The 112,684-nt window shown below is 70.7% G+C and carries 107 protein-coding genes, 2 pseudogenes and 3 riboswitches (2 of these 112 cut by a window edge); of the genes and pseudogenes, 60 read left to right on the top strand and 49 right to left on the bottom strand.

The window, feature by feature from the left end:
- Positions 1-471, bottom strand: the start of a protein-coding gene (locus C4T78_RS16020; protein ID WP_093345451.1) for a PLP-dependent cysteine synthase family protein. Its footprint begins 630 nt before the window's first position; the window shows 471 of its 1,101 coding nt (coding positions 1-471); it begins with the start codon at positions 469-471; the stop codon falls past the left edge of the window.
- Positions 468-1,316: a hypothetical protein gene (locus C4T78_RS16015; RefSeq protein WP_235862963.1), complete on the bottom strand. Its 849-nt coding sequence runs from the start codon at positions 1,314-1,316 to the stop codon at positions 468-470. The genes C4T78_RS16020 and C4T78_RS16015 overlap by 4 nt, the downstream gene beginning before the upstream one ends.
- 156 nt (positions 1,317-1,472) lie before the next feature.
- Positions 1,473-1,643: riboswitch (cobalamin riboswitch) on the bottom strand.
- Between the two features lie 294 nt (positions 1,644-1,937).
- Here C4T78_RS16015 and C4T78_RS16010 point away from each other — a divergent pair.
- Positions 1,938-2,984, top strand: coding sequence for a MerR family transcriptional regulator (locus tag C4T78_RS16010; protein ID WP_093345448.1), 1,047 nt, complete (start codon positions 1,938-1,940; stop codon positions 2,982-2,984).
- A gap of 27 nt (positions 2,985-3,011) precedes the next feature.
- A complete protein-coding gene (locus tag C4T78_RS16005; RefSeq protein ID WP_177247356.1) occupies positions 3,012-3,647 on the top strand; it encodes a hypothetical protein in 636 nt (211 codons plus the stop codon).
- A gap of 22 nt (positions 3,648-3,669) precedes the next feature.
- Here the strand turns inward: C4T78_RS16005 and C4T78_RS37320 are convergent, their stop codons facing one another.
- From C4T78_RS37320 to C4T78_RS15985, 4 genes are all read right to left on the bottom strand, one after another.
- The gene (locus tag C4T78_RS37320; protein ID WP_093345446.1) at positions 3,670-5,733 is read right to left on the bottom strand and encodes a sensor histidine kinase; all 2,064 of its coding nucleotides are present in this window, start codon (positions 5,731-5,733) and stop codon (positions 3,670-3,672) included.
- Between the two features lie 392 nt (positions 5,734-6,125).
- A complete protein-coding gene (gene pepE, locus C4T78_RS15995) occupies positions 6,126-6,878 on the bottom strand; it encodes a dipeptidase PepE (RefSeq protein ID WP_258958344.1) in 753 nt (250 codons plus the stop codon).
- A 66-nt stretch (positions 6,879-6,944) separates the two neighbouring features.
- Positions 6,945-7,337, bottom strand: a complete 393-nt coding sequence (locus tag C4T78_RS15990; protein ID WP_093345444.1) for a phage holin family protein — start codon at positions 7,335-7,337, stop codon at positions 6,945-6,947.
- A 220-nt stretch (positions 7,338-7,557) separates the two neighbouring features.
- Positions 7,558-8,523 (bottom strand): Ppx/GppA phosphatase family protein, encoded by a 966-nt coding sequence (locus C4T78_RS15985; RefSeq protein WP_093345441.1) that lies wholly within the window; start codon positions 8,521-8,523, stop codon positions 7,558-7,560.
- A 247-nt stretch (positions 8,524-8,770) separates the two neighbouring features.
- Between C4T78_RS15985 and C4T78_RS15980 the strand changes: the two genes are divergently transcribed.
- Positions 8,771-9,817, top strand: a complete 1,047-nt coding sequence (locus C4T78_RS15980; protein WP_093345439.1) for an LLM class F420-dependent oxidoreductase — start codon at positions 8,771-8,773, stop codon at positions 9,815-9,817.
- A 69-nt stretch (positions 9,818-9,886) separates the two neighbouring features.
- Here the strand turns inward: C4T78_RS15980 and C4T78_RS15975 are convergent, their stop codons facing one another.
- Entirely contained in the window at positions 9,887-10,849 is a 963-nt protein-coding gene (locus C4T78_RS15975) for a D-2-hydroxyacid dehydrogenase family protein (RefSeq protein ID WP_218161482.1), read from the bottom strand.
- An 86-nt stretch (positions 10,850-10,935) separates the two neighbouring features.
- Here C4T78_RS15975 and C4T78_RS15970 point away from each other — a divergent pair, with 86 nt between their 5' ends.
- Complete coding sequence (locus C4T78_RS15970; protein ID WP_093345434.1) at positions 10,936-11,679, top strand: cupin domain-containing protein; 744 nt, start codon at positions 10,936-10,938, stop codon at positions 11,677-11,679.
- On the opposite strand, the gene C4T78_RS15965 is transcribed toward C4T78_RS15970, so the two are convergent.
- Positions 11,642-11,911 carry a hypothetical protein gene (locus C4T78_RS15965; RefSeq protein WP_143185712.1) on the bottom strand — a complete coding sequence of 90 codons (270 nt, stop codon included), beginning with the start codon at positions 11,909-11,911 and terminating at the stop codon, positions 11,642-11,644. The genes C4T78_RS15970 and C4T78_RS15965 overlap by 38 nt on opposite strands.
- A 415-nt stretch (positions 11,912-12,326) precedes the next feature.
- Here C4T78_RS15965 and C4T78_RS15960 point away from each other — a divergent pair, with 415 nt between their 5' ends.
- The 3 genes from C4T78_RS15960 (at position 12,327) to C4T78_RS15950 (ending at position 14,884) form a co-directional block, all read left to right on the top strand.
- A complete protein-coding gene (locus C4T78_RS15960; protein ID WP_093345429.1) occupies positions 12,327-12,737 on the top strand; it encodes a hypothetical protein in 411 nt (136 codons plus the stop codon).
- Positions 12,738-12,980: 243 nt separating this feature from the next.
- Entirely contained in the window at positions 12,981-13,895 is a 915-nt protein-coding gene (locus C4T78_RS15955; RefSeq protein WP_093345427.1) for an ABC transporter ATP-binding protein, read from the top strand.
- Positions 13,892-14,884, top strand: coding sequence for an ABC transporter permease (locus tag C4T78_RS15950; protein WP_093345424.1), 993 nt, complete (start codon positions 13,892-13,894; stop codon positions 14,882-14,884). Before C4T78_RS15955 ends, C4T78_RS15950 begins: the two co-directional genes overlap by 4 nt.
- A 42-nt stretch (positions 14,885-14,926) precedes the next feature.
- On the opposite strand, the gene C4T78_RS15945 is transcribed toward C4T78_RS15950, so the two are convergent.
- Positions 14,927-15,382, bottom strand: a complete 456-nt coding sequence (locus C4T78_RS15945; protein WP_093345421.1) for a nuclear transport factor 2 family protein — start codon at positions 15,380-15,382, stop codon at positions 14,927-14,929.
- Between the two features lie 84 nt (positions 15,383-15,466).
- Between C4T78_RS15945 and C4T78_RS15940 the strand changes: the two genes are divergently transcribed.
- Together C4T78_RS15940 and C4T78_RS15935 are read left to right on the top strand one after the other, a co-directional pair.
- Positions 15,467-16,054 (top strand): TetR/AcrR family transcriptional regulator, encoded by a 588-nt coding sequence (locus C4T78_RS15940; RefSeq protein WP_093345419.1) that lies wholly within the window; start codon positions 15,467-15,469, stop codon positions 16,052-16,054.
- A gap of 49 nt (positions 16,055-16,103) precedes the next feature.
- Positions 16,104-17,603 (top strand): amino acid permease, encoded by a 1,500-nt coding sequence (locus tag C4T78_RS15935; RefSeq protein ID WP_093345415.1) that lies wholly within the window; start codon positions 16,104-16,106, stop codon positions 17,601-17,603.
- Positions 17,604-17,625: 22 nt separating this feature from the next.
- Here C4T78_RS15935 and C4T78_RS15930 read toward each other — a convergent pair whose 3' ends face one another.
- Positions 17,626-17,898, bottom strand: coding sequence for a UBP-type zinc finger domain-containing protein (locus tag C4T78_RS15930; protein WP_093345412.1), 273 nt, complete (start codon positions 17,896-17,898; stop codon positions 17,626-17,628).
- A gap of 88 nt (positions 17,899-17,986) precedes the next feature.
- Between C4T78_RS15930 and C4T78_RS15925 the strand changes: the two genes are divergently transcribed.
- On the top strand, positions 17,987-19,552 hold the full coding sequence (locus C4T78_RS15925) for a Na+/H+ antiporter (protein ID WP_093345410.1): 1,566 nt from the start codon (positions 17,987-17,989) through the stop codon (positions 19,550-19,552).
- A gap of 202 nt (positions 19,553-19,754) precedes the next feature.
- Here C4T78_RS15925 and C4T78_RS15920 read toward each other — a convergent pair whose 3' ends face one another.
- Positions 19,755-20,498, bottom strand: a complete 744-nt coding sequence (locus C4T78_RS15920) for an IclR family transcriptional regulator (protein ID WP_093345407.1) — start codon at positions 20,496-20,498, stop codon at positions 19,755-19,757.
- 279 nt (positions 20,499-20,777) lie between these two features.
- Between C4T78_RS15920 and C4T78_RS15915 the strand changes: the two genes are divergently transcribed.
- The gene (locus C4T78_RS15915; RefSeq protein WP_093345405.1) at positions 20,778-21,971 is read left to right on the top strand and encodes an NAD(P)/FAD-dependent oxidoreductase; all 1,194 of its coding nucleotides are present in this window, start codon (positions 20,778-20,780) and stop codon (positions 21,969-21,971) included.
- A gap of 40 nt (positions 21,972-22,011) precedes the next feature.
- Here C4T78_RS15915 and C4T78_RS15910 read toward each other — a convergent pair whose 3' ends face one another.
- The 4 genes from C4T78_RS15910 to C4T78_RS15895 all read right to left on the bottom strand — a co-directional run bounded on the left by C4T78_RS15910 (position 22,012) and on the right by C4T78_RS15895 (position 26,991).
- The gene (locus C4T78_RS15910; RefSeq protein ID WP_093345402.1) at positions 22,012-22,626 is read right to left on the bottom strand and encodes a sarcosine oxidase subunit gamma; all 615 of its coding nucleotides are present in this window, start codon (positions 22,624-22,626) and stop codon (positions 22,012-22,014) included.
- Positions 22,613-25,435 carry a 2Fe-2S iron-sulfur cluster-binding protein gene (locus C4T78_RS15905; protein WP_093345400.1) on the bottom strand — a complete coding sequence of 941 codons (2,823 nt, stop codon included), beginning with the start codon at positions 25,433-25,435 and terminating at the stop codon, positions 22,613-22,615. Before C4T78_RS15905 ends, C4T78_RS15910 begins: the two co-directional genes overlap by 14 nt.
- Positions 25,432-25,689, bottom strand: a complete 258-nt coding sequence (locus C4T78_RS15900; protein WP_093348216.1) for a sarcosine oxidase subunit delta — start codon at positions 25,687-25,689, stop codon at positions 25,432-25,434. Before C4T78_RS15900 ends, C4T78_RS15905 begins: the two co-directional genes overlap by 4 nt.
- Before the next feature lie 81 nt (positions 25,690-25,770).
- Complete coding sequence (locus C4T78_RS15895) at positions 25,771-26,991, bottom strand: sarcosine oxidase subunit beta family protein (protein WP_093345397.1); 1,221 nt, start codon at positions 26,989-26,991, stop codon at positions 25,771-25,773.
- Positions 26,992-27,072: 81 nt separating this feature from the next.
- Between C4T78_RS15895 and C4T78_RS15890 the strand changes: the two genes are divergently transcribed.
- The 6 genes from C4T78_RS15890 to C4T78_RS15865 all read left to right on the top strand — a co-directional run bounded on the left by C4T78_RS15890 (position 27,073) and on the right by C4T78_RS15865 (position 35,702).
- The gene (locus tag C4T78_RS15890; RefSeq protein WP_093345395.1) at positions 27,073-27,723 is read left to right on the top strand and encodes a GntR family transcriptional regulator; all 651 of its coding nucleotides are present in this window, start codon (positions 27,073-27,075) and stop codon (positions 27,721-27,723) included.
- A gap of 165 nt (positions 27,724-27,888) precedes the next feature.
- Complete coding sequence (locus C4T78_RS15885; RefSeq protein WP_093345394.1) at positions 27,889-30,354, top strand: GcvT family protein; 2,466 nt, start codon at positions 27,889-27,891, stop codon at positions 30,352-30,354.
- Between the two features lie 227 nt (positions 30,355-30,581).
- Positions 30,582-31,775, top strand: coding sequence for a glycine cleavage T C-terminal barrel domain-containing protein (locus C4T78_RS15880; protein ID WP_093345392.1), 1,194 nt, complete (start codon positions 30,582-30,584; stop codon positions 31,773-31,775).
- Between the two features lie 51 nt (positions 31,776-31,826).
- Positions 31,827-32,669 (top strand): methylenetetrahydrofolate reductase, encoded by an 843-nt coding sequence (locus C4T78_RS15875; RefSeq protein ID WP_093345389.1) that lies wholly within the window; start codon positions 31,827-31,829, stop codon positions 32,667-32,669.
- Positions 32,666-34,363 (top strand): formate--tetrahydrofolate ligase, encoded by a 1,698-nt coding sequence (locus tag C4T78_RS15870; RefSeq protein ID WP_093345387.1) that lies wholly within the window; start codon positions 32,666-32,668, stop codon positions 34,361-34,363. The genes C4T78_RS15875 and C4T78_RS15870 overlap by 4 nt, the downstream gene beginning before the upstream one ends.
- Before the next feature lie 412 nt (positions 34,364-34,775).
- Positions 34,776-35,702 (top strand): hypothetical protein, encoded by a 927-nt coding sequence (locus C4T78_RS15865; protein ID WP_093345384.1) that lies wholly within the window; start codon positions 34,776-34,778, stop codon positions 35,700-35,702.
- Positions 35,703-35,914: 212 nt separating this feature from the next.
- Here the strand turns inward: C4T78_RS15865 and C4T78_RS15860 are convergent, their stop codons facing one another.
- Complete coding sequence (locus C4T78_RS15860; protein WP_093345383.1) at positions 35,915-36,259, bottom strand: ArsR/SmtB family transcription factor; 345 nt, start codon at positions 36,257-36,259, stop codon at positions 35,915-35,917.
- A 105-nt stretch (positions 36,260-36,364) separates the two neighbouring features.
- Here C4T78_RS15860 and C4T78_RS15855 point away from each other — a divergent pair, with 105 nt between their 5' ends.
- Both C4T78_RS15855 and C4T78_RS15850 read left to right on the top strand, forming a co-directional pair.
- Complete coding sequence (locus tag C4T78_RS15855) at positions 36,365-38,254, top strand: heavy metal translocating P-type ATPase (RefSeq protein ID WP_093345381.1); 1,890 nt, start codon at positions 36,365-36,367, stop codon at positions 38,252-38,254.
- Positions 38,255-38,464: 210 nt separating this feature from the next.
- Positions 38,465-38,656, top strand: coding sequence for a hypothetical protein (locus C4T78_RS15850; RefSeq protein ID WP_093345378.1), 192 nt, complete (start codon positions 38,465-38,467; stop codon positions 38,654-38,656).
- 104 nt (positions 38,657-38,760) lie between these two features.
- Here the strand turns inward: C4T78_RS15850 and C4T78_RS15845 are convergent, their stop codons facing one another.
- The 3 genes from C4T78_RS15845 to C4T78_RS15835 all read right to left on the bottom strand — a co-directional run bounded on the left by C4T78_RS15845 (position 38,761) and on the right by C4T78_RS15835 (position 43,087).
- Positions 38,761-39,174 carry a universal stress protein gene (locus C4T78_RS15845; protein WP_093345376.1) on the bottom strand — a complete coding sequence of 138 codons (414 nt, stop codon included), beginning with the start codon at positions 39,172-39,174 and terminating at the stop codon, positions 38,761-38,763.
- Between the two features lie 207 nt (positions 39,175-39,381).
- Complete coding sequence (locus C4T78_RS15840; protein ID WP_093345373.1) at positions 39,382-41,892, bottom strand: DEAD/DEAH box helicase; 2,511 nt, start codon at positions 41,890-41,892, stop codon at positions 39,382-39,384.
- Between the two features lie 61 nt (positions 41,893-41,953).
- Positions 41,954-43,087 (bottom strand): serine hydrolase domain-containing protein, encoded by a 1,134-nt coding sequence (locus tag C4T78_RS15835; protein ID WP_093345371.1) that lies wholly within the window; start codon positions 43,085-43,087, stop codon positions 41,954-41,956.
- Between the two features lie 148 nt (positions 43,088-43,235).
- Here C4T78_RS15835 and C4T78_RS15830 point away from each other — a divergent pair, with 148 nt between their 5' ends.
- Complete coding sequence (locus C4T78_RS15830) at positions 43,236-43,889, top strand: TetR/AcrR family transcriptional regulator (protein WP_093345368.1); 654 nt, start codon at positions 43,236-43,238, stop codon at positions 43,887-43,889.
- A gap of 338 nt (positions 43,890-44,227) precedes the next feature.
- On the top strand, positions 44,228-44,425 hold the full coding sequence (locus C4T78_RS15825; protein WP_093345366.1) for a DUF8847 domain-containing protein: 198 nt from the start codon (positions 44,228-44,230) through the stop codon (positions 44,423-44,425).
- Between the two features lie 36 nt (positions 44,426-44,461).
- On the opposite strand, the gene C4T78_RS15820 is transcribed toward C4T78_RS15825, so the two are convergent.
- Both C4T78_RS15820 and C4T78_RS15815 read right to left on the bottom strand, forming a co-directional pair.
- Positions 44,462-45,652, bottom strand: a complete 1,191-nt coding sequence (locus C4T78_RS15820; RefSeq protein WP_093345363.1) for a M23 family metallopeptidase — start codon at positions 45,650-45,652, stop codon at positions 44,462-44,464.
- A 434-nt stretch (positions 45,653-46,086) separates the two neighbouring features.
- Positions 46,087-46,524, bottom strand: coding sequence for a hypothetical protein (locus C4T78_RS15815; protein ID WP_093345360.1), 438 nt, complete (start codon positions 46,522-46,524; stop codon positions 46,087-46,089).
- 393 nt (positions 46,525-46,917) lie between these two features.
- Between C4T78_RS15815 and C4T78_RS15810 the strand changes: the two genes are divergently transcribed.
- The 3 genes from C4T78_RS15810 to meaB are packed head-to-tail and all read left to right on the top strand — an operon-like array spanning position 46,918 to position 51,961.
- Positions 46,918-48,768, top strand: a complete 1,851-nt coding sequence (locus C4T78_RS15810) for a methylmalonyl-CoA mutase family protein (RefSeq protein WP_093345357.1) — start codon at positions 46,918-46,920, stop codon at positions 48,766-48,768.
- Positions 48,765-50,969 carry a methylmalonyl-CoA mutase gene (gene scpA / locus C4T78_RS15805; RefSeq protein WP_093345355.1) on the top strand — a complete coding sequence of 735 codons (2,205 nt, stop codon included), beginning with the start codon at positions 48,765-48,767 and terminating at the stop codon, positions 50,967-50,969. Before C4T78_RS15810 ends, scpA begins: the two co-directional genes overlap by 4 nt.
- A gap of 2 nt (positions 50,970-50,971) precedes the next feature.
- Positions 50,972-51,961, top strand: a complete 990-nt coding sequence (gene meaB / locus C4T78_RS15800; RefSeq protein WP_093345352.1) for a methylmalonyl Co-A mutase-associated GTPase MeaB — start codon at positions 50,972-50,974, stop codon at positions 51,959-51,961.
- On the opposite strand, the gene C4T78_RS15795 is transcribed toward meaB, so the two are convergent.
- The gene (locus tag C4T78_RS15795) at positions 51,958-53,328 is read right to left on the bottom strand and encodes a pentapeptide repeat-containing protein (RefSeq protein ID WP_093345350.1); all 1,371 of its coding nucleotides are present in this window, start codon (positions 53,326-53,328) and stop codon (positions 51,958-51,960) included. The two genes, meaB and C4T78_RS15795, sit on opposite strands and share 4 nt — an antisense overlap.
- Before the next feature lie 69 nt (positions 53,329-53,397).
- On the opposite strand from C4T78_RS15795, the gene C4T78_RS15790 reads away from it, so the two are divergent.
- The 6 genes from C4T78_RS15790 (at position 53,398) to C4T78_RS36785 (ending at position 59,053) form a co-directional block, all read left to right on the top strand.
- Positions 53,398-53,742: an STAS domain-containing protein gene (locus tag C4T78_RS15790; protein ID WP_093345347.1), complete on the top strand. Its 345-nt coding sequence runs from the start codon at positions 53,398-53,400 to the stop codon at positions 53,740-53,742.
- A 62-nt stretch (positions 53,743-53,804) separates the two neighbouring features.
- The gene (locus tag C4T78_RS15785) at positions 53,805-54,161 is read left to right on the top strand and encodes a GntR family transcriptional regulator (RefSeq protein ID WP_093345344.1); all 357 of its coding nucleotides are present in this window, start codon (positions 53,805-53,807) and stop codon (positions 54,159-54,161) included.
- 267 nt (positions 54,162-54,428) lie between these two features.
- Positions 54,429-55,628, top strand: coding sequence for a cytochrome P450 (locus tag C4T78_RS15780; RefSeq protein WP_093345340.1), 1,200 nt, complete (start codon positions 54,429-54,431; stop codon positions 55,626-55,628).
- Positions 55,629-55,690: 62 nt separating this feature from the next.
- Positions 55,691-56,881 carry a cytochrome P450 gene (locus tag C4T78_RS15775; RefSeq protein ID WP_177247355.1) on the top strand — a complete coding sequence of 397 codons (1,191 nt, stop codon included), beginning with the start codon at positions 55,691-55,693 and terminating at the stop codon, positions 56,879-56,881.
- Between the two features lie 240 nt (positions 56,882-57,121).
- Positions 57,122-58,315: a cytochrome P450 gene (locus tag C4T78_RS15770; protein ID WP_177247354.1), complete on the top strand. Its 1,194-nt coding sequence runs from the start codon at positions 57,122-57,124 to the stop codon at positions 58,313-58,315.
- Positions 58,316-58,732: 417 nt separating this feature from the next.
- Positions 58,733-59,053 carry a dienelactone hydrolase family protein gene (locus tag C4T78_RS36785; protein WP_218161416.1) on the top strand — a complete coding sequence of 107 codons (321 nt, stop codon included), beginning with the start codon at positions 58,733-58,735 and terminating at the stop codon, positions 59,051-59,053.
- A gap of 21 nt (positions 59,054-59,074) precedes the next feature.
- On the opposite strand, the gene C4T78_RS15760 is transcribed toward C4T78_RS36785, so the two are convergent.
- A complete protein-coding gene (locus tag C4T78_RS15760) occupies positions 59,075-59,902 on the bottom strand; it encodes a maleylpyruvate isomerase family mycothiol-dependent enzyme (protein WP_093345331.1) in 828 nt (275 codons plus the stop codon).
- A 50-nt stretch (positions 59,903-59,952) separates the two neighbouring features.
- Positions 59,953-60,576 carry a DUF305 domain-containing protein gene (locus C4T78_RS15755; RefSeq protein ID WP_093345328.1) on the bottom strand — a complete coding sequence of 208 codons (624 nt, stop codon included), beginning with the start codon at positions 60,574-60,576 and terminating at the stop codon, positions 59,953-59,955.
- A 194-nt stretch (positions 60,577-60,770) separates the two neighbouring features.
- On the opposite strand from C4T78_RS15755, the gene C4T78_RS15750 reads away from it, so the two are divergent.
- Positions 60,771-62,210: an LVIVD repeat-containing protein gene (locus C4T78_RS15750; protein ID WP_093345326.1), complete on the top strand. Its 1,440-nt coding sequence runs from the start codon at positions 60,771-60,773 to the stop codon at positions 62,208-62,210.
- 64 nt (positions 62,211-62,274) lie between these two features.
- On the opposite strand, the gene C4T78_RS37020 is transcribed toward C4T78_RS15750, so the two are convergent.
- The gene (locus C4T78_RS37020) at positions 62,275-62,355 is read right to left on the bottom strand and encodes an Imm1 family immunity protein (protein WP_235863116.1); all 81 of its coding nucleotides are present in this window, start codon (positions 62,353-62,355) and stop codon (positions 62,275-62,277) included.
- 982 nt (positions 62,356-63,337) lie between these two features.
- On the opposite strand from C4T78_RS37020, the gene C4T78_RS15740 reads away from it, so the two are divergent.
- The 5 genes and pseudogenes from C4T78_RS15740 to C4T78_RS15715 all read left to right on the top strand — a co-directional run bounded on the left by C4T78_RS15740 (position 63,338) and on the right by C4T78_RS15715 (position 66,058).
- On the top strand, positions 63,338-63,664 hold the full coding sequence (locus tag C4T78_RS15740) for a DUF6317 family protein (protein ID WP_093345323.1): 327 nt from the start codon (positions 63,338-63,340) through the stop codon (positions 63,662-63,664).
- Positions 63,664-64,821, top strand: a complete 1,158-nt coding sequence (locus C4T78_RS15735) for a putative T7SS-secreted protein (protein ID WP_235862962.1) — start codon at positions 63,664-63,666, stop codon at positions 64,819-64,821. Before C4T78_RS15740 ends, C4T78_RS15735 begins: the two co-directional genes overlap by 1 nt.
- Entirely contained in the window at positions 64,818-65,123 is a 306-nt protein-coding gene (locus tag C4T78_RS15730; protein WP_093345318.1) for a hypothetical protein, read from the top strand. Before C4T78_RS15735 ends, C4T78_RS15730 begins: the two co-directional genes overlap by 4 nt.
- A 70-nt stretch (positions 65,124-65,193) precedes the next feature.
- A pseudogene (locus C4T78_RS15725) lies at positions 65,194-65,361 on the top strand (DUF397 domain-containing protein); the annotation flags it as partial.
- A 421-nt stretch (positions 65,362-65,782) separates the two neighbouring features.
- A complete protein-coding gene (locus tag C4T78_RS15715; protein ID WP_093345316.1) occupies positions 65,783-66,058 on the top strand; it encodes a hypothetical protein in 276 nt (91 codons plus the stop codon).
- Positions 66,059-66,164: 106 nt separating this feature from the next.
- Here C4T78_RS15715 and C4T78_RS15710 read toward each other — a convergent pair whose 3' ends face one another.
- From C4T78_RS15710 to C4T78_RS15695, 4 genes are all read right to left on the bottom strand, one after another.
- On the bottom strand, positions 66,165-66,548 hold the full coding sequence (locus C4T78_RS15710) for a hypothetical protein (RefSeq protein WP_218161415.1): 384 nt from the start codon (positions 66,546-66,548) through the stop codon (positions 66,165-66,167).
- Between the two features lie 62 nt (positions 66,549-66,610).
- A complete protein-coding gene (locus tag C4T78_RS15705; RefSeq protein ID WP_093345313.1) occupies positions 66,611-68,755 on the bottom strand; it encodes a putative bifunctional diguanylate cyclase/phosphodiesterase in 2,145 nt (714 codons plus the stop codon).
- Between the two features lie 91 nt (positions 68,756-68,846).
- On the bottom strand, positions 68,847-69,656 hold the full coding sequence (locus tag C4T78_RS15700; protein ID WP_093345311.1) for an SAM-dependent methyltransferase: 810 nt from the start codon (positions 69,654-69,656) through the stop codon (positions 68,847-68,849).
- 194 nt (positions 69,657-69,850) lie between these two features.
- A complete protein-coding gene (locus C4T78_RS15695; RefSeq protein ID WP_093345308.1) occupies positions 69,851-70,546 on the bottom strand; it encodes a DJ-1/PfpI family protein in 696 nt (231 codons plus the stop codon).
- Positions 70,547-70,617: 71 nt separating this feature from the next.
- Here C4T78_RS15695 and C4T78_RS15690 point away from each other — a divergent pair, with 71 nt between their 5' ends.
- Positions 70,618-71,571 carry a GlxA family transcriptional regulator gene (locus C4T78_RS15690; RefSeq protein WP_093348211.1) on the top strand — a complete coding sequence of 318 codons (954 nt, stop codon included), beginning with the start codon at positions 70,618-70,620 and terminating at the stop codon, positions 71,569-71,571.
- A gap of 126 nt (positions 71,572-71,697) precedes the next feature.
- On the opposite strand, the gene C4T78_RS15685 is transcribed toward C4T78_RS15690, so the two are convergent.
- From C4T78_RS15685 to C4T78_RS15675, 3 genes are all read right to left on the bottom strand, one after another.
- Positions 71,698-72,600, bottom strand: a complete 903-nt coding sequence (locus tag C4T78_RS15685) for an oxidoreductase (RefSeq protein ID WP_093345306.1) — start codon at positions 72,598-72,600, stop codon at positions 71,698-71,700.
- A gap of 46 nt (positions 72,601-72,646) precedes the next feature.
- Positions 72,647-73,354 carry a M50 family metallopeptidase gene (locus C4T78_RS15680; protein WP_093345304.1) on the bottom strand — a complete coding sequence of 236 codons (708 nt, stop codon included), beginning with the start codon at positions 73,352-73,354 and terminating at the stop codon, positions 72,647-72,649.
- Between the two features lie 365 nt (positions 73,355-73,719).
- A complete protein-coding gene (locus C4T78_RS15675; protein ID WP_093345301.1) occupies positions 73,720-74,697 on the bottom strand; it encodes a LacI family DNA-binding transcriptional regulator in 978 nt (325 codons plus the stop codon).
- 172 nt (positions 74,698-74,869) lie between these two features.
- Between C4T78_RS15675 and C4T78_RS15670 the strand changes: the two genes are divergently transcribed.
- From C4T78_RS15670 to C4T78_RS15655, 4 genes are all read left to right on the top strand, one after another.
- The gene (locus tag C4T78_RS15670; protein WP_093348209.1) at positions 74,870-76,381 is read left to right on the top strand and encodes a sugar ABC transporter ATP-binding protein; all 1,512 of its coding nucleotides are present in this window, start codon (positions 74,870-74,872) and stop codon (positions 76,379-76,381) included.
- The gene (locus C4T78_RS15665) at positions 76,374-78,314 is read left to right on the top strand and encodes an ABC transporter permease/substrate-binding protein (RefSeq protein ID WP_093345299.1); all 1,941 of its coding nucleotides are present in this window, start codon (positions 76,374-76,376) and stop codon (positions 78,312-78,314) included. Before C4T78_RS15670 ends, C4T78_RS15665 begins: the two co-directional genes overlap by 8 nt.
- Positions 78,315-78,398: 84 nt before the next feature.
- Positions 78,399-79,874 carry a serine hydrolase domain-containing protein gene (locus C4T78_RS15660; RefSeq protein ID WP_177247353.1) on the top strand — a complete coding sequence of 492 codons (1,476 nt, stop codon included), beginning with the start codon at positions 78,399-78,401 and terminating at the stop codon, positions 79,872-79,874.
- A gap of 28 nt (positions 79,875-79,902) precedes the next feature.
- Positions 79,903-80,505 carry a response regulator gene (locus C4T78_RS15655; protein ID WP_093348206.1) on the top strand — a complete coding sequence of 201 codons (603 nt, stop codon included), beginning with the start codon at positions 79,903-79,905 and terminating at the stop codon, positions 80,503-80,505.
- A gap of 7 nt (positions 80,506-80,512) precedes the next feature.
- On the opposite strand, the gene C4T78_RS15650 is transcribed toward C4T78_RS15655, so the two are convergent.
- On the bottom strand, positions 80,513-81,814 hold the full coding sequence (locus C4T78_RS15650; protein ID WP_093345293.1) for a M20 family metallopeptidase: 1,302 nt from the start codon (positions 81,812-81,814) through the stop codon (positions 80,513-80,515).
- A gap of 205 nt (positions 81,815-82,019) precedes the next feature.
- On the opposite strand from C4T78_RS15650, the gene C4T78_RS15645 reads away from it, so the two are divergent.
- Positions 82,020-82,961 carry an alcohol dehydrogenase catalytic domain-containing protein gene (locus C4T78_RS15645; protein ID WP_093345291.1) on the top strand — a complete coding sequence of 314 codons (942 nt, stop codon included), beginning with the start codon at positions 82,020-82,022 and terminating at the stop codon, positions 82,959-82,961.
- A gap of 32 nt (positions 82,962-82,993) precedes the next feature.
- Positions 82,994-83,179 carry a TetR-like C-terminal domain-containing protein gene (locus C4T78_RS15640; protein WP_093345288.1) on the top strand — a complete coding sequence of 62 codons (186 nt, stop codon included), beginning with the start codon at positions 82,994-82,996 and terminating at the stop codon, positions 83,177-83,179.
- Here C4T78_RS15640 and C4T78_RS15635 read toward each other — a convergent pair.
- Positions 83,176-83,931: an EI24 domain-containing protein gene (locus tag C4T78_RS15635; protein ID WP_093345286.1), complete on the bottom strand. Its 756-nt coding sequence runs from the start codon at positions 83,929-83,931 to the stop codon at positions 83,176-83,178. The genes C4T78_RS15640 and C4T78_RS15635 overlap by 4 nt on opposite strands.
- A 72-nt stretch (positions 83,932-84,003) precedes the next feature.
- Positions 84,004-84,219 (bottom strand): hypothetical protein, encoded by a 216-nt coding sequence (locus C4T78_RS15630; RefSeq protein WP_093345283.1) that lies wholly within the window; start codon positions 84,217-84,219, stop codon positions 84,004-84,006.
- 157 nt (positions 84,220-84,376) lie between these two features.
- Between C4T78_RS15630 and C4T78_RS15625 the strand changes: the two genes are divergently transcribed.
- Positions 84,377-85,396: an iron-siderophore ABC transporter substrate-binding protein gene (locus C4T78_RS15625; protein WP_093345281.1), complete on the top strand. Its 1,020-nt coding sequence runs from the start codon at positions 84,377-84,379 to the stop codon at positions 85,394-85,396.
- A 198-nt stretch (positions 85,397-85,594) separates the two neighbouring features.
- Here C4T78_RS15625 and C4T78_RS15620 read toward each other — a convergent pair whose 3' ends face one another.
- Entirely contained in the window at positions 85,595-87,130 is a 1,536-nt protein-coding gene (locus C4T78_RS15620) for a trypsin-like serine protease (protein ID WP_093345278.1), read from the bottom strand.
- 385 nt (positions 87,131-87,515) lie between these two features.
- Between C4T78_RS15620 and C4T78_RS15615 the strand changes: the two genes are divergently transcribed.
- Positions 87,516-88,340 carry a hypothetical protein gene (locus C4T78_RS15615; RefSeq protein ID WP_235862961.1) on the top strand — a complete coding sequence of 275 codons (825 nt, stop codon included), beginning with the start codon at positions 87,516-87,518 and terminating at the stop codon, positions 88,338-88,340.
- 228 nt (positions 88,341-88,568) lie between these two features.
- On the opposite strand, the gene C4T78_RS15610 is transcribed toward C4T78_RS15615, so the two are convergent.
- The 4 genes from C4T78_RS15610 to lpdA all read right to left on the bottom strand — a co-directional run bounded on the left by C4T78_RS15610 (position 88,569) and on the right by lpdA (position 93,572).
- Positions 88,569-89,822 (bottom strand): pyruvate dehydrogenase complex dihydrolipoamide acetyltransferase, encoded by a 1,254-nt coding sequence (locus C4T78_RS15610; RefSeq protein ID WP_177247352.1) that lies wholly within the window; start codon positions 89,820-89,822, stop codon positions 88,569-88,571.
- A 24-nt stretch (positions 89,823-89,846) separates the two neighbouring features.
- Positions 89,847-90,842, bottom strand: a complete 996-nt coding sequence (locus C4T78_RS15605) for an alpha-ketoacid dehydrogenase subunit beta (RefSeq protein WP_093345270.1) — start codon at positions 90,840-90,842, stop codon at positions 89,847-89,849.
- A gap of 134 nt (positions 90,843-90,976) precedes the next feature.
- A complete protein-coding gene (gene pdhA, locus C4T78_RS15600; protein WP_093345268.1) occupies positions 90,977-92,080 on the bottom strand; it encodes a pyruvate dehydrogenase (acetyl-transferring) E1 component subunit alpha in 1,104 nt (367 codons plus the stop codon).
- A gap of 31 nt (positions 92,081-92,111) precedes the next feature.
- Positions 92,112-93,572: a dihydrolipoyl dehydrogenase gene (gene lpdA / locus C4T78_RS15595; protein WP_093345265.1), complete on the bottom strand. Its 1,461-nt coding sequence runs from the start codon at positions 93,570-93,572 to the stop codon at positions 92,112-92,114.
- A gap of 416 nt (positions 93,573-93,988) precedes the next feature.
- On the opposite strand from lpdA, the gene C4T78_RS15590 reads away from it, so the two are divergent.
- Positions 93,989-94,714 (top strand): VOC family protein, encoded by a 726-nt coding sequence (locus tag C4T78_RS15590; protein ID WP_218161414.1) that lies wholly within the window; start codon positions 93,989-93,991, stop codon positions 94,712-94,714.
- Between the two features lie 16 nt (positions 94,715-94,730).
- On the opposite strand, the gene C4T78_RS15585 is transcribed toward C4T78_RS15590, so the two are convergent.
- A complete protein-coding gene (locus C4T78_RS15585) occupies positions 94,731-95,489 on the bottom strand; it encodes a class I SAM-dependent methyltransferase (protein ID WP_218161413.1) in 759 nt (252 codons plus the stop codon).
- On the bottom strand, positions 95,486-95,920 hold the full coding sequence (locus tag C4T78_RS15580) for a DUF2000 domain-containing protein (protein ID WP_093348201.1): 435 nt from the start codon (positions 95,918-95,920) through the stop codon (positions 95,486-95,488). The genes C4T78_RS15585 and C4T78_RS15580 overlap by 4 nt, the downstream gene beginning before the upstream one ends.
- A gap of 111 nt (positions 95,921-96,031) precedes the next feature.
- Between C4T78_RS15580 and C4T78_RS15575 the strand changes: the two genes are divergently transcribed.
- Positions 96,032-96,493, top strand: coding sequence for an Lrp/AsnC family transcriptional regulator (locus C4T78_RS15575; RefSeq protein ID WP_093348198.1), 462 nt, complete (start codon positions 96,032-96,034; stop codon positions 96,491-96,493).
- 9 nt (positions 96,494-96,502) lie between these two features.
- Here the strand turns inward: C4T78_RS15575 and C4T78_RS15570 are convergent, their stop codons facing one another.
- Together C4T78_RS15570 and C4T78_RS37425 are read right to left on the bottom strand one after the other, a co-directional pair.
- On the bottom strand, positions 96,503-97,711 hold the full coding sequence (locus tag C4T78_RS15570) for a PucR family transcriptional regulator (RefSeq protein ID WP_235862960.1): 1,209 nt from the start codon (positions 97,709-97,711) through the stop codon (positions 96,503-96,505).
- Positions 97,712-97,777: 66 nt separating this feature from the next.
- Positions 97,778-97,897: pseudogene (locus tag C4T78_RS37425) on the bottom strand (acyl-CoA thioesterase II); the annotation flags it as partial.
- Between the two features lie 209 nt (positions 97,898-98,106).
- Between C4T78_RS37425 and C4T78_RS15565 the strand changes: the two are divergent.
- Both C4T78_RS15565 and C4T78_RS36425 read left to right on the top strand, forming a co-directional pair.
- Positions 98,107-98,826 carry a GntR family transcriptional regulator gene (locus tag C4T78_RS15565; protein WP_093348196.1) on the top strand — a complete coding sequence of 240 codons (720 nt, stop codon included), beginning with the start codon at positions 98,107-98,109 and terminating at the stop codon, positions 98,824-98,826.
- Between the two features lie 97 nt (positions 98,827-98,923).
- The gene (locus C4T78_RS36425; protein WP_177247351.1) at positions 98,924-99,070 is read left to right on the top strand and encodes a hypothetical protein; all 147 of its coding nucleotides are present in this window, start codon (positions 98,924-98,926) and stop codon (positions 99,068-99,070) included.
- Between the two features lie 12 nt (positions 99,071-99,082).
- Here C4T78_RS36425 and ligD read toward each other — a convergent pair whose 3' ends face one another.
- Positions 99,083-100,078, bottom strand: a complete 996-nt coding sequence (gene ligD, locus C4T78_RS15560; protein ID WP_093345258.1) for a non-homologous end-joining DNA ligase — start codon at positions 100,076-100,078, stop codon at positions 99,083-99,085.
- 161 nt (positions 100,079-100,239) lie between these two features.
- Between ligD and C4T78_RS15555 the strand changes: the two genes are divergently transcribed.
- The 4 genes from C4T78_RS15555 to C4T78_RS15540 all read left to right on the top strand — a co-directional run bounded on the left by C4T78_RS15555 (position 100,240) and on the right by C4T78_RS15540 (position 102,968).
- Positions 100,240-100,989 (top strand): DsbA family protein, encoded by a 750-nt coding sequence (locus C4T78_RS15555; RefSeq protein WP_093345256.1) that lies wholly within the window; start codon positions 100,240-100,242, stop codon positions 100,987-100,989.
- Positions 100,990-101,033: 44 nt separating this feature from the next.
- Positions 101,034-101,615 (top strand): vitamin K epoxide reductase family protein, encoded by a 582-nt coding sequence (locus tag C4T78_RS15550; protein WP_235863115.1) that lies wholly within the window; start codon positions 101,034-101,036, stop codon positions 101,613-101,615.
- A 97-nt stretch (positions 101,616-101,712) separates the two neighbouring features.
- Complete coding sequence (locus tag C4T78_RS15545; RefSeq protein ID WP_093345253.1) at positions 101,713-102,156, top strand: ATP-binding protein; 444 nt, start codon at positions 101,713-101,715, stop codon at positions 102,154-102,156.
- Positions 102,153-102,968, top strand: coding sequence for an RNA polymerase sigma factor SigF (locus C4T78_RS15540; RefSeq protein ID WP_093345251.1), 816 nt, complete (start codon positions 102,153-102,155; stop codon positions 102,966-102,968). Before C4T78_RS15545 ends, C4T78_RS15540 begins: the two co-directional genes overlap by 4 nt.
- 279 nt (positions 102,969-103,247) lie before the next feature.
- Here the strand turns inward: C4T78_RS15540 and C4T78_RS15535 are convergent, their stop codons facing one another.
- Positions 103,248-104,033 carry a M23 family metallopeptidase gene (locus tag C4T78_RS15535; protein WP_093345248.1) on the bottom strand — a complete coding sequence of 262 codons (786 nt, stop codon included), beginning with the start codon at positions 104,031-104,033 and terminating at the stop codon, positions 103,248-103,250.
- A 748-nt stretch (positions 104,034-104,781) separates the two neighbouring features.
- Here C4T78_RS15535 and C4T78_RS15530 point away from each other — a divergent pair.
- Both C4T78_RS15530 and C4T78_RS15525 read left to right on the top strand, forming a co-directional pair.
- Positions 104,782-105,687, top strand: coding sequence for a sulfite exporter TauE/SafE family protein (locus tag C4T78_RS15530; RefSeq protein WP_093345246.1), 906 nt, complete (start codon positions 104,782-104,784; stop codon positions 105,685-105,687).
- A gap of 438 nt (positions 105,688-106,125) precedes the next feature.
- Complete coding sequence (locus C4T78_RS15525; RefSeq protein WP_093345243.1) at positions 106,126-106,566, top strand: GtrA family protein; 441 nt, start codon at positions 106,126-106,128, stop codon at positions 106,564-106,566.
- Positions 106,567-106,571: 5 nt separating this feature from the next.
- Here the strand turns inward: C4T78_RS15525 and C4T78_RS15520 are convergent, their stop codons facing one another.
- From C4T78_RS15520 to C4T78_RS15515, 3 genes are all read right to left on the bottom strand, one after another.
- Positions 106,572-107,090 carry a hypothetical protein gene (locus C4T78_RS15520; protein WP_143185711.1) on the bottom strand — a complete coding sequence of 173 codons (519 nt, stop codon included), beginning with the start codon at positions 107,088-107,090 and terminating at the stop codon, positions 106,572-106,574.
- A gap of 233 nt (positions 107,091-107,323) precedes the next feature.
- The gene (locus C4T78_RS36420) at positions 107,324-107,482 is read right to left on the bottom strand and encodes a hypothetical protein (protein WP_177247350.1); all 159 of its coding nucleotides are present in this window, start codon (positions 107,480-107,482) and stop codon (positions 107,324-107,326) included.
- Positions 107,483-107,539: 57 nt separating this feature from the next.
- Complete coding sequence (locus tag C4T78_RS15515; RefSeq protein ID WP_093345239.1) at positions 107,540-108,718, bottom strand: acyl-CoA dehydrogenase family protein; 1,179 nt, start codon at positions 108,716-108,718, stop codon at positions 107,540-107,542.
- A gap of 101 nt (positions 108,719-108,819) precedes the next feature.
- Between C4T78_RS15515 and C4T78_RS15510 the strand changes: the two genes are divergently transcribed.
- From C4T78_RS15510 to glyA, 5 genes are all read left to right on the top strand, one after another.
- Positions 108,820-109,479 carry a TetR/AcrR family transcriptional regulator gene (locus tag C4T78_RS15510; protein ID WP_093345236.1) on the top strand — a complete coding sequence of 220 codons (660 nt, stop codon included), beginning with the start codon at positions 108,820-108,822 and terminating at the stop codon, positions 109,477-109,479.
- Positions 109,480-109,520: 41 nt separating this feature from the next.
- The gene (locus C4T78_RS15505) at positions 109,521-109,754 is read left to right on the top strand and encodes a hypothetical protein (RefSeq protein WP_093345234.1); all 234 of its coding nucleotides are present in this window, start codon (positions 109,521-109,523) and stop codon (positions 109,752-109,754) included.
- Positions 109,744-110,070 carry a type II toxin-antitoxin system PemK/MazF family toxin gene (locus C4T78_RS15500; RefSeq protein ID WP_093345231.1) on the top strand — a complete coding sequence of 109 codons (327 nt, stop codon included), beginning with the start codon at positions 109,744-109,746 and terminating at the stop codon, positions 110,068-110,070. Before C4T78_RS15505 ends, C4T78_RS15500 begins: the two co-directional genes overlap by 11 nt.
- Positions 110,071-110,201: 131 nt before the next feature.
- Positions 110,202-110,299, top strand: a riboswitch (glycine riboswitch).
- Positions 110,300-110,398: riboswitch (glycine riboswitch) on the top strand.
- Between the two features lie 118 nt (positions 110,399-110,516).
- The gene (gene gcvT, locus C4T78_RS15495) at positions 110,517-111,620 is read left to right on the top strand and encodes a glycine cleavage system aminomethyltransferase GcvT (RefSeq protein ID WP_093345228.1); all 1,104 of its coding nucleotides are present in this window, start codon (positions 110,517-110,519) and stop codon (positions 111,618-111,620) included.
- Between the two features lie 243 nt (positions 111,621-111,863).
- A protein-coding gene (gene glyA / locus C4T78_RS15490) for a serine hydroxymethyltransferase (RefSeq protein WP_093345225.1) crosses the window boundary here: on the top strand, positions 111,864-112,684 show its 5' portion. 460 nt of this gene lie beyond the right edge of the window; only the first 821 of its 1,281 coding nucleotides appear in the window; the start codon lies at positions 111,864-111,866; its stop codon lies off the right edge, out of view.

The following is a 112,684-nucleotide window of genomic DNA, read 5'->3' as shown; positions in this document are numbered from 1 at the left end:
GTCCGGCCAGTACGCGCCGGGCAGCTGTGCGAGGAGCTCGGCGACCCGCTCCCGGCGGGCGCGCTGCCAGCCGCCGACCGGGTGCGGATCACGCACGATCTCGACGCGCGCGCCGTGCGCCCGCAGCATCGCCCGCGTCATGGCGTCCAGCTCCCGGTCGGCCACGATCACCACCGGGTGGCCGAGCGCCGAGCCGACGCAGGCCAGGCCGATCCCGAGCGTCCCGCTGGTCGACTCCACGACCGTGCCGCCGGGGAGCAGCTCGCCGCGGCTCCGGGCGCCCTGGATCAGCGACAGCGCGGCGCGGGCCTTCATGCCGCCGGGAGCGAATCCTTCGAGCTTGGCCCAGAAACCGGGGTGCGGCCGGGGCAGCGGTGCGTCAATGCGCAGGACCGGTGTGTTGCCGATCAGGTCCAGCACGGAGCCGCACCTGGGGCCGCCCTCGGTCCAGCGGAGGTCGATGGCGGTCACCGCGGTTCTCCCGCGTAGCAGTGGATGTCCGTGCCGTCCCCGCTCAGCCAGAAGAACGGGTAGGGCTCCGCCGACAGCGCGCGCACCTCGGCTCCGACCATCTCCCGGAGCACCGCCGCACCGGTCTGCGCGAACATCACCAGCGGCAGTCCGCGTTCGCGGCAGAGCCCGGCTATCTCGTCGAACGTCCCGTTGCCGAGCACCATGCCGGAGGCCAGCACCGCCTGCGCGCCGGAGATCGCCTCCCGGTGGTCGAGCAGCACCGGCTCGCCCCACTCGGTGCGGCCGCCCTTCAGATCGCACGGGACCGGGCTCGCGCCGCGCTCGCGCAGGGCCGCGAGCAGCGAGTTCACCACCCCGATCACCGCGACGGAGCCGCCTGCCGGGACGAGTTCGGCGACCGCGCGGGCACGGGCCATCGACTTCTCCAGCGAGGTCCCGCCGGGGATGCGCACGGTCCGGGCTCTCGGGTGCCCGGCGTGCGGGGTCAGGTCGGCCAGGTAGGCGTCGAGCACGGCGACCCGGACCGCCGGGTCTTCGTGCTCCAGCAGCTCGGCGACGCTGCGGCCGACGAGGTCCTGCACCGATCCCGGTTCCAGCCGACCGGGTTCGACGGCGCAGGATCCCACCGCGCCGCCGATCCGCGCGCTGAGCACGCAATTGGTGTAGCCGAAGCCGCGCCCGGCGTGCTGTGCACTTTGGACTGTCGTGAACACGACCGAGGTCATGGCGGCGCGCAGGCGCCGTTCCTCGGGTCGCGCGATGTCGGCGGCGCGAACCCGCTCGACCACTGCGCGCAGGGCCGAGTGCGAGATCCGGGCCGGGGAGAGCTGAGCAGGAAGCACGGGACGTCTCCACGGGAGTCGGTGACCGGCGCGGCGGACCGCACCGGTGACGGGCTGGTCAGGCCTGCTTCTCCGATGAGTGGAGCTCTTCACCGCACTGCACTGGCAGCGATGGCACGCGCACGTCGATTACCTCCTCCGGGGCTCCGCGACCCCGTGCGAATCGGCACGACGGCGTCAGTATCCTGACTCGCGGATCAACGCTGTTCGCCTGCCTTCCCACTGCGCGAGCAGCGGTGGCGGGGTGGCGGCAGCTCCCCGTTCACAGTGGCGGGACCGTGCCGGATTCGCACCGGCTTCCTGCGCACCGTCGCATGAACCACTGCGGACGTTCGCAGCGCGCGGCCCGGGTGTCAAGATCTCCGCACCCAAGATCACCCCGGTGCCGCACCCGAGCTCTCCGGAACGACCATTGTGGACCTTGATCGCTCACCGCCGCTGATCGATCGGTGCCGGACATCGCAATTTCAATTGAAATCGCACACCCCGGAACGACCACCTGCCCGCTCGCACCCGACGGCACCGCTGGCCAGGCCGTCCCGGTATCGCCGCCGAATCCTTTCGGCGGACAGGTTCTCCGGGTTTGACCTTCAAGCGAGTTGAAGGCCGACAATCGCTCCCATGGACGACGAGCTCCTGAACATCGGCGCCTTCGCCCGGCAGGCCGGGTTGACGCCGAGCGCGCTGCGCTTCTACGACGACTGCGACGTGCTGCTCCCCGCGCACGTCGACGCGGTGACCGGGTACCGCTACTACTCCCCCGGCCAGCTCTCCCGCGCCGTGCTGCTGCGCCGGTTGCGGGCGGCGGGAGTGCCGTTGCCCGAGGTCGGCGCGGTGCTCGACGGCACCGCTGAGCAGGCCCGTGCCGCGCTGACGGCACACGCGCAGCGAGCTCGGGACGTGGCGGCGGCCGCGCAGGCCGAGATCGGGGAGATCCTGCGCTCGCTGCCGGGCGGTGAGCGTCGGACGCTGGTCCGCCTCGGCGGAGCGGAGCTGTCCAGCGCCGTGCGCCAGGTGTCACCGTCGGTCGCCGGAGCCGCCGCCCGGGCGGAGTTCCCGGTGCTGGGCTGCATCCTCGTCGAGCTCGACGAGGAGGTGCGGCTGGTCGCCACGGACCGCTACCGGCTGGCGGTCCGGACGCTGCGCCCGGCGTTCACCGACGGCGCCGCGACGAGGCTCGTGGTCGACGCCGCCGAACTGGCCGACATCGCGTCCTGGGCGCTGCCGCTGGCCGAGGTCGGCATCGAGGTCGACGACCGGGGCGCCCGGTTGCACGGCAGCGGCCGGTCGCGTGCCCTGCCGACCTGCGACGAGACCTTCCCCGACTACAAGCTGATCCTGGACGACCTGCCCGAGCCGGAGAACCGGGTCATCACCGACCGCAGCGCCCTGTGCGCGGCGCTGCTCCGGTCGCCCGGCCCGGTCGTCCTGCGCACCGACGACGGACGCCTGCTGATCACCGACCGCGACGGGAGCACCGTCGAGCGGCCCGCCGTGCACACCGGGCCACCGCTGCGCATCGCCTTCGATCCGGCGGTGCTCGTCCCGGCGCTGGAGGCCGGTGTCGGGCCCGACGTCCTGCTGGAGTTCTCCGCACCGGACCGGCCGGTGGTGGTCCGCTCCGCCGACCAGGGCAGCTTCACCACCCTGGTCATGCCCGTGCGCTGAACACCCGACTTCGAGAGGAATCCGACCGTGAACCCCGACAATCCCGTCGTCCAGCTCTGCTCGCAGGGCATGCGGGCCGAGGCCGAAGGCCGGGACGACGACGCGCGCGAGCACTTCCAGCAGGCCTGGGAACTCGCCACCGACGACTACGAGGCCAGCATCGCCGCCCACTACCTCGCCCGGCACCAGCCGTCTCCCGAGCGGGCGCTGCACTGGAACCGGGAGAGCCTGGCCCGCGCGGAGCGGGTCGCCGACGAGCGGGTGGCCGGGTTCTTCACCTCGCTGCACCTGAACCTGGCGAAGTCCTACCGCGACCTCGACCAGCACGACCGGGCGCAGGAGCACTTCGCGCTGGCCGCCCGGCACATCGGCGACGTCCCGCCCGGCCAGTACGCGGACTGGACCCGGTTCGCCATCGCCGAAGGGCTGCGCCCGGTCAACCCCGCCGCCGAGCTGATCGACGACCTGATCGCGGAGTTCTGCGCCCGTCGCGACCTGAAAGCGCTCGCCCTCGTGCTGCCCGCGCGGCTCGGCGATCTCGGCACCGACGACGACCGCGCGCGCCTGCGCACCGCCCTGCACATGCTGCACGCCGCTCGCTGGCTGCCCGCCGCCGAGCAGGACTCGCTCGGCCGGGCGATCACCGCGCTGACCCCGGCCTGACCGGCCACTGTGGACGGAGTGGTCAGTCGCCGGGCCGGTCCCGGCCCTTCCACTTCGGCCGGACCCGGTCGTCCGAGGCGCTCGACGACCGCTCGGCGGCGGGCGAGGCCGGCAGGCGCAGCAGATCCGGTTCCTCCGACCGGTCCTCGAAGAGCCGGTCGTGCGCCACGATGTTGCTGGGCAGCCGGACGTAGGCCACCGTGCCCTCGCCCGACGCCTCGCGCAGTTCCACCTTGATGCCGCGGCGGGAGGCCAGCACGGCCACCACGAACAGGCCGAGGCGGGAATCGCCGCGCAGCGTGATGTCCTCGAACTTCGGCTTGCTGGCCAGCAGGACGTTGGCCTCGTCGCGCTCGGCCGGGCGCATGCCCATGCCCGCGTCCTCGATCCGCACCAGCACACCGCCGCGCGTGGTGTCGCCGCAGTAGACGTGCACCTGCGACTCCGGCGCGGAGAACGACGTGGCGTTGTCCATCAGCTCGGCCAGCAGGTGGATCACGTCGCCCACCGCCGCGCCGACCACCGAGAGATCCGGCGCCCGGTGCACCTGGATGCGGTCGAAGTGCTCGGTCTCGGCGACCGCCGCGCGCACCACGTCGGCCAGCCGCACCGGCTTGCGCCACTTGCGCCCCGCCTGCACCCCGGCCAGCACCACCAGGTTCTCGGCGTTGCGGCGGGCGCGGGTGGCCAGGTGGTCCAGCTCGAACAGCCCGGCCAGCCGCTCCGGGTGCTCCTCGTTGCGCTCCATCCGGTCGAGCACCTTCAGCTGGCGGTGCACCAGGCCCTGGTTGCGGTGCGCGATGCCGAGGAAGACCTTGTTGAACCCGGCCTTGGCGTGGTTCTCCTGCACCGCGGCGGCCACCGCCGTGTGGTGCGCGGTGTTGAACGCGTCGGCGACCTGGCCGATCTCGTCGGTGCCGTAGTCCAGCGGCGCGAGCTCGGCCTCGACGTCGACCTGCTCGCCGCGCTCCAGCCGGGCCATGATGTCCGGCAGGCGCTCGTGGGCGAGCCGCAGCGTGTCGTCGCTCAGGCTCGCCAACCGGGAGACCAGCGTCCGGTCCACCAGGCCGCGGGCGACGCGGGCCGCGAGCACGATGCTGACCAGCACGACCAGCAGCCCCACCAGGCTGATCGCCAGCACCTCCAGGAGCCGGCTGTTGCCGTTGTCCAAGCCGAGTTCGACGCCTTCGCGGGCCTGCTGCTGGGCGACCTCGATCAGCTTCTCCGAGACCTCGGCGGTGACCTGTCCCCACTCCACCGGATCCACCGGGGTCACGCCGGGCCGGGGCGGGCGTTCGATCAGCTCGTTCTCGAAGGAGACCAGCTTCCGCCAGGCCTCGCTCGTGGTGAGCTGCCGCAGGAGCGCGGCGCCGTTCGGCTCCATGACGGGAAGGTTCGTGTCGAGCCTGGCGTGGTAGGAGCCGACCAGGTGCGCGAACGCCACGTGATCGATGTCGCCGAACCCGCCACCGGCCAGCGCGGCGCTGCCCAGCGACGCGGCCTGCGACATCTGATCGGCCGCCCGCACCACCTCGCTGCCCGCAAGTCCGGCGTGGCTGGCGGCCAGGTCCGGCACGATCCGCGCCTGGGTGTCGAACAGGTCGGCCCAGGCGTCCAGCAGCCGGTTGTAGTAATCGAAGGTCTCCTGGCGCGAGATCGCGCCGGAATCCATCCCGGCCCGCCGCTCCGGGAGTTCGGCCAGCAACCCGTCCAGCGTCCGGACCTGACCGGCGATCGCCTGCGGCGAATCGTCGATCAGCCCGTCGAAGTTCGGCCGCGTCTCCGCGAGCGCCGCATCGGTCCGGGCGCGCTGGGCGGCCATGGCGGCCGGATCGCTGCCCGGGCGGCTGAAGCGCTCCAGCGCCATGCGGCGCTCCGCCTGCAGCTCGACCAGGCTCCGGCCCGCCGGGAGCGAGGCCTGCTGGACCCCGCGGGCGACCATCACGGCGTAGAAGCCTTCGTAGATCGTCAACGAGGAGAACCCGAGCCACAGGACCAGCAGGATCACGCTGGGCACCAAGCCGACGCGCGTCAGGCGGGCCCGGATCGTCTTGTACTCGCTCCCGGAACTGCTCGTCCGCGCCACAGTGCTCCGCAACCGTCGAACCGACCCAGTGTGCTCCCGCAGGGGTGCCCGCGCTGCCTTCAGCGGGATTCCACCACTTGGCCCAGTGCGGAGCGCCGATCGGCGGCGTCCCGCTCATGCAACCCTCGGCAGGATGTCCGCACCATAGCACAGGGTGATCGAACGGCTACGCGAATCCGGCTGCGGTACGAGGAAATCCGGTGCCGAGAACCTGTCGGCGAAGCCGTCCGCGCCTGTGCGAGCGGCGCCAGTCCCTCGCACAGGCCGACCACCCGCGGGTTCTGAGCGGTTTCCTGGTTTTCGTTCATACACCAGGAGAGGCACCCGCAGTCCGGGGAAGCGCTCAGATTCCGCCGAGCCACCACGCACGCAACTCGACCACCAACCGGCTTTCAGGAGTCGAAATGCGGTTCGGTGCTCAGCAGCGGCGTTAGATCTTCGCCCGGTGCGAGGTCTCGGGGATCGACGCCGCGGCTGAACAAGCGCGCGCCGGTGGTGCCGCCGAGCTCGGCGCGCTCGCCGCGCACGCGCAGCCAGGAACCCTCGCGGACGCCCAGCACCGGCACGTCGTTGTCCTCCAGGAACTCCGCGATCCGCTGCTCCCGGGTCTCGCCCATGTGCGTGCTGCCCGGGTCGGGATCCACGTAGTGCGGGTTGATCTGGAACGGCACCAGCCCGATCGCCTCGAACGACGGCGGCTGCACGATGGGCATGTCGTTGCTGGTGCGCAGGGTCGGGCAGGCCATGTTGGTGCCCGCGCTGGCCCCCATGTACGGCGTGCCGCCGCGCACCGCATCGCGCAGTGCGGCGACCAGGCCGAGCCGGTGCAGGGCGGCGAGCAGCCGGAACGTGTTGCCACCGCCGATGAACACCGCCTGCGCGTCCCGGACCGCGGCGACCGGGTCGGCCGACCGGTGGATGCCGTCGACGGTGATGCCGTGCGGCCCGACCGCGTTCTGCACGGTGGCGGTGTAGCCGTCGTGGTCCCGCTTGGCGAACGGCACGAACAGCAGCCGGTCCCGGCCGGCCAGCAGCTCGGTCACCGCGGGCATGGCGTGTTCGAGAAAACCGGTGCCGTGCTTCACCGAACTGGACAGCAGCAGCAGTTCCACGTCGCTCTCCTCCTGATCGACACCCGGTGTCATCCGTGATCCGACCGCGACTCCCCCACGATCCACAGTGGACCGGGGCAGTTCCGCCCGGCACGCGGCTCAGCGGCGGTAGTCCTCCTGGAGCTGGGTCCGGCGGACGATCCCCGCCAGCGCGCTGCTGACGACCGTGACGATCAGCGCGCCCCAGAACGCTGGCCAGAAGCCGTCCACGTGGAAGGGCAGGCCCAGCTGACCGGCCAGGTAGCTGGTCAGCCAGAACAGCAGCGCGTTGACCACCAGGCCGAACAGCCCGAGGGTGATCAGGTAGAGCAAGCAGCCCAGGGTCTTCGCGATGGGCTTGAGCACCACGTTGATCATGCCGAAGATCACCGACACCGCGAGCAGGGTGAGCACCTTGGCGGCGGTGTCCTCCCCGGACAGGTCGATGCCCGGCAGCGCGGTGGTGATCCACACCGCCACCATGGTGATCAGCAGCTGCAGCAGAACTGCCACGTCAGGTCCCCCTACGATTCGTCCGCGAGCGGCGCGAACCGCTCGCCCTGCTGTTGAGCACGTCCACCGCTCACCGCGGGTTCACCTCGCCCGCCCGCCGGCACGTGCTCGCCGCCGGCGGTTCCGCGATGCGAAACGACCACTGGAACTCCCTCCGGCGTCTCGACCATGAACGATCCCGACGCTACCTGGCTTCCGGGGGCCGCGCGCCGCTCCGGCGTCAGCGGAACAGGGTCGTCATCAGCTCGCGGACGTCGCCGCCCGCCTCGCCGTGCGCCTCGGCGAACCGGAAGACCAGGCCTTCCCGCAGGCCCCACGGGCAGATCTCCAGCTCGTCCACGCCGATGGTGCGCAGGATGAGCTCCGCCACGATCGCACCGGCCAGGATCCGGCGGGCGCGGCTGCGCGAAACGCCGGGCAGCGCCGCGCGCTGCGCCTGGTCGAGTTCGGCCAGCCGCGGGATCCAGGGGCGCAGCTTGGCGCGCGAGAGGCGGTCGGGGTGGCGGGCGAGGCGGTCCGGCGTGCTCTCGGTGAGCACCGCCAGCTGCCGCAGCACCTTCGACAGCGCCACCGGATGCCCCAGGTCGGTCTCGGCGAAGCGGCTCAGCGAGCGCGGGATGGTGCGCCGCACGGCCTCGACCAGTTCCTCGACCTGTTCCGGGCGCGGCGGGTCGTCCGGCAGGTACTGCCTGGTCAGCCGCACCGCACCGAAGGGCAGCGACACCACGTCGGTGGGCTCCAGGTCCAGCCCGGTGGCCACGTCGATGGTGCCGCCGCCGATGTCCACAGTGGTCATCGGCTGGCCGCAGCGCGCGTGCCAGCGCCGGGCCGCGTGGTAGGTGACGGCGGCTTCGTCGCGGGGGCTGAGCACGCCGATCCGCACTCCGGCGGCCTCGCTGAGCTCCTCGCGCAGCCGTGCGCCGTTCGCCGCGTCGCGCACCGCGGACGTGCCGAACGCGACCAGCGCGTCCGGCCGCTGGTCGGCGGCAGCGCGCACGCAGTGCTGCACCGCGCGCACCGCCAGCTCCACGCCGCGCTCGTCGACGACGCCGTCGACACCGGTGCGCTCGGCGAGGCGGGTGCGGGCCTTGACGCTCCAGTCCGCCCGCGGCATCCGGGACCGGCCGAGGTCGACGATCTCCAGGCGCGCAGCAGTGGAGCCGATGTCCAGCAGAGCGAGCTTCATGCCCGGCCCACCCGCGCACCACGCGGCCTGTTCGGCGCTTCGATGCGGTAGCGGGGCGACATGCTCCCATTGTCGGGGCCCGAACGTCCGGAAAAACGGCCAGAACGACCTTTTCCTGAGATTTCGGTCACACCCGCGCCGGGCGAGGCGATTCCCGCCGCCCCGTACTCGGCGGTAACCTCTCCGACGACCTCGGCGGCGTGGCCGGCTGGACAGCGCCGCTGCCGCAAACCGGAAGGGACGGCCGATGCGCATCGGGATGCCGCTGAACTACAGCGGGGGCTTCAAGGAAACCGTCGACGACCTGGCCACCTACGAGAAGGCCGGGCTGGACATCGTCTACGTCCCCGAGGCGTACTCGTTCGACGCGGTCAGCCAGATGGGCTTCATCGCCGCCCGCACCGAACGGCTGGAGATCGCCTCCGGCATCCTGCAGATCTACACCCGCACGCCCACCCTGACCGCGATGACCGCCGCGGGCATGGACTACGTCTCCGACGGCCGCTTCACGCTGGGCATCGGCGCGTCCGGGCCGCAGGTCATCGAGGGCTTCCACGGCGTGCCCTACCACGCCCCGCTGGGCCGCACCCGCGAGATCGTCGACATCTGCCGCCAGGTGTGGCGGCGGGAGAAGGTGGAGCACAGCGGCAAGCACTACTCGATCCCGCTGCCCGCCGAGCAGGGCACCGGGCTTGGCAAGCCGCTGAAGCTGATCAACCACCCGGTGCGCGAGCGCATCCCGATCATGATCGCCGCCATCGGCCCGAAGAACGTCGAGCTGGTCGCCGAGATCGCCGAGGCCTGGGAGCCGATCTTCTACCTGCCGGAGCGCGCGGGCGAGGTCTGGGGCGAGCCGCTGGCGGCGGGCAAGGCCAAGCGCGACGCGTCGCTGCCGCCGCTGGACGTGGTCGCCCAGGCGCCGCTGGCCATCGGCGAGGGCCTGGACGACCTGCTCGACTTCGTCCGCCCGCACGTGGCTCTCTACGTCGGCGGGATGGGCGCGAAGGGCAAGAACTTCTACAACAACCTGGCCCGCCGCTACGGCTACGAGGCCGAGGCGGAGCTGATCCAGGACCTCTACCTCAGCGGCCGCAAGGAGGAGGCGGCCGCGGCGGTGCCGCGCGACCTGCTGGAGAAGACCTCCCTGATCGGCCCGGAGAGCCACGTCAAGGAGCGGCTGGCCGCGCTGAAGGAATCGGGCGTGACCACCCTCAACGTCACCCCGATCGCCGGTGACTCCGCGACCCGCGCCAAGCTCATCGAGCAGGTCAAGCAGCTCGCCACCGACATCTGACCGGCTGGGGCGCCCGCCGACCGGGCGCCCCGGCGCAGTCGCCCTCCTCGGCCGTCGAGGCCGGGGGCGTCATCCGGCGTTGAGGACGCGGACCGGCTCTCCCCGCAGGTGCGCCGCGATGTTCTCGACGGTGTCGGTGTAGAAGGCCCGGTAGGTGTCCTCGGTGACGTAGCCCAGGTGCGGGGTGAGCACCGTGCGCGGCGTGGTGCGCCACGGGTCGTCCGCCGGGAGGGGCTCGTGGGCGAAGACATCGATGCCCGCACCGGCCAGCCGTCCCTCGTGCAGCGCGGCCCGCAGCGCGGCCTCGTCGACGATCGGCCCGCGCGAGGTGTTGATCAGGTAAGCGGTCGGGCGCATCAGCGCCAGCTCGGCGGCACCGACCAGGCCCCTGGTCCGGCGGCTGAGGACGGTGTGGATGGTCAGCACGTCGGAGGCGGCGAACAGCTCGTCCTTGTCCACCCGCCGCGCACCGGCCGCCGCCGCGGCTTCGGCGGTGAGGTTCTGGCTCCAGGCGATCACGTCCATGCCGAACGCCTTCCCGACGGCGGCGACCTGCGAGCCCAGCCGCCCCAGCCCGAGCACGCCCAGCGTCCGCCCCACGACCTCCAGGCCGACGCCGCGCTGCCAGCCGCCCTCCCGGATCGACCGGTCCTCCTCCGGGATCTTGCGCAGCAGCGCGAAGATCAGCCCCCAGGTCAGCTCGGCGGTCGGCGCCCACGCGCGCTCCGCGCCGGCTCCCCCGGTACCGGAGACGACGACGCCCAGCTCGCGCGCCGCGGCCATGTCGATCGACGCGTTGCGCATGCCGGTGGTGACCAGCAGCTTCAGGTTCGGCAGCGCCGCGAGCACCTCGCGCGGGAAGGCGGTGCGCTCGCGCATCGCGGCGACCACCTCGAAGGGTTCCAGCCTGCGCACCAGCTCCGCCCGGTCGGCGATGTGCTCGTGGAAGAACTCGACCTGCGCGGGCAGCGAATCCCAGTCCGCGTAGTCCCGCGCGACGCCCTGGTAGTCGTCCAGCACCGCAACCCGAATCGCCATGCCCCCGATCCTATGGGGCCGACCGGGCGGGGACACCCGTCTGATCGCGCCGCTCCCGCCGGAAGCGGGAAACTGGCGGGGTGACTTCGACGCTCCTGCACCTGCTGCCGCTGAGCACCTTCCAGGCCGACCGCGACTCGCCGATCCACGTCGCCAGCCTCCAGACGGACGGCTTCGTGCACTGCTCGCAGGACGTGCGCACCGCACTCGCCGTCGCCAACACCGTGTTCCGCCCGGCCACCGAGCCGATGATCGCGCTGGAGCTCGACCCGGCGAAGCTCTCCGCACCCGTGCGCTGGGAGCCCGCCAACCCCTCGCCGCCCTACAGCTTCTCCCCCGACCAGCTGTTCCCGCACGTCTACGGCCCGCTGGATCGCAGCGCGGTGATCGGCGTCCGCTACGCGCGGCGCGATCCGGCGGGCGACTTCGTCTCGCTGGAGACCCGCAACCGGACCGCCGAGGAGTTCGACCTGCTGCCGCACCCGTCGGGCGGCTGGCACCGGCGCACCTGGACCAGCCCGCAGGGCGGTTCGCGGCCGGTGGCCACGGCCGGCTACTTCCTGCTGCCGCCCGCCCAGCGCTCGGCCTGGCGATCGGTGGACTCCGACGTGCTCTGGCTGTGGCACCGGGGCGGCCCGCTGATCCTCCTGCTGGGCGGCGACGGGCCCGAGCCCGCCGAGCCCGAGCAGCGCGTGCTGGGCGCGGGCGCCGGCCAGTCGCCGCAGCTGGTCGTACCGGGCGGCGTCTGGTACCGGGCGCAGGCCGCCGCGACGGTCGAAACGCTCGTCAGCTGCGTTGCTTCGCCCGGCGCGGAACCGGTGTAGGCCGGTCGAAGGACCGTCGCGGGCCGGGCTTGCGCATGGCGCCGGGACCACCGGCCGGAACCCGGCGCGGCACCGGGATCGCGTATCGCCACCGGACCACCAGCAGGTTGGGCCGGACGACCTGGCGGTGCCTGCCCCCGGCGGGCGGGCGTCTGCCGAGCATCCGGTGCTCGACCCAGGACATCAGCAGCGGTGAGCCGAGGAGCGCACCCAGCCCGATCGTTGCGGCCAACGCGAATCCAGCCAGCGAGTTGATCACCGGCACCCACCCCCCGTGTGCGTAGCACCGGGCCACCTCGTTTTCGGCGACTGGCACGAGCGCGCCGACCGGCACCGCACCGGTGCGGGTGAACGGGGGCCCTTTGGACTCACCGTAGGACGGGCTGGTCGGGGCTGCTGGGCGCGTCCGGCCTGGTCGCCCGAACAGGTGATATCGGATGCGGATTCCTTGATCGGGCGAACCGCGTGGAACGGGCGCTACCATCGGATATCGGGAGTTCCGACCGCGTTTCAGCGGTGTGACCTGGCCCTCGACCGGGCAACCGAGCAGCAGCGGGGTGCGTGTTCGGCACCAGCCGCCCAATTCCGACGAGCGCAGTTCGCACCGGGGACGGACCGCGATCGAAGCACGGGGAGGTAATCGGGTCGTGAGGGGTTACGCCGTCCACCTGCTTTTCCACCTGCTGGCCATCGCGGCCGGTGCCGGCTGCGGCGCGGCGGGCGCGCTCTGGTGGTCCGGCGGCGAACCCACCGGCCTGTGGCTGGCGATCGGCGCCCTGATGATCGGGATCATCGTGCTAGTGCTGGAAGGGCTCTACATCAGCGCGAGCCAGCCGCCGCGCGCACCGGCCCCGCCCCCACAGTCGCGTCCGCGGATACCGGTCCCGCAGCGCCCGCGCGAGCGCACCCGGCCGGACCTCGAACCGGTCGCCGCGCCGTCGGAGACGCTGCTGCAACCGGCACCGGAAGACGCCTCGGTCGATCAAGAGACCAAGACCTCCGCGCTGGACGCCCTCAACTCGCTGAGCACAGCCGACCGGCCGAGCGCCAAGTCCTGAAAGCTGTTTCCGGCTCACCTTGCGTCGCGGTGCGAGCGCCGACGGCGGCTAACGCCTCTGGGGTTCAAGACAATGACCAAACCGGTCGCAGCAGGGCGAGCGCCAAGTCCTGGAGCTCCCGCGCAGATGGCCGCACCGCGTCGGCCACCTGGCCGCAAAGCACGCATGAACGGCTAGGCGCGCAACCTGATCGCACTCCGATACGTCTTACGACGCAAGATCAACGATCAGGAGTGCCACACGATGCCTACGCAGGACCATGCCGTCCTGGCCCGGGACGTGCGACGCCGGTTCGGCGCGGTGGAGGCCGTGCGCGGAATCGATCTCGACGTCCCCTACGGCGAGGTCACCGCCCTCGTCGGGCCGAACGGTGCGGGCAAGACGACGTTGCTGCTGATGCTGGCCACGCTGCTGGCGCCGGATTCCGGCGAGCTGCGGGTGGCGGGTTCCGACCCGGTCGCCGATCCGCTCGCGGTGCGCCGCAAGCTCGGCTGGATGCCCGACACCTTCGGCGTCTACGACCAGCTGACCACCCGCGAGTACCTGGCCTTCTTCGCCGACGCCTACCGGATGCCCGCCACCGAGTCCCGCGCCCGGGTCGCCGAGCTGCTCGCCCTGGTGCGCCTCGCCGGATTCGCCGACCAGCCGGTGCACGTGCTCTCACGAGGCCAGAAGCAGCGCCTCGCGCTGGCTCGCGCGCTGGTGCACCGGCCGTCGGTGCTGCTGCTCGACGAACCCGCTTCCGGGCTCGACCCGCGCTCCCGCGTGGAGCTGCGCGACCTGCTGCGCGCGCAGGCGGGCGAGGGCACCGCGGTGCTGGTGTCCAGCCACATCCTGAGCGAGCTGGCCGAGATCGCCGACCGGGTCGTGTTCATCAACGGCGGGCAGACCGCCGGGCAGCACCGGATGGACGAGCTCGACCACCGCGCCGCGTGGCGGGTGCGGGCGGTCGCCGGGGATCTGCCCGCCGCGCTGGCGCAGCGCGAGATCGCCCACACCGCGCACTCCGCGGGCATCGACGTGCAGGTCGAGTCCGAGCAGGCCGCGGCGGAGCTGCTCGCCCAGCTGATCGCCGACGGCGTGCGGGTGTCCAGCTTCGCCCCGGTCGGCAACCACCTGGAGTCCGCCTACCTGGCCTACACCGAGGAGCGCCGATGACCCTCAGCGGGATCAAGATCGTGGCCGCGCAGGAGTTCCGGGTGCGGCTGCGCACCGGCCGCTGGCGCTGGCTGCTGATCGCGTGGGTCGCCGTCATCGCGGCGTTCACCGGGCTGCTGCGGTACGGGCTGGGAGTCGCGCGGTCGACCTCCGACGTCGGCATGGACCACATCGGCCTGCCGATGTTCGGCAGCCTGATGCTGTTCGTGCTCGGGCTGGCGCTGCTGGTGGCCCCGGCGCTGGCGGCGCAGTCCGTCAACGGCGACCGGGAGCGCGGCACCCTCGCCACGGTGCAGGTCACGCCGCTGACGGCGTGGGAGATCACGCTCGGCAAGTTCGCGGCGTCCTGGACGACCGGGTTGGTCTTCCTGGTGCTGACCCTGCCGTTCGCGACGTGGGCGATCCTGGAGGGTGGCGTGGGCCCGCTGCGCGCCGTCGCGGTGATCGTGGTCGTCGCGCTGCTGATCGGCGTGATCTGCGCGATGGCGCAGGGCCTGTCGGCGCTGTTCGCGCGCGGGATCACCTCGACGCTGATGTCCTACCTGCTGGTGTTCGCGCTGACCGTCGGCACGGTGATCGTCTTCTTCCTGTCGCTGCCGCTGACCATGACGGAGAAGCACTACGCGATCGAGGGGCAGACCTACACCTCCGACGTGCCGCAGCCGGAGCTCGTGTGGTGGCTGATGGCACCGAACCCGTTCGTCATCCTGGGCGATGCGGCCCCGGCCCCGCCGATGCAGTACAACCCCTACACCGGCAAGGACGAACCGGTCGTCGAAGGGGACCCGCTCAGCGGCATCGGCCTGATGGCGCGCACCATGCGCTCGGACGTCGAGACCTACCGCCCCGACGCGCTGGCGTCGAGCCCCGCCGTGTGGCCCTACGGGCTCGGGTTCAACGTGCTGGCGGGCGGCGGAGCGCTGTGGCTGAGCGCGCGCCGGCTCCGCACTCCCGTGCACAAGCTGTCCCGCGGCGTGCGGATCGCCTGATCTCCCGGTGCGTGCGGTACCGGGCGGTACCGCACGCACCGGTCAGCGGATCGGGATCGGCTGACCGCGCTCGGATTCCGGGCGGGGACCGAAGATCCGGCGTTCGGCGGCGGTGATCGGCACGTCGTCGATGCTGGCCTCGCGGCGGCTCATCAGTCCTTCCGCGGTGAACTCCCACAGCTCGTTGCCGTAGCTGCGCCACCACTGCCCGGTCTCGTCGTGGCACTCGTACTGGAAGCGCACCGCGATGCGGTTCTCCCGGAAGCTCCAGAGCTCCTTGCGCAGCGCGTAGTCCTGCTCGCGGGCCCACTTCTGGCGCAGGAACTCGACGATCTCCGCGCGCCCGGTGACGAACCGGTCGCGGTTGCGCCACACCGAGTCCACTGTGTACGCCGCGGCGACGCGCTCGGGATCCCGGGTGTTCCACGCGTCCTCGGCGGCCTGGACCTTCTGCGCGGCGGTGCGCTCGTCGAACGGCGGGAAGGGCGGGCGGGACATGGCAGGGCCTCCTCGTGGAGAACGGTCGTTCTCCGGGTAGCGTAGAGAACGACCGTTCTCGCCACAACCCCGGAAGAGCACCGCATGGACCGCGACGAGGCCGCCGACAAGCTGCTGGACACCGCCGAAGCCCTGTTCTACGAGCGCGGCATCCAGGCCGTGGGCATGGCCGAACTGCGCACCGCCTCCGGCGTCTCGCTCAAGCGCTTCTACCAGTGCTTCGCCTCCAAGGACGAGCTGGTCGAGGCCTACCTGCGCCGCCGCGACGCGCGCTGGCTGGCCGCGCTGGCCGCGCACGTCGAGCGCAGCGGCGAGCAGCCCGTGCTCGCGGTCTTCGACCGGCTGCACGAGTGGTTCGGCGAACCGGGCTTCCGCGGCTGCGCGTTCCTCAACTCCTTCGGCGAGCTCGGCGGCGTGGCGCCCGCGGTGGCCGAAATCGCCCGCGAGCACAAGCGGGCCCTGCACGACTACCTGCGCGAACTCACCGAGCGGCTCGACGTGGCAGACCCCGGCCGGCTCGCCGAGCAGCTGCTCATCCTGGTCGAGGGCGCGATCGCCACCGCCGCCGTGCACGGGCGGGCCGACGCCGCCCGCGCCGCGCGATCCGCCGCCGCCGCGCTGGTCGACGCCGCGCCGCGAGAACGGGTGACCGGGGCCACAATTCAGTACTGAGGCGTGCGGGCCAACCCGACCTGCCGGGGCGAGGGTGAGGAGGCCACCCATGTCCATCATGCGTGTCAAGTCGGTCGAGCAGTCCATCAACGATGCGGAAGCCCCGGAATTCCGGCTCCGGCGCGTGCTGCGCGCCGTGGACCTGCTGGGCATCGGCATCGGCGCGATCATCGGCACCGGCATCTTCGTGCTCACCGGGGTGGCCGCGGCCACCGACGCCGGGCCGGGCATCTCGATCTCGTTCGTCATCTCCGGCATCGCCTGCGGGCTCGCCGCGCTGTGCTACGCCGAGTTCGCCTCGGTGGTGCCCGTCGCCGGCTCCGCCTACACCTTCTCCTACGCCTCGCTGGGCGAGTTCTTCGCCTGGCTCATCGGCTGGGACCTGATGCTGGAGTTCATCATCGGCGCTTCCACGGTGTCGGTCGGCTGGTCGCAGTACTTCGTCGAAGCGCTCAGCGCGATGGGCCTGGCGCTGCCCGAGGCGCTGACGGCCGCGCCCGGCGCCGGTGGCGTGGCGAACGTGCCCGCCGCGATCATCGCGCTGCTGCTGACGATCGTGCTGGTGATCGGCATCCGGCTGAGCGCCGCGGTCACCAACGTCGTCGTGGCCATCAAGCTCGCCGTGGTGCTGTTCTTCATCATCTTCGGCGCGTTCTTCGTCAAGACGGCCAACTGGAGCCCGTTCATCCCGCCGCACCAGCCGCCGGAGCCCGGAACCGTCGCCGCGCCGCTGGAGCAGCCGCTGATCAGCGCGATCTTCGGCCAGACCGGGTCGTTCGGGCTGAGCGGCCTGGTGGCCGGTGCCGCGCTGGTGTTCTTCGCCTACATCGGCTTCGACATCGTCGCCAGCGGCGCGGAGGAGACCCGCAGGCCGCAGCGGGACATGCCGATCGGCATCCTCGGCTCGCTGGCCGTCTGCTCGGTCCTGTACGTGCTGGTGTCGCTGGTGATGACCGGCATCGTCAAGTACGACCAGCTCAACACCGCGGCCCCGATGGCCACCGCGTTCCAGGCGATCGGCGCGCCGTGGGCGGTCGGGCTGGTCTCGCTGGGCGCCATCGCCGGGCTGACCACGGTGATCCTCATCCTGATGCTGGGCCAGGCCCGGGTCGGGTTCGCGATGAGCCGCGACGGGCTGCTGCCGGTGTGGTTCGCCAAGGTGCACCGCAAGTACCGCACGCCGTACCGGATCACCGTGATCACCGGCATCGTGGTGGCGATCATCGCCTCGCTGACCCCGATCAACGTGCTCGCCGAGATGACCAACATCGGCACGCTGTGCGCCTTCGTGCTGGTGTCGATCGGCGTGCTGGTGCTGCGCCGGACCCGCCCGGACCTGCCGCGGGCGTTCCGGGTGCCGTGGGTGCCGGTGATCCCGGTGCTGGCCGCGGCGGCCTGCCTGTACCTGATGCTGAACCTGGAGGGCTGGACCTGGATCCGCTTCGGCGCCTGGATGCTCCTCGGCCTCGTCCTCTACTTCGTCTACAGCAGGCACAACAGCCGCCTCGCCCGCGGCGAGACCATCGAAGAAGCCGCCGACGACCTATGACGGCATCACCCGGGGCCGCGGCTCAGGCGCGGAGCTTCTCGTCGACGTAGCACCAGGTCCAGGACTCGCCGGGTTCGAAGGAGCGGACCACCGGGTGCGCGGTCTCGTGGTAGTGGGCCGTGGCGTGCCGGTGCGGGCTGGAGTCGCAGCAGCCCACGTGGCCGCACTCCGTGCACATGCGCAGGTGCGCCCACGCGTGCTCGCCCGCGGCCAGGCAGTCCTCGCACCCGTCCGCGCGGCTCGGTTCCGGCGCTCGGTCGGCCGCATCGCGCAGGTGCGCGCAGCTGGTGGACATCGCAGGCTCCCTCTTGGTGCGTTCGGGCGAGAATGTCGTCTCGACGGTAACCGCGCGGTTCGGCCTTCCGCACCAACACGGAGCGACCATGCACGATCTTCCCGCACTCATGGCACTGCTCGCCGGGTCCCTGGGCGTGACCGCGGTCGCCCGGCGCATCGGCCTGTCCGCGCCGCTGGCGCTCGTGGTGGTCGGGCTGGCGGTGTCGTCGATCCCCGGGGTGCCGGACTACGCGCTCGACCCGGACGTGGTGCTGCTGCTGATCCTGCCGCCGCTGCTGTACTCCGCGGCGCTGAACAGCTCCACCATCGGCATCCGGGCGAACCTGCGGCCGATCGGGCTGCTGGCCTTCGGACTGGTCCTGTTCACCACGGCCGTCGCCGGGGCCATCGCCTGGTGGCTGGTGCCGGACCTGCCGGTGAGCGCGGCGCTGGTGCTCGGCGCGGTGCTCGCACCGCCGGACGCGGTCGCGGCCATCTCCATCGGCCGGCGGCTCGGGCTGCCGCGCAAGATCATGACGGTGCTCAGCGGCGAGAGCCTGGTCAACGACGCGACCGCGCTGACCGCGTACCGGGTGGCCGTGGCCGCTGCGGTCGGCGTCGGCTCGTCGCTGCTGGGCGGCGTCGGAATGTTCCTGATCGCCACGGTGGGCGGGGTGGTGATCGGCTACGCCATCGGCTGGCTGGTGCAGCGGATCAGGCGGTTGCTGCGCGACGACCTGCTGGAGAGCGCCACCGGGCTCATCGTGCCGTTCTTCGCCTACCTGCTCGCCGAGGAGGTAGGCGCCTCCGGCGTGCTGGCCGTCGTGGTGGCGGGCCTGTACCTGGGGCACCACGCGACCTCGGGCAGCGCCGCGACCCGGTTGCAGGACCGGGCGGTGTGGAGCGCCGCGGACACGCTGCTCGAAGCGGTCGTGTTCGCCCTGATCGGACTGCAGCTGCGCAATGTCGCGGAGAGCGTTTCGCTGGACCTCGGGCCGCTGCTCGTCGCCGGGTTGGCGCTGACCGCCGGCGTGGTGCTCGCGCGGGTGGTGTGGGTCTTCCTGGTGATGTACCTGCCGGAGCTGCTGCGCGGCCGCCGACCGAGCTGGCGGGACAAGGTGGTGGTGTCGTGGGCGGGCATGCGCGGCGTGGTGTCGTTGGCGGCGGCTTCGGCGATCCCGACCGCGACGCTGAGCGGGGAACCGTTCCCGCACCGCTCCGAGGTGCTGTTCCTGACGTTCTTCGTCACCCTGGCGACCCTGCTACTGCACGGCAGCACGCTGCCCTGGCTCATCAACAAGCTGGACGTGCGCGGGACCGAGGACTACACCGATGCGCTCGCCGAGGCCGAAGCCCAGCACAACGCGGCCCGCGCGGCGCGAGAGCGCCTGGACGAGCTCGCCGCGGAGTCGGCGCTGCCGGAGAACGCCGTGGAGCAGCTGCGAAGCGCAGCGCAGCAGCGCAGCAACCAGGCGTGGGAGCGGCTGGGGCGATCGTCCGACGAAGTCGGCGAGAGCCCGACGGCGGCGTACCGCCGCCTGCGCGGCGAGATGCTGGCCGCGGAGCGGGCGGTCTTCGTGCAGTTCCGCGACAACCGCCGCATCGACGACGAAGTCCTCCGCCGCGTGATGCACCAGCTCGACCTGGAAGAGCTCTGGCTCTCCCGCGACTGACCCGGGCCCAGCGCACCACCGGGCGCCCCTGCAATGGCGCACCGCCGGGGTGATCCTGCGATGGCGCACCGGGGTGATCCTGCGATTTCAATTGAACTTGCCCACGGTCCCGGCGTGTCGGACGCCGACGCGCCGGGCTGGCAGGCAATTTCAATTGAAATCAGACGTCCGATTTCAATTGAAATCGCGGCGGACCCCGGCCTCAGACCAGGAAGCCGAGTTGGGAGGAGAGCTCCTTGGCCGCGATGCGCATCGCTCCCACGACCTCTCGCATGCGCTTGCGGGAGAAGCGGTAGGACGGGCCCGAAGCGCTCAGCGCCGCTATCACCTCTCCCTCCTGGTTGTAGACCGCCACCGCCGCCGCGTTGAGGCCGAGCTCCAGCTCTTCGTAGCTCGTCGCGTAGCCGTCGCGGACGATCAGCTCGAAGTCCTTGCGCAGCTGGCCCGCGCTGGTGACGGTGCGGGTCGTGTAGCGCTCCAGCGGCCGGGCCAGCAGCTCGTCCTGGTCCTCGTGCGGCGCGTGCGCGAACAGCACCTTGCCGCTGGAGGTGGCGTGCAGCGGCGTGCGCTGGCCGACCCAGTTGTGCGCGGTGACCGCTGCCGTGCCGCGCGCCTGGCTGATGTTGATGGCGACGTCGTAGTCCCGGATCGCGATGTTGACCGTCTCGCCCAGGTCGGCGGCCAGCGACTCGCAGAACGGCCTGCCCAGCCTCGGCAGGTCCATGCGCTCGGTCGCCGCCCCGGCCAGCCGCACGATGCCGAAGCCGATGGCGTACTTGCCGCGCTCGCCCAGCTGCTCGACCAGGCCGCGCGCTTCCAGCACGCTGACCAGCCGGGACGCCGTCGACTTGTGCACTCCCAGCTCACCGGCGATCTCGGTGATGCCGGCTTCTCCGTTGCGCGCCAGCAGTTCCAAGACGGTCACAGCCCGATCGACGGACTGCACCAGAGCGCCAGAACTCCTCCCGCGTGATTCAGCTGCGCTACTCACCGGTCAACCGTATCCGCTCGCGGTGCACATTCCAGAACCGTCCAGCTCTTCGCGTGGGCGGGGGCCTCGGCGGCCGCCCCAACTGCGAGATCGGAAAAGCTCATCCGTTGTCCCTCTTGACGTTGTCGCGGCCAGAGGGTCAGATTTGTTGCACATACTACGCGCTGTTCCTCATTGTGCAACGGAGGTCGGCTTGTCGTCATTCTTCGTGGCCGCACCGGCCGTGAGCGCCGCATGAGGGCGGTCGCCGTCGTCGGTTCCTCGGTGGCGGGCTGGCGAGCCGCTCAGGAGCTGCGCGAGCAGGGCTTCGACGGGCGGCTGGTGATCATCGGCGCCGAGCCGCACCGGCCGTACGACCGGCCACCGCTGTCCAAGGAATTCCTCGCCGGGAAGCTGCAACCGGAGGAACTCGCGCTGGGCAGCGAGCAGGAGGAGGCCGAGCTGGCCGCGGAGTGGCGGCTGGGCATCGCGGCGGTCCGGCTGGACACCCGGCGCGGCGCGGTGGTGCTCGCCGACGGCAGCGAGGTCCGCGTGGACGGCGTCGTGCTGGCGACCGGTTCGGCGCGGCTGAGCCTGCCCGGCGGGGGCGAGGTCCCCGGCTGCCACCGGATGCGCACCATCGACGACGCGCTGGCGCTGCGCGAGGACATCAGCGCCGGTGCGCGGGTCGTCGTGGTCGGCGGTGGGCTGATCGGTACCGAGATCGCCTCCAGCTGCCGGGCGCTGGGCGCTCAGGTCACGCTCGTCGACGCCCAACACCTGCCGCTGGCGCGAACTCTCGGCATCGAGCTGGCACCGCTGTACTTCGCGCTGCACGAGGACCACGGCGTGCGGGTGCGGTGCGGAACGCCTGCGATCCGGGTGCTGGCCGAGGACCGGGTGACCGGCGTCGAACTGGCCGACGGTCGGGTGCTCCCGGCGGACGCGGTGGTGGTCGAGGTCGGCGCGGAACCCGCGACGCGCTGGCTGCGCGGTTCCGGCCTGAAGCTGCGCGACGGCGTGGTCACCGATTCCGGTTGCGCCACCGCGATCCCGAACGTGGTGGCCGTCGGCGACATCGCCCGCTACCGGCCGCCGCACCACCGCCGCACGGTGCGCAGCGACCACTGGTCGACGGCGATGAACCAGCCGCCGGTCGCGGTCCGCAACCTCCTCGCCGGGCGGACGGTGGCGGACTACACCGGCGTCCCGCACTTCTGGTCGCGCCAGTACGGCTCGACGTTGCAGTTCGCGGGCTACGCGGGCCCGAAGGACCGGATCACCGTGGTCGACGGCTCGCTGGCGTCCCGCCGCTTCGTGGCCGCCTACCACCGCGGCGGCCGCCAGGTCGCGGTCCTGGCGATGAACAGCCCCAAGCAGTTCACCACCCACCGCCGCCGCCTCACCACCACGCTCACCACCGCGAGCCGCGGTGAAGGACACCTTTGAGGAACCTACTCGCTCCGAGGCGCCCTTCACCAGCTCCGGCTCACCCTGCGGTGAACTCCTGCATGGCGTCGAGGAGGAGATCCACCAGGTAGGAGGCGAAGGAGTTGCGGACCAGGAGGCGGTAGGAGGGCTTCCGGTCGAGGCACCAGAGGATCGCCTGGGTCCTGCCGACCAGGGTCTGCGCGCAGCGGGCCGGCGGGAACGCCCTGGGATGCAGGTCCAGGGAGCAGACCTTCTCCAGGACGTCGCGGGCCCTGGGACCGGACAGGCGCAGCGCGGTGCGGTTCGCCGATACGTCCACTGTGGACCCGAGTGAGTCCGCGAGGGCTTCGTCCAGGGCTGGCAGCAGCACCGGCGCTCGGCCGTCGGGTCCGACCAGGAGCCACTCGTCGGGGCCCAGCCACAGCGCCGCCGCGGTCTCGTCGCCGGAGACCAGGTTCGGTTCGTGGTGCGGCAGCGCCAGGTCCAGGGCGTGCTCGATGCGGGCCACCGCGGGGCTGCCCGGGTGCACCCGGAGGTTCACCTGCGTCAGGAACGGCTCCTCGGCCAGCGCGACGGCCGGCCCGCTGCGGGCGGCGAGCTCGTCGGCCCGCGCGGCCAACGGGCTGCGGCGCAGGGTGTCGGCCTTCCGGCCGGCCTGACTAGCGACCGTCACGGCGGGCTCCTTCCACGTCGTAGAACACCGGATCGGTCACCTCGACCGGGATGCGCCGGCCGCCGACCGGCACGTGCAGCACCTCGCCGATGCGCCCGCGGCCGCCGCGGACCAGCGCCATCGCGAAAGTGCGCTCCAGGATCGCGCTGCGGTAGCTGGAGGTCACGTGCCCGAGCATCGGCACCGGCGGCGTCAGCGGCACGTCGGGCTCCACCAGGTGCGCGCCCTCCGGCAGCAGCTCGCCCGGGTCGACCGGGAGCAGCCCGACCAGCTGCTTGCGGTCGGCGCGGGCGGTGTCGGGGCGGGCGAAGGAGCGCTTGCCGATGAAGTCCTTACGCTTGGAGACCACCCAGTCCATGCCCAGGTCGTGGGGTGTCACGGTGCCGTCGGTGTCCTGGCCGACGATCACGAAGCCCTTCTCCGCGCGCAGCACGTGCATGACCTCGGTGCCGAAGGGCGTGATGCCGAAGTCCTGCCCGGCTTCGCGGACCGCCTCCCACAGCGCCAGGCCGTACCAGGACGCCACGTTGACCTCGTAGGCCAGCTCGCCGGAGAACGAGATCCGGCTGATCCGGGCCGGAATCCCGTTGCCCAGCACGGTTTCCCGGAACTCCAGGAAGCCGAAGGCCTCGTTGGAGACGTCCAGGTCCGGGGCCAGCCGGCCCACCACCGCGCGCGAATCGGGGCCGACCACGGCCACCGCGGCCCACTGCTCGGTCACCGACGTGCAGTGCACGGCCAGGTGCGGCCACTCGGTCTGCAGCCACTCCTCCAGCCACTCCAGCACCGCCGCGGCCCCACCGGTCGTGGTGCTCATCAGGTAGCGGTCCTCGGCCAGCCGCATCGACACCCCGTCGTCGAAGACCATCCCGTCGGCGCGGCACATCACCCCGTAGCGGGCCTTGCCGACCTGGAGCTTGGCGAAGGCGTTGGTGTAGATGCGGTTGAGGAACTCCGGCGCGTCCGGCCCGACGACCTCGATCCGGCCGAGCGTGGACACGTCCTGCATCGCGACCCCGGTGCGCGCGGCCAGGCACTCGCGGTGCACCGCGGCGGCCATGTCCTCGCCCTGGAGCGGGTAGTACCGGGGCCGCTTCCACTGCCCGACGTCCTCGAACTCCGCCCCGTGCGCCACGTGCCAGGAGTGCATCGGCGTGGTGCGCACCGGATCGTGCAGCGCTCCCCGGTCGCGCCCGGCCAGCAGCGCGAACGGCACCGGGCTGTGCGGCGGCCGGAAGGTCGTGGTGCCGACCTCGCCCGGCGACTCCGCGCCCAGCGCCTCGGCGATGATGCCGATGGCGTTGACTCCGGAGGTCTTGCCCTGGTCGCTGCCGGTGCCGATGGTGGTGTAGCGCTTGACGTGCTCGACCGAGCGCATCCCGGCGCCGATCGCCCGCCACACGTCGGCGACCGTGGCATCCCGCTGCAGGTCGACGAAGTGCTGCGTCCACTCCGCCGGTTCGCCGGACTCCCCAGGCACCAGCCACACCGGCCGCGGCGCGCTGACCGGCCGGTCGCCGGCCACCGGCGGCACCGGCGGGGCGGCGATCCGGAAACCGCTGGCGGTGGCGGCTTCCGCGCCCGCGGCCAGCCCTTGGGCGAGGCAGCCCGCGAGGTCGTAGGTGCCGCGCGCCGCCCCGATCACCTTGGGCCGCCCGGCTTCCTGCTCCGGCACGAACCCGGCCACCAGCCGGTCCCAGCGCAGCGCACCGCCGGCCTGGCTGAACAGCTGCACCGCCGGGTTCCACCCGCCGCACACCGCGAGCAGATCGCACTCCACGTCGACCGGTGTTCCCGCACCCTCGACACCGCCGATGCGCGCCGACGTGATGCGCCGGTCGCCGGTGGTCCCGATGACGGCGGAGCCGGTGAACACCTGCGCTCCCAGGGAATCCGCCAGGTCGACGAGCCGCTGCGGCGGCTCCGGGCGCGTGTCGACCACCGCGCGGACCCGGGCTCCGGCGGCGGCGAGATCGGCCGCGGTCAGGTACGCGCTGTCGGACGTGGTGACCACGACCGCGTCCCGGCCGGGCAGCACCGCGAACCGCTTGAGGTAGGTGCGCACCGCCGAGGCGAGCATGATGCCGGGCCGGTCGTTGTCGGCGAAGACCATCGGGCGCTCGTGGGCTCCGGTGGCCAGCACCACCCGCTGCGCGCGCACGTGCCACAGCCGCCTGCGGTTGCCGCGCCGCTCGGCGACGAGCAGGTAGTTGTGGTCGTAGAGGCCGACTGCAGCGGCGCGCGTGAGCACCCGCATCTCCGGCATGTCCACGAATTCCCTCGCCGCGCGGGCGATCCACTCCCCCGCGCTGCGTCCGTCGATGCGTTCGGCGCCGTCCAGCAGCGCTCCGCCGAGCTCGCGGCCCTGCTCGACCAGCAGCACGCGCGCCCCGCTGCGCCCGGCGGCGAGCGCGGCGGCGATCCCGGCCGGGCCCGCGCCGACGACGACCACGTCGGCGTGCGCGTACTTCTTGTCGTAGACCGCTGGATCCGGTGCGCCGCTGAGCCAGCCGACGCCGGACAGGCTCGCCACCTGCAGGCCGTCGTGCAGTTCCAGCGCGGTGGCGGGCACCATCGGCTCCGGGCCGCCGCTGAGCACCTGCACGAGCGCGTTCGGCTCGGTGCCGTCGGCGGTGACGATGCCGCGCGGCCGGTCCCGGTAGATCGACGGGCCGACCTCGATGCGGCCGTTGGCCAGCAGCGCCGACGCCAGCGTGTCACCGGGGCGGCCGGTGAGCTCGATGCCGTCGACGGAGAACCGCAGCGTGCGCGAGCGGTCGATGCGACCTCCCGCCGGAAGCCGTGTCATGGCACCACCTTCTCGGGACGCATCTCGTTGGTCGCGGTGTCGCGGACGACGTTGAACCAGCGGCGGCAGCCCGCCGCGTGCACCCAGCGCTCGTGGAACGTCCCGCGCGGGTTGTCGCGGACGAACAGGTATTCCGCCCACGCCGCGTCGTCCAGCTCGGCGGGGTTCTCGGGGTGGTCGACGTGGGCTTGGCCGCCGTAGTGGAACTCGGCCTCGTCCCGGTCCCCGCACCACGGGCAGTGAATCAACAGCATCGAGCGCTCCAAACTCGCGAATGTTCCTCGTACTCCGCAATTTCAATTGAAATTGACCCGCGAATTTCAATTGAAATTGCGTCAGTGGGCGACGGCGGCGGCTCCGTGCTCGTCGATGAGGGCGCCGGTGGTGAAGCGGTCCAGGCCGTAGGGCTCGTTGAGCGGGTGCGGGCGGCCGGTGGCGATGGTGTGCGCGTAAACCCAGCCGACGCCCGGCGTCGCCTTGAAACCGCCCGTCCCCCAACCGCAGTTGAGGTAGAGGTTCTCGTACGGCGTCGGGCCGATGATCGGCGAGGCGTCCGGCGTGACGTCCACAGTGCCCGCCCAGGTCCGGATCACGTGCGCTCGCGCGAAGATCGGGAACAGCTCCAGCGCCGCCGCCATCTGCCGCTCGATCACGTGCACCGAGCCGCGCTGGCCGTAGCCGTTGTAGCTGTCGATGCCCGCCCCGAGCACCAGCTCGCCCTTGTGCGCCTGGCTGCAGTAGACGTGCACGTGGTTGGACATCACCACGCACGGGTGGACCGGCTCGAGCAGCTCGGACACCAGCGCCTGCAGCGGATGGCTCTGCAGCGGCAGGCGGAGGCCGAGCTGATCGGTGAGCAGCGACGTGCGCCCGGCAGCGGCGAGCGCGACGCGGCCGGCGCCGATCGGGCCGAGGGAGGTCTTGACGCCGGTGACCCGGTCGCCGTCGAGCCGGAACCCGGTCACCTCGCAACCCTGGATCAGGTCCACGCCCATCTCGTCGGCCTTGCGGGCGAAGGCCCAGGCGACGTGGTCGTGCTTGGCGATCCCGCCGCGGCGCTGCAACGTCGCGCCCAGCACCGGGTACCGGACGTCGGCGGAGAGGTTCAGGATCGGGCACAGCTCGGCGATCTCGGCGGGCTCGACCCACTCCGCGTCGATCCCGTTGAGCTGGTTGGCGAACACCCGCCGCCGCGAGTCGCGCACCTCCTGCTCGGTGTGCACCAGGTTGAGCACGCCGCGCTGGCTGAGCAGGAAGTCGTGGTCCAGCTCGGCGGGCAACCGCTCCCACAGGTCCAGCGCGTGGTCGTAGAGCGCGGCGCTCTCGTCGAAGAGGTAGTTGGAGCGGATGATCGTGGTGTTGCGGGCCATGTTGCCGCCCGCCAGCCAGCCGCGTTCGAGCACCGCGACGTCCCGGATGCCGTGGTTGCGCGCCAGGTAGTAGGCAGTCGCCAGGCCGTGCCCTCCGGAGCCGACGATCACCACGTCGTAGTGCCGCTTCGGTTCGGGGTTGCGCCACAGCCTGGGCGGCGGTTCGGGCAGAGGAGTGGAAACCACCGCGGCCTCCAAGACGGGAGTGACCAGGGGGAACCGTGTTGTGCGTACTGATATATCAGTCTGTCGGGTAGGCTACGAGACGTGTCCGCAGGCGTCAATTCCCGATCCGGCCCCTCGCAGGCCGAGCGCGCCTACCTGACGTTGCGCGACCTGATCCTGACGCTGCGGCTGCCGCCCGGCGCCCCGGTGGCCGAGGAGCCGCTGACCGGTGAGCTCGGCATCGGCCGCACGCCGTTCCGGGAGGCCGTCAAGCGGCTGGAGTCGGAGTCGCTGGTGGCGATCTACCCGCGGCGCGGCACCTTCGTCACCGAGGTCAACATCACCGACCACGCGCTGATCGCCGACGTGCGCCGCCGCCTGGAGGGGCATGCCGCGCGCCGCGCCGCCGAGCGGGCCACCGACGCCGAGCGGGCCGAGCTCGACGAGCTGCGCGCGCTCGTCGAAGATCTCTCCGGCGACCAGCCGGTGATCATGGACGTCGACGCCCGGGTGCACCGCACGATCTACCGCTGCACGCACAACCGCTACCTGGAGAGCACTCTCGGCCAGTACTACAACCTGGCCCTGCGCATCTGGCACCTGTTCTTCGACCGCCTGCCGAACGTCGCCGAGCACGTCGGGGAGCACGCGGCACTCCTCGAAGCGATCGTCGCCGGGGACACCGACCGCGCCGACCGGATCGCGGTCGCCCACGTCGACCACTTCGAGAAGTCCATCCGCCGAGCGATCTGACCGGTCGTGAGTGCTTTGCGGGGCCATAGCACCCCAAAACGCTCACGGCAGTTGACCAGGCCGAGCCGCGAATTGGCCCTGTCGTGTCCTTGACGTGCGCCCTTGCCGAGGAGCACCGTTGCGGTAGACGCAGTGGGTTGTCGTAGACGCAACAAGGCGGCAGCTATGGATACCAGCGCCCAAGTGCTCCTGATCGGCGCGGGCATCGTCGGATGCAGCACCGCTTACCACCTCGCACGCCTCGGCGTCACCGACGTCCTCGTCGTCGAGCAGGGACCGCTGTTCGCCACCGGAGGTTCCAGCTCGCACGCCCCCGGCCTGGTCTTTCAGACCAACCCGTCGGAGACGATGAGCAGGCTGGCCGCCCGCACGGTCGAGACCTACGCAGGCCTGGAGCTCGACGGCCGCCCCTGCTTCCACCAGGTCGGCGGGATCGAGGTGGCCACGACGCCCGAGCGCTGGGACGACCTCAAGCGCAAGCTCGGCCTGGCCACCGCGTGGGGCATCCGCGGCGAGCTGCTCGACCCGCGGCAGGTCCAGGAGCTGATCCCGCAACTCGACCCGACCCGCGTCCACGGCGGCCTGCACGTGCCCACCGACGGCATCGCCAAACCGGTTCGCGCCGCCGAGGCCATGGCCCGCGAGGCCGAGCGGCGCGGCGTTCGGTTCGCCGCCAACACCGAGGTGACCGGCTTCGACGTCCGGGACGGCGAGATCCGGGCCGTGCGCACCACCCGCGGCGACGTCGCGGTGCGGACCGTGCTGTGCTGCGCGGGCATCTGGGGCCCGAAGATCGGCAGGATGGCCGGGGTGTCGATCCCGGTGCAGCCGCTGGCGCACCAGTACGCGGTGACCGGCCCGGTGCCGGGCCTGGCGGGCGCCCGCGGCGAGGTGGACCAGCCGATCCTGCGGCACCAGGACCGCTCCATGTACTTCCGGCAGATCCACGACCGCTGCGGCATCGGTTCCTACCGGCACCGCGCGATCCCGGTGGACAGCAACGACATCCTGCCCACGGCGACCGACGGGAGCGAGGCGCCGTCCGAGGGCGGCGGTTGGAAGGGCATGGCGTCGGTGCAGCCATTCACCCCGGAGGACTTCGCCGGGCCGTGGGAGGACGCCCGCGCGCTGCTGCCCGCGCTGCGGCGCACCGAGATCACCGAGGGCATGAACGGCCTGTTCCTGTTCACCGCCGACGGGATGCCGGTGCTCGGGCCGTCCAACGAGATCGGCAACTTCTGGGTCGCCGAGGCCGTCTGGATCACCCACGCCGGCGGCATCGGCGAGATGATGGCGCAGTGGCTGACCGGGCAGGTGCCCGAGATCGACCTGCGGCAGGCCGACCTGCGCCGCTTCGAGGACTTCGCGCACAGCCCGTCCTACGTGGCCGAGCGCGGCGCGCAGAGCTTCCGCGAGGTCTACGACATCATCCACCCGCAGCAGCCGCCGGAGCACCCGCGCCCGCTGCGCACCAGCCCGTTCCACGACCGCCAGCGCGAGCTCGGCGCGGTGTTCCTGGAGGCCAACGGCTGGGAGCGGCCGCACTGGTACGAGAGCAACAAGTCCCTGGTCGACGGACGCGACGTCGTCCAGCCTGGCCCGTGGGCAGGGCGCTACTGGTCCCCGATCGTCGGCGCCGAACACCAGGCCACCCGCGAGCGAGTTGCGATGTACGACATGACTTCCCTGAGCAGGGCGGAAGTCACCGGGCGCGGTGCGCTCGACCTGCTGCAGCGGCTGACCACCAACCAGCTCGACCGCCCGCCCGGCTACGTGACCTACACGCTGATGCTGGAGCCGACGGCCGGGATCCGCGCGGACATCACCGTCGCCCGCCTCGACCGGGACACCTTCCAGGTCGGCTGCAACGGCCCGCGCGACATCGCCTGGCTGCGCGGGCACGCCGACGAGACCGCGCAGGTCCGCGACATCACCGGCGGCACCTGCTGCATCGGGCTGTGGGGACCGCGCGCCCGCGACGTGCTGGCCGCGCTGGCCGATCGCGACGTGTCGAACCAGGCGTTCCGGTTCTTCCGGGCCAAGCGGCTGCACGTGCGCGAGGTGCCGGTGATCGCACTGCGACTGTCCTATGTGGGCGAACTCGGCTGGGAGCTCTACACCTCCGCGGAGTTCGGCCGACGGCTGTGGGACTTGCTGGCCGAGGCGGGCGCCGAGCACGGCGTCTTCCCCGGCGGGCGCGGCGCGTTCAACGGGCTGCGCCTGGAGAAGGGCTACCGGGCCTGGGGGGTGGACATGTGGAGCTCGCACGATCCGGACGAAGCCGGTCTCGGCTTCGCCGTGAAGACCGACAAGGGCGATTTCATCGGTCGGGACGCGCTGCTGCGGCGGCGGGAGAACGCGCCTCGGCGGCGGCTGTGCTGCCTGACGATCGACGACGGCACCGTGCTGATGGGCTCGGAGCCGGTGTTCGCCGGCGGTGCGCCCGCCGGGTTCACCACGAGCGCCGGCTACGGCTACAGCGCCGGTGCCAGCCTGGCCCACGCCTGGCTGCCCGCCGAGCTGGCCCGACCGGGCACCTCCGTGCAGGTGTCCTACTTCGACGAGCGGCATCCGGCGACGGTCGCCGCTGACCCCGTGTTCGACCCCGAGATGAGCAGAATGCGCTGCTGAACATCGCATTCCCGCGATCCCTGCACAACGCCCGACCGCGCTGACCGACCAGCGGCGCGGACATCGGCTACCCCGGAGGAGGCGGCCATGCCACACCTCTCCTCACCGGAGCCCTGCTCAACCGCACCTCGGGAGACCGTTATGCGACCCAGCCACGAGAAACCGCGAAACGCGAGATCAACCCCCAACGCAACCACCACTGCAAAACGCGGAGAGGCGGAAAAGTCATGACCACCAATCCGAACCCCGGTGTCCTGCTCTACCCGCGGTTGCGCAAGTCACCGTTCTTCTACGCCTCGCAGCGGCACGGCGTCGGCCTGTACAGCGTGTACAACCACACCTACCACCCGCGGCACTACGGCGATCCGGTCGGCGAGTACTGGGCGCTGCTGGAGGGCGTGACGCTGTGGGACGTCGGCGTCGAGCGGCAGGTGGAGATCACCGGCCCCGACGCGTTCGAGTTCACCAACATGCTCGTGCCCCGCGACCTGACCAAGTGCAAGGTCGGGCAGTGCAAGTACGTGTTCGTCACCGCCGAGGACGGCGGCATCATCAACGACCCGGTGCTGCTGCGGCTCGGCGAGAACCACTTCTGGCTGTCGCTGGCCGACAGCGACGTGCTGCTGTGGGCCAAGGGCCTGGCGCACAACCTGGGCATGGACGTGCGGATCCACGAGCCCGACGTGGGGCCGGTGCAGATCCAGGGCCCGAAGTCGCGGGACGTGATGGCCGGCCTGTTCGGCGAGTCCATCCTCGACGTGCCCTACTACTACGCGGTGGAGCGCGAGCTGGACGGCATGCAGGTGGTGGTCTCGCGCACCGGGTACACCGCCGAGCTGGGCTACGAGATCTACCTGCACGACGCGAGCCGCGACGGCGTGCGGCTGTGGGACGCCATCTGGCAGGCCGGTGAACCGCACGACATGCGGGTGATCGGGCCGTGCCACATCCGCCGCATCGAGGCCGGGATCCTGTCCTGGGGCTGCGACATCACCTACGACACCAATCCGTTCGAAGTCGGCTACGGCTTCGAGAAGACCTGGATGGTCGACCTGGAGCAGGAGGCGGACTTCATCGGCAAGGCCGCGCTGCGGCGGATCAAGGCCGAGGGCATCAGCCGCAAGCTGGTCGGCGTGGAGATCGGCGGGCCGGGCGTGGGCTCGTTCAACGACGGCGAGATGGTCGACGTCTTCGACGTGCACGATCCGAAGGGCCTGCGCATCGGCGAGGTCACCTCGGCCTGCTACTCGCCGCGCCTGGAGCGCAACATCGGCTACGCGATGGTGCCGATCGCCTACGAGGGCCTGGGCACCGAACTCGTGGTGCACACCCAGCACGGCCCGCAGGACGCGGTCGTGGTGGAGAAGCCGTTCCTCGACCCGACCAAGGACATCCCGAAGCGCCTGATCCGCTCGGCGTAACGGCCGACCCGGACGGAAACCGGCAGCAACGACTGGAGGAGGTGAACAGCGATGACGTCAGATGCTGAACTCCTGCAGCAGTCGCTGAACAACGCGCGGTTCGAGGTGCTGCCGCTGAAAGGCGTTCTCGCGCAGGCGGAACTGCTGCCCGCGGGCACCACCGTGACGGTCACGGCCTCGCCGGGCAAGGGCATCGAGGCCACCCTCGACCTGGCGGCCGGGCTGCGCGATCGCGATCTGCACGTGGTCCCGCACCTGGCGGCCCGGATGATCGGCGACCGCGCGCACCTGACCGCGCTGCTGGACCGCACCGACGACCTCGGCATCACCGAGGTGTTCGTGGTGGCCGGAGATTCGCAGGTCCCGCGCGGCGAGTTCCCGGACGCGCTGGCGCTGCTGCGCGCGATGGACGAGCTCGGACGCCGTCCCGACCGCGTGGGCATCACCGGCTACCCGGAGCCGCACGCGTTCATCCCCGACGCCACGACCGTCCGGGCCATGAACGAGAAGGCCCGCTACGCCGACTACGTGGTCTCGCAGATCTGCTACGACCCGCAGGCCGTGGCGTCCTGGGTGAAGGCGGTGCGCGCCCGCGGCGTGCTGCTGCCGATCCACCTCGGCGTGCCCGGTGTGGTGGACGTGCACCGGTTGCTGCGGATCTCGCTGCGGATCGGGCTGGGCGAGTCGATCCGCTACCTGCGCAAGCAGCACGGCGTAGTGTCGAAGTTGCTCACCCGCTACACGCCGGAGGAGCTGTTCGACGGGCTCTCCCCCCACCTCGTCGATCCTTCCTGCGGCATCGCGGGCTGGCACTTCTTCACCTTCAACGAGATCGCGAAGACGGTGCAGTGGCGCCACGACCTGATCGCCCGGCTCAGGGAGGTACCCGCATGAACATCCCCTCCGACCTCGACATCTCCCGCAGCACCTCCCTCGAACCGCTGGAGGACGTCGCGGCGCAGCTCGGCATCGGCGCGCACCTGCTGGAGCCGTACGGCCGCAACGTCGCGAAGATCTCGCTGGAGGCGCTCGACGAGCTGCCCGCCGAGCCCACCGCCCGGTACGTCGTGGTCTCGGCCATCACGCCCACCCCGCTGGGCGAGGGCAAGACGACCACGACGGTGGGGCTCGGGCAGGCGCTGCGGCACCTCGGCAAGCGCTCCGCGATCGCGATCCGGCAACCGTCGATGGGCCCGACCTTCGGCATCAAGGGCGGCGCGGCCGGCGGCGGCTACAGCCAGGTGGTGCCGATGGAGGCGCTGAACCTGCACCTCACCGGCGACATGCACGCGGTGACCGCGGCGCACAACATGCTGGCCGCGATGCTGGACAACCACCTGCACAAGGGGAACGCGCTGGGCATCGACCCGCACCGGATCACCTGGCGGCGGGTGCTGGACGTCAACGACCGCGACCTGCGCAACATCGTGACCGGCCTGGGCGGCCGGGTCGACGGCACGCCCCGGCAGACCGGCTTCGACATCACCGCGGCCAGCGAGGTGATGGCGGTGCTGGCGCTGTCCACGTCGCTGCAGGACATGCGGCAGCGGCTGGGCCGGATCGTCGTCGGCTACACCCGCGACGGCGAGCCGGTCAGCGCCGAGCAGCTGCGCGCGGGCGGCGCGATGGCGGTGATCATGCGGGAGGCGATCAAGCCGAACCTGATGCAGACGACCGAGAACACGCCGGTGCTGGTGCACGCGGGCCCGTTCGGCAACATCGCGCACGGCAACTCCTCGGTGGTGGCCGACCGGATCGCCAGCCGCTGCGCGGACTACCTGGTGACCGAAGCGGGCTTCGGCGCGGACATGGGCGCCGAGCGGTTCTTCAACATCAAGTGCCGCACCTCCGGGCTGCGTCCGGACGCGGCGGTGCTGGTGGCCACGGTGCGCGCGCTGAAGGCGCACTCCGGCCGCTACAAGGTGGTCGCGGGCAAGCCGCTGCCCGCGGCGATGCTGGCGGAGAACCCGGACGACGTGCGAGCGGGCGCGGCGAACCTGCGCAAGCAGATCGACAACATCCGGCTGCACGGCGTCTCCCCGGTGGTGGCGATCAACGCCTTCCCGACCGACTACCACAGCGAGCACGAGGCGATCCGCGAGATCGCCGAGGCCGAAGGCGCCCGGGTGGCGGTCAGCAACCACTACGTGGACGGCGGCAAGGGCGCGGTGGAGCTGGCCGAAGCGGTGGTGGCGGCGGCCGAGGAACCGAGCGGTTTCCAGCTCCTGTACCCGGATTCGGCGGACCTGCGCTCGAAGATCGAGACGATCGCGACGAAGGTCTACGGCGCGGACGGCGTCTCCTACCTCCCGGCGGCGGCCCGAGCCCTGGACGGCTACGAGGCCAACGGCTACGGCAACCTCCCGGTCTGCATCGCCAAGACCCACCTCTCCCTCAGCTCCGACCCGACCCTCCTGGGCGCCCCGACGGGCTGGACCCTCCCGGTCCGCGAAGTCCGGGCCTCGGTGGGCGCGGGCTTCATCTACCCGATCTGCGGCGAGATGCGCACCATGCCGGGCCTGGGCTCCCACCCGGCGGCCGAGTCCATCGACATCGACGAGCACGGCCAGATCACCGGCCTCAGCTGACCGGTCTTCTCACGGTGGAGGGCGCCTTCGGGCGAGCAAGTCGCCTGAAGACGCCCTCCACCTGCTCGGAGAAACGGGTTTCTTCCTAGGAGATCGGGGATCGAGCCCACTACCCGACGGGCTACGGGTCCACGTCGGGAGTGCTCACCGGCGATTGTCGATCAAGTCGTCGGACGGTTCTGCCATGCTGCTCCGCAACGCTTCCGATGACTGAAAGCAGTGACATGACCGACCTCTCCCCGTTGGACGACAACGGGCACGCGCTGCCGCTCCCGCCCGATCCCCTGAGCCCGATTCCGGACGCGGTCGAACGCGAGCTGGCGGTCTACCGGGCAGGCGATGCCGAGCAGGCGCGGACCACGTTGACACGATCGCCGAGTCCGGGCGCACTTCGGTCGCCGGGCACGCGGCGATGGCCCTGGCAGGCATCGAACTCGCCGAACACGGCCTCACCGACCGCTGCAGGACATGGCTGGAACGGAGCGCCTCGGGCGAGGATCCCTGGCTCGGCCCCCTGGCCATCGTGATGCTCTCCTCGCACTTCGAGGAGCACGTCGCGGACTCGGAGCTCTTGCTGGGCAGCCTCGCCAGCCAGCTCACCGGAGACCTGGCGACCGCGAGGCAGGGGTTCGAACAGGCCATCGCCGAACACGGGAGAGCGTCGGCGGCGCTCGACGCGGCCGCGGCCAACGGTGAGTTCAACGACGACCTGGCGATCACGATCGGGCGCCGGCTGTACATCACCAACATCCTGCTGGGCAACTTCCTGATCCAGAACGACGAATCGGCCGCCGCCCTCGAACCGCTGAGGGATTCGCGCTCGAGTTGCGACGGCCTTCTCGCGGCCTACGCCAGCTACCTCGAAGCACACGTGCTCATCGAGCAGAAGAACGCGGAGCAGGCCGCCGAGGTGCTCCGCTACGCGATCGACGAGGCCCGCCCGAACAGCCCCTGGGCCGACGGGGAGCTGACCCCGTGGGTCTCGATCCGGTACGGCGAGCTCCTGGCGAGCGAACCGTGGATGGACGTCGTCACCGACCAGGTCGAGGCGAACCACGTGAGCGTGGGCACCGTGGTCCGGAATCCCTTCGAAACCGCCCTCCACTTCAAGAAGTCGGGGGAGACCGCGCTCGCCGACTTCGTCCACCTGTTCCCCGGGGACTTCGAGCCGGTGCACGCCGCCCTGGAACGCCTGAAGACCTGGAGCGACGAGCGATACGAACGCGCCCGCAGGCTCGTCCTCGTACTCCACCAGTTCGTCGAAGACCCCCACGACTCGGACCAAACGCAAGGCCTGGCAGAGCTGCGCAAGGAGCTCGATCTGCCCCTCCCCCGCTGAGCACCCGCGGTTCAGCCGGAAAGGCCCGGCCGTGCAGCGTCGTGCTCACCGGCGTGCGGCCGCCTTCGACGGTTCGAACGCGTCGCACTCCTCGGCATCCGCACTGCTGCGGTCACGGCCAACGAAGTCCCGCGGAACGGAACGCTGCGCGTGCGTGCCGCGTATCAACCCGCGCGCAGCGCGACCGGTTCGGCGTTCGTCCGGTCGGGCGATCAGTCGTGGATGCCGAGGCGGAGGTGCTCGATGTGGTAGACCGCTTCGTCGAGGAGCTGGGCGACGTGGTTGTCGTAGAGCGAGTAGACGACGCTTCGGCCCGATCGGTTGCCGACCACCAGGCCGAGGGAGCGCAGCAGGCGCAGCTGGTGGGACACCGCTGATTGCTCCATGCCCACCGCTTCGGCCAGCTCTCCCACCGACAGCTCCCGCTGGCGCAGTTCGCTGAGGATCAGCAGGCGGGACGGGGCGGCCAGGGCTTGGAGGGTCTCCGCGACGGAGGCCGCCGAGGCGGCGTCCAGCCGTGCCGTTGGCGTTGCCTCGCGCTTGACCCCGTGACCCATGCACGGCAGTCTAGCGACCGCAGGATATATGAATGACTGATCAGGCGTTCATGTATTCTCCTCGTCCGGCAGCGAGCCCGCTGCCCCGACGTCGAAGGATCCGCGATGACCGCAGTCACCGACCGAACACCGATCCGGACCGAACCGGCACCGTCCCGCCGCGGCCTGCTCTCGCTACCCGAAGCGCGGTGGGCCACCGCGTCGCTGGTCGCGTTCCTGCTCGGCCTCGCCGTGCAGCTGCTCGGCGGACCGACGTGGCTGTTCTGGGGGCTCTACCTGGCCTGCTACGCCACCGGCGGCTGGGAACCCGCCTACGCCGGGCTCCGAGCGCTGCGCGAGAAGACGCTGGACGTGGACCTGCTGATGATCGTCGCGGCCCTGGGCGCCGCCGCGATCGGGCAGATCACCGACGGCGCGCTGCTGATCGTCATCTTCGCCACCTCGGGCGCGCTGGAAGCCTTCGCCACCGCGCGCACCGAGGACTCCGTCCGCAGCCTGCTCGACCTCGCCCCGGAGACCGCGATCCGCCTCCGCGACGGCGTCGAGGAGACCGTGCCCACCGCGGAACTCCAGGTCGGCGACGTGATCGTGGTGCGTCCCGGCGAGCGGATCGGTGCCGACGGCGAGGTCGTCGACGGCTCCAGCGACGTCGACCAGGCGACCATCACCGGCGAACCGCTGCCCGCCGCCAAGCAGCCCGGGGACGAGGTGTTCGCGGGCACCCTCAACGGCACCGGCGCGCTGCGCGTGCGCGTCACCCGGGACGCCTCGGAGTCGGTCATCGCGCGGATCGTCGCGATGGTCGCCGAGGCCAGCGAGACCAAGGCACCGACGCAGCTGTTCATCGAGAAGGTCGAGCAGCGCTACTCCGTCGGCGTCGTGCTGGCCACGCTCGCGGTGTTCGGGATTCCCCTGCTGCTCGGCGACGACCTGGAGAGCGCGCTGCTGCGGGCGATGACGTTCATGATCGTCGCCTCGCCGTGCGCGGTCGTGCTCGCCACCATGCCGCCGCTGCTGTCCGCGATCGCCAACGCCGGGCGGCACGGCGTGCTGGTCAAGTCCGCGGTGGTGATGGAGCGCCTGGGCCAGACCGAGCGGGTGGCGCTGGACAAGACCGGCACGCTCACCGAGGGCGCACCGCGCGTGGTGAGCGTCGAGCCCGCCGCAGGCCACGCTGCTGATGAAGTGCTGGCGCTGGCCGCCGGCGCGGAGCGCCTCAGCGAACACCCGCTGGCCCGCGCCGTCGTCGCAGCGGCTCAGGAGAAGAACGTGACGATCCCGGCCGCCGAGGACTTCCAGTCCACTCCGGGACACGGGGTGTCGGCGACGGTCGGCGGACGCGAAGTCGCCGTGGCCAGCCCTCGCGGAACCGGAGCCGCCGAGCCGGACACCGGGCACACGGCGGTGGTCGTCACCGTGGACGGCGAGGTCGCGGGCGTGATCGGCATCGCCGACCGCCTTCGCCCGGACGCCGCTGCGGCGGTGTCGGCCCTGCGGGAGCTGACCAGCGCCGAACCGGTCCTGCTGACCGGCGACAACGAGCGCACCGCCGCCAAGGTCGCCGCCGAGGTCGGCATCGCCGACGTGCGCGCGGGCCTGCTGCCGGCGGACAAGGTCACCGCGGTCCGGGAAGCCGCGCAGCCGACGATGGTGATCGGCGACGGCGTCAACGACGCCCCGGCGCTCGCCGCCGCGCACTGCGGGGTCGCGATGGGCCGCGCGGGCTCGGACCTTGCGCTGCAGACCGCGGACGTGGTGGTCGTCCGCGACGAGCTGGCCGCGGTGCCCAAGGTCGTCGGCCTGTCCCGCCGCGCCCGGCGGCTGGTGCAACAGAACCTGGTCATCGCGGGCACCTTCATCACGGTGCTCGTGGTCTGGGACCTGGTCGGCCACCTGCCGCTGCCGCTGGGCGTGGCCGGGCACGAGGGCTCCACGATCATCGTCGGCCTCAACGGCCTCCGCCTGCTCAGCGAACGCGCCTGGCGCCGCAGCTGACCGCTGTCGTGGCGCCACGGGGACCTCGTGGGACGACGACGAACGCCGCAGCGTGCACGCCCGGCTCGTGGAGCTGACCGCGGCATTCCCCGGCGTGCGGGTGGACGATTCGCACGGCCGCACCGGATTCCCGTTGCGCGGCAGGCGATTCGCCTGGCCGCCCGTCGACCACCACAGCGACGGGTGGCTGGGCCGTCAAGGTCCTGCGCGGTGAGCAGGAGAGCCTCGTCGCCCAGGACGGAACCCGCTACTTCGCGCCCGCCTACCTGGCCGCACGACTGGATCGGCGCGAACCTGGACGAGGCGTCCGCACCGGACTGGACCGAGATCGCCGGGTTCCTGGAACAGGCCTGGCGGATGAGCGCGGCCAAGCGCGCGATCGCCGAGCACGACCGCTCCTGAACGCCGAACCCACCACCGCGCCGACGGCCGTCACCCGGGGACGTTCGCCCGGGTGACGGCCGATTTCGCGCGAAATCGGCGCCGGGTCCCGGGACGGTTGAACGTCAGCGGACCACGACGACCGGGCAGGCCGCGTGGTGGACCAGCTTGAGGGCCACCGAGCCGACCATCATGCCGGTGAAGGCTCCGTGGCCCTTGTTGCCCACCACCAGCAGGTCCGCCTGCTTGGACAGGGCGACCATCTCGTCGACCACGTGGCCGCGGACGAGGCGCGAGCGCACGTCCACCGACGGGAACTCGGTCTTGATCCCGTCCACCACCGCGTCCAGGGACTTCCGGGCGCGCTGCTCCAGCTCGGCGTCCGAGGTCGGCAGGCGGTAGCCGAACTGCACCGGCTGGTGCCAGACCATGGCCGCGTGCACGATGCCGCCGACCTCGCGAACCTGGTTGGCGGCCCAGCGCAGCGCCCGGACCGACTCGTCCGATCCGTCCACACCGACAAGGACGGTCTGCGGCATCGCGAGCTCCTCCCGACGGGGATCAGTCGATCACGCCCGGATGGTAGGCCAGCAATCCGGCCGACGCCACCGCCGTCGGGAACCGCCCCGGCGCGATCTCGGTGCCCGAATGCTCGTGAGCGTTCCGGGGCGCTCTGGCACCTCAAAGCACTCACGGGCGGGGCCACCTGCGGCAACGCACCCGGCCGACGCCGGTTCGGGCCAGTATCAGAGCTGGTTGACGTCGGTGATCCGCAGGACCGCGGTGCCGGCTTCGTCGGAGGCCGCGAGGTCGACCTCCGCGCTGATGCCCCAGTCGTGGTCCTCGGCCGGGTCGGCGAAGACCTGCCGGACGAGCCAGCGGTCCGCTTCCTCGGTGATCATCAGCAACGCCGGGCCGCGCGCGTCCGGACCCGCACCGATCTCGTCGTGCTGCTCGTAGTACTCATCCAGCGCGTCCGCCCACGCGTCGGCGTCCCAGCCGCTGTCGCCGTCGAGCTCGCCTAGCTCGTCGTAGCGGCGGCGCGCCGCGAGCTCGACGCGGCGGAACAGCGCGTTGCGCACCTGGACGCGGAAGGCGCGCTTGTTCGCCGTGATCCGCTCCGGGCCTTCGTCGACCGGCACGACGGCCGTCGGCTCGGCGCCCGGGTGCCGCAGCTTCTCCCACTCGTCGAGCAGGCTGGAGTCGACCTGGCGCACCAGTTCGCCCAGCCACTCGATGATGTCGGTGAGCTCCTCGGTCTTGGCGTCGTCGGGCACCGTGTGCCGCAGCGCCTTGTAGGCGTCGGCGAGGTAGCGCAGCACCAGGCCCTCGGAGCGGGCCAACCCGTAGTGGTTGACGTACTCCACGAAGTTCATCGCGCGCTCGAACATGTCGCGGACCACCGACTTCGGCGACAGCTCGTGCTCGCCCACCCACGGGTGGCCCTTGCGGTAGGTCTCGTAGGCGGCGTCGAGCAGTTCGGCGAGCGGCTTGGGATGGGTGATCTCCTCCAGGAGCTCCATCCGCTCGTCGTACTCGATGCCCTCGGCCTTCATCTGCGACACGGCCTCGCCGCGGGCCTTGAACTGCTGCTGCGACAGCACCTGCCGCGGATCGTCCAAGATGGACTCGATGACCGACAGCACGTCCAGCGGGTAGCTGGGCGATTCGGTGTCGAGCAGTTCGATGGCGGCCAGCGCGAACGGCGAGAGCGGCTGGTTGAGCGCGAAGTCGAACTGCAGGTCCATGGTCACCCGCACCCGGCGGCCCTGCTCGTCGGGCTCGTCGAGCTGCTCGACCACGTCGGCGGCCAGCAGCGCGCGGTAGATCGCGATGGCCCGCAGGATGTGGCGGCGCTGCGTCGGCCGGTCCTCGTGGTTGTCCTCCAGCAGGTGCCGCATCGCCGCGAACGCGTCGCCCGGCCGGTTGATGACGTTGAGCAGCATCGCGTGGTTGACGGTGAAGCTGGAGCGCAGCGGTTCCGGCTCGGCGGTTTCGAGCTTCTCGAAGGTCTTCTCGCTCCAGGACACGAAGCCCTCGGGCGCCTTCTTGCGCACCACCTTGCGCTTCTTCTTCGGGTCGTCACCGGCCTTGGCCAGCGCGCGCTCGTTCTCGATCTCGTGCTCCGGCGCCTGCACCACCACGTACCCGGCGGTGTCGTAGCCCGCGCGGCCGGCGCGCCCGGCGATCTGGTGGAACTCGCGCGCCTTCAAGTGCCGGGTGCGCACCCCGTCGTACTTGGTCAGCCCGGTGATCAGCACGGTGCGGATCGGCACGTTGATGCCGACGCCCAGCGTGTCGGTGCCGCAGATGACCTTCAGCAGCCCGGCCTGCGCCAGCTGCTCGACCAGCCGCCGGTACTTCGGCAGCATCCCGGCGTGGTGCACGCCGATGCCGTGCCGCACCAGCCGGGACAGCGTCTTGCCGAACCCGGCGGTGAACCGGAAGTCGCCGATCGCCTCGGCGATCTCGTCGCGCTGCTCGCGGGAGGCCACCTTGACGCTCATCAGCGCCTGCGCCTGCTCCAGCGCCGAGGCCTGGTTGAAGTAGACGACGTAGACCGGGGCCTGCTGACCGGCCAGCAGCTCCTCGATGGTCTCGTGCAGCGGCGTCTTGGCGTAGCGGAAGGTCAGCGGGATCGGCCGCTCGGCGCCGGCGACCACCGCGGTCTCCCGGCCGGTGCGCCGGGTGAGGTCCTTCTGGAAGAAGGTGACGTCGCCGAGGGTGGCCGACATCAGCACGAACTGGGTGCGCGGCAGCTCCAGCAGCGGCACCTGCCAGGCCCAGCCGCGATCCGGCTCGGAGTAGAAGTGGAACTCGTCCATCACGACCTGGTCCACGTCGGCGAGCTCGCCGTCGCGCAGCGCGATGTTGGCCAGGATCTCGGCGGTGCAGCAGATGATCGGCGCATCGGCGTTGACGCTGCTGTCGCCGGTCATCATGCCGACGTTCTCCGCGCCGAAGACGTCGACCAGCGAGAAGAACTTCTCCGACACCAGCGCCTTGATCGGCGCGGTGTAGAAGCTGCGCTTGCCCGCCGCCAGCGCGGTGAAGTGCGCGCCGGTGGCCACCAGGCTCTTACCGGAGCCGGTCGGGGTGCTCAGGATGAGGTTCGCCCCGGTCACCACCTCCATCAGCGCCTCTTCCTGCGCCGGGTACAGCTCGATGCCCTGGTCGGTGGTCCAGGTCACGAAGGCGTCGAGCAGCGCATCGGGGTCGGGCGTGTCGGTCGCGGGGAGGTGGTCGGTGAGCTTCATCGTCCCTCCATCGTCCCTGCACAACCCCAGCCGAATCGACCCGGGGTGGCCGAAGCCACCTCTACCGCGATCCGGTGCCGCCGTACATCGCCAGCCGGTGGAGCGCCGCGAGCGCGTCGTCGACGGGGTGGGGCTGCGGCCTGCCCGCGGCGTCGAGGCGGTTCCACCGCTGCAGGTTCACCGCGACCGACATCTGCCGCTTCCCGTCGGCACGGGTCATGCTGATCGCGCCGGCGCCCCAGGTCGAGCCGCCGTGCCCCCAGAAGGTCTCCTGGCCCCGGGCTTTCGCGGGGTGCAGGCCCAAGCCGTAGTCGATCACCTCGCCCTCCTGGGAGATGACCGAGGTGGTGCGCCGCATCTGCTCCAGCATCGGCAGGCCGACGATCTCACCGGCGAACAGCAGCCCGAAGAAGCGGTTGAGATCCGCGACGGTCGAGATCAGCGAGGCCGCGGGCCCCACCCACGACATGTCGAAGACGCTGTAGTCGCGCGGCGGGTCGATCATGCCGAACCAGGATTCGTAGATCCGGGAGTGCGGTCCGGCCACGTGCGCGTCGTCGGGGAGTTCGGTGTCCCGCAGCCCCGCGCGCTCGATGACGTCGCGGGTGATGCACTCCTCGGCCTTGGTGCCGGTGACCTGCTCCAGGAGTTCGCAGAGCAGCAGGTAGTTGGTGTTGGAGTACAGGCCGGGAGTGCAGCCCGGTGCGCCGAAGGCGGGCGCGGCGAGGCCCAGCTCGATCAGTTCGACGCGGTCGAACCGCGTGAAGCGGTGATCGTCCAGGCTCTGCGGCCGGGTGTCCTGCAGCGCTGGGAACGCCTTGAGCGACGGGTAGGCGTGCGGGAGGTATTCGGCGAGGCCGCTGGTGTGGTTGAGCAGCATCCGGACCGTGATCGCCGCGCCGCGCTCGCCCGGGACCAGCTGCGGCAGGTAGCGGCCGATCGGCGCGTCGAGCTCGATCTGCCCGTTCTCCACCTGCTGCAGCACTGCGGCGGCGGTGAAGGTCTTGGTGATGCTCCCGACGCGGTGCCGCATGTCGGCGGTGACAGGACGGCCGGTGGCGAGATCGGCGACTCCGGCGGCACCGCGCCAGATCTGATCGCCGTCGCGGACCTCGGCGAACACTCCCGGCACGCCGGCGCGGTGGACGTCCTCGATCGCGGCGTTCAGCTCTGCGGGATCCAGCGACTTCGTCATGAGGTGTGCCCTTCCAGGGGTGAGCATCTGCGCGCGAGCCGCGTCAAGACGCCCGGTGAGCGCATGTCCTCATTATGCACGCGGTGCGTGCAATGGCGAGTGCACGACCGTGTGCATCGGTTATGCTTGGTCGGACGAGAGGGGTGGGATGACTGGTCGCAGACGTTGGTCGACCGAGGAGATCCTGGACACGGCGGCGGAGCTGCTCCGCACGAGCGACGCCGAGTCGTTCAGCGTGCGCAAGCTCGCCGCGGCGCTGGGCACCGATTCCTCCAGCCTCTACCGGCATTTCCGCAGCAAGACCGAACTGCTGCGCGCGGTCGCCGACCGCATCCTCTTCGAGGCGATGGACGGCTACCTGCCCAAGGGCGACTGGAAGCAGCGCATCACCACCCTGGCACTGCGCTTGCGGGACACCTTCGGCCAGCAGCCCCAGCTGGCCGCGGTCTGGGGGCGCTACGCCTCGGGCGGCACCGGCTCCCGGCTGGTCATCGAAGAGGCGCTGCGCGCACTGCGCGCATCAGGCCTGCCCGATGAGGAGATCCCGACGCGCTATCACCGGCTCGCGGTCCTGCTCGTGGCGCTGATCGCCGCCGAGGCGGGGGTCAGCACCCGCACGCCCGAAGAGCACGAGCAGGGGATGGAGTTGTTCCGCGTCGCGGTGCTCGGCGCAGATCCCGAGTCCTTCCCGGCCTTGGCCCACTTCGGCCGCGATCTGCGCCCTCTCGGGACGGACCGCCGCGCGGCGTTCGAGGAGATCCTCGCCGACCACCTCGCCCAGATCGAGGCGTCGATCCCCTGACGCTCCGCAGTTCCGGGTGGAACCGTGCTCGTCGGACCCGCGACGAATGCGCACGACTCGCTCCGCCGCGAGGAGAACCTGTGCAATTTCAATTGAAATCAGAGGTCTGATTTCAATTGAAATTGCACAGCATCCCGACGCGCCGGCGGCGTGTCCAGGACCGGGTGCTTGGGCGGGAGCACGGTTTCCGGGCCGGCGGGCCGGGGACGGGCCGGGGCGCGGGTTCGTCCGGGCCCGGCGGAAAAGGGGCGGGCCACCGGTTCGCACGCTGGTGTTGCGGGGCCGGGATCGGGGACGATTGGGTGCGGACGGGGAAAGCTGTGCGGGAGGAGGGTGCCATGCCGAGCCAGAACGTGCGGTTCATCGGCGGGCCGCTGGACGGACGGATGCAGGACCTCCGGGATTCGGAAGCTGTCGCGGGCCGGCTGCTGCGGCACATCCACCTGCACGACGGCCCGAAGATCGAGACCCAGTACGAGCTGCACTACTCCGCCGAGGCGGGCTGGGTCTACCACCACTGCCACCCCGGGTCGTGAGCGCGGGTACCGGCTGCCGCGCTCACGACCGCCGGTTCAGCACGCAGGAGCGATCGGACCGTCCGATCCGGTGTAGAGGAATCCGTCGCTGATCCAGCCGCCGACGTCCCGCTGGTTCCACAGGTCGGTGCGACCCCAGACGCCGTCCACGAAGTCACCGCGCGCGGTGCACTTGATCCGGACGACGCTGCCGTCGGGCAGCTCGTCGACGACCGGCGCGCTCAGGCGCGGCTCGCTGCGCACGTTCACCGAGGTGTTCTGCCCGCTCTCGACCACCCCGGTAGGAGTGCTGGTGCCCTGGCCGTGGTTGGTGATCCGGCCACCGGTGCCGACCTGGGTGCCGTTGCGCTCGGCGTAGCCGCCGTAGGCCTGGGCGCCTTCGCGGAAGGTCCAGCCGCCGATCGTCTGGCCGTCGACCTTGGTGTGGGAGTCACCGCGCAGCAAGGAGAAGTGCACGTGCGGGCCGGTGGTGCTGCCACCGCAGGGCAGGCCGACGTCGATGCGTCCGAGGTAGTCGCCGTAGGCCACCGGCTGGCCGTCGCCGAGGTCGGTCAGTCCGGTCATGTGGTAGTAGGTCGTGCTGAAGCCGTTCTCGTGCACGACGCGGACGAGCCCGCTGCCGTTGCGCAGGCAGCTCTTGTAGACGCGGCCGGCACCAGCCGACAGCACCTGCCCGTTGCCGCCGTTGAAGTCCAGCGAGCTGAACGGGCGGCTCTGCCCGCTGTCGCCGTGCGGCCCGCCGCCCATCCACCAGGCGACGCCCTCCGCCCACGGCAGCCCGAGACCGGTGTCGGCCACCGCGACGCGGCTGTTCTCGTAGTTGCGCGCGAACAGCTGCTTCTCGCCCTCGCTGACGACATCGGCGGGCGCCCGCTCGACGGCCTCGACGAACTCGGCCGTGCCGTCCAGCTCGACCTGCCAGCCCTGCGCTTGGCGGTGCGCGACGAAGATCGCCGTGTGCGGGCCCGCGTGCTCCACGTCCGGTGCGGGGATGGTGGTCGTGCCGAATGCCCAGCCCTGGTCGTTCGAGCGGGTCGGCTCCACCAGCGGCTCGGCCAGCACCGGCGTGCCGAAGTCCGCGCTGGCGGCCGCGCCGCGCTCGGCCAGCATCGCCTCCCGCACGGCCGAGTCGAGGTCCGCCTGGCCCGCACCGCTGGCCGGTGCCACGAGTATCGCGGTCACCACCGCCGCGCCCGCGGCCACGCCGATCGCACGTTTGAGCAACATGCCGCCTCCTGGAGGAATCGGGGATCGCCGAACGGCGTCGGCCGCAGGGTTTTTCGGCGCGAGCGCCGGAATCGGGGCGCCCTGCTCCGCGATCGGCTCCACCACAAGGAACCGCTACCGCGCACGGCCGTCAAGATCACCGCGGGCGGCGGGCCCGGGTGCTTTCGGCGGGAAGATCCCGAATCGGCGGTTCCTCCGCAGGTGAGCGGATCGACGCCCGCAGCACCTCGCCGACCGCGAGGCGCGCATGTGTGAAAACCCCGTTGTTCCACAGAATTCACCACGCGGACGCGCTCAGGCACCCACGATCGTCCGAAGTCGAGCGGCATGGGCGTGCACGTGGCATGACCAGGCGATCGCGTCACCTCACCAAAAGCCCCCTGACCACCCTCACCCGGCGAGTGGTCAATCGACCGCGGCCCGGATGAGCCGGATCAGGTGGTGAAGGCCCAGACGTGGACGACCGGCCGGGCCGGGTCGGAGCGATCGACCAGGAGCTCTCGGAAGACCGCGTTCGGTCGCCCCGGCCCCGGCGAGAGCTCGTCGGAGCCCGAGGCGAAGTCGGTGCCGACCGGCGCTTGCGGCAGCGGCTCGTAGGTGACGTCTCGGCCCGGCTCCAACGGCGTGCGGAACTGCGAATCGGCCAGCAAGCGATCCACGGCTCCGGCGTCGACGGCCACCGCGACCTTGTAGAAGGAGTCGATGCCCTGGCTCGCATCGACGCCGAGCACCTCCCCGCCCGGAGGAACGACGACACCGCTGAACGCCAAGGCCTCGTCCACCGGGGGTGGAGCGTTGCGGGACCGGCCGTCGGCGCAGCCACCGCTCACGACCGCACCGACGAGGAGAATGATCAGCAGAACAACGCGCATCAGCTGATCACACCATGGACTCGGCGCACGGCGGCGCGATGACCACCACAACCCGCCGAACCCCAGTGCGAACACCCTCGCGACTTGCGCATTCGTCGCGGTCATCACGGCCGGGACCGTGCGCTTGCAAGACGAGCGCCGCTTCACCCGTTCCCGGTGAGGAAGCGGAGGAGGACGCGTGCCGGGCCACCTAGACCGAGAAGCCCGGCACGGCTGGCCAGGAGGCTGCGACCGCCGCACTGGCGCGGTGATCGCGCAATTGTCGGGTTCCGCCAAAATCGGGAGCTCGGCAGCGCGGGAGTCCACAACCGGGTCAGCCGTCCGGGCTCTTGCGATGCGCGTCACAGTTCTGATCAGGTTCGATTTCCGGACACCGGCCTACCATCTGTTCCCATGGTGGCGCACTCGAAGTCGAGCGGCGTCGGGCCGGAGCTGGCCTTGGCTGCCGAGTTCCCGGAACCGACCCACGAGCAGTGGCAAGCCCAGGTGCAGAAGGTCCTGCAGCGGTCGGGTCTGGTCGGCGAGCACGAGGCCGGGCCGGTCGAGGACGTGCTGGCCACCAACACCTACGACGGCATCACCGTGCACCCGCTCTACACCGCGACCGCGGGCGAGCCGGGAGTGCCGGGGCTAGCGCCGTTCGTGCGGGGCGCACGCCCGCAGGGCAGCGTGGCCGAGGGCTGGGACGTGCGGCAACGGCACGAGCACCCCGATGCGGCCGAGACCAACCGCGAGATCTTGGCGGACCTCTACAACGGCGTGTCCTCGCTGTGGCTGCGGCTGGGCCGCGGCGGCCTGGCGGTCGACGACCTCGCCGATGCGCTCGAAGGCGTCCACCTGGACATGATCGGCGTGACGCTCGACGCCGGTGCCGACTTCGCCGCCGCCGCGGAGGCCTTCCTCGCGCTGGCCGAGGAGCAGGGCGTGCGGGGCAGTGCGCTGCGCGGCAACCTCGGCGCCGATCCGCTGGGCTGGCAGGCCCGGACGGGACAACCCGGTGACCGGGAGGCCGCGATCGCCCTCGCCGAGCGCAGCAGGGCGTTCCCGGAGCTGAAAGCCCTGGTCGCCGACGGGCTGCCCTATCACGAGGCGGGCGGCTCTGACGCGCAGGAGCTCGGCTGCTCGCTGGCCGCCGCGACCACCTACCTGCGGTGGCTCACCGACGCCGGGCTGGACGTCGACACCGCCGCCGGGCTGCTGGAGTTCCGCTACGCCGCCACCGCCGACCAGTTCCTCACCATCGCCAAGCTGCGCGCCGCGCGGCGCCTGTGGGAGCAGGTGACCCGCGCCTGCGGTGTCGCTGAGCAGGCGCGCGGCCAGGTGCAGCACGCGGTGACCTCCTCGGCGATGCTCACCCGCCGCGACCCGTGGGTGAACATGCTGCGCACCACGATCGCCTCGTTCGCCGCGGGTGTGGGCGGCGCGCAAGCGGTCACCACGTTGCCGTTCGACACCGCGCTCGGGCTGCCGGACGCCTTCGCCCGGCGCATCGCGCGCAACACGCAGTCGCTGCTGCTGGAGGAATCGCACCTGGCGCAGGTGATCGACCCGGCCGGTGGTTCCTACTACGTCGAATCGCTGACCGACGAGCTGGCGAAGGCGGCCTGGGCCTGGTTCCAGCGGATCGAAGCCGCCGGTGGCCTGCCCGCCGCGCTGGAGTCCGGCCTGATCGCCGACGAGCTGGCCGCCACCTGGGAACGACGGCGCACCGCGATCGCGCACCGCGAGGACCCGATCACCGGCGTCAGCGAGTTCCCGAACCTCGACGAACCGCCGCTGGAGCGCGAGCCCGCGCCGGAGCGGCCCGCCGGTGGCCTGCCCGCGCACCGCTACGCCGAGGACTTCGAGCGGCTGCGCGACGCCGCCGACGCCCAGCCGCAGCGGCCGACCGTGTTCCTCGCGACGCTCGGCCCGCTGGCCGCCTACAACGCCCGCGCGTCGTTCGCGCGGAACCTCTTCGCCGCGGGCGGTGTCGAGTGCGCCGACGCCGGCGCGACCGAGTCCACAGAGGACGTAATCGCCGCTTACTCCGGTGCTCCGGTGGTGTGCTTGTGCTCCAGCGACAAGGTTTACGCCGAGCGCGCGGCGGAAACGGCGGAGGCGCTGAAGCGGGCCGGGGCGCAGCGCGTGCTGCTGGCGGGCAAGCCCGGTGACCTGGCCGGGGTGGACGGGTTCGTGTTCACCGGGTGCGATGCGCTGGCCGTCCTCACCGACGTCCACGACCAGTTGGGAGTCCGACGATGACGCAGATCCCGAACTTCGCCGACGTCCCGCTGGACAGCCCGCCGACCGCCGGTCTCCCCCGCTGGCAGGAAGAGGTGCTCGCCGCCACCGGCAAGGAGTCCGACGCGCTGGTGTGGGAGGCGCCGGAGGGCATCGGCGTCAAGCCGCTGTACACCTCGGCCGACACCGAGGGCCTGGACTTCCTGCACACCTACCCCGGGCTGGCGCCGTTCCTGCGCGGGCCGTACCCGACGATGTACGTCAACCAGCCGTGGACGGTCCGGCAGTACGCCGGGTTCTCCACCGCCGAGGAGTCCAACGCCTTCTACCGCCGCAACCTCGCCGCCGGGCAGAAGGGCCTGTCGGTGGCCTTCGACCTGGCCACCCACCGCGGCTACGACTCCGACCACCCGCGCGTGTCCGGTGACGTGGGCATGGCCGGGGTGGCCATCGACTCGATCCTCGACATGCGCCAGCTCTTCGACGGCATCCCGCTGGACCGGATGAGCGTGTCGATGACCATGAACGGCGCGGTGCTGCCGGTGATGGCGCTCTACATCGTCGCCGCCGAGGAGCAGGGCGTCGCGCCGGAGAAGCTGGCCGGGACCATCCAGAACGACATCCTCAAGGAGTTCATGGTCCGCAACACCTACATCTACCCGCCGCAGCCGTCGATGCGGATCATCTCCGACATCTTCGCCTACACCTCGCAGCGGATGCCGAAGTTCAACTCCATCTCGATCTCCGGTTACCACATCCAGGAGGCCGGGGCGACCGCCGACCTGGAGCTGGCCTACACGCTGGCCGACGGCGTGGAGTACCTGCGCGCCGGGCGGCAGGCCGGGCTGGACACCGACGCCTTCGCGCCCCGGCTGTCGTTCTTCTGGGGCATCGGGATGAACTTCGCGATGGAGGTCGCCAAGCTGCGCGCGGCCCGCCTGCTGTGGGCGAAGCTGGTCAAGCAGTTCCAACCGCAGAACCCGAAATCGCTGTCGCTGCGCACCCATTCGCAGACCTCCGGCTGGTCGCTGACCGCCCAGGACGTCTACAACAACGTCGTGCGCACCTGCGTCGAGGCGATGGCCGCCACCCAGGGCCACACCCAGTCGCTGCACACCAACGCGCTCGACGAAGCGCTGGCGCTGCCCACCGACTTCTCCGCGCGCATCGCGCGCAACACGCAGCTGGTGCTGCAGCAGGAGTCCGGCACCACGCGGGTGATCGACCCGTGGGGCGGCAGCTACTACCTGGAGCGGCTCACCCAGGACCTCGCCGAGCGCGCCTGGGCGCACATCACCGAGGTCGAGGACGCGGGCGGCATGGCCCAGGCCATCGACGCGGGCATCCCGAAGCTGCGCATCGAGGAGGCCGCCGCCCGCACCCAGGCCCGCATCGACTCCGGCCGCCAGCCGCTGATCGGCGTCAACAAGTACCGCTACGACGGCGACGAGCAGATCGACGTGCTCAAGGTCGACAACGCCGGCGTGCGCGCCCAGCAGCTGGAGAAGCTGCGGCGGCTGCGCGAAGAACGCGATGGCCAGGCCTGCGAGGACGCGCTGCGGCGCCTCACCGCCGCGGCCGAGGCGTCGATGTCCGACGAGCGCCCGAACGACATGGCGCACAACCTGCTCGCGCTGGCCGTGGACGCGGCGCGGGCCAAGGCGACCGTCGGCGAGATCTCCGACGCGCTGGAGAAGGTCTTCGGCCGCCACTCCGGGCAGATCCGTACGATCACCGGCGTGTACCGGGACGAATCGGGGCCGTCGGAGCAGCTGGAGGCCGCCCGCGAGCGGGTGGAGGACTTCGCCGAGGCCGAAGGCCGCCGCCCGCGCATCCTGGTCGCCAAGATGGGCCAGGACGGCCACGACCGCGGCCAGAAGGTGATCGCCACCGCCTTCGCCGACCTCGGCTTCGACGTGGACGTGGGCCCGCTGTTCCAGACCCCGGCGGAGGTGGCCCGCCAGGCCGCCGAGTCCGATGTGCACGTCGTCGGCGTCTCCAGCCTCGCCGCCGGGCACCTGACGCTGGTGCCCGCGCTGCGCGACGAGCTGGCCGCGATCGACCGGGAGGACATCATGATCGTCGTCGGCGGCGTCATCCCGCCCGCCGACTTCGACGCGCTGCGCCAGGCCGGGGCATCGGCGATCTTCCCGCCGGGCACCGTCATCGCCGACGCGGCCCTGGGCCTGCTGGACGAACTCCGCACCCGACTCGGCCACTGATCATGCCGCGCACCATCGACGTCCAGGACTACGCCAAGGGCGTGCTCGCCGGTTCCCGCACCAAGCTGGCGCGGGCGATCACGCTGGTGGAATCCACCCGCGCCGACCACCGCGCGCAGGCCCAAGAGCTGCTGGGCGAGCTGCTGCCGCACAGCGGTGGCGCGCACCGCGTCGGGATCACCGGCGTGCCAGGCGTGGGCAAGTCGACGTTCATCGAGGCGCTGGGCTCGATGCTGACCGCCGCCGGGCACCGCGTCGCGGTGCTGGCCGTCGACCCGTCGTCCACCCGCAGCGGCGGCAGCATCCTCGGCGACAAGACGCGGATGGGCCGGCTGGCCAGCGACCCGGCGGCGTTCGTGCGGCCGTCGCCGTCGGCGGGCACGCTCGGCGGCGTCGCGCGCGCGACGCGGGAGACCATCGTGCTGATGGAGGCGGCCGGTTTCGACGTGGTGCTGGTGGAAACCGTCGGCGTCGGGCAGTCCGAGGTGACCGTGGCGGGCATGGTCGACTGCTTCCTGCTGCTGTCCCTGGCGCGCACCGGAGATCAGCTGCAGGGCATCAAGAAGGGCGTCCTGGAGCTGGCCGACATCATCGCGGTCAACAAGGCCGACGGCGATCACGCGACCGAAGCCCGCAAGGCGGCCCGCGAGCTCCGCGGCGCCCTGCGCCTGCTCACCCCGATCAGCGCGAGCTGGACACCGCCGGTGCTGACCTGCAGCGGCCTGCAGGGCCTGGGCCTGGACTCGGTGTGGGAGCAGGTGGAGCAGCACCGCGCGGTGCTGACCGAAACCGGTGAGTTCGCGGAGAAGCGCAGCCGCCAGCAGGTCGAGTGGACCTGGGCGCTGGTGCGCGACCAGCTCCTGTCCGAGCTCACCCACCACCCGGGCGTCCGCGAGATCCTCGGCGAGGTGGAATCCCAGGTCCGGGCGGGAGAGCTGACCGCGGGCCTGGCGGCAGAACGCCTGCTGGCGGCCTTCCGGAACGGCTCCTAGTCGGTGGCCGGTTCGGCCGGCACGAACCGATGCCACCGACGCTGCTGCTCATCCGGCTCTTCGCCGTCGGTGGTGGTCAGCTGCCACGCCGGAAGCCCCCGCAGCCAGCCCTGATCGGCCACCCAGCCGGGTGCGAAGATCCGGGCCTCGGCGAAGTCCGGTTCTCCCAGCGCAGCGTTGTCGAACCACGCCGCGTCCTGGAACTCCGCCTCGCGGAACGAGACGATGCCCTGGAACCGCGATTCACCGAACGAGGCGGAGTCCTGGAAATGCGCTCCGGCGAAAGAAGCCTCAAAGCGGAACTCCGTCGCATTGAATGAGACCGCAGCGTGAAACTCCACCTCCCGAAATGAAACCGTGTCGCGGAACACCGCCTGGCGGAAGGTTCCCGTACCACTGAACCGTCCTTCAGCGAAGGAAGCAGGACCGTGGAAGTCAGTCCCGTCGAAGGAAGCCGCAGTGCCGAACTCTACCGAGCGGAAGGAAGCCGCACCGCGAAACACCGCCTCATCGAACCGGGCCGCGTCGTGGAACTGCGCTCCACCGAACAGAACGCCGCGGAACCGGGCCTCGCGGAACGAAACCGCGCCGCGAAACACCACCTGCTGGAAGGTAGCTTCGCCGCTGAACACTGTCCCGTCGAACAAGGCGTTGCGGACTCTGCATCCCGCTATGTCCCATTCGACGAGCTCGGCTCGGGTGAGGTCGAGGTCCATGTCGCCCCAGAACTTCTCCTCTTCATCCGCTCCGGGACGGAGATGGGCGGTGAGCAGCCGTTGTGCGGTGAGCCGCACCTGGAGTTCCTGATATCTTTCAGCCCGCAACTCCATATCGGTCGCGTCGGGCGAGGCGAAGGGCATGCGCAGGTAGGCGCACAGCAGGTCCACGACCGTCTGCCGGTGGCCGGGGTTGTTCTGGCCGAGCCGTTCCAGGGCGTGAAGCGCCGCCAGGCGCACCGGAGCCTTGTCCGAACCCAGCTGCTCCGCGGCGGAGGAGTACAGCTCGGTGATCCGCCTTTCCGCGGCATCGTGCCGGGCGTCATCAGCGGCGCGCTCCTTCTGGGCAAGATCCCGCTCGTTCTGGGCCAGCTGCAACTCGGTGGCGCGCTGCCGCCGCGCGGCCAGCAGGAGCGCAGCCGCGCCGCCGGTGCCGACGACGATGCCGCCCGCCAGCTTGACGATCTCCAGCCGGACCTTGTCCTGCGGGCTCCCGCCGCCGTACAGCGCCATCAGCGCCCACATCGAGACCGCCGCCACCACGAGCAGCACCAGCGCCCCGATCCAGATCGACCGGGCGGGCATCACGGAAACGCGCCCGACCTCGTGCCGACGCCACTTCCACCACGAACCGATCATGCCGATGAGCATGCCACCCGCCGTGCGCGCACGACGTCGGATCGTCACCGGAAGGCCCGCCGCGGCGCTAATGTGCACGCCATGGACTTCAGCGTGACCAGCACGCGGCTGCCCGACGACGTCGCGCTGATCGCGGTCAGCGGTGAGATCGACGTCTACACCGCGCCCGCCCTGCGGGAGCAGTTGGTCGACGCGGTGGACGACGGTGCTCGCCGGTTGATCGTGGACCTCGGCCAGGTCGATTTCATGGACAGCACCGCGCTCGGCGTGCTGGTCGGCGGCCTGAAGCGGGTGCGCGCCGTCGACGGTGACCTGGTCGTGGTGTGCACCGCGGACCGGCTGCTCAAGACCTTCCGGATCACCGGCCTGGCCGAGGTGTTCCCCATCGTGCCCGATCTCCCCTCCGCCCGGTCCTGGCGCGCGTGAGGCCCGGCCGGGCCGGGGAGGATACTGGGGCGGCACCGACCACGACCGGGAAGTGATGGACCATGCGGATCAGCGTTGACGCCAACTCCGACGTGCCGCCGTTCGAGCAGGTGCGGTCGAGCATCGCCGAGCAGGTCCGCAGCGGCGAGCTTCCGGTGGGCGCCAAGCTCCCGACCGTCCGCGCCCTGGCCGCCGAGCTGGGCATCGCGGCCAACACCGCGGCCAAGGCCTACCGCGAGCTGGAGCAGGCCGGTCTGATCGAAACACGCGGCCGCGCAGGCACTTTCGTCTCCGACGCGGGCGACCGGACAGCGGCCCGAGCAGCCGAAGCAGCGGCCACCTACGCCCAGATCACCCACGCCCTCGGCATCCCGGCCGACGAAGCGCTCGCCATCGTCCGCGCCGCCCTGAAGGCCTGAAGCCGCCCCGGCACCGGCTTGGACCGATCGGGCGAGGGACGATCGGGGGGGCGGTTCGTGCTGTCGGGCAACGGTTTTGCCGCCGAACACCCGATCAGCGACAGCCCGGTGGCGCGGTAGCCTGCTGGGGAGGTGTTGCCGTGTCGATCGGCGGCTACCGAGATCTCCGGAGTTCGGCCACCGGCGAGGTCCGGCGGAAGGTCTTCCCCGGACTGCCCCACCTGCTCCGCGCACGACCAGGCCGGTCAGATCCCCCGAGGAGGCGCTGTGCGCGCGACCGAAAGCGAACTCCCGGAGTTCCCGTTCACCACCGCCGACGGCAGCAGCGACCGGGAACGGGTGTTCCGGCTGCGCGAGGAACGGCCGATCTCCAGGGTCGTGCTGTCCGGCGTGCCGGTGTGGCTGGTCACCCGGCACGCCGACGTCAACGCCGTGCTGGTCGACACGCGGTTCAGCCTGGCCCGTGCCATCGACCCGGGCATCCCGCGGCTGGGCACCGTGGAGATGATGCCGGGGCAGCTCCTGGCCACCGACCCTCCGGAGCACACCCGGCTGCGCAAGCTCGTCGCGAAGGTGTTCACCTCCCGGCGGATCGAACAGCTCCGGCCGCACGTGCAGGACGTGAGCGACCGCCTGCTGGACCGGCTCGCCGGGATGACACCACCGGTCGACCTGATCGAGCACTTCACCGCCGCGCTGCCCATCGAGATCATCTGCGAGCTGCTCGGCGTCCCCCATCAGGACCGCGACCGGTTCCAGGACTGGACCGAGCGCATCCTCACCGTGTCCGGGCTGACGGAGGAGGAGGTCCAGTCGGGATGGGCGCGGATGACCGATTACCTCGCCGGACTCGTTTCCGGAAAGCGCCGCGCTCCCACCGATGACCTGCTCGGCATGCTGACCGCGGCACGCGACGAGGACGACGTGCTGGACGAGAGCGAACTCGTGCTGCTCGCGCTCGCCCTGCTGATCGGCGGGTACGAGACGACCAAGAACCAACTGGCGAGCTCGGTGGCGATGCTGCTCACCGAGCATCCCGATCAGTGGCAGCGGCTGATCGCGGACCCCGAGCTCGTCCCCACCGCGGTGGACGAGCTGCTGCGCTACGTCCCGCTGTTCGGCTACGAGGTGACCTTCCCCAGGGTGGCCACCGCGACGGTCGAGCTGGGCGGGGTGACCATCGCCGAGGGCGACACCGTGCTGATCTCGCTGACCTCCGCCAACCGCGACAAGGCGGTCTTCGACGGCGCCGACGAGTTCGACCCCGCCCGCGTGCCCAACCGGCATCTGGCCTTCGGCAACGGCATCCACCGCTGCCTCGGCGCACAACTGGCGAAGATCGAGCTGGAAACCGGCCTCAGCGGCCTCCTCCGGCGCTTCCCGCAGCTGCGCCTCACCGACGACGAACTGCGCTGGAAGACCGGCGTTTTCGTCCACGCCCTGCACCGGCTCCAGGTCGCGTGGTGACCGCTGGCCCGACAGGCGTCGATCCCGAACCGCCCGCGCCCGACCACCGCAGAGGAGATGTTGTGCCCGCGACCGCGAGCGAACTCCCGGAGTTCCCGTTCACCACCGGCGACGGCAGCATCGATTTCGACCGGTTGCGCGCCGGGCCACCGGTCACCCGGGTCCTGCTGTCCGGTCAACCCGCCTGGCTCGTCACCGGCTATGCCGAGGTCAACACCGTGCTGGTCGACACGCGGTTCAGCCTGGCCCGGGCCATCGACCCGGGCATCCCGCGGCTGGGCACCGTCGAGCTGCCACCGGGCATGATCCTCGCCACCGATCCACCGGAGCACACCCGCCTGCGCAGGCTGGTCGCGAAGGTGTTCACCGCGCGGCGGATCGAGCAGCTGCGGCCCCGCGTGCAGGAGGTGACCGACCGGCTCCTGGGCGAGCTCGCCGGGATGACACCACCGGTCGACCTGATCGAGCACTTCACCGCCGCGCTGCCCATCGAGATCATCTGCGAGCTGCTCGGCGTGCCTCATCAGGACCGCGACCGGTTCCAGGACTGGACCGAGCTGACCTTCACCGTGTCCGGGCTGCCGGCCGAGGAGGTCCAGGCCGGGTGGAGGCAGCTGTCCGGTTACATCGCGGGACTGGTCGCGGACAAGCGCCGCTCACCCGCCGATGACCTGCTCAGCCTGCTCATCGCGGCGCGCGACGAGGACGACCGGCTGACCGAGGACGAACTCGTGCTGTTCGGCCTCACGCTGCTCAACGCCGGGCACGAGACCACCAAGAACCACTTGGCGAACTCGGTGGCCGTGCTGCTCACCGAGCACCCCGACCAGTGGCGCGAACTCGTCGAGCACCCCGAAGTCGTCGGGCCCGTGGTGGACGAGCTGCTGCGCCACGTCCCGTTGGAGGGCTTCGCGGTGAACCTGCCCAGGGTGGCCACCGCTGCAGTCGAGCTGGGCGGGGTGACCATCGCCGAGGGCGACACCGTCCTGGTCTCGCTGGCCTCGGCCAACCACGACGCCGCGGCGTTCGACTCGCCCGACGAGTTCGACCCCGCCCGCACGCCCAACCGCCACCTGACCTTCGGCAACGGCATCCACCGCTGCCTCGGCGCGCAACTGGCGAAGATCGAGCTGGAGACCGGCCTCCGCGAACTCACCCGGCGCTTCCCGCAGCTGCGCCTGACCGACACCGAACTGCACTGGAAGACCGGCGTTTTCGTCCGGAGCCTGCACCAGCTCCAGGTCGAGTGGTGAATCTCCGCCCAACCACAGGAATATTCAGATCGTTATTGCCGAAAACTGGTTCGCGACAGGAATTTTGCAGGTCGTCGAAGTTGGGCGACCCATCCGCGTCGTCCTCCATCCGGGCAACGGCCGATCAGGCGATGGATTCCTGCTACCGGGCAAGGCTTTCGCCACCCGAAATCGCGATCGGCGGTGAACCGGCACGGCGGTAGCCTGCTGTGGAACGACGCTCCGGCGCGAGGAGGCGTTGTGCGCGAGACCGAACTCCCCGAGTTCCCGTTCATCGCTGCCGACGGCAGCAGCGACACCGCGCGGGTCGCCCGGCTGCGCGACGAGCAGCCGATCTCGCGGGTCCTGCTGTCCGGCGAGCCGGTCTGGCTCGTCACCCGATACGCCGAGGTCAACGCGGTGCTCGTCGACACGCGGTTCAGCCTGGCCCGCGCCGCGGATCCGGACGTGCCCAAGATCGGCACCTTCGAGCTGCCACCGGGATTGATCCTCACCGCCGACCCGCCGGAGCACACCCGGCTGCGCAGGCTGGTCGCGAAGGTGTTCACCGTGCGGCGGATCGAGCAGCTGCGGCCCCGCGTGCAGGAGGTGACCGACCGGCTGCTGGACGAGCTCGCCGGAATGACACCACCGGTCGACCTGATCGAGCACTTCACCGCCGCGCTGCCCATCGAGATCATCTGCGAGATGCTCGGCGTGCCCGGCGCCGACCGGCCTTCCTTCCAGGACTGGGCCGAGCGGATCCTCACCGTGTCCGGCCTGCCGGTCGAGGAGGTCCGGGGCGGATGGGCGGAGCTGTCCGGCTACATCGCGGAACTCGTCGACGAGAAGCGCCGCTCCCCCACCGATGACCTGCTCAGCCTGCTCATCGCGGCGCGCGACGAGGGCGACCGGCTGAGCGAGGAGGAGCTCGTGCTGTTCGGCCTCGCGCTGCTCAACGCCGGGCACGAGACCACCAAGAACCAGCTGGCGAACTCGGTGGCCGTGCTGCTCACCGAACTCCCCGACCAGTGGCGCAAGCTCGTCGAGCACCCCGAAGTCGTCGGGCCCGTGGTGGACGAGCTGCTGCGCCACGTCGCGCTGCCCGCCTACGAGGTGACCTTGCCGAGGGTGGCCACCGCGGCGGTCGAGCTGGGCGGTGTGACGATCGCCGAGGGCGACACCGTGCTGATCTCGCTGAGCTCGGCCAACCGCGATGCCGCGGCGTTCGACTCGCCCGACGAGTTCGATCCGGCCCGGGTGCCCAACCGCCACCTGGCCTTCGGCAACGGAGTGCACCGCTGCCTCGGCGCGCAGCTGGCGAAGATCGAGCTGGAGACCGGCCTCGGCGAACTCACCCGGCGCTTCCCGCGGCTGCGGCTGGCCGACACCGAACTGCACTGGAAGACCGGGGGTTTCATCCGAGCTCTGCACGAACTCCGGGTCGAGTGGTGAACCGTCACGGCGCCGGCAATGTGACCCGGTGCCTCCGCAGCCGCGCCAGGCCGATGCCCTCCGCGTCGGTCAGCACGGGGTCGCTGCCCTGCGCTGCAGCGCAGGGCAGTGCCCGGTCGGTCTAAACTGCCGGATCATTCGCCGGCGGCAAGCAAGAGGTTCGGGCATGGCAGAGGTCGTACTGTTCCACCACGCGCAGGGATTGACCCCCGGAGTCACCGCTTTCGCCGACGTAATCCGCGCGGCCGGACACACCGTCCACACGCCCGACCTCTCTTCGACGGGCGCACCTTCGACTCCCTCGAGGAGGGCAGCGGCTACGTCGAGCAGCTCGGCTTCGGAGAGATCACCGAGCGCGGTGTCCGCGCGGCCGAAGCACTGCCCCGGGAAGCTGTTTACGCCGGTTTCTCGCTCGGTGTGCTGCCCGCCCAGAAGCTGGCGCAGACCCGGGCGGGCGCGCGAGGAGCGCTGCTGTTCCACGCCTGCATCCCCGTTGCGGAGTTCAGCGCGGCATGGCCTGGCGGTTTACCGGTGCAGGTGCACGGGAAGGAAGCAGATCCGTACTTCGCCGAGGACGTCGGCGCTGCCCGCGCCCTCGTCTCCGACTGCGCTGATGCGGAGATGTTCCTGTATCCGGGAGACCAGCACCTGTTCGCGGACAGTTCCCTGCCGTCCCACGACCCGGACGCTGCCGAGCTCCTGACCCGGCGGGCGATCGAGTTCCTCCGCTCGCGGTAGGCGCCCGACGCGGCGTGAAGCTCAGGCCACCACCGCGAGCAGTGAGGTCACCGCGTGGCTCAGGGCCGGGTCGCCCTGCGCGTCCGCTCGCCGGCGGGCTTCGGTGACGGTGATGCCCCTGGTCGCGAGCCGCCAGAGGTCGTCGGGCCGCACGGTGACCGTGGCCGCCGGTTCACCGCCGGGCTCGGCCATCCGCCAGCCGCCCTCGTCGAACGCCGCGCACCAGGTGCCGCCCGGCGGGCCGGTGACGACGACGTGGACTTCGGTGCCGTGCGGGCGGGCGACCTCGCTCAACGCGTGCGGCAGCCCGCGCAGGAACGTGTCCAGCACGGGGCGCACCAGTTCGGGCCCGTCGGCGCCCGGTCGGCCCACCGCGTCCCGGATCTGCTGCTGGTGCACCCAGAACTCGGTGTACTCGCGGGCGATGTCCAGCCAGGCCGGGCTCGGGCCGGGCCCGGCCCACGACACGTCCAGCGCGGCCGGGCCGGTGAGGTCGAAGCCCGTCCAGAGCCGGTCCAGCTCCGGTCCGAGGTGGGCCAGCAGCTCGATCATCAGCTCCGGGCTCAACTGCCGCGCCGCCCGGACGAATTCGTCGTTGACGCGGGCCAGGTAGCGCGGCAGCGTCTCGTCGTTGGCGAAGACCGCACCGCCGAAACCGTCCCGGCCGCCCGAGATCCGCCGCACGTAGTCGTTCAGGACGTGCCCGACGATGTCGTGCACGTCCCATCCCGGGCACACCGTCTCGCGCGACCAGTCCTCGGCGCTCAGCGAGCGGAGCAGCGCGAGCAGCTCCTCCCGCTCCTGGCCGAACAGGGGGCGGACGTCCAGCACCGGCCCGAACATCGTCATGCCGGGATGTTCCCACCGCCCGCGCCCGGCGGCCACCGAATTTCGGCCGCTCAGCCCACCTCGCCCTGCAGCCCGCGCATGGTGTCGATCTCGGACTGCTGGGTCACCAGGACGTCCGTGGCCATCGCGTGGACCTGCTCCTCGCGGCCCCGGGTCAGGACGTCGGTGGCCATCGTCAGCGCGCCCTCGTGGTGGGCGATCATGAGCTGCAGGAAGAGGCGGTCGAAGTCGGCGCCGGTGGAATCCCGCAGCTGCGCGAGCTGTTCGGGCGTGGCCATGCCCGGCATCGTCGCGTGATCGTGGCCGGTGGGGTGGCCGTGTCCACTGTGCTCCTCGCCGAAGCCGCGAGTGTCCAGCCAGCCCTGCATGGCACCGATCTCCGGGCCCTGCGCGCCGCCGATGCGCTCGGCCAGCGCGCGGACCTTCGGGTGCTGCGCGCGTTCCGGTGCCAGCGCCGTCATCTCCAGCGCCTGCTCGTGGTGCGCGATCATCATGCGCAGGTAGTCGGCCTCGACGTCGACCGGGACGCCCGCGTCCGGCGCGGCGCTCGCCACCACCTGCGGCTGGTCGCCCGGTGCGCCCGGCAGCACCACCTTCGGCGGTTCCGGCTGCTCACCGGCACATCCGGCGAGCCCAGCAACCGCGATCAGCAACGCGGCGGTCAACCGGCGCATCGAGTCCTCCTATCGTCGTTCCTAACCCACCGGAGCCGCCGCGCAAAACGCGTCCGCCAGGTGGGATCCAGCTGGAAAAGCCGCCAACTGGCCTATTGGGTCCAGAACCGGGCAAAACAATACTGATCTCCGGCGGTGTTCTCGACACCGCTGGTTGCAGCTGCTCTGCGACCGACCCGAGCAACAGGGGTGGTTTGGTCTTGAAACGTACTTCCAGGTGGCGCGCGTTAGGCGCGTCCGTCGGCGTCCTGTCCCTCGGTCTGGCCCTCGCGCCGGCGTCTGCGGCGACCCCGGCCCACGACGGCCCGGAGCAGGCCGCGGTGCAGACCGTGGCCGCCCCGGCCGGCGACGTCCTCAAGAGCGACAACATCAAGCACGTCGCGAACCTGCCGAAGCAGGAGCCGTTCAACACGCTGGAAGCCTTCGGCACCGACATCGCGTTCAAGGGAGACCACGCGTACGTCGGCAACTACGACGGGTTCGTCGTCTACGACATCAAGAACCCGAAGAAGCCGTCGGTGCTGACCCAGGTCGCCTGCCCCGGCGGCCAGGGCGACGTCTCGATCTCCGGCAACCTGCTGTTCCTCTCCGTCGACTACCCGCGCACGAACGACACGTGCACCAGCCAGTCGACCACCGCGGCCGACCCCAACGGCTGGGAGGGCATGCGGATCTTCGACGTCAGCAACCCGGCCGAGCCGCGCTACGTCTCCGCGATCGACACCGCCTGCGGTTCGCACACCAACACCCTGGTGCCGGACAAGGCGGGCAAGGACGTCTACATCTACGTCTCGTCGTACGGCCCGCGCGCGGAGTTCCCGCACTGCCAGCCGCCGCACGACCAGATCTCGATCATCAAGGTGCCGCTGGCCAACCCGGCCGAGCCGGTGCTGGTCGACGCGCCGGTGCTGTTCCCGGACGGCGGCAACCCCGGTTCGGGCACCGTCAGCCAGACGACCGGCTGCCACGACATCACCGCGTTCCCGGAGAAGGACATCGCGGCCGGCGCCTGCATGGGCGACGGTGTGCTGCTGGACATCTCCGACCGCGAGAAGCCGCGCGTGATCGAGCAGGTCCGCGACGACGTGAACTTCGCCTTCTGGCACAGCGCCACCTTCAACAACGAGGGCACCAAGGTCGTCTTCACCGACGAGCTCGGTGGCGGCGGCGCGGCCACCTGCAACGCCAAGACCGGCCCGACCCGCGGTGCCAACGGCATCTACGACCTGACCGGCTCGGGCGACGACGCGAAGCTGGAGTTCCGCAGCTACTACAAGATCCCGCGGCACCAGGCCGACACCGAGAACTGCGTGGCGCACAACGGTTCGCTGATCCCGACCAAGGACGGCGACTACATGGTGCAGGCGTGGTACCAGGGCGGCGTGTCGGTGTGGGACTTCACCGACTCGGCCAACCCGAAGGAGATCGGCTACTTCGACCGCACCGCGTTCAACCCGGAGAAGCTGTCGACGGCGGGCTCGTGGTCGGCGTACTACTACAACGGCCACATCTACTCCAGCGGCATCCAGGAGGGCCTGGACGTCCTGGAGATCAACGACCCGCGGACGAACAACGCCAAGAGCGTGAAGTTCGCGGAGTTCAACCCCCAGACCCAACCGGTCTACCAGCGCTGACCCGCTGACCTCCGGAACAGGGCCTCGCCAACCGGCGGGGCCCTGTTCGCGTTTACTGGGCAAGTCAGTACCTGAAGCCGCCCTGCCACTCCACACAAGTCGGCCGCACGCCGGTGCGGCAGAACTCAGCTACGGCCTCGCGCACAGCCTCCAACGGCAGGGATGCCGAGCGCGAAAGTCGATTCCGTCGGTGTCCAGCGGCAGGACAGGTGTGCGCTCATCCGCATCGGGGTTAAGCGAGTCGGCCAAACCGTCCTCTGCACCGGGCTGGAAGTAGTTCAGCGCTCCCCACCCGGTCTCGACATCGCTGGACACCCGCAGCCGCCCGAATCAGGGAACGCAGGTCCGTCCTCTTCCCGGAAGGATCGACACGGGCGATCCCACAGGTAGACCTCGCACACAGGCTGCGGCGGATCCTCCACGATCGTGCGCACCGACCCAGCCACCTCGGCATCAGTGTGCGCGTACCAGAACTCGTGATGGAACACTGCGGTGACACCGGTCAGCGCCTGCGTTTGAGTCATGGTCTCGCCTTCCCGTGAATCTCGAACCGCCCTCTCGCGCCTGGCTCCCAGACTGCCATCACCGAATCTTCCGGACGGACGGCAGCGAGCCGGAGCAGGACCACGATTACCCGCACACAGTCACCACTACGGCGATAAGCTGTCACCGCTACCATGTGTGGTCGACGCAGATCGGAGTCTTACTCCGAGCTCCGGTCTGTGGTCGGGGGGCACAGATTGGAGTTGTATCTGTGCTAACGATGAATATGGCGTTGTGCGGCGTCGTCCTGGGGGTACTTATCGATCGGGCGTTAGTGCTGTGGTTCTTGCGCTACGTCTACAACCGCGGCGGGACAGCTCACGTGCGGGCAGTAGCCGAAGCGGTACGGGAGTCACGCAGGCGTGAACCGTTGTTAGGGCTGCTGCAGCGACGCCGCTAGCTCGTGCCCCTCTGCTCGCGCAGAGGGGCACTGCTGTTTCATCGGTCCTGGCTGAAACACGTTCGACGTGAAACTTCGATCACAACGGATACGCCATCCGAGCTACGGGATCAATCTCAACCACGTGCGTCGATCTTGGCTTGTCTAGGGTTTGCGGTGCATTGGAACCGAGGAACGGAGCCGCATGGGGGACGGGTTTCGCGTCGACCTGCCTGCCTTAACCCGGGCCGCAGAAGGCGTGCAGGACACCATCGACTCGATGAACAGGAAAAAGGTCGCCGATATCGACTGCCCTTCAGAGGCCTTCGGCCACGATCGCTTGGCCACAACGGTGCATGAGTACTGTGATCGCTGGGACCAGGGCGTGAGCAACCTTACCGAGGATGGGCAGGAGATCGCCGGTCGGTTAGCCCACTGCGTCGAGGTCTACCGGCAAACCGACGAGGCCGCCCGCTCTCACTTCGAGGGCATCCTGCGGCGGACCACTGGCGACGATCCGGCGGCCGAGTGATGGCCGAGCTCGGGACGACCACCGACCCCAGGGCCCTCGTGCCGGGTTTTCCGGACGCGGTGCGCGAGACTGCGGCTGCGATGAGGGCGTATGGAGAAAACCTGCTCGAAGCAGGCTCGGGCCTACAGCGCATCGAGACCTCGGAAGGCTGGGAAGGCGAGGCAGCTGACCAGTTCCGCTCGGCTTTCGACGGTGAGCCAACGAAGTGGCTGGAAGCTGGAGATTGCTTCGATGAAGCCGCTGAGGCTCTGGAGCAGTACGCCGGAACCCTGGCTTGGGCGCAAGAACAAGCCAGAGAAGCGATCATCCGTTGGGATGTAGGAGAGACGGCAACCAACTACGCCAAGACTCAGCACGATCGCGCGGTCGCGCAAGCTCAGGAGCAAGCACCACCCGGATCCCCTTCGGTCAGCATGCCGTTCCATGATCCTGGCGAAGCAAAGCGACAAGAAGCTCGCGAGATCCTCGATCACGCACGAAGCCAGCTCGCCTCCGCAGGTGATCAGGCCGCCGATATCGTTGGCCGAGCCCGTGACAAAGCCCCGGACCGAAGCTGGTTGGAACAGGCTTGGGACGCTGCTGGCGCTGTGGCCGGTGCTGCGGTCAACGCCGTGGCCTCCTTCGGTAACGCCATGGTGAATCATCCCGAGATGGTCGCTGGACTGGTGGGAGGTGCGGCGCTCACGGCAGTCAGTGCGGCGGGCGAGACCGTAGGCGTCGCGCTGGATGCCACTGGTGTCGGTGCGGTCGCTGGTGTGCCCCTCGGAGCTGTCTCGACTGCTGGTATCGCCACCGGCATCGGGACGATGGGGGTAGCGATGGCCGGGCTTGCCTCCGAAGCCGCGGGCGACGACTACTCCGAAGTCGTGGCCACTGACGAGGCCGTCGAGGCGGAAGAGTCAACGCAGGACCCGTCGGAGCTGTCGCCGTCAGATCGGCGTTCCGTCGACTCGTATGAGAGGCTGATCAAGGAACACGAAGACAAGTTGGATGCGTACAAGCGTGATCCGGAGGCATTCGATAACAAGGGCATTCTCAAGAATGCTCCGAACGACGAGGTACGTCAACGGATTATCGACGGCCGCGTGAGGCATCTGGAGAAAGAGATCAATACTTTCCGAGAAAACATCGACAAGATCTACAAGGGTGCACAATGAGCGACGACGAGTCCGTGGTTTCAGTCGAGGTCTTGCGTCGGGTGCTAAACCAGGCACTCGATAGCCTGCAAACAGGAACGGGTGGCACCGTTGAACTCGACAAGGACTTCTTCTGGTCGATCCCGGCGGATGTGGCATACGACGTCTACACCCAGCCGAACCCAGACCAGCTGACGGTCGGTCAACTCTCAGAGTCGTGGAACAACCTTGTCCAGCTGGGCGCGCGCGGTGAACCCGTTCCTCCGTATGCGCTGGTGTGGATCGCCGATGTTCTGAAAGCGTTGGGACACCAGGCTGGCTGACGGCCAACACGTCTAAGGTGCCCTGCCGATGGTGCGTGCGGGGCACCTTTAGACGTCGCGGAAGTCCAGTCGGAGCGGACCAAACGGCGGCAACTGCGTCGAGGTCGGTTTCAGCGCTGATGCCGCGTTGACCGGCGTGCGTGACACCAAGGATCGCGCGTACGGGACGCTGGTTTTCGATCGTCAGCGTTGGGCGACGTTCGTCGCCGCTGTGAAGACCGGAGACCTCAACGCCTGACGCTGAACACGACGGCGCCCGCCCGGTACTGGTCCCTACCGGACAAGCGCCGTTGCACGTGCGGACCTGCGCGTTGCTTCACGCGAGAGTGTGCCAGACACAACCACATCCGCGATCGAGCCGACACGATGAAGGGCTAGAACTATGGACCTTTCTCACGCCTCTTGGCGCAAGTCCAGTTACAACGGCACGGAGACCAACTGTGTGTCGAGATCGGCCGCATCGGCGCGACAGAGCAGCGATACGCGACACGAAGAACTGCGACGCTGGTTACCTGGTCACAGCCCCGGGGGCATTGGTCGAACTTCATAAATGCCGTCAAGGCCGACCGGTTCGGCGGGTGAGCGGGTCGGGTCCGTGAGTGGTTTGGGGGGGCTATAACGCCCCAAAACGCTCACGGACCACGGTCTAGGCTTGACGCGTGGAGTGGTCCGAGGACGAGTACGTCGATTACCTGCGGGGTGAGCGGACTCAGTACGCGTGGGTCATGCGCCACTACGGCGGTACGACTGCAGAGCAGGCCGAGGCCGCTGCTGCTCAGCGGTATCCGTACGAGCCTGCCGACAAGCCTTACCGTGGGCTCGTCTTTCACGACGAGGCGTGGCACTGGGCGATGCTCGCGCTGCACGGTGAGCAGTACTGGGCTCGGCATCCCGAGCTCGTCGATCCTCCTGCCGCTTACCGGGAACTCGGCTAGTGCCGCGTCAGGCAACGTTCGCCCTGTTGTGACGCGCCGTCCGGGTCGAGCATCTCTGCGCCATCGCCGACCAACGCAGCCTGACCTGCAACGGGAAGCGGCAGCGTCACCACAGGTGCAGGAAGCTCCGGACGTCGTCATAGCCGTCCTGGGCCCGACCATCCACGTCCGCCGGATCTGCCTCAGCCCGCGCCGCCAGCGACTCCGCCAGCGCCAGCGCTTCATCACTGAGCTGCCCGAAGCGCCGAGCGGTGTGTCCCAAGCACAGGCCGGCCAGCCCAAGCAGCGGACTACCCGATACTGCGCGCGTCCCGACCTGCACACACCAGTGTTCGATGAACTCCGCGTCGTCGTCGTTCAACGCGATCCCGACCAGCGCACTCGCTGCCTCGCCCTCCGCCGAGCGGTCACGCAGAGCCCGCTCGATCGTCTCGGCCACCACCTCGTGGGGCAGCGCGGCGGGGTTCTCGAAGCTCGGACGAGAGTGCACCCCGCGAGACTACGCACCCCGCGCGACCGGCAAGCCCCAGGAGAACGGTGCCTGATGCGGCACTAGTTCTCGTTGAGGAAGTCCGAGACGTCGAAGGAGCACAGGGGTCCGCCGAAGCGGGGGCCCGATGCCACCTCGCAGCCGATCTCGCGCCAGGCCTCGGCTTGCTGCTCCGACTCCACGCCGCCGACCCACAGCTGCGCGCCGCAGGCTCGGGTCAGCGGGACCAGGCTGCGGATCGCCTGCACTTCCGGGAGGTCCGTCGATTCCGCGTTGTGCAGTATCGAGACCAGCTCGTCGGCCAGGCGCACCGCGTCCACCGGGAGCTCGCGCAGCAGCCGCAGTTCTTCCGGGGAGCCCTGGAAGTCGTGCAGGGAGGTCTTGATCCCGCGGCTGCTGAGGAACCGGACGTTGTCCCGGGTCTCCTCGTTGTCGCCGCTGATCGCCACCATCGGCAGGCACAGCCGCAGCCAGCCCGGGTCGACGTCGCCGGTGTCCAGCACGCGGTGGATCACCGCCGCCAGATCGGGGTCCTGTCCCTGGTTCGGGCTCAGCGCCACGTTCAGCTGCACCCGGTGCCCGTCCGCGTGCCACTCGCGCAGCTGCTCCCAGGCGGTGGCCACCATCCAGTCGCGCAGGGACAGCGTCACGCCGGAGCGCTCCGCCAGCCGCAGGCACTCCTCGTGCTCCAGCGTGCCGTTCTCGCTGGTGTCCCAGCGAAGTCCCGCCTCCAGCGCGATCACGCCGGATCCGTCCAGGCGCACCAGCGGGCGGTAGACCACGTCGAACTCGCCCTGCTCCAGGCCGCCCGGCATCACCGCGGCCAGCTTGGACTCTATGCGCTCCTCCGGCGCCCGGTCCGGGTCGAACAGCGCCCACTGCCGCTTGCCCGCCGCTTCCGCGCGCCGGAGCGCGACGTCGGCGGCCCACAGCATGTTCGACGCTTCCGCCTCGGCCACCTGCCGCTGCACCACGCCGACGCTCGCCGACGCCGCGATGCCCTGGTCGCCGACGTAGACCGGCTCGGCGAGCAGGTCGTTGATCATCTTGACGACCTCGGGGACCTTCGGGGTCTGCTCCTGCTCCCACACCAGGATGGCGAACTCGGTGCCGCCGAAGCGCGCGACCAGCGCCTCCTCGTCCTCGACCAGCTGCTCCAGCCGCCGCGCCACCGTCTTGATCACCAGGTCGCCGACCTCGTAGCCGAGCCCGTCGTTGATCAGCTCGAACCCGTCCAGGCCCAGGTGGTAGAGCGTCATCCGGGAATCGCGCGGGAAGTTGGCCAGCGCGGTCTCCAGCCGGGTGGAGAAGTACTGCCGGTTGGGCAGCGCGGTCAGCACGTCGTGCAGCGCCTGGTAGCGGAACCGGGCCTGCAGCATGTGCAGCTCGGTGATGTCCTCGACCATCGTCACGAAGTGGCGAGGCGCGCCGTCCGAACCGCGCAGCACCGAAACCGCCAGGTACGCCCACGCTTCCTCGCCGTTGGCGCGCAGCAGGCGCTTGCGGTCGCTGAGGCGCTTGGCGCTGCCGCCCTCGGCCAGCTCGCCGTACGCGGCCGACAGGTACTCGGCGTCGTCGGGGTGGAACAGGTCGTGGATCGTCATCGACGTCAGGGCCTGCTCCTGGTAGCCCAGCGTGTGCTCCCACGCCGGGTTGACCTGGACGAACCTGCCCTCCAGATCGCAGATCGCGACCCCGATCGGCGTGGTGGTGAACACCTCGCCGAAGCGCGCCTCGCTGGCCGCCAGCTCGCGGTCGGCCTTGAGCTTCGAGCGCAGCAGCGCCCGCTTCAGCGTCTCCTGCTGCACGAACGTGCTCTCGCGGTCCGCGGCGGCGTAGCCGGCCGCGATCGCGGCGACCAGCTCCAGCATCCGGTGCACGTCGTCGACGCCGAACCGCTGCACCAGCGCGTCGCGGAGCAGGTCCAGGCTCAGCGGCAGGCTGCTCTCGCCGGTGGCGTGCATCTCCACCAGCCGGGTGCCGACCTCGCGGCCGGTCTCCTCCAGCACCGACGGGTCGTCCAGCGCCGCCACGATGCGCTCGACCAAGTCCTCCAGCGTCTGCTCGACGGTCGCGCGGGCTAGCGGGATGTAGGAGGCGGTGCTCAGCTCCGCGGCCCAGCGCCGGGCCACCTCGGCCCGCCAGTCGGCATCGCGCCGCTGGGGAACCAGCACGCTCGGCGGCTCGTCCGCCGTTTGCTCGCTCATCTCACCCGTCCAGCAACGTTCGTCGGCGTTCGCCCCGGTCACACCTTTCCCGACATCTTCGTGGAACCGGCTCGCGCCCCCCGCGACCGCCTCATGGCTTGCGTCCCACCCCCGCGTAGATCTGCGAGCCGCCTGGCTCGTCGGCGGCCTGCTCCGGCCGGTCCGGCCGCCACAGGGCGGTGCCGACCACACCCGGTTCCACCAGCTCGAAACCGGTGAACAGCTCGGTGACCTCGGCGTGCGTGCGGGTGTGGATCGGGTCGGCGCTGCGCCGCATCACCTCGACCACGCCCGCCATCTCCTCGGGGCTGATGTCGGCGGTGAAGTGCGAGAGCGCCAGGTAGCTGCCGGGAGCCAGCGCGTCGCGGTAGCCGGCGATGACGTCCGGTGCGCCGGCCTCGTGCGGCACGAAGTGGAAGACACCGGCCATGATCAGCCCGATCGGCTGGTCGAAGTCCAGCAGCCGCCGGGTCTCCGGGTGCTGCAGGATCGCTGCCGGATCGGTGAGGTCGGCCTGCAGGATGGTGGCGTTCTCGTTGCCCTCCAGCAGCAGCTGGCTGTGCGCCACGGCGACCGATTCGTAGTCCACGTAGACCACGCGCGCCTGCGGATCGGCCGCCTGGGCGATCTCGTGCACGTTGCCGACCGTCGGGATTCCCGAACCGACGTCGAGGAACTGCCGCACGCCCTGCTCCGCCATGAAGACCACGGCGCGGCGCAGGAAGGCGCGGTTGAGCCGCGCCACGTCGCGCGCGCTGGGCAGCGCGATCAGGAACCTCTCGGCCAGTGCGCGGTCCGCGGCGAAGTTGTGCGCACCGCCGAGCAGGTAGTCGTAGAGCCGCGCCGCGCTGGGGACTTCTTCGTCGACACCCTCGGGCACCCAATTCGCTGGTTCGGTCACGTCCGCCTCGCATTCGCACCGTTGCGTGCCGACCAGACTACTGGGTGACACCACCCTGCCCCGCAGGGCGTAATGCCGATGCAAGATCGGTATCGGTGGAGGCGGCCGTTCAGCCCACCGGGCTATCGCCGCTACGCAGATCGGCGAGACCGCCGGTCCCACCGCTCACTGGCTCGGCGGGACCGGCTCTCCGCCTAACGCCGCCAGACGGTGCCCCGGCGCTCGTACTCCACGACCGCCTCCACGCTCAGCGCCACCTGCGCCCCGAAGTTCCGCTCCAGCAGCCAGAGCGCGAGATCCAGCCCGGAGGTGATGCCGCCGGAGGTCACCAGGTCTCCGTCGTCGACGACCCGGCCGGGCATGATCCGGCCGCCCTGCCGCGCGAGCTCCTCCTGCACCAGGTGGTGGGTCGTGCACGGTCGGCCGCGGGTGATCCCGGCCGCCGAGAGCAGCATCGCGCCGGTGCACACCGAGGCGAACACCAGTCCCGGTCGCCGGGCCCCGCGCAGCGCGGCCGGGAGGTGACCGCGCTCGATCTCCCGAGGTACCCCGGGGGTTCCGTCGGGCATCCCGTAGCCGCCACCGGCGACCACCACGAGGTCGGCCTCCTCCGGCGCCCACCCGTCGGCCGCGATGCGGGTGCCGAACGCGGAGGTGATGGTGCCGGGCCCGGCACCGGTGACCAACCTGGTCTCGATGCGGGCCCCGGTGTGCGCGGCGTGCTGGAAGACCTCGTTGGGCGCGATGAAGTCCAGGTCGTCGGCGCCGTCGAAGACCAGCAGGTGCACGCGGAACGGGTTGCGCCGCAACGGTTCGGCCTGCGCGGCGGCCGGGACGGCGGCGGCCGCGGTGACCGCCGCACCGGCCGCGAGGAGTGATCGTCTGTCCATGACATCGATGCTGATCTCCGCCGCCGGAGAGCGACAGCTCCGGAGAGGACGTTCTCCGTATGCTTCTGGCCATGCACGTGGTGGGCGTGGCCGCCTTCGACGGCGTGGTGGGTTTCGACCTGGCCACGGTGTGCCAGGTCTTCGCGGCGGCCCGGCCACCCGGTCGGGACAGCCCCTACGAGGTGCGGGTCTGCGGCGCGCCCGGTACCCGGGTGACGGCGGTGGGCGCCGACTGCTTCCAGCTCACCGCACCGTTCGCGCTCGCCGAGTTCGCAGCGGCCGACACGATCCTGGTGCCCGGCGTGCAGGACTGGACCCGGCCGTGGCCGCCGGAGGTGCTGGAGCTGCTGACCGACGCCGCGGCGCGCGGCACCCGGATCGCGTCGATCTGCACCGGCGCGTTCGTGCTCGCCGCGGCGGGGCTGCTGGACGGCGCGCGGGCCACCACGCACTGGAACGCCGCAGGACACCTGGCCGAGACATATCCGCAGGTCGAGGTCGACCCGTCGGTGCTGTTCGTCGACAACGGGCAGGTGCTCACCTCGGCCGGCGTCTGCGCCGGGGTGGACCTGTGCCTGCACCTGATCCGCCGGGACCACGGTTCCGCCCTGGCCGCCCGCACGGCCCGGCTGATCGTGATGCCGGCGTTCCGCGAGGGCGGGCAGGCGCAGTTCATCTCCTACGAGCTCCCGAGCGGCAGCCTCCGCCCCACGATGGACTGGATGCGCGCCAACCTGCATCGGGATCTGCCGCTGGCCGAGATCGCCCGGCGGGCGAGCATGAGCGTGCGCACCCTGAACCGCCGCTTCCGCGACCTCACCGGTACGACGCCGCTGCAGTGGCTGGTCCTGGCGCGGGTGCACCGCGCGCAAGAACTCCTGGAGACCACGGACCTCCCGGTGGAGGATGTGGCCCACCGCTCCGGCTTCGGCTCCGCGGCGACCCTGCGCCGCCACTTCGCCGACCGGGTAGACACCACGCCGACCGCCTACCGCACTGCGTTCCGCGAGCGGTCGGCGCGCTGAACGCTTCCACAGCCGATCACGACCAGCGCTGCGGTTCCGCAGGTGGCTGCCGTGAGTGCTTTGGGGTGCCATAGCGCCCCAAAGCACTCACGGCACCTGACCAGCGGAAACGGAGCGCGGTGCGCTTCAGTGCGCTTCTTCGAGCGTTTCGCCTTCGGCGACGAGCGCGTTCAGCGCCGCGATGTCGGCTTCGGAGAGTTCGACGTCGACCGCCGCGGTGTTCTCCTCCAGGTGCTCGGGCGAGGAGGTGCCCGGGATCAGCAGGACGTTCTCGGCGCGGCGCAGCAGCCAGGCCAGCGAGATCTGGGCCTGGGTCGCGCCGTGGCGCTCGGCGATCCCGCGCAGCACCTCGTCCTCGCGCGCCCGGCTCTCGACGAAACCGGAGCCCAGCGGGAAGAACGGGACGAACGCCGCACCGGATTCGGCGGTCTTGGCCAGCAGGTCCGCCGCCGTGCGGTTGACCACGTTGTAGAGGTTCTGCACCGCGGCGATCTCGGTGTGCCGCTTGGCTTCCTCGTACTGCTCGACGGACACGTTGGACAGTCCGATGGCGCGCACCAGACCCTGCTCGCGCAGCTCCGCCAGCGCACCGAGCTGGTCGGCCAGCGCGATCCCGCGGTCCACCGTGTGCCGCAGGTAGACCAGGTCCAGCGCTTCCAGGCGCAGCCGGCGCAGGTTGTCGTGCACCTGGGCGCGGAGCGCGTCCGGGTGGTTCAGCGGCAGCCACCCGCCCTCCTGGTCGCGGTAGGCGCCGATCTTGGTGGCGAGCACGAGGTCGTCGGCGTAGGGGTGCAGCGCCTCGGCGATGAGCTCGTTGACCACCCACGGGCCGTAGAAGTCGCTGGTGTCGATGTGGTCGATGCCCAGTTCCGCGGCGCGCCGCAGCACCCGGATCGCCCGGTCGCGGTCGGCGGGCGGGCCGAACACCCCGGGGCCGGCCAGCTGCATCGCGCCGAATCCGACCCGGCTGACCTGGAGGTCCGCGGTCAACTGGAACACGCCGCCCAGGGCGTTGGAAGCACTCGTCACGCCGCGATGCTGCTAGAAAACGCCAGCTCCGGCAAGGAGCGCAACCTCACACCTGCGGCATCAGCAGCAGCCAGGTTCCGCCCAGCACGAGGGCGACGAGGCCGAGCAGGAACCAGAGCACCAGCCACAGCCCGGCGAGCACTCCCGTCATGCGGGCGAGCTGGTCGGCGTCGGAGTTGGCGGCCCGGCCGCACGAGCGCTTGCGACTCAGCTCGGAGATCGGCCGCAGCCCGCCGATGAGCAGGAACCAGCTCAGCAGGGCGCAGCACAGCGCCTGCCAGGCCGGGGTGGCGAACCAGGAGACCGCGAACAGCGCGCCGCCGGTCATCAGGATCGACAGCACGCCGTAGGCGTTGCGGATCGCGATCAGCATGGCCGCCAGCAGCGCGATGCAGCCCCACAGCATCACGTGCGCAAGGTCGACGGTGACCAGCCACGCGCCGCCCAGCCCGAGCAGGGAGACCGCCGGGTACCCGGCGAAGAGGGTGAGGACCATGCCCGGTCCGGTCGCCTTGCCGGTCGACACGGTGAGCCCGGAGGTGTCGGAGTGCAGCCGGATGCCGTTGAGCTTGCGCCCGCTGAGCAGCGCGACCACCGCGTGCCCGCCCTCGTGCGCGATGGTCACGACGTTGCGCAGCGGCAGCCAGGTGGTCCGGTTGAGCACCAGGACCAGGGAGACCAGACCGGCGATGAGGGCGGCGACGTTGCCCGAGTCGAGCAGCTGCGCGGACCACTCCCGCACTAATTCGTCCACAGTAGACACCTGGCGTTCGGGGTTGGGATCGCGCCCCAGCCTAGCCGAGGCATCCGGCCGCTCCCACCGGCAGACCGCCGCGCAACTTCAATTGAAATCAGACGTCCGATTTCAATTGAACTTGCACCTCGTCGGCGCGTCGTCCCCCGACATGCCGACGAGTGTCGGGATCTACGCGATTTCAATGGAAATTCGACCTTCGATTTCCATTGAAATCGCGGCATGACTCACCCGGACGGAGCCGGTTACCCACGTCCTCGGGCTGTCCGGCGCCTGGCCACCGACGTGCGGGCACCCGTGTGCGGGCACCCACCTCCTCAGTCGGCGCCGTTGCGATGCACTGCGGTTTTCTCCGAAACTGCATCTCACGTCGAAGATCGGACGATGAGTTCCGGGGTGATCGCCGTGCTGCGGGGAGTCGCCGCGTCGTCGGCCAGGCGGGCGTCGAGGATGCGGACCGCTTCGGCCGCGATCTGCTCCTGCGGCTGGCGGACCGTGGTCAGGGCCGGGCGGGAGAGCTCCGCGTAGGGGATGTCGTCGAAGCCCGCGACCAAGACGTCCTGCGGCACCCGGACGTCGTTGCTCGCCAGCTCGCCGAGCACGCCCAGCGCGATCGTGTCGTTGCCGCAGACGATGCCGTCGGGCAGTTCACCGCGCTGCAGCAGCAGTTTCGCCGCCCGCTGGCCCCACTCCTTGCTGAAATCGCCCAGCAGCACGTCATCCCCGTCGCCCGCCGCGCGCCGGTAGCCGTCGAGACGGGCCTGGGCGGCCGAGTCGGTCGGCTGCGCGCCCACGAACACCAGGCGCTTCGCACCGCGCTCGGTCAGGTGCCGCACCACCTGCCAGACACCTGCCTCGTTGTCCACGCCGACCCAGCTGCTCGCGAAACCGTCGACCCGCAGGTCGAGCTGGATCACCGGGATGCGCGCCGCCGCCGTGGCCAGCACTTCGCCGCTGCGCTCGCGGTGGCACGGGATCAGGATCAGCGCGTCGACGCGGCGGTCCAGCAGGGCGCGCACCTGGCGCTGCTCGACCTCCGGCTCGTAGTGCGAGTTGGCCAGCAGCAGGCTGCGCTGGCCGTCGTGCAGCTGCTTCTCGATCGACTCGACGAGCGTGGCGAAGAACGGGTTGGCGATGCGGGGCACGACCATGCCGATGGTGTGCGTGGTGCGGCTGCGCAGCGATGCCGCCACGACGTTGGGCTCGTAGTCGAGCTCGCGCGCCGCCGCGAGCACCTTGTCGCGGTTCTCCGCCCGCACGCCGCGCTGCCCGGACATCGCGCGCGACGCGGTCGCCACCGAGACCCCGGCCCGCGCCGCCACATCGTGGATCGTGACGCCCACGCCACCTCCTCCGCTCGCAGCCGGGGCGCACCGTCGCGCCGCGGCCGATCGGAGTGTAATCGGTTTCGCAGCCGTTGTGCCGCTTGACAGCAGATCTCCCATGGTTCATCGTGGCCCAGCTACGGAAACCGATTACAGTTTCCGCGCTCAACGACGAGTGGAGCTGACGGTGATGGCCGACGACGGGCACCTGGAGCTGATCGGGGTCTCCAAGACCTACCCCGGTGTGCGCGCCCTGGACGCGGTGGACTTCGACCTGCGCCCCGGCGAGGTGCACGTGCTGCTCGGCGAGAACGGCGCCGGCAAGAGCACGCTGATCAAGATGATCGCCGGCGCGCACCGGCCGGACACCGGCGAGATCCGGGTGGACGGCCGCCCGGTGCGGTTCCACGGCCCGGAGGACGCCGAGCGGCTGGGCATCGCCACCATCCACCAGGAGATGGCGCTGGTCCCCCAGCTGACCGTGGCCGAGAACATCTACCTGGGCCGGCCGCCGCGCCGCTTCGGCGTGATCGACCGCCGCGCGATGCGCCGCCGGGCCGCCGAGCTGATCGAGCGCATGGGCCTCGACCTGCACGTGGACGCCGTGGTCGGAGAGCTCGGCGTCGCGCACCGGCAGCTGGTGGAGATCGCCAAGGCGCTCAGCCTGGACACCCGCTTCCTGATCATGGACGAGCCGACCGCGGTGCTCAGCCGCGCCGAGGTGGACCGGCTGTTCGGCATCGTCGGCGACCTCACCGCGCAGGGCGTCGGCGTGGTGTTCATCTCCCACCTGCTCGGCGAGGTCGCCGAGATCGGCGACCGGGTCAGCGTGCTGCGCGACGGCGCCAAGGTCGCCGAGGTGCCCGCGGACACCGATCCGGACGAGCTGGTCCGGCTCATGGTCGGCCGCACCGTCGACCACCAGTACCCGCCGCGCGAGGCCGAGATCGGCGAAGTGCAGCTGGAGGTCCGCGGGCTGACCAGCCACGGCGTGCTGGCCGACATCGGCTTCACCGCGCGGGCCGGCGAGGTGGTCGGCATCGGCGGCCTGGTCGGCGCGGGACGCACCGAGCTGGTGCGCGCGCTGTTCGGCGCCGACGGCTACGACGAGGGCGAAGTGCTGGTCGGCGGCGAGCGAATCCCGTCCGGCGACATCGCCGCGGCCCGCGCCGCCGGGCTCGCGCTGGTTCCCGAGGACCGGGCCGGTCAGGGCCTGGTGCTGGGCGCGTCGGTGGCCGAGAACCTGGGTCTGGCAACGCTTTCCGACCGCACCCGGGCCGGGCTGGTCGACCTGGCCGGGCAGCGGCGCGCGGCCGCGGAGTCGGTGCAGCGGCTGCGGATCCGCACCGCCGGGCTGGACCAGCCCGCGCTGACCCTCTCCGGCGGCAACCAGCAGAAGATCGTCATCGGCAAGTGGCTGCTGGCCCAACCGCGGGTGCTCATCCTCGACGAGCCCACCCGCGGCATCGACGTCGGCGCCCGCGCCGAGATCTACGAACTCATCAACGAACTCGCCCGCGCGGGCACCACGGTGCTCGTCGTCTCCAGCGACCTGCCCGAGCTGCTCGGCCTCAGCGACCGGGTGCTGGTGCTGGCCGACGGACGGCTGCGCGGCGAGCTGAACGGTGCCGAGGCGACCCAGGAGCGCGTGCTGGCGCTCGCCGTCTCGGCGGAGCACACCGGAGGAGAAAGCGATGCCTGACAACGAGGTCGGCACCACCCCGCGCTGGCGGGCCGCGCTCGGCCGCGCCGGCGGACCGCTCGGCGGGCTGGTCGTGCTGGTGGTCCTGCTGGCGCTGTTGTCACCGGACTTCCTGACCGCGAACAACCTGCTCAACGTGGGCGTGCAGGCGTCCGTGGTGGCGGTGCTGGCGTTCGGCATGACGTTCGTGATCGTCAGCGGCGGCATCGACCTGTCGGTGGGCAGCGTCGCCGGGCTGGCCGGGATCGCGACCGGCTGGGCGGTGACCTCGGCCGGGCTGCCGCTGTGGCTGGCCGTCCCGGTCGGCCTGGCCGCTGGTGCGCTGGCCGGGCTGGCCAGCGGTGTGCTGATCACCGCCGGGCGGGTCCCGCCGTTCATCGCCACGCTGGCGATGCTCAGCGTGGCGCGCGGCCTGGCACTGGTCATCTCCGACGGCAGGCCGATCGGGGTGGACGGCTGGCTGACCGAGATCGGCAGCGGCGAGCTGTTCGGGGTGCTCCCCTACCCGGTGCTGGTGATGCTGGCGATCGGGCTGATCACGGCGTTCGTGCTGCGGCGCACCTACACCGGGCGCGCGATGTACGCGATCGGCGGCAACGCCGAGGCGGCGCGGCTCTCCGGCATCAAGGTGACCCGCCAGCGGCTGCTGATCTACGCGCTGTCAGGGCTGTTCGCCGCGGTGGCGGGCATCCTGCTCGCGGCTCGGCTGTCCTCCGCGCAGCCCGAGGCGGGCACCGGCTACGAGCTGGACGCGATCGCAGCGGTGGTGATCGGTGGCGCGAGCCTGGCCGGTGGTGTCGGATCCGCGCTGGGCACCTTCGTCGGCGCGCTGATCCTCGCGGTGCTGCGCAACGGCCTGAACCTGCTGGACGTCTCGGCGTTCTGGCAGCAGGTCGTCATCGGTGCGGTGATCGCCGCGGCGGTGCTGTTCGACACCGTGCGCCAGCGTCGGCGCAGCGGGCGGCGCGGCCCGGGGCTGCTGCGCACACCGGCGGTCCGCCGTGCGACGGCGGCGGTGACCGCGCTGCTGGTGGTGGCCGCGGGCTGGGCGGTCTACCAGCGGCAGAACGCCGCCGACGACGGGCGGCTGCAGATCGCGCTGTCGGTGTCCACTTTGAACAACCCGTTCTTCGTCGACCTGCGCGAGGGCGCGCAGGAGGAAGCCGATCGGCTCGGCGTCGACCTGCGCGTCACCGACGCCTCCGAGGACGCCTCGCAGCAGGCGAACGCGGTGCAGAACGCGATCGCGCAGAACGTGGACGCGATCGTGGTCAACCCGGTGGACTCCGACGCGGTGGTGCCCTCGGTGCAGGCGGCGAACGCGGCGGAGATCCCGGTGATCGGCGTGGATCGCGCGCCCAGCGACGGCATCGTGGTCACCACCGTCGCCTCCGACAACCTCGCCGGTGGCCGCCTGGCCGCGCAGCAGCTGGCGCAGCTGGTCGGCTCCGGTCCGGTGGCGGTGCTGGAGGGCCAGCCCGGCACGTCCGCGGCGCGGGAACGCGGCCAGGGCTTCACCGAGGAGATCCGCAACCACCCGGGCATCCAGGTGGTTGCCTCGCAGCCTGCGGACTTCGACCGCACCCGGGCGCTGGACGTCATGCAGAACATCGCGCAGGCCCACCCGGAGATCCGCGGTGTCTTCGCGGCCAACGACGAGATGGCGCTGGGCGCGATCACGGCGCTGGGCTCTCGAGCGGGCACCGACGTCAAGGTCGTCGGCTTCGACGGAACACCGGAGGGCCTGGCGGCGGTCCAGGCGGGCACCGAGAGCGCCGACGTGGCCCAGCAGCCGAAGCTGCTCGGCAAGGCGGCGGTGGAGCAGGCGGTCCGCGCGGCCCGCGCCCACGACCTCGGCCCCGGCGCCCCGACCAACATCCCGGTCCAGGTGGTCACGAAGGAGACCGTGGAGGCCTTCCTCCGCGGCCAGTGATGCCCGGTATCGCCGACGCGACCGATGCGTGATCGGTCGCGTCGGCGATGTGCCGGAGCGGGTGCGCGCCCGAAGCTGGCAGGCATGATCAAACGACTGCTGGCCGGCCTGCTGGCCGTGGCCGCCGTGCTGACGGCACCGGCCCCGGCGCTGGCCGCGCCGCCACCCGGTCTCACGGGACTCGAGGAGTGGATCGACGACCACGTCGCCGCCGCCATGGCCGAGGAGGGGATTCCCGGCGCTGCCGTCACCGTGATCGCCGGTGGCGAGCAGATCATCAACAAGGGCTACGGGCTGGCCGACGTCGAGAAGGGGATCCCGGTCGACCCGGACCGCAGCCGGTTCCTCGTCGGCTCGCAGGCCAAGCTGTTCACCGCGCAGGCCGCGCTGCAACTGGTGCACGAGGGCAAGCTGGACCTCGACACCGACGTCAACGAGTACCTGAGCACGTTCCAGATCGAGGACACCTACCCCGGGCAGCCGATCACGCTGCGGCACCTGCTCACCTACACGGCCGGGTTCGACGAGGACCACATGGTCGGGATGCTGGCCCACCAGGAACCGCTCGCGGAAGGACTGGCCGAGTACCAGCCCGCCCGGGTCAGGCCGCCGGGATCGGGCGTGGTCTACAACAACTACGGCATCGCGCTGGCCGGTCACCTGGTCGAGATCGCCTCCGGCATGCCCTACGCCGATTACGTCGAGCAGCACGTCTTCCGGCCGCTCGGCATGAACGACTCCGACGCCCGCTGCGGCGGCAAGGGCGACACCGTCGCCCACCTCGGCGATGGCACGCCCACCGAGGCGACCTGCGGCTACATGATCCCCGGCGGCACCGGCCCGACTTCCACGCCCGCCGACATGGGCCGCTACATGCTCGCCCAGCTCACCCGCGATCCCAGGCTCGGCCCCGGCATCGCTGCGGAGATGCAGCGCCAGCAGCACACCGAGCACCCGGGGCTGCGCGGCATCGGCTTCGTCTTCGAGCACATCCAGCACAACGGTCACCCGCTGCTGTTCAAGGGCGGCGAGATGCCCGGCATGAACTCCTACATGCTGTTCGTGCCGGAGCTCGACCTCGGCATCAACGTCGTCTCCAACGGCGACGGCAAGGGCGGCGAGGGAATCGACGGCATCGAGCTCGTGGAGGCGCTCGTCGACACCTACCTCCCGGCGAAGGCACCCGCCCCGCGCACGCCGATCCACGCCGACGTCGACCAGTACACCGGCTGGTACCAGGCCGGGCGGACCAGCCGGTTCAGCATGTACAAGGTCAAGGCGCTGTGGCGGGAGCCGGTGCACGTCACCGCCAACGGCGACGGCAGCATCCGCACGACCGGTCTGTCCGGCGGGCCGAAGGACTGGGACCAGGTCGAGCCGGGCCTGTTCGCCGAACGCGGCGGGTGGGGGCTGATCGCCTTTCCCGAACCGGGGCAGCTCGCCATCGACGGCAGCACCAACGTGTTCGACCGGATCGGCGTCGTCGACCTCCCGCAGCTGCACCTGGGGATGCTCGGCCTCGGAGCCGCCACCGGGCTGCTCGCGGTTGCTCGCCGATGACCAGGAACTCGTGCGCTCCGGGTTCGCGATGATCCTGGACGCCCAGCCGGACATCACCGTGGTGGCCGAGGCCGGTGACGGTGAGGCCGCGGTCGAGGCGGTCCGGGTGCACCGGCCCGACGTCGCGCTGCTCGACATCCAGATGCCCGGGCTCGACGGCATCGCGGCGACCGAGGCCATCTGCTCGGCTACCGCGACCAGGGTGGTCATCCTGACCACCTTCGACCGGGACGACTACATCTACCGGGCACTGCACGCGGGAGCCAGCGGTTTCCTGCTCAAGGACGTCCGGCGCGACGACCTGGTGCACGCCGTCCGGGTGGCGCACGCCGGGGAGTCCCTGCTCGCCCCGGTCGTCACCCGTCGCCTGATCGACGATGTCGTGCGGCGCGGTCTCCACCCGTCCGCCCCGCCCACCGGGCTCGACGCGCTGACCGCCCGGGAGCGGGAGGTCCTGGTGCTGCTCGGCCGCGGGCTGCCCAACCCGGAGATCGCCGCTGCGCTGGTCGTCAGCGAGCACACGGTGAAGACCCACGTCAGCAACGTGCTCAGCAAGCTCGGGTTGCGCGACCGGGTCCAGGCGGTCATCTGCGCCTACGAATCGGGCCTGATCAAACCCGGCGCTCGGTGATCGGCCGTCAGTCGAAGTAGGCGGGGACGTCGAGAGCTCCGCCCGCGGCTCGGAACTCCGCGTCGACCGCCTCGCGCAGCGCCGCGTCGGTCAGGTAGTCCACTGCGGTCAGAGCGAGCCCCACCGCGCCGTCGAGCACCGCTCGATCTCCTGCCGGACTTCCCGCCGCTGCGGCGAACTCATCGGTGTGCAGGGCCAGGTTCGGGTCGCCGAGGCCGATCATCGGGTGGATCGCCGGGACGCGGTAGCTGATGTTGCCGAGGTCCGTCGAGCCCGTCAGGTACTCTGGGACCACACCGCGCGGCAACGACGTGCGGCCGCGGCGGACCTGGTGCTCGGCCCAGCGGGCGGCCAGCTCGTCGTTGTGCCGGATCGGCAGGTAGGCCGGGTTGTTGTCCCAGTTCAGCTCCACGCCGCAGCCCGTCATCGACGCCGCGCCGTGCGCGATGGCCTCGATCCGGGATGCCAGGTCGCGCAACGACCCCGGCTCGGCGGAACGCACGTAGAACAGCGCTGCGGCGCGGTCGGGCACCACGTTGGGGCGCTTGCCGCCGTCGGTGATGATCCCGTGCACCCGGTCCGTCGACGGCATGTGCTGGCGCAGCGCCGCGACGCCCTGGTATGTCGCCACCACCGCGTCCAGCGCGTTGCGGCCCATGAACGGCTGCGCGGCGGCGTGCGCGGCCACGCCGTGGAACACCACCTCGACCTGCCGCCGCCCCAGGAACGGGTGGGTGGCGATGTCGTGCGAGAACGGGTGCAGCATCACCACCGCGTCGACGTCGTCGAACAGACCCGCGCGGGCCAGGTGCTCCTTGCCGCCACCGCCTTCCTCGGCCGGAGTGCCGAACAGGCTCACCCGGCCTCCGGTCGCGGACACCGCCGATGCCGCGGCGAGGAATCCGCCGACCGCCGCCGAGCAGATGATGTTGTGCCCGCACCCGTGCCCGATGCCCGGCAGCGCGTCGTACTCGGCCAGGACTGCCACGTGCGGACCGCCGTTGCCGACCGACGCGCGCAGGGCGGTGTCCAGCCCGCCGACGCCCACCTCGACGTCGCATCCGTGGCGGCGCAGCAGCTCCGCGGCCTGCCCGGCGGACCGGTGCTCGGCGAACGCCTCTTCCGGATGCGCATGCAGGTCGCGGCTCAGCGCGACGAGGTCGTCCGCGTGGCCGTCCACCCACTCCTCGACCTCCGCGCGCAGGGCCTCGTCGGCCCCGGCGTGGTCGGAACGGATCGGCGCGGCCGCGGCCACCGCCCGCTCGGTGGCGGCGGAAACGGCGCGGAGGTAGGAGTCGTCCGGCTGCACAGGCTTCGTCACACCCCGACTCTAGGTGCCCGCCCTCGGCCCCGGGGAGCCTCAGCACCTGCTCACCCCGCGAGACGTTCCGTTTCCCCTGGTCAAGGACCGTGAGCGTTTTGCGGTGCTATGACGCCACAAAACACTCACGGGACGCCACCTGCGGAAATGCGCAGACAGCACCGAGCCGGCCCGAGCGCCCTAGCATCGCGGCATGCGCGCAGTGACGATCACCGATGGCCGGTTCGAGCTCCGCGAACGCCCGGACCCCGCCCTCCGGCCGGACCAGGCCCTCATCGCCGTGCGCGGCGCCGGGCTCAACGCCGCCGACCTGCAGCAAGCACGCGGGGACTACCCGGCTCCCGCCGGCTGGCCGTCCGACGTCCCCGGACTGGAAGTGGCGGGCGAAGTCGTCGAACTGGGCTCCGCCGTGCGCAACGCCCGCATCGGGGACCGCGTGATGGCCCTGGTCGGCGGTGGTGGGCACGCCGAACGCATCGCCGTCCCCGCGGATCTGCTGCTCCCGGTGCCGGACGACGTCTCGTGGGCGCAGGCCGGTGGCTTCCCGGAAGCGTTCAGCACCGCGTGGGACGCGCTCGTCTCCCAGGCAGGCATCGCGGCCGGGGACCGGGTCCTGGTCACCGGCGCAGCCGGCGGGGTCGGCACCGCGATGGTCCAGATCGCCGCGGTCTCCGGCGCCGAGGTGGTCGCCAGCGCACGTCGCACCGAGCTCCACGACCGGATCGCCGAGCTGGCGGCCGGGCAGGTCGAAGTGATCGTGCCCGGCGAAGAAGCGGGCCAGTTCGACATCATCGTCGAGCTGGTCGGCGGCGAGAGCTGCCTGGACCGCGTCGAGTTGCTGCGCTCCGGCGGACGCCTCCTCGTCGTGGGCGTCCAGGGCGGCACGACCGCGCCCCTGAAGATGTTCGACCTCATGCTCAAGCGAGGCCGCCTCATCGGAACGACCATCCGCGGTCGCAGCCCGGCGGAGAAGGCCTTGCTGGCAGGGCACATCCGGTCGCGGGTCGTCCCGCTCCTGGCGCGGGGCCGGATCCAGGTGCCGATCGATTCGGCCTACCCGCTGCAGCACTGCGCCGACGCCTACGCGCGCCTGGCCGCTCCGGGGAAGTTCGGCAAGGTGCTCCTCCTCCCCTGAACCCGCGACCTTGACACCGTTGGCTAACGCTGTTGCGGGGATACGCCATCGAGCCGGATCAGATGGACCACGCGCTGCGCGCCGTGCGCAGGTCCTTCCACGGTTTCGCCACCCTGCAGGCCGCGCACGGATTCCAGTGGTCCGCCGACGTCGACGAGAGCTTCGGGTGGCTCGTGGACCTCGTAGACCAGGGCCTGCGCCGGTCCACATCGGACTAGCGCGAGTCCCGCGGCGTCGGCCCGAGAACCCGGTGCGCCAGCAGCGTCCCACCGACCACCGCCGACGGGATCACCACCAGCTGCAGCACCGGGACCAGGCACAGCAGGTAGGTCGGCAGGCCGAAGCCGAAGGTCGCGGCCCGGTAACCGCGCAGCGCCCGGCGCCGGTCGGCGAGCTTGAGCCCGCGCCGCGAGAAGACCAGGCCGACCATCTCCAGGGTGATCAGCCACGCGCCGAACAGCGCGCCGAGCACCAGCGCGGCGATCTGCCCGGCCACCGGGATGAACCCGATCGCGAAGAGCACGATCGCGCCGGTCAGCGCGATCAGCACCAGCTTCACCGAGTCCTTCACCCCGCGGCCGAGCTGCCGCAGCACGCCCGCACCGTCGTCGGAGGTGTCCAGTCCCAGTTCCTCTTCGGCCTTCTCGGCGATGTGCTCGTAGAACGGCCCGCCGATCAGCAGCGTGATCGCGATGAACGACACCGAGGCCAGCAACGCGGCCGAACCGACCAGGGCCACGCCCACCAGGATCCGCAGCGCCCGGCGTCCGACATCGCCCCAGCCATCGGCGAACGGCGTCATCCAGCCGACCAGGTCACCGCTGAAGTAGATCAGCGTGCCGAGGCAGCCCAGCAGCAGCACAGCGCTGATCAAGGCGGGTAACGCACCGAGGAAGAGCAGCTTCGGGCGGCGCAGGATGAGGCCGAACCCGGTGCCCAGGGCGCGGAATCCGGCGAGGAACGAACTCATCAGGGCACATCTCCAGTCCGGGGTGTCGATCGACAGACACCGTACCGGCCGCCGGACGTGCCCGGTGCGCGATCAGCGCACGACGCGGTGGCGCCGGTGGTGGTGCCGCCCCGGCCTGGCGTTGCGCGCTCCGAACGGGCCCGGATTGCGCCGGTCACCGCGGCGGTTGGCGTGCAGCTCCACCAGCAGGACGTCGGGATTCTCCCCGGCGTGACTCCGCCAGAGCATCCGCAGCAGCTCGTCCTCGGCGAGCACCCAACGGCGGTCGAAGACGTCATCGTCACTCATCGCGACTCCAACGCTGGTTGATTGCGTGTGCGATCGCTCTCCCCGACACGATACGCCCCCGCGGCTCCCCGGTGATCCGGTTCACCAGCGGATCACCGACGCCTTGAGTTAGGTTAGCCTTTCTTCCAAGAGATGTCGGACTACTAAGGACGCGGAGATGACTCCTCCCCCAGCAGCTGCCCGCAGCATCGGCCGGCGGGGCTTCCTGATCGGCGCCACCGGCGTGCTCGCCGCCGCCGGGCTGGCCGCCTGCGGCACCAGCGGCGCACCCGGCGAGGCGGACAGCCCGCAGGGCGGGCCGGGTTTCCCGACGAGCATCCCGAACCGGTACGGAACCGCGGAGATCAAGGCCGCCCCGCAGCGGGTCGTCAGCCTCGGCATCACCGACCACGACGTGCTGCTGCCGCTGGGCGTCGTCCCGGTCGGGCTGACCAAGTGGGGGCCGTGGGAGAGCGGCGTCGGCCCGTGGGTCGAGCCGATGCTCCGCGGTGAGAAGCCGAAGATCTTCGGCAGCGAGGTCGACGCGGAAGGCGTCATCGCCCTCGCCCCCGATGTCATGCTCGCCCTGCAGAGCGCGCTGACCCAGGAGCAGTACAACCGGCTGACCAGCTTCAACCCGGTGGTGGCGCAGCCGCCGGAGGCGATCGACTACGGGGTGAACTGGCGGGTGCAGGCCGAGACGATCGGCCGGGCGCTGGGCAAGCAGGACGAGGTCGCCAAGCTCGTCGCCGACACCCAGGCCCGCATCGACCGGACCCGCGAGGCCAATCCGCTGTTCCAGGGCAAGACGCACGTCACCGTCCGCACCGACTCGGCGGGCACCTACGCGGCCTACACCAAGCAGGACGCCCGGACCGCGCTGCTGGAGCAGCTGGGTCTGCGGCTGTCCCCGGCCATCGAGGGCCTGGACAGCGGCGGCAAGTTCAACGTCAAGATCAGCAAGGAGCAGGTCTCGCTGCTGGACGCCGACGTCGTCATCGTCACCACGGCGAAGGCGACCGACGTGGAGGCGGTCCGCAACGACCCGCTGCTGAACAACCTCCCCGCGGCCAAGCGGGGTTCGCTGATCCTGCTGGACGACTACGACCTGACGATGGCCCTCGGCTCGGCCACGGTCTCCAGCATCCCGTTCGCGCTCGACCACCTCACGCCGAAGCTCGTCGATGCCCTGAGCTGACCGGAACCACCGCGCGCTCAACGGGCCCCAACCCGCAATTTCAATTGAACTTGCACCTCCGTCGGTGTGTCGGGCACCCGACACACCGACGGAGCGTCGGATACTACGCAATTTCAATTGAAATCGGACGTCTGATTTCAATTGAAATTGCGGCGCCGACGCAGGGTCCCGGACGGTGTCGGCTGGGGACTCCGCCGCTCAGCGGCGGCTTCCGGTCAGCGCGCAGTCCGGGCGGGACAGGTCCAGCTCCGAGCCCGCGCCGAGGCAGGCCGGGATCAGATGGACCTGCTGGCCGTAAGCGCGCCCCCGCACAGCGGTTTCGGTCCCGTCCGGCCCGACCTCGCACGGGTTGTTGTCGGTGCACTGCTCGCCGTCGCGGTTGTGGGTGTTGTGGACGCCCACGACCGTGTTTCCGTCCGGCGCCAGCAGCGCCGAACCGGACGTGCCGGGCCAGGGAGCGCAGTCCGGGCCTGCGGCGTAGCGGATCGAATCGTCCTGCTGGTAGCCGCCTTCCCGCAGGTGCGGGACCACCGCCTCGGCGGTGCAGCCGAACCGCCGACTGGTGTAGGCCATGGTCAGCGGCTCCCCCGCGCGCACGGGAGCGGACGCGAGCTCGAAGACCTTCGCGCCTTCGTCGGCGAGTTGCCCGTAGGTCTTGTCGAGGCGGTACAGCGCGATGTCGGTACCGGTCATCGTCGCGTACACCAGCCGGCTCGCGCGGGCGGTGGTCTGCGGGTAGCCCTGCGGATCGGCGATGGGCACCTCGAGGTCCGCGGGCCGGTCCACCAGCGCCTTCCCCGGTTCCGGCCGCTCCGCCGCGCAGTGCCCGTTGGTCAGCAGCAGCGCCGGGTCCTCGGGCCGGGCCGTCGGAGTGCGGACCACCGAGCCCGCGCAGCCGTTGAGCTCGACCGCGCCCTCCACGTTCGGGACCTGGTCGTCCGGAGGCACATCGGTGCCGCTGATGATCCCGTTGATCCAGTCGGCGTGCCTGGTGACGTCGGTGAACAGCGTCGGCGAGTTCACCCCGCCGGGCCCGCTGACCACGCCCGCGATCGCCCACTCGCCGCCTTCGCGGACGAGCGCCGGGCCGCCGGAGTCCATGTTGCTCGACGCGACGCTGCCGTCCCGGCTGCCGATGCACAGTTCTCCGGGGTCGGTATCGCGGCAGGCCGAACTCGGCTGCACCACGGTGTCGGCCTCCCGCAACTTCTCGGTGAAGCACCGGGGATTGTTGCTGTTGTCGCAGGTCATTCCCCAGCCCATGATGCGCACCGGGGTGTTCTCCGGTGGCGTGGCCGAGGCGATCCGCACCGGTTCGGCGCGGACCGGGGTGCGCAGGTGCAGCAGCGCCAGGTCCTTGCCCCAGAAACCGCCTTCGTCCTCGTGGGTGGCCAGCCGGTAGTAGTGGTCGACCTCGGCGACCTCTCCCCCGGCACCGGTGTCCAGCGACCCGATCCGGACCTGCCAGCCGCGCGGCACGCCCACCCGAGCGCCCGTGGGATTCTTACCGGCGCAGTGGCCGGCGGTCAGAACCCATTGCGGCGCGAGGACTTCCACGCCGCAGCCGTGCCCGTCGGGATGCGGCGACTTCGGGAAGGACGGCTGGAACGAGCCCATGAACGCATACGGCTGGGCTGACTCGGAACCACCCAGCACGGCCTGTGCGGGCACGGCGCCCACCAGCGGAGCGGTCAGCGCGAGCACCGCGCCGAACAGCAGAGATCGACTTCGCATGTCCTCCACCGTGGCCGGGCGATGTCCGCACGACTCGATCACCGCGTGACAGTTCTGCTACAGAACCCGGTCCACGCACCGGACACCCGCACCGGTCCGGGGCTCGGCGATTTCAGTGGAACTTGCGGACACCGTCGGGGTCGACGCAATTTCAATGGAAATCAGACGTCGAATTTCCATTGAAATTGCGGAAGTTCTCCTCCGATGGAATGAGTTGTCCACGTCCGTCGGCGTGTCGAGCGCCAGGTGGGCCGACGGATGCCGTTGCAAGGGGGCCGTGGTCGGCCGCGACTCCCTGATCCGGTGAAAGCCCACGGGGACGTGGCGGCGGTGATCGTCTTGGTGGTTCACTTCCTGCTCGATGCCCAGCCCGAGGAGGAGTTCCGTGGCCATTGGTGCCCGTCTCGCGTCGTTGTCGCTCGCCCTGGTCCTCGCCGCGCTGCCGCTCCCGGCCAGCGCCGATGAGCACACCGGCAGATCGTGCGCGTCCACTCTGGACTGCAGCGCGGCCGAGCTGGAAGCGCTACCGCTGACCGAACGGCTCGCGTTCGTCCGCGCCGTGCAGGACCGGGTATCGGCGGAGTACATCCCCGGTTTCCGGCACTGGCGCAACATCGAGGGCATCATCGGCTTCTTCATCGAGAAGGGCTTCGGCGAGCGGGGTTCCTGGGTCTCGCACGTCGACTCCGGCATCCTGGAGGGCATCGAGCGCGGCACCGCGATGGCGCTCGGCCTCTCCGCCGACGACGGCGGAAACCCGGGATCGCAGCTGTGGGCCGACTACCTCCGCCGCATGCACCGCGGTGAGCTGACCGACCGCTGGGTGCACGACCCGGCGTGGGGCAACGCCGAACAGGCCTCGACCGAGCACGGCCTGCGCCTGGCCGAGGCAAGCGGCGCCCACCCGAGCCGGATCGACTGGCAGATCTTCCAGTTCAGCGAGCTCTACCGCTGGATGCTCCGCAACCCGCAGGCCGCGCTGCTGATGCTCAACGACCACCTGGACCGGACGACGGGTGTCCCGCTGGTCCCGGTCGACTTCCTGCGCTGGTTCACCGACGTGACCACACCGGTCCCGGCCCACCGAGGCGCCCACGTGGCGCACGACCTCGCGGTGCCCAGCCCGATCGGAGCCCCGATCAGCACCCTCCAGCTCTTCCTGGCCTACGCCCCCGAACTCACCCGCGCCTACCGCGAAGAAGCAGCCTGAGAAACCACGTCGCGAGCGCTGCCGGGCGCAGGAGCCGTCGAAGCGATGCCGATCCCGGGCTCTTGCGGCAATCGGCATCGCTTTCGACGCGAGCTGCGGTTTCGCACCGGAGCCGATTTCATGAGAAAGCTCTGTCGCCGGCGTTCACCGCGAGAACCTCGGACGTGAAAAGGCCCCTTCCACGAGATTCGGGGGTCTTCGCGGAAGGGGCCTTGGCCTCACCAGGTGTCAGGCGATGATGCGGATCGGGTCCTCGAGCAGTGCCGTGAACTGCTGGAGGAACGCCGCACCCACCGCGCCGTCCACCGCTCGGTGGTCCGCCGACAGCGTCACGCGCAGGATCTTGCGGGCCACGAACTCGCCGTCGCGGACCTGCACCTCGTCGCGGGCCGCGCCGACCGCCAGGATCGCCGCCTCCGGCGGGTTGATCACCGCGCTGAACTGCTCGATGCCGAACATGCCCAGGTTGGAGATCGAGAAGGTGCCGCCGGACATCTCGTCCAGCTTCAGCTTGCCCTCGCGGGCGCGCCCGGCCAGCTCCCGGCTCTCCGTCGCGATCTCCGAGACGCTCTTGCGGTCGGCGTCCTTGACCACCGGCACCACCAGACCGCCCTCGATCGCCACCGCGACGCCGAGGTTGATCCGCTTGTGCTTGAGCAGCTTGTCCCCGGCGAAGGAGACGTTCACCGACGGGTTCGCGCGCAGCGCGGTGGCCACCGCCTTGACGACCAGGTCGTTGACGCTGACCTTCGGGCCGCCCGCGGCCGCCAGCCGCTCGTTGAGCGTGCCGCGGAACGCCATCAGCTCGGTGACGTCGATGGCGCTGGTCAGGTAGAAGTGCGGCGCCTGCTGCTTGCTCTCCGTCAGGCGCTTGGCGCTCACCTTCTGGATCTTGTTGAGCGGGACCTCCTCGACGTCCTCGCTCGCCGCCACGACCGGAGCGGCCGGAGCAGCGGCGGGGGCGGCCGGGGCGCTCGGGGCGGCGGCAGCGGCGGCCTCGATGTCGGCGCGGATGATCCGGCCGCCGGGGCCGGTGCCCTGCACCGTGGCGAGGTCGACGCCCTTCTCCTTGGCGACCGCCTTGGCCAGCGGAGACGCCTTCGGCTTGGAGCCCTGCTCGGCGGGCGCAGCAGCCGGAGCCGGGGCAGCGGCCGGAGCCTCAGCGGCCGGGGCCTCGGCAGCCGGGGCCGGCTCGGCGGCCGGGGCGGCGGGCGCCGGGGCCGAAGCGGCTTCCGCCGCCGCGCCGGAGCCGTCGCCCAGGACGCCGATCGGGGTGCCGATCGGCACCGTCGCGCCCTCCTCGACGAGGATCTTCTCCAGCACCCCGTCGTCGTAGGCCTCCAGCTCCATGAGGGCCTTGTCGGTCTCGATCTCCGCGATCACCTCACCGCGGCTGACCTGGTCGCCGACCTTCTTGCGCCAGGTCGAGATCACGCCCTCCTCCATGGTGTCGGAGAGCCTCGGCATCTGAATCTCAGTCATCGTCTTCCTCGGGTGAGACAGGCCTCAGCGGCGGCGACCGACTGCGTCCAGGGTCTGGTGGATCGCGGTCGTCAGGGACTCGGCGGACGGGAGCGCGGCGCGCTCCAGCGGCTTGGCGTAGGGCAGCGGCACCTCCGCCGCCGCGACCCGGCGGACCGGGGCGTCCAGGTAGTCGAACGCACCGTCCGAAATGGACGCGGCGATCTCCGCACCGATGCCGTAGGTCAGCCAGTCGTCCTCCGCGACGACGGCGCAGCCGGTCTTGCGCACGGAGTCCACGATGGTCTGCCGGTCCAGCGGCCGCAAGCTGCGCAGGTCGATGACCTCGGCGTTGATGCCCTCCTCGGCGTGCAGCTTCTCGGCGACCTGGTGGGCCACCAGCGCCATCCGGGAGTAGCCGATGAGGGTGATGTCGGTGCCCTCGCGGGTCACCTTCGCCTTGCCGATCTCGGCGGGCTCGACGACGTCGGGCACCTCGCCCTTGGTGTTGTAGAGCGCCAGGTTCTCCAGGAACAGCACCGGGTCGTTGTCCCGGATCGAGGCCAGCATCAGCGCCTTGGCGTCGGCGGGCGTGCTCGGCGCGACGACCTTCAGGCCCGGCACGAAGGCGTAGTACAGCTCGATGTTCTGCGAGTGGGTGGCGCCCAGCTGCTGGCCACCGCCGCCCGGCGTGCGCAGCACCATCGGCACCGGGGTCTGGCCGCCGAACATGCCGTAGATCTTGGCCGCGTGGTTGACGATCTGGTCCAGCGCGATCAGCGAGAAGTTGATCGTCATCAGCTCGACGACCGGCCGCAGGCCCAGCATCGCCGCGCCGATCGCGGCGCCGACGAAGCCCTCCTCGGCGATCGGGGTGTCGCGCACCCGCTTCTCGCCGAATTCCTTCAGCAGCCCAGCGGTGATCTTGTAGGAGCCTTCGAAGATCCCGATTTCCTCGCCGATGAGGAGGACGTCCTCATCGCGCAGCATTTCCTCGCGAAGCGTGTCGTGCAACGCTTGGCGGTACGTGATGACGGCCAAGGGTGTTTCTCCTGGAAAAGAGCAATGGGGACCGCGAGTGGTTTTGCGGCGGTCGGCCGCAAAACCACTCACGGATCAAGTGGCGGGGTGTCGCAAATACCGCGACGGTTCCTCTCGCGGAACCCGGAGTGGCGTCAGAAGACCGGGTCGGCGGGAAGCCGTCGCGAATCGTTGGCCACCGGGGTGGCGTAGGTGTAGTCGAACAGCGTCGACGGGTCCGGGTGCGGGCTCTCGTCGGCGAAGGCGACCGCCGCGTCGGCCTCGGCCTGCGCCTTGCGCTCGATCTCGACGGCGGTGTCCTCGTCCATGAGGCCCGCCTCGATCAGCTGGGCGCGGAAGTTGGCGATCGGGTCGGCCTCCTTGGCCTTCTCCACCGACTCCTCGCTGCGGTACTTGGCCGGGTCGACCACCGAGTGGCCCTTCAGCCGCTCGCTGACGCACTCCAGCAGGGCCGGGCCGCCGCCGTTGCGGGCCTGCTCGACCAGCCGGGTCGCCGCCTCGCGGACCGCCAGCACGTCGTTGCCGTCCACCCGCTCGCCGTGCATCTTGTAGGCCGAGGCGCGCTTGAACAGCTCCGGCTCCGCGGAGGACTTCTCCACCGTGGTGCCCATGCCGAGCTGGTTGTTGATCACCACGAAGACCACCGGCAGGTTCCACAGCGCCGCGATGTTCAGCGACTCGTGGAAGGCGCCGATGTTGGTGGTGCCATCGCCCATCTGGCACATCACGACCTGGTCGCCGCCGCGGTAGTCGATGGCCAGCGCGGCACCGGTGGCCAGCGGGATCTGGCCGCCGACGATGCCGTAGCCGCCGAGCAGCCCGGCCTCCACGTCGAACATGTGCATCGAGCCGCCCCAGCCCTTGGAGGTGCCGGTGGTGCGGCCGTAGAGCTCGGCCATCACGCGGCCGGGCTCGATGCCCTTGGCGATCGCGTAGCCGTGCTCGCGGTAGTTCGTGTAGAGCAGGTCGGTCTTGCGCAGGGCGCGCATCAGGCCGACGACGGTGGCCTCCTCACCGAGGTTGAGGTGGCAGTACCCGCCGATCTTGGCCTGGGTGTAGCCCTGCGCCGCGCGCTCCTCGAAGCGGCGGATCAGGGTCATCTCGTGGAAGTAGTCCTGGAGCAGCTCCGGCGACTCCCCGGTGAAGCGTCCGCCGCCGGAGCCGCGTACCGCACCACCGCGCCGCGACTTGGCGGTGCTGCGGGTGGCCGGCTTGCTGCGCGTGGCCGTCTGTGCCATCACAGTCCCCTTTCGGAAAAAAGCCTTGTCTTCAGCGCTTCTTCGGCGGTGCGACGTGGACCGGCAGGCCGAGGGCGTTCATGGCCGCCTCCATGCCGATCTCACCCAGGGTCGGGTGCGCGTGGATGGTCTCGGCGAGCTCGTCGAGGGTGGCCTCCAGGGCCATCGCCAGCGCGCCCTCGGTGATCAGGTCGCTGGCCGAGTGGCCGATGATGTGCACGCCCAGGACCTCGCCGTACTTCTTGCCCGCGACGATCTTCATGAAGCCCTCGGTGTCGCCGTAGCTCTGGGCGCGGCCCAGCGCGGCGAACGGGAACTTCGCGGCGATGACGTCGTGGCCGGCGTCCTTGGCCTGCGCCTCGGTGAGGCCGACGCTGGCGATCTCCGGGTGGGTGAAGGTCGCGGCCGGGATGACGTTGTAGTCGATCGCGGCGTGCTGCCCGGCGATCGTCTCGGCCGCCACGACGCCCTGGTGGGAGGCGACGTGCGCGAGCAGCGCCTTGCCGGTGACGTCACCGATGGCGTAGACGTGCTCGACGTTGGTGCGCAGCTTGTCGTCGACGGTGATGAAACCGCGCTCGCTGGTGGCCACCCCGGTCTTGTCCAGGTCCAGGCTGGCGGTGTTGGGCTTGCGGCCGACCCCGACGAGCACCACGTCGGCGTCGATCTGCTGCGGCTTGGCGCCGTCCACGGTGACCTTCAGGCCGTCGGCGGCCTGGTCGACGCGGGAGACGGTGGCCTCGGTGAGGACCTTGATGCCGCGCTTGGTGAACGAGCGGCCCAGGGCCTTGCCGATCTCGGCGTCCTCGGCGGGCACCAGGGTCTTCTGCATCTCGATGATGCTGACCTCGCTGCCGAGGGTGGCGAACAGCGTCGCCCACTCGGCGCCGACCGCGCTGCCGCCGATGATGGCGATGCGCTTGGGCACCTCTTCCAGGCCGAAGGCGCCGTCGGAGGTGATCACACCGGGCAGGTCCGCGCCGGGCAGCGGCAGCTGCACGGGGACCGAGCCGGTGGCGATGATGACGTCGCGGGCCTTGACCTGCTCGATCGGCTGCGCGCCCGCCGGCTCGGCGGCGTAGCGCGGGCCCTCGGCGCCCAGCGGCGACTCACCGGTGGCGTAGACGTCCACAGTGGTCGGGCCGGTGAACCGGGCGTGGCCGTTGATGACGGTGACGCCGTTGCTCTTCAGCAGCCCCGCGACGCCGTCGGTGAGACCCTTGACGACGCTGCTCTTGCGGCGCCGGATGGCGTCGTAGTCGACGCTCACGTTCTCGACGTTGATCCCGAAGTCGGCCGCGTGGAGCACGGTCTCGTAGACCTCGGCCGACCGCAGCATCGCTTTGGTCGGGATGCAGCCCCAGTTCAGGCAGACCCCGCCGGGACGCTCCTTTTCCACCACACCGACCGAGAGGCCGCGCTGCGCGGCCCGGATCGCGGCGACGTACCCACCGGGGCCGCCACCCACCACGAGAAGGTCGAACTCCTGCACTTCGCTGTGCTCCTTTGAACGCACGCGCCGGTTACGGAAAGCCCGGATCGACGGGCAATTCTCACTCAGAGTGTCGTGAGCACGACCACTCCCGCGCTATGCCCGCTCGCCCAGACTTCTTCCGGCGCAACTGTGCACACCGCACATTTCCCAGCGTGACGCACACAACATGTAACGCCGATGCTACCCGGAGTGATCGAGACGCTCGTCACACACCCTCGGAGCACCCCAGGCGGGAAACGGCAAGTGCTGCGACCAGCCCGCCGCCGCACCGGCGGACAACCGCCACCAAAGGCGGTTTGTCCGTTTATCGTCGTTGCACAGTTGAGATCACCGAACGGGCGTTCCGCGAGAAGTCGTTCACCGACCCGGCCCGAGCCGGTAGCTTAGGTGAACCTAACTCCCTGGAGGTGCGCGTGCGCGACGCCGAGTTCGACCACCTGCTGCACTGGGTCCCCGACGTCGGGGCCACCGCGCGCGAGTACGCGGCCGCCGGATTCCCCGCCCACGTCAACGAACCGCTGTCGGGATTCCAGAACGCCGGTTGGCGGCTGGACGAGCGCTACGTGGAGATCCTGACCGTGGTCGACGAGGAGGCGTTCGCGACGTCGCCCTACGCCCCGGCCTGGGAGCTGCTGCGCCCGGCGGTCGCGGCGGCCGGCGGCGGAGGCGCGCTGACCTTCGCGGTCAACGTCCCGGACGCCGCGGCGACCGCGCAACGCCTCCGCGGCCTCGGGCACCGCGTGGTGGAGGCCCCGGTCTCCTTCGGCGACCTGGGCTTCCTGGAGGTGTTCGCACCCGGCACCCCGTCGTGGGCACCGTTCTTCATCACCTACGACCCGCCGCGCGAACAGCTCCTCGCGCAAGCCGGACCGGACGCCTTCGACCCCGGCCCGCACGACCTGGAAGCGCTGGTCGTCGAAACCGCCGACCCGGCGCGGGACGCGCGCTGGCTGGGCGAGCTGCTGGACGTCCCGGCGACCGGCGCGGAGGTGCCGCTGCCGGGCGCGCGCGTGGTCTTCGAGGAGGGCCCGGCGGAGCGCATCACCGGCGTGCTCGTCAGCGGCACGGGGCCGGACGTCGTGATCGGCGGCCTCCGATTCCGGCACCGCACGCCGACGGCAAAGGACCTCGGTTCGTGAGCACCGCCGTCCCGGCTCAGCGCTTGACCACGTGCAACGTGCAAAGCCCGCGCGGCCCGGTGGTTTCGCGCCAGACCTGCAACCCCGCGGCCCGGCACTGCTCGGTCAGCCAGGCGGGAGGCAGGCGGAGCTTGGGGTAACTGCTCACCTCCAGCGCCCAGCCGTTTCCGGAGCGGACGTGCAGGAGATCGTGGACCAGCACGGTGTTGTCGTCGACGTAGTCGAGGAAGCAGGTCAGGATCTTGTCGGCCTCGCTGCGCACGGGGAGGAACCGGTCCGTGCCGCCCAGCTCGCCGGTCAAGTCGCGGAACGTGGCGACGAAGTGACCACCCGGGCGCAGCGCACCGGCGACGTGGCCGATCAGCGCGGACACGTCGGCCGTGGTCGGCAGGTGCGTGAGGGTGTCGCCCATGCACACGATCGCTGCTGCCGTTCCGGGCTCGACGAGGTCGGGGAACACCGCGCAGATGTCGCCGCGCACCGGCTCGATCCTCTTCTCCGGCGCCAGCTCCGCCGCGTGCGCCTCGAGTTCGTCGAGCAGCTTGGCACTGGTGTCCACCGCGATCACCGGGCTGAAGCCGAGCTCGGCCAGCGCCAGCGACTGCGGACCCGGGCCGCACCCGAGATCCACGGCGATGGTGTCGTCGGCACCCGCTCGAACGCCCAGCTCCCGGAGCAGCTCCGCCTGCGCCGAAGCAGCAGCCCGGATGTCGCCGCCGAGCATCCAGGTGTAGTGCTCGGCGAGCAGCCGGTCGTAGTGGTCGGCGGCGCTCACGCGGCACCGCTCAGCTCGCTGCCCAGCAGCGGGAAGCGCTTGGTCAGCGCGGTCACCCGGTTCCGGGGGCCGAAGACCGCCACCGCCACCTGGTCGACCTCGCTGCCCCGGACCTCGGACAGCGCGCTGAGGTAGTCGTCGTAATCGCGGGCGCGGCGAGCGACCTCGTTGAACCCGACGACGGTCAGCTCGTCGCGCTGCTGGGCGCGGTCGTGCAGGTTCCGAAGCTGGTCGGCGTCGGCCACCAGCACCGGGACGGGGTTCGGGTTCAGCCCGGCGTGCACTCCGCCGGAGGCGTCCTCGCCATCGGCGGCGAGCAGGTGGGGCAGCCGCGCACCCATGCTCAACCCCACGACGACAGCGGCGTTCACCGCCGCGTTCGCCTCCAGGTCCGACCGGACGACGAGAACCAGCTTGGTCGGCAGTGACACGACTTCTCCCTCGAACATTCGATCCGCGTACAGCGAAAATCGTATGCATCTGCGCGGGGCGTAGACCTGAATTCCGACCACATGGTTGAAATCAGTGGCATCATGCCGGTCGTGGACGAACTTGATTCGGCGATCATCCGGGAACTGCAGGCAGATGCGCGGCAGTCCAACCGCGAACTCGCCCGCAAGCTGGGCATCGCCCCGTCGACCTGCCTGGAGAGGGTCCGCAGCCTCACCCACCGCGGCGTCATCCGCGGCTACCACGCCGAGATCGACCTGACGGCGCTCAACCGCGGCGTCCAGGCGTTCATCGCCGTCCAGGTGCGGCCGCTGAGCCGGGCCGTCATCGACGCCTTCAAGGACGCCGTCCGCGGGATGCCCGAGGTGCTGGCGGTGTTCGTGCTGGCCGGGGGCGACGACTTCCAGCTGCACGTGGCGGTCCAGGACCTCGACCACCTGCACTCGTTCCTCGTCGACCGGCTGAGCAAGCGCCGCGAGATCGTCAGCTTCCGCAGCTCGGTGATCTACCAGCGCGAGCACAACAACGTGCTCAGCCCGCTACCCGCCGACTGAGCGCGGCCTTCACTCGCGCAAGCCGTCGCGCAGGCGCAGCGCCGAGAGGGCCAGCGAGAGCGAGACGTAGGCCGTGCGGCCGTGCAGGGGCTGGCCGATCAGCGACGTGATGCGGTGCAGGCGGTTCAGGACGGTGTTGCGGTGGCAGTGCAGGCGCACCGCCGCGTTCGCCGTCGAGCAGTTCTCCTCCAGCCACGCCGCCAGGGTCTCCAGCAGCATGTCCCGCTCCCGCACCGGCAGCTCCAGCACCGGGCCGAGCTGCGACTCCAGCAGGCGCTGGGCCAGGTCCGGCGACTGCACGAGCAGCGCCTCCGGGAACCGCTCCTCCAAGGTCACCAGCTCCGCCGCGCCGTAGGAGGACGTGCCGAGCGTGGTCATCGCGAGCTGGTGGGCCAGGCCCACTTCGGCCAGGCCGCGCACCGTCGGCGACACCGCCACCCGGCCGCGCGCCAGCGGGCGCAGCGCGTCCAGCACCAGGTCCTTGTGCCGCTGCTCCAGCGCCACCAGCCCGACCAGCGAGTCGGCGCGCACCTGCCACACCGACCGGACGTGCAGCGCGCTCAGCGCGTCCTGCTGCCCGCGCAGCGCGAACCCGCCGTCGTCGGCCATCTCCGCGACGATCACCAGGTAGGCACCGCCGGTGGGCAGGTCGAGCTCCTTGGCGGTGCGCTGCGCGAAGGCGATGTCCCGGGCGCGACCGGCCAGCAGGTCCTCCACCAGGGCGTGCCTGCGCTGGTCGTCCCGGCGCACCCGCTCCAGCTCGGTGTTGCGGTAGGACGTGGACAGCGTCGAGGACAGCCCGTCGATCACCGTCCAGACCGAGGTCGCCACCCCGAGCATCGCGTCGGGGTCCGCACCGTCGTGGTGCGCCTGGTCGACCAGCGCCTCCCACACGATCCGGCCGCCGAGCCGGAAGGTCCGCAGCATGACCTCCAGCGGCACGCCCTGCTCGGCGCGGCGGCGGCCGATCGCGGCGGCCACGCTGTCGCCGTCCGGGCCGGCCACCGAACCGCTGAGGATCTGCAGGATGCGCCCCAGGTACTGGCGGCAGCCCTCCCACAGGTCTTCCTTCGGGACCGGGCTGTAGTCGGTCCACTCGGGGTTGTCGGTGAAGATGGCGGCCATCAGCCGCTCGGTCAGCGCCGGCACGTCCTGGAGCCGGGCTCCGGCCAGCGCGTGCGTGACATCGGCGGCGTTCTCGGCAGGATCGACTACCACGCCTGAAACGATACCGGCCGCGGACCGCCTCCCACCGCTGCGCGACCGGCGGTGATCGGAACGGCCGAAGACGTTGCCGCGTCCAAGTGCCCGGCCGCCCGTCGCCGGGCAGTTCTGGTCGTGGAGCAACCACTCATCGGCTCGGAGGTCCTCGTGGAACCACATCGCGCGATCCAGACCGACCACCACCACGGCGCGCGGGTCGCCTGCGGGCACCTGGCGCGGGGCGGCGCCGCCCCGACATCTGTCCACTATGGAGCATCACCGGCGGGCCGGAGGCGCAGCGCCCGCGATCGGAACCGGCCGTCCGCGGCAGGTGGTATCAAGTTGCCCGTGACAGGCGACACCACCACCGGCACGCCGCGGGAGGCGTCCGAGCGGTGATCAACGCGGCGATGCGCGCACAGTCCCCGCGGCTGCCCGACGAACTGGCCGGCCGGCTGCGCGAGTGGATCATGACCGGTCGGCTCCGGGCCGGCGATCACCTGCACCTGGAACGGCTCGCCGAGCACCTCGGCGTCAGCGTCACCCCGGTGCGCGAGGCGCTGCTGGCGTTGCGCGGCGAGGGATTCGTGGATCTGGAGCCCCGGCGCGGGTTCACGGTGGCGCCGCTGAGCCGCCACGACTTCGCCGACGCCCACCGCGTGCAGGCCAGCATCGCTGGCGAGCTGGCCGCCCGCGCCGCGCCGCGGATCACCGCCGAACCGCTGGCCGAGCTCGACGCGCTGCTGGACGAGATGCGGCTGGCGGCGCAGTTCGTGCTGGCCGACATGGGCGGTGTGGTGACCCGCTTCCACGCGGTGCTGTGGCGGATCGCGGATTCGCCGAAGCTGTCGTGGTTCCTGGGCATCGCGACGCGCTACGCGCCGCAGCACGTCGCCGCGGCGGTGCCCGGCTGGCGCGAGATGGCGGTCACCGATCACCAGGTCCTGCTGCTCGCGATGCAGCAGCACGACCCGGTCGCCGCGCGCTCGGCGATGCACGAGCACGTGGCCCGCACCGGAGAGTTACTGATCCATCACCTGCAGCAACTGGGACTCTGGTCGCACGACCCGGAAACCGGCCCCCACCAGGGAGTTCCGCATCACACCGGGAACAATGGCCCTGTTGGCTAACGTTGTCGCCCCCGGTGGCGACACCAAGGTGGGACGCCGTTCGAGGCGTCGCCGCACTCCGCCCAATCCCTACGCGAGAAATTCGGGGGCCCACGCCATGCAGAGCAACAGCCGCACCATTGTGTCGGTTGTCGGAACCGTGATGATGGTCGTCACGACCGTCCTGCTCGCCACGTGGAGTCCCAGCAGCCCTTCGGAAACCCAGCTCCCGGTGCAGCCGGCCGCAGCCGAGATCGGCCGCTGAGGCTTCGCGTCGTCAGGATTCGCGGATCACGTCCTCGGGGCGTTTGTCGTTGCGCAGTCCGGAGAACCTCGGGTGCCGGAGCCTGCCGTCCTCGGTCCACTCGGTGAACCCGACCTGCGCGACAAGAACCGGCGACACCCAGTGCGCACCCGGCTCGGGCACCTCGTCGGCGAAGGGCGAGGTGGCCCGGGCCAGGCCGTCCAGCTCGGCCCGCAGGTTCCGCAGCGTCCGCTCGTCGTAGCCGGTGCCGACCTTCCCCGCGTAGCGCAGCCGCCCTTCCCGGTAGTAGCCGACCAGCAGGGCGCCGAAGCCGGCCCGGGCGCCCTTCGGATCGGTGAACCCACCGATGACGAACTCCTGGTCGGTCACGCACTTGAACTTCAACCAGTCGCGGCTGCGGCCGCCGCGGTAGGGCCGGTCCGCGCGCTTGGCGATCAGCCCCTCCCACCCGCGCCGGCACGCCTCGCGGAAGAACTCCTCGCCGTTGCCGACCCGGTGCGCGCTGAACCGCAGCGGATCGGTGAACTCGAAGCACTCCCGCAACAACCGCTTCCGGGTGCGCAGCGGCAGCCCGGTCAGGTCGACGCCGCCGAAGGCGATCAGGTCGAACACGTAGTAGAAGACCGCCACCCCGGTGCGCCGCGCGGCGGCCGGGTCGGTGAGGTGGATCCGCTTCTGCAGCCGGGCGAAGCTGGTCCGGTCGCCCTCGAAGGCGACCACCTCGCCGTCGATCACGAACCGGTCGGCGCCCTGCGCGACCAGCGCGTCCACGACCTCCGGGTAGGCCGCGTCGACCCGCTTGCGATTGCGCGACCACAGCACCGGCCGGTCACCGTCGCGCCCGGCGATCACCCGGACGCCGTCGAGCTTGCGCTCGAAGAGCCAGTCCGGCCCGGAGAACCGGTCGCCGGTCAGGGTGGCCAGCACCGGCTCGTGCCAGGTGCCACCCCGCCAGCGCCGGAGCCCTGCCTGCTCGGATTCGTCGACCAAGCGCAGCGGATCGCTCATCCGACCATGCCAACTCGCTTCGCCGCGGACGGCAAACCGACCTGAAGCTGAGAACCGCCTGTGAGCCGCCTGTGAGTTCCACCCCGAACGGGTTCACGAACGAGTGAATGCGAGAAACTGGACTCAACCCCCTGGACCTGGCTGTTAGGTGAGAGCACTCGATGTCGAAGAACAAGAATCCGCTGACCAAGGGAAGCGGGCTGTCCACCAACGTCATCCTCACCGCGATCGTCGCCGTCGTCGCCGTCGCGGTGATCGGCGGCGTGCTGTGGTTCAACCGCGATGGCGGCAGCGCTCCCGAGGAGCCCACCGGCCCGCCGGTGGCGGCCGAGCTGCTGCGCAAGCCGGACAGCAACCTGCTCGTCGAGTCGCCGGAGAGCAAGGTGACCGTGGTCGAGTTCCTCGACTACCAGTGCCCCGCCTGCTGGGGCTACTACACGAACATGACCAAGCAGGTCGAGGCCGACTACGCGGGCAAGATCAACTTCGTGGTGCGGAACTTCCCGTTGGACATGCACCCGCTGGCCCGGCCGGCCGCGCAGGCCGCCGAGGCCGCCGCGCTGCAGGGCAAGTTCAAGGAGATGTACCACGCCATCTACGACAACTACGAGGCGTGGGGAAGCACCCCGGACGGCCAGGTCAGCAGTGACGCGGCCAAGGCCCGCGGGCTGTTCGAGCAGTACGCCCAGCAGGCCGGCCTGGATCTGGAGAAGTTCCGCGCGGACGTGAACTCGCCGCAGGTCAACGCCAAGATCGACGCCGACTCCGCGGACGGCAAGAAGGCCGGTGTCGAGGGCACGCCGACGATCTTCATCAACGGCAGGCAGTTCAAGCCCGGCGACGACGTGCAGACCTGGGAGCAGCTCAACCAGGCCTTCCGCAGCAAGCTGGACGCGGAGCTGGCCAAGTGAGCGCCGCCCACGCCGTCGAGCGGGACGCGACCGAAGCCCCGGACGTGGCCCCGCAGCCCCGAGGCCTGGGCTGGCTCTACGTCGTGGGCGGGCTCATCGGGCTGGCCGGTTCGTTCGCGCTGATCGTCGAGAAGCTCGCGAAGCTGGCCAACCCCGGCTACGTGCCGACCTGCAGCATCAGCCCGATCATCTCCTGCGGTTCGGTGATGGACAGCGCCCAGGCCGCGGTGCTGGGCTTCCCGAACCCGCTGATCGGCGTGGCCGCGTTCCCGGTGGTGGTGACCACCGGCGTCGCGGTGCTGGCGGGTTTCCGCCCGCCGCGCTGGTTCTGGCTGGGCATGCAGGTCGGCACCACCCTGGCGGTGGGCTTCATCCACTGGCTGGTGGTGCAGAGCCTCTACGAGATCGGCGCGCTGTGCCCGTACTGCATGGTCGTGTGGGTCGTGACCATCCCGCTGTTCTGGTACACGACGCTGCACAACCTGACCGCGGGCAACTTCGGCGGCGGCCGATCCACCGGCGTGGCGCTGGCCCGGTTCCACAGCTTGCTCCTCGTCGTGTGGTATCTGGTGATCGTGGTCCTGGTGCTGCTGCGCTTCTGGGACTACTGGAGCAGCCTGCTGTAGCCGTCGAGCGCCCGTTTGTTCGGTGCGGGGCTCGGGTACCAGGTGACTGCGAGTGATGATTGGTCGCGCCAGACCGACCGAGACGAGGTGGCCCGGGATGAGCGTGGAACGCGAGGTCGCGAGGGGAGAGCCGATGACCTCCGCGGCGAACGTGGTTGAGGTCCGCATCGCGGCCGAGCCCGCCCAGCTGGCGGTGATGCGCGCGGTGGTCGGCGACCTCGCGATGCGCGCGGACTACGACATCGACTCGATCGCCGACCTGCGGCTGGCCGTGGACGAGGCCTGCTCCTCGCTGATCCGGCTGGCGGCCCCGGCATCGACGCTGGTGTGCCGGTTCCGCAGCGACGGCGATGCGCTGTCGGTCACCGCCGAGGTTCCCAGCGACGACGCATTCGGCCCGCGCAAGGATACGTTCAGCTGGCGCGTGCTCAGCGCTCTTGCGGACGTTGTGTCAACCTCGGTCGAGTCGGATCCCGCTGCCGCCGACGGCAGCCACCTGGTGCGGATCGAGTTGACCAAGGGACGGACGGCACACGTGTGAGACGAGCGGACTCCAAGCCAACGGCACATTCGCGCAACGAGCGCTACGACCGGCTGGCGCCGCTCTTCGGCGAGCTCGCGAAGCTGAGCAAGCAGGACCCCCGCCACTCAGCGCTCCGCGACAAGCTGGTCACCGAGCACCTGCCCGTGGCCGAGCACATCGCCCGCCGCTTCAGCCACCGCGGCGAATCGCAGGAGGACCTGACCCAGGTGGCCACCCTCGGCCTGATCAACGCGGTGGACCGCTTCGACCCGGCCCGCGGCGTGGACTTCCTGTCCTACGCGGTGCCGACGATCATGGGCGAGGTGCGGCGGCACTTCCGCGACACCGGCTGGGCGGTGCGGATGCCCCGCCGGCTGCAGGAGCTGCACCTGTCGGTGTCGGCTGCGATCGCCCGCCTGTCCCAGGAGCTGGGGCGGGCCCCGGTGCCCAGCGAGCTGGCCGAGCACCTGGGCATCAGCACCGACGACGTGTACCGCGGGCTGGAGGCGGGCAACGCCTACCGCAGCGCGTCGCTGGACGAGCTGCTCACCGACACCGACGAGATCCCGCTGGGCGATGCGATCGGGTCCGACGACGCCGAGCTGGCCGAGGTGGAGAACCGCGAGATGGTGCGCCCGCTGCTGCAGGAGCTGCCGGAACGGGAACGCCGGATCCTGGTGATGCGCTTCTTCCGCGGCATGACCCAGACCCAGATCGCCGAGCAGATCGGCATCTCCCAGATGCACGTCTCCCGGCTGCTCTCCCGCACCCTCAGCTGGCTCCGCCAGCGCATCGAAGAGGAAAAACCGGCCCGCACCGGCGCGGACTAGCTAGCCCCAGGCGTGGACTGCGGGCAACCCTCGACGAGAGACACGGCCCTCACTGGACTGCGGGAACCCGGCCAGCACTTGTGCCAACCGGAGCCCCGCCCAACCGCATCTCAGGGGACCGTGACACAACCCAGCCCCAAGAAACCGCAGAACGCGAGATCAACCCGAAACGCAACCACCACTGAAAATCGCGGAGAGGCGGGACTGCGAGACGGGAGGGAGCCGCCCGGAACCCGTCGGGGGATTCGGGTCCCGGGCGGCCGCTCGGGGAGGTGCTCACTACACCTCGATGCCGCGGGCGCTCAGCCACGGCAGGGGGTTGATCTTGCTTCCGCCCACGTGCACCTCGAAGTGCAGGTGCGGGCCGGTGGACTGGCCGCGGTTGCCCATCGTGGCGATCTGCTCGCCCGCGCCGACCTGCTCGCCTTCGCTGACGTCGATGGTGTTGATGTGGCCGTAGACGGTGATGGTGCCGTCCTTGTGCTGCAGCCGGATCCACTGGCCGAAGCCGCTGGCCGGGCCTGCTTCGACCACGGTGCCCGCGGCCACCGCGCGGATCGGCGTGCCGATGCTGTTGGCGATGTCGATCCCGTTGTGGTTGGTGCCCCAGCGGGCACCGAAGCCGGAGGTGAAGGTGCCCTCCGCGGGTTTGACGAAGCCGCTGGCGGCCTTGCGGGCCGCTTCCTCCGCGGCGCGCTCGGCCTCGGCCGCGGCGCGCTCGGCTTCCTGCCTGGCCCGCTCGGCCTCCGCGCGGGCCCGCTCGATGGCCTCGGACTTGTCGATCCGGCCCGATTCCTCGACCGAGTCGGTCGCGGTCTCCTGAGCGAGCAGCTGGACCGAGGCCGGGCTGGACGACGTGCCGGTGAGCGCCAGGCTCAGCTTCTTGCTCGCGGCGAGCGGGTGCACCGCTGCGCTGCGCTCGGGGGCCTCGGTCTCGCCGGCCGTGGCCAGCGGCTGGCCGACCGCGGCGAAGGCGCCGCCGGCCACGACTGCGGCGACGACCTTGTTCCGTAGCGGGAGGGCGGCCTTCGGGGGATGGCCGCCCTCCTTGCGGTGCTTGCCCATCTTCACCTTCCGTCTCGGGGAGATCCGGCCACTTCCCGCTCGGGGGAGTGCGGGTAACACCTCGTCGGGGGTCGAGATGTTGCCGTGACCGAACCGTGACGTACGAGCGGAGAAAGTAGCTGAGGGTTATCAACAGACGCAAGCATTAGCCCGTTCACCTGAACATCAAGCCACGGACGACGTGCACACGATCACTCTCAGTGCCTACCGAAGATGACCATCGGATAACGGCCGCGGCCGCCGACCGACACCCGAACGGCGCGACCCGGGGCGCGATCAACGCGCCGCGAGGACGATCAGCGGCACGCGCGTTTTCGCAGGTCCACATCCTGATCGCGAGCGCGGTCGCAACGAACACGCAGCACGGAAAGGGTTTTCCCGAGTCCACTGAGGACGGTGTTGGTGCGCGGTCGGAGCGCGGCGCGGACGACCGCCGCGAGGAGGTCGGCTACCGCCAGAAGTGGCCTTGCGCACAGGCCCGGCGATCCCGGCAAACCGGCCTCCCGCACTCTGAGAGGCGGTGCCACTCGATCGCGGGATCTGCTTCACTGTCCGGCATGACGCCTGGTGATCAGTGGCGGCTGCTCGTGCAGCGCCTCCACGTCGACCTCCGCCGCGTCACCTCCGCAGGGTGTCGGTGCGCGCGGTAGCCCCGCCCGCACTCCACAACTCCCCCGTTCCGGCTGCGCATCGCAGCGCGCGCCCGCGCGCGCCGGTTTCGGCTCCCCCTCGCACCCACGGAGACATCGTGCAAGCGTTCCTGATCTTCGCGATCGGTGGTTTCATCGCGCAGCTGGTGGACGGCTCGCTGGGCATGGCCTACGGCGTCACGTCCACCACCATCCTGCTCGCCGCCGGGATGAGCCCGGCCCTGGCCTCCGCCTCGGTGCACCTGGCCGAGCTGGGCACCTCGCTGGCCTCCGGCCTGTCGCACTGGAAGTTCGGCAACGTCGACTGGCGCGTCGTGCTCACCCTCGGCGTGCCGGGCGCGATCGGTGCGTTCCTCGGCGCCACCGCGCTGAGCAACATCTCCACCGAGGCCGCCGAGCCGTGGATGTCGACGGTCCTGCTCGCGCTCGGCCTCTACGTGCTGGCCCGGTTCGCCTTCCGCCCGCTGCGCCGCCGCCAGCTCACCGGCGTCAGCTCCAAGCTGCTCGCCCCGCTCGGCCTGGTCGCCGGGTTCGTGGACGCCACCGGCGGTGGCGGCTGGGGCCCGGTGGCGACCCCGACGCTGCTGAGCACCGGCCGGGTTGAACCGCGCAAGGTCATCGGTTCGGTGGACACCAGCGAATTCCTGATCGCGGCCGCGGCCAGCCTCGGCTTCCTGCTCTCCCTGGCGAACCAGAACCTCTCCTGGACGACCGTGGGCGCGCTGCTGCTGGGCGGCGTGATCGCCGCGCCGCTGGCGGCGTACCTGGTGCGCATCGTGCCGATGCGACTGATCGGCGTCGGCGCCGGCGGACTGATCGTGCTCACCAACGCGCGCACGCTGATCAAGGACTTCGACCTGCCCGGGCCGTCGCACACCATCATCTACTCGGTGATCGCGGTGGCCTGGATCGCCGCCATCGCCTACACCGTCCGGGTGATCCGCGCGGAGCGCCACCAGCCGGAGGCCGACCCCGCCGACGCAGCGGAGGCGGTGCGCGGCTGAACCGTCCCCGGGATGGCGGCTTCACACGGGGCCGCCATCCCGTCGAGAATTCACCACAACCATCGACGCAAGCGCACGACGCTGACTCAGAGCGAAGGTTTACCCACGTGCCGTATCGCTGAGATCAACCGAACGAGTTACTGTTCGGTAGACCGTGTGGAAGCCCCCCGACACACGGTAGGTGCCCCGGGTGGGGAGTTTTCGCACTCCGCGCCCGGGGCACCGCTCCCCGTACCACGGCCTTTCAACGCGACCGCCAACGTTTCGCGATCAAGTGTGCACCGGCTCGTTGGTATATTCCAAGCCGCCACGCGGCCCAATCCTCGCAACCTCTTCAGCGCATCGGATCTGCGGCAGCCGACCTCGCACGACGCGGCCGGATCGCACCCGGCCACCGCTGGGTATCGTGCGGCCGAACGCGGATCCCACGGAGGCGAGATGGCACCGCAGGTCACCGGCGCGAAGCGGTACTGGCACCTGCTCAGCCGGTTCGCCGCCGCATCGGTGGTGGCCACCGCGATCAGCCAGCTCGTCTTCCTGCTCGTCTACGCCCTCGGCGCGGCTCCGGTGGTCGCAACGATCACGGCGTGGCTGGCGGGCGCCATCCCGAACTTCACGCTCAACCGGCGCACCTGGGGCAGCACCGGCCGGGCGGGCCTGCGCGGCGAAATCCTGCGCTACGCGATCATCTCGGTGACCACCGCCCTGCTGGCCGCCCTGGCCACGCACAACGCCGAAACCCTCGCGCAGGCCTCGTTCCCGGACACCCGCAGCGCGCAGGTCGCAGTGGTCTGGGGAGCGTTCCTGGGCACCTACGCGGTGATGTTCGTGATCAAGTTCTTCCTGGTCGACCGCCTGGTCTTCCGCCGGAAGCCCTGACGCGGTCAGCTCCTGGGAACCTGTCCGAGCCGGCGCGAGTGCGCGTGCACGGCCCGCACCCATCGCGTGACGGACGGACGGGTGATCAGCACCAGCATCGCGATCACGACGGCCGCCAACCCGACCCACACCAGCATGGTGACGAGATCGGGCCCGTCCCCGCGCCCGCGGATCGACCGGAACACGCCGAACCCGGTGACGGCCACCGTGACGCCCCCGGCCAGGGCCATCGTCCCGGTGCTCGGGAACCGCCGGTGCAACAGCCGGACAACGCCCAGCACGTGCACGACGCCGACCAGCCCGACGATGCCCGCGAGCAGCACGACGGCGACCTCGCCACCCCCGCTGGCCCCGGCGAGCCCAGCGACCAGGGTGTAAACAGCGACCCCGAGCACGACAACCGCAACGACCCCGCCCAGCACCGCAGCGGTGAGCACTGCGCCCGGCCGCCGCGGAACCCCGTCAGCGGGCGGCGGAGCCGGAACAGGCGCCTGCGGATTCCCCGGCCAAGATGGCTGCGACATAGCCCGCTCCTGCCCACGTCGGCGATGCGCCGGATCCTAACGGCTTTCCCGCCCGGGAATCCCGGATCGGAGCGATCCGCTCCCCTGACGTACGCCTGGGCCCGGAGCCGAGCCGTTTCGCGCGGAACCGCCACCTCACCGCGACGACGGCCGACCGCCCACGGCTTCGAGCCCGAAAGACGCGATGGCCCCCGGGAGTTCCGGGGGCCATCGGGGTTTGCGGGATCGCCGGGTCAGTTCTTCTTGTCGCCCTTGCCGCCGAAGAACTTGTCCTTGACCTGGTCGATCTTCTCCTTGTTCTTGGGGTCGGTGGCGTACTTCTTGGCCTGGTCGATCACCTTCTTGCCCTGCGGGCTGCTGGCGAACTCGGTGACCTTCTTGAACAGCGACATCGTTGCTCCCACCACGTCGGTGTCACGGTTTGCCACCAGGGTACCCACGCAGCGGGCTCAACCGAGCACTCCGCGCACCGAGGCATGCCCCTTCAGCAGGTTGCGGGCCAGCGTCCGGCGCTGGATCTCGTCGGTGCCCTCGAAGATCCGCAGCAGCCGCAGGTCGCGGTACCAGCGCTCGATCGGCAGCTCCTTGGTGTAGCCCATGCCGCCGTGGATCTGCAGCACCCGGTCGACGATCTCGTTGGCGCGGGTGGCGCCGTATAGCTTGGCGATCGACTGCGCGTGCCGGGAGTCCATGCCCTGGTCGATCTGCCACGCCGCCTGCAGCACCAGCCAGCGCAGCGCCTCGATCTCCACCGCCGAATCCGCCACCATCCACTGGATGGCCTGGCGATCGGCGATCGGCCTGCCGAAGGTCTCGCGCTGCTTGGCGTACTCCATGCCCATCTCGACCAGCCGCTCGCAGGCGCCGAGCGCCCGCGCGGGCAGCATGTAGCGCCCGCGGCCGATCCACTGCATGGCGAGCTTGAAACCGTGTCCGACCTCGCCGAGGACGTTGCCCTCCGGCACCCGCACGTCCTCGAAGACCAGCGCGGCCGGCTGGCGCTCCCACGGGCCCATGATGTCGATCGGCTCGGACTTCCAGCCCATGTCGCGGTCGGCCAGGAAGCAGGTGACGCCGCCGTTGGCGCCCTTCTCCTTGTCGGTGACCGCGAAGACCATCACGAAGTCGGCGTCGATGCCACCGGTGATGAACGTCTTCTCGCCGTTGATCACCCACTCGTCGCCGTCCTTGACCGCCGTGGTGCGCAGGTCCTTGGCGTCCGAACCGGCCCCCGGCTCGGTGATCGCGAAGCAGGACTTGCGAGTGCCCTCGATGGTCGGCAGCAGGTAGCGCTGCTGCTGCTCGGAGTTGGCGTGGAAGAGGATGTTGTCGGCGGAACCGCCGAAGCGGAACGGCACGTAGGTGCGGCCGAGCTCGATCTCGATCAGCGCGGACAGCACCGCCGACAGGCCCATGCCGCCGTACTCCTCGGGCGTCTGCACGCCCCAGAACCCGGCCTCCCGCGCCTTGAGCTGCAGCTCCCGCTGCTCGTCCTTGGTCAGCCCGCGCTCCCCGGCCCGCTCCCGGCGCAGCACCTCCGGTTCCAGCGGCACCAGCTCGCGCTGGACGAAGTTGCGCACCCAGTCCCTGATGTCGCGCTCGGTGTCGGTGAGCGAGAAGTCGACCATCGCCGGATCCCTTCCTGCGGCCATCTAACTAACATCGTTAGTTTTGTGGCAGCCTAAGACGGTCCCGGCGAGCGCCGCAAGGGATCCGACGAGGAGAAGACGTGCCCCGACCGACCACTCCCCGGCTGTCGCCGGACCGCATCCGCCGCGTCGGCCTGGAGATCATCGACGCCGACGGCCTGGAGGCGCTGTCCATGCGCCGCCTCGCCGAACGCCTGGGAGTGCGCGCCGCCTCGCTGTACAACCACGTCTCGACCAAGGAAGACCTGCTGCACGAGATCGCCGACGACGTGATGGCCGCCGTGGACGTCACCGGCTTCGAGCAGGACTGGACGACCGGACTCCGCGGCTGGGCCCGCTCCTACCGCGCGGCCCTCGTCGCCCACCCCAACCTGGTGCCGTTCCTGGCCTACGGCCCGGCCCGCCGCGAGAACGCCCTGCGCCGGGCCGACGCGGTGCACGGCGGACTGACCAGCGCGGGCTGGCCGCAGCGCTACGCCACCATGATCGGCGCGTCGACGAAGTACCTGGTGGTGGGCTCGGCGATGGGTTCGTTCAGCGGCGGCTTCCCCGACGACGCGGAGCTCTACGGCGACCGCTTCCCGCACCTGAACAAGGCCCACCTGCTCCGCGAGCACGCGGCGGAGATCGACGCGGCCAGCTTCGAACTCGCCCTGGAAGCCCTGATCGACGGCCTGACCAAGCAGTACCGGGAGCTCAGCGGAACCGGTTCGGGTGATGAACCGAAGAACGAACCATAAATGGTTCGCGCAGCGGTTCACCCCTCCCCTACCCTGGGCGCATGACCACGAGCTTCACCGTCAGACTCGACGACGAAACCGAGCGGAAACTGGCCGCCCTCACCAAGGACGGGAGTTCCCGCAATACAGCCATCAAGTACGCCATCGACGTCTCCTACCGGGCGATGCTCAACCAGCAGATGACGTACGAGTCCGCCGCGCTCCTCAAGGATCCCGAGGACCTCGCCGAGATCAGCGCCGCGCGTGAAGCGATGGGTTCCGGCGATGCGTGGTGACATCTACGAGCTGAAATCGAGCCCGGGTGCCAAGGGCCACGAACAACGGGGGCCTCGCTTCGCGGTGATCCTCCAGTCGGACGCGCTGCTGACTTCGACGGTCATCGCTGCACCGACGTCGACCAGTGCCCGCGCGGCGGGGCACCGGCCGGAGATCCGCATAGGCGAGGAACGCACACGCGTCCTGGTGGAACAGGTCCAGGCAATCGATCCGGAAAAGTGCTTCGGCCCGCTGGCCGGGCGGTTGAACCGCAGTGAAATGGAGGAGATCGACGATGCACTGAAACGAGTGCTCGGCCTCTCGGCGCCCTGGTGATCGCGAATTTCCGTCACGCATCGGGACGCGAGGGCTTTCACCAGGACGGTTCGAGATCACTCGCCCGTCCGGTTGACGTGGGTCACCCGGGGTTCGTAGCGTCCATGGCGCAGAACCGAATAGCGCGCCCACGACGTCGTGCGGGAGAGACCTCGGCCCATCGGGACCGGGGCGCCGAAGGAGCAATACTCCCCAGCAAACTCTCAGGCACCGGCACCGCACGGCACCAGGCGATCACGGAGAAAAGCAGGAGCACGCGCTCCTCGCCCACGGTGCAAGCCGCCTCCCGAGGTGGCGAAACTCTCAGGCCAATGACTCCGGGGAGACCGCCCGACCAGCGCAAGCCCGCGCGGGTCGGGGTCGAGGCGTCCCCGATAAGGTTGGGCTCAGTGAGCTGACCGGCCCTCGACTGCCGACCGGCGCCCACCAGGAGGAGTCCCCACATCATGTCGTCGCCACGACGGACGCCCTTGCACCACGTGCACGAAGCGCTCGGAGCCACGCTCACCGAGTTCGCCGGTTGGCAGATGCCGCTGCGCTACTCCGGTGACATCGCCGAGCACAACGCGGTGCGCACCGCTGCGGGCCTGTTCGACCTGACCCACATGGGCGAGATCCGGATCAGCGGTCCGGAAGCGGCAGCCGCGCTGGACCACGCGCTGGTCGCCAACGCCACCGCCATCACGCCGGGCCGCGCTCGCTACACCATGATCTGCAACGCCGCGGGCGGTGTGCTGGACGACCTGATCGTCTACCGCCTCGGCGAGCAGGAGTTCCTGGTGGTGGCCAACGCGGCGAACGCCGCCGTGGTCTCCGCCGAGCTGGCCGAGCGGATCAGCGGGTTCGACGCGCAGCACGAGGACGTCTCCGACGACTACGCGCTGATCGCGATCCAGGGCCCGAACGCGGTGGCGATCCTCGCGCCGCTGACCGAGACCGACCTCTCCGGCGTCAAGTACTACGCCGGCTACCCGGCCAAGGTCGCGGGCAAGGACGTGCTGCTGGCGCGCACCGGTTACACCGGCGAGGACGGCTTCGAGCTGTTCACCGCGCCGGGTGACGCCGAGGCCGTGTGGCAGGCGCTGACCGAGGCGGGTGCCGAGCACGGCCTGCAGCCGGCCGGGTTGTCCTGCCGCGACACGCTGCGCCTGGAAGCCGGGATGCCGCTGTACGGCAACGAGCTCTCCGCCGACCTCACGCCGTTCCACGCGAACCTCGGCCGGGTGGTCAAGCTCGACAAGACCGTCGACTTCGTCGGCAAGGAGGCGCTTGCCACCGCCGCGGAGAAGCCCACCGAGCGCACCCTGGTCGGGCTCAGCACCGACCAGCGCCGCGCTCCCCGCCACGGCTACCGGGTGCTGGACGCCGAAGGCGCCGAGATCGGCGTGGTCACCAGCGGTGCGCCGTCCCCGACGCTGGGCCACCCGATCGGGATGGCCTACGTGGACCGCGCCCACAGCGAACCCGGCACGCAGCTGCAGGTCGACATCCGCGGCAAGGCCGTCGCGGTGCAGGTCGTCGAGCTGCCGTTCTACCGCCGCAACGCCTGACGGGCCTGTCGGCGGAGCCGTCCGCGCTCGGGCGAGCGGCGGCAGCCGCTCGGACCACCTCGGCAAGGTGACCACCGGCGGGTTCTGAGTGGTTTCCTGGCTAGGACGGCCCCTCCGCCGTGTATTGGTCGTACATCAGGAGGGGCACCCGCAGTCCAGGGAAGCACTCAGGTTCCGCCGAGCGACCACCCACGCAGACCGGCCGCCAACAGGCACTGAGAGAAACAACAGGAGGCAAACAGCATGTCGACACCGGACCTGTTCAACGGCAACTTGGCCGCGGTGGACCCGGAGGTGGCGGCGGCGGTCGGCGCCGAGCTCAACCGTCAGCAGACCACGCTCGAAATGATCGCCTCGGAGAACTTCGCACCGCAGGCGGTGCTCGAAGCGCAGGGCTCGGTGCTGACCAACAAGTACGCCGAGGGCTACCCGGGCCGCCGCTACTACGGCGGCTGCGAGCACGTCGACGTCATCGAGCGGCTGGCCATCGAGCGGATCAAGGAGCTCTTCGGCGCGTCCTACGCCAACGTGCAGCCGCACTCCGGCGCGCAGGCCAACGCGGCGGCGATGTTCGCCCTGCTCAAGCCGGGCGACACCATCATGGGCCTGGACCTGGCGCACGGCGGCCACCTGACCCACGGCATGCGGATCAACTTCTCCGGCAAGCTCTACAACGTGGTGCCATACCACGTGAGCGAGGACGACCACCGCGTCGACATGGACGAGGTCGCCCGGCTGGCGCGGGAGAACAAGCCGCAGCTGATCATCGCCGGCTGGTCGGCCTACCCGCGGCAGCTGGACTTCAAGCGGTTCCGGGAGATCGCCGACGAGGTCGGCGCCAAGCTGATGGTGGACATGGCGCACTTCGCCGGTCTGGTGGCCGCGGGCCTGCACCCGAACCCGGTGCCGCACGCCCACGTCGTCACCACCACCACGCACAAGACCCTGGGCGGTCCGCGCGGTGGCGTGATCCTGTCCTCCGACGAGGAGTTCACCAAGAAGTTCAACTCCGCGGTGTTCCCCGGCCAGCAGGGCGGGCCGCTGGAGCACGTGATCGCGGGCAA

This window comes from Saccharopolyspora kobensis (assembly GCF_900108315.1).
GTDB classification, from domain to species: Bacteria; Actinomycetota; Actinomycetes; order Mycobacteriales; family Pseudonocardiaceae; genus Saccharopolyspora; species Saccharopolyspora kobensis.
The sequence above is the reverse complement of the archived record's forward strand: the minus strand, read 5'-3'. Positions and strand labels throughout refer to the sequence as shown.

What these genes read in the sequence shown, in the direction of transcription:
- C4T78_RS16010 (WP_093345448.1), top strand. Translation starts at nt 1,938, where the DNA reads ATGGACGACGAGCTCCTGAACATCGGCGCCTTCGCCCGGCAGGCCGGG.
- pepE (WP_258958344.1), bottom strand. Translation starts at nt 6,878, where the DNA reads ATGACACCGGGTGTCGATCAGGAGGAGAGCGACGTGGAACTGCTGCTG.
- C4T78_RS15985 (WP_093345441.1), bottom strand. Translation starts at nt 8,523, where the DNA reads ATGAAGCTCGCTCTGCTGGACATCGGCTCCACTGCTGCGCGCCTGGAG.
- C4T78_RS15980 (WP_093345439.1), top strand. Translation starts at nt 8,771, where the DNA reads ATGCGCATCGGGATGCCGCTGAACTACAGCGGGGGCTTCAAGGAAACC.
- C4T78_RS15955 (WP_093345427.1), top strand. Translation starts at nt 12,981, where the DNA reads ATGCCTACGCAGGACCATGCCGTCCTGGCCCGGGACGTGCGACGCCGG.
- C4T78_RS15950 (WP_093345424.1), top strand. Translation starts at nt 13,892, where the DNA reads ATGACCCTCAGCGGGATCAAGATCGTGGCCGCGCAGGAGTTCCGGGTG.
- C4T78_RS15945 (WP_093345421.1), bottom strand. Translation starts at nt 15,382, where the DNA reads ATGTCCCGCCCGCCCTTCCCGCCGTTCGACGAGCGCACCGCCGCGCAG.
- C4T78_RS15940 (WP_093345419.1), top strand. Translation starts at nt 15,467, where the DNA reads ATGGACCGCGACGAGGCCGCCGACAAGCTGCTGGACACCGCCGAAGCC.
- C4T78_RS15935 (WP_093345415.1), top strand. Translation starts at nt 16,104, where the DNA reads ATGTCCATCATGCGTGTCAAGTCGGTCGAGCAGTCCATCAACGATGCG.
- C4T78_RS15930 (WP_093345412.1), bottom strand. Translation starts at nt 17,898, where the DNA reads ATGTCCACCAGCTGCGCGCACCTGCGCGATGCGGCCGACCGAGCGCCG.
- C4T78_RS15925 (WP_093345410.1), top strand. Translation starts at nt 17,987, where the DNA reads ATGCACGATCTTCCCGCACTCATGGCACTGCTCGCCGGGTCCCTGGGC.
- C4T78_RS15915 (WP_093345405.1), top strand. Translation starts at nt 20,778, where the DNA reads ATGAGGGCGGTCGCCGTCGTCGGTTCCTCGGTGGCGGGCTGGCGAGCC.
- C4T78_RS15905 (WP_093345400.1), bottom strand. Translation starts at nt 25,435, where the DNA reads ATGACACGGCTTCCGGCGGGAGGTCGCATCGACCGCTCGCGCACGCTG.
- C4T78_RS15900 (WP_093348216.1), bottom strand. Translation starts at nt 25,689, where the DNA reads ATGCTGTTGATTCACTGCCCGTGGTGCGGGGACCGGGACGAGGCCGAG.
- C4T78_RS15885 (WP_093345394.1), top strand. Translation starts at nt 27,889, where the DNA reads ATGGATACCAGCGCCCAAGTGCTCCTGATCGGCGCGGGCATCGTCGGA.
- C4T78_RS15880 (WP_093345392.1), top strand. Translation starts at nt 30,582, where the DNA reads ATGACCACCAATCCGAACCCCGGTGTCCTGCTCTACCCGCGGTTGCGC.
- C4T78_RS15875 (WP_093345389.1), top strand. Translation starts at nt 31,827, where the DNA reads ATGACGTCAGATGCTGAACTCCTGCAGCAGTCGCTGAACAACGCGCGG.
- C4T78_RS15870 (WP_093345387.1), top strand. Translation starts at nt 32,666, where the DNA reads ATGAACATCCCCTCCGACCTCGACATCTCCCGCAGCACCTCCCTCGAA.
- C4T78_RS15865 (WP_093345384.1), top strand. Translation starts at nt 34,776, where the DNA reads ATGGCCCTGGCAGGCATCGAACTCGCCGAACACGGCCTCACCGACCGC.
- C4T78_RS15860 (WP_093345383.1), bottom strand. Translation starts at nt 36,259, where the DNA reads ATGGGTCACGGGGTCAAGCGCGAGGCAACGCCAACGGCACGGCTGGAC.
- C4T78_RS15855 (WP_093345381.1), top strand. Translation starts at nt 36,365, where the DNA reads ATGACCGCAGTCACCGACCGAACACCGATCCGGACCGAACCGGCACCG.
- C4T78_RS15845 (WP_093345376.1), bottom strand. Translation starts at nt 39,174, where the DNA reads ATGCCGCAGACCGTCCTTGTCGGTGTGGACGGATCGGACGAGTCGGTC.
- C4T78_RS15840 (WP_093345373.1), bottom strand. Translation starts at nt 41,892, where the DNA reads ATGAAGCTCACCGACCACCTCCCCGCGACCGACACGCCCGACCCCGAT.
- C4T78_RS15835 (WP_093345371.1), bottom strand. Translation starts at nt 43,087, where the DNA reads ATGACGAAGTCGCTGGATCCCGCAGAGCTGAACGCCGCGATCGAGGAC.
- C4T78_RS15830 (WP_093345368.1), top strand. Translation starts at nt 43,236, where the DNA reads ATGACTGGTCGCAGACGTTGGTCGACCGAGGAGATCCTGGACACGGCG.
- C4T78_RS15825 (WP_093345366.1), top strand. Translation starts at nt 44,228, where the DNA reads ATGCCGAGCCAGAACGTGCGGTTCATCGGCGGGCCGCTGGACGGACGG.
- C4T78_RS15820 (WP_093345363.1), bottom strand. Translation starts at nt 45,652, where the DNA reads ATGTTGCTCAAACGTGCGATCGGCGTGGCCGCGGGCGCGGCGGTGGTG.
- C4T78_RS15815 (WP_093345360.1), bottom strand. Translation starts at nt 46,524, where the DNA reads ATGCGCGTTGTTCTGCTGATCATTCTCCTCGTCGGTGCGGTCGTGAGC.
- C4T78_RS15810 (WP_093345357.1), top strand. Translation starts at nt 46,918, where the DNA reads ATGGTGGCGCACTCGAAGTCGAGCGGCGTCGGGCCGGAGCTGGCCTTG.
- scpA (WP_093345355.1), top strand. Translation starts at nt 48,765, where the DNA reads ATGACGCAGATCCCGAACTTCGCCGACGTCCCGCTGGACAGCCCGCCG.
- meaB (WP_093345352.1), top strand. Translation starts at nt 50,972, where the DNA reads ATGCCGCGCACCATCGACGTCCAGGACTACGCCAAGGGCGTGCTCGCC.
- C4T78_RS15795 (WP_093345350.1), bottom strand. Translation starts at nt 53,328, where the DNA reads ATGCTCATCGGCATGATCGGTTCGTGGTGGAAGTGGCGTCGGCACGAG.
- C4T78_RS15790 (WP_093345347.1), top strand. Translation starts at nt 53,398, where the DNA reads ATGGACTTCAGCGTGACCAGCACGCGGCTGCCCGACGACGTCGCGCTG.
- C4T78_RS15785 (WP_093345344.1), top strand. Translation starts at nt 53,805, where the DNA reads ATGCGGATCAGCGTTGACGCCAACTCCGACGTGCCGCCGTTCGAGCAG.
- C4T78_RS15760 (WP_093345331.1), bottom strand. Translation starts at nt 59,902, where the DNA reads ATGACGATGTTCGGGCCGGTGCTGGACGTCCGCCCCCTGTTCGGCCAG.
- C4T78_RS15755 (WP_093345328.1), bottom strand. Translation starts at nt 60,576, where the DNA reads ATGCGCCGGTTGACCGCCGCGTTGCTGATCGCGGTTGCTGGGCTCGCC.
- C4T78_RS15740 (WP_093345323.1), top strand. Translation starts at nt 63,338, where the DNA reads ATGGGGGACGGGTTTCGCGTCGACCTGCCTGCCTTAACCCGGGCCGCA.
- C4T78_RS15735 (WP_235862962.1), top strand. Translation starts at nt 63,664, where the DNA reads ATGGCCGAGCTCGGGACGACCACCGACCCCAGGGCCCTCGTGCCGGGT.
- C4T78_RS15730 (WP_093345318.1), top strand. Translation starts at nt 64,818, where the DNA reads ATGAGCGACGACGAGTCCGTGGTTTCAGTCGAGGTCTTGCGTCGGGTG.
- C4T78_RS15705 (WP_093345313.1), bottom strand. Translation starts at nt 68,755, where the DNA reads ATGAGCGAGCAAACGGCGGACGAGCCGCCGAGCGTGCTGGTTCCCCAG.
- C4T78_RS15695 (WP_093345308.1), bottom strand. Translation starts at nt 70,546, where the DNA reads ATGGACAGACGATCACTCCTCGCGGCCGGTGCGGCGGTCACCGCGGCC.
- C4T78_RS15690 (WP_093348211.1), top strand. Translation starts at nt 70,618, where the DNA reads ATGCACGTGGTGGGCGTGGCCGCCTTCGACGGCGTGGTGGGTTTCGAC.
- C4T78_RS15670 (WP_093348209.1), top strand. Translation starts at nt 74,870, where the DNA reads ATGGCCGACGACGGGCACCTGGAGCTGATCGGGGTCTCCAAGACCTAC.
- C4T78_RS15665 (WP_093345299.1), top strand. Translation starts at nt 76,374, where the DNA reads ATGCCTGACAACGAGGTCGGCACCACCCCGCGCTGGCGGGCCGCGCTC.
- C4T78_RS15660 (WP_177247353.1), top strand. Translation starts at nt 78,399, where the DNA reads ATGATCAAACGACTGCTGGCCGGCCTGCTGGCCGTGGCCGCCGTGCTG.
- C4T78_RS15655 (WP_093348206.1), top strand. Translation starts at nt 79,903, where the DNA reads ATGATCCTGGACGCCCAGCCGGACATCACCGTGGTGGCCGAGGCCGGT.
- C4T78_RS15645 (WP_093345291.1), top strand. Translation starts at nt 82,020, where the DNA reads ATGCGCGCAGTGACGATCACCGATGGCCGGTTCGAGCTCCGCGAACGC.
- C4T78_RS15635 (WP_093345286.1), bottom strand. Translation starts at nt 83,931, where the DNA reads ATGAGTTCGTTCCTCGCCGGATTCCGCGCCCTGGGCACCGGGTTCGGC.
- C4T78_RS15630 (WP_093345283.1), bottom strand. Translation starts at nt 84,219, where the DNA reads ATGAGTGACGATGACGTCTTCGACCGCCGTTGGGTGCTCGCCGAGGAC.
- C4T78_RS15625 (WP_093345281.1), top strand. Translation starts at nt 84,377, where the DNA reads ATGACTCCTCCCCCAGCAGCTGCCCGCAGCATCGGCCGGCGGGGCTTC.
- C4T78_RS15620 (WP_093345278.1), bottom strand. Translation starts at nt 87,130, where the DNA reads ATGCGAAGTCGATCTCTGCTGTTCGGCGCGGTGCTCGCGCTGACCGCT.
- C4T78_RS15610 (WP_177247352.1), bottom strand. Translation starts at nt 89,822, where the DNA reads ATGACTGAGATTCAGATGCCGAGGCTCTCCGACACCATGGAGGAGGGC.
- pdhA (WP_093345268.1), bottom strand. Translation starts at nt 92,080, where the DNA reads ATGGCACAGACGGCCACGCGCAGCAAGCCGGCCACCCGCAGCACCGCC.
- C4T78_RS15565 (WP_093348196.1), top strand. Translation starts at nt 98,107, where the DNA reads ATGCGCGCACAGTCCCCGCGGCTGCCCGACGAACTGGCCGGCCGGCTG.
- C4T78_RS36425 (WP_177247351.1), top strand. Translation starts at nt 98,924, where the DNA reads ATGCAGAGCAACAGCCGCACCATTGTGTCGGTTGTCGGAACCGTGATG.
- ligD (WP_093345258.1), bottom strand. Translation starts at nt 100,078, where the DNA reads ATGAGCGATCCGCTGCGCTTGGTCGACGAATCCGAGCAGGCAGGGCTC.
- C4T78_RS15555 (WP_093345256.1), top strand. Translation starts at nt 100,240, where the DNA reads ATGTCGAAGAACAAGAATCCGCTGACCAAGGGAAGCGGGCTGTCCACC.
- C4T78_RS15545 (WP_093345253.1), top strand. Translation starts at nt 101,713, where the DNA reads ATGAGCGTGGAACGCGAGGTCGCGAGGGGAGAGCCGATGACCTCCGCG.
- C4T78_RS15535 (WP_093345248.1), bottom strand. Translation starts at nt 104,033, where the DNA reads ATGGGCAAGCACCGCAAGGAGGGCGGCCATCCCCCGAAGGCCGCCCTC.
- C4T78_RS15525 (WP_093345243.1), top strand. Translation starts at nt 106,126, where the DNA reads ATGGCACCGCAGGTCACCGGCGCGAAGCGGTACTGGCACCTGCTCAGC.
- C4T78_RS15520 (WP_143185711.1), bottom strand. Translation starts at nt 107,090, where the DNA reads ATGTCGCAGCCATCTTGGCCGGGGAATCCGCAGGCGCCTGTTCCGGCT.
- C4T78_RS36420 (WP_177247350.1), bottom strand. Translation starts at nt 107,482, where the DNA reads ATGTCGCTGTTCAAGAAGGTCACCGAGTTCGCCAGCAGCCCGCAGGGC.
- C4T78_RS15515 (WP_093345239.1), bottom strand. Translation starts at nt 108,718, where the DNA reads ATGGTCGACTTCTCGCTCACCGACACCGAGCGCGACATCAGGGACTGG.
- C4T78_RS15505 (WP_093345234.1), top strand. Translation starts at nt 109,521, where the DNA reads ATGACCACGAGCTTCACCGTCAGACTCGACGACGAAACCGAGCGGAAA.
- C4T78_RS15500 (WP_093345231.1), top strand. Translation starts at nt 109,744, where the DNA reads ATGCGTGGTGACATCTACGAGCTGAAATCGAGCCCGGGTGCCAAGGGC.
- gcvT (WP_093345228.1), top strand. Translation starts at nt 110,517, where the DNA reads ATGTCGTCGCCACGACGGACGCCCTTGCACCACGTGCACGAAGCGCTC.